The organism is Streptomyces sp. NBC_01635 (assembly GCF_045209715.1).
Taxonomy (GTDB): Bacteria; Actinomycetota; Actinomycetes; order Streptomycetales; family Streptomycetaceae; genus Streptomyces; species Streptomyces hirsutus.
In genome coordinates, this window is sequence record NZ_CP109277.1 from 3,359,307 (window position 1) to 3,473,385 (window position 114,079).

At 72.2% G+C, this 114,079-nt stretch carries 95 protein-coding genes, 2 tRNA genes and 6 pseudogenes (2 of these 103 only partly in view); 57 read left to right on the forward strand and 46 right to left on the reverse strand.

Annotated elements, in window-relative coordinates; translation table 11 throughout:
• Both OHB56_RS15770 and OHB56_RS15775 read right to left on the reverse strand, forming a co-directional pair.
• Positions 1 to 742 carry the 5' end (the start) of an alpha/beta fold hydrolase gene (locus tag OHB56_RS15770; RefSeq protein ID WP_406353949.1) on the reverse strand. 1,934 nt of this gene lie to the left of the window's left edge, so only the first 742 of its 2,676 coding nucleotides appear in the window; the start codon lies at positions 740 to 742; its stop codon lies beyond the left edge, outside the window.
• Positions 743 to 935: 193 nt separating this feature from the next.
• Positions 936 to 1,082: pseudogene (locus OHB56_RS15775) on the reverse strand (5-deoxy-glucuronate isomerase); the annotation flags it as partial.
• A gap of 591 nt (positions 1,083 to 1,673) precedes the next feature.
• Here OHB56_RS15775 and OHB56_RS15780 point away from each other — a divergent pair.
• Together OHB56_RS15780 and OHB56_RS15785 are read left to right on the forward strand one after the other, a co-directional pair.
• A complete protein-coding gene (locus OHB56_RS15780; protein ID WP_406353951.1) occupies positions 1,674 to 1,874 on the forward strand; it encodes a helix-turn-helix transcriptional regulator in 201 nt (66 codons plus the stop codon).
• Between the two features lie 61 nt (positions 1,875 to 1,935).
• Complete coding sequence (locus OHB56_RS15785) at positions 1,936 to 2,499, forward strand: GNAT family N-acetyltransferase (RefSeq protein ID WP_406353953.1); 564 nt, start codon at positions 1,936 to 1,938, stop codon at positions 2,497 to 2,499.
• Here OHB56_RS15785 and OHB56_RS15790 read toward each other — a convergent pair.
• Positions 2,480 to 3,520 carry a zinc-dependent alcohol dehydrogenase family protein gene (locus OHB56_RS15790; protein ID WP_406353955.1) on the reverse strand — a complete coding sequence of 347 codons (1,041 nt, stop codon included), beginning with the start codon at positions 3,518 to 3,520 and terminating at the stop codon, positions 2,480 to 2,482. The two genes, OHB56_RS15785 and OHB56_RS15790, sit on opposite strands and share 20 nt — an antisense overlap.
• 39 nt (positions 3,521 to 3,559) lie before the next feature.
• Positions 3,560 to 5,854 carry an MMPL family transporter gene (locus OHB56_RS15795; protein ID WP_406353957.1) on the reverse strand — a complete coding sequence of 765 codons (2,295 nt, stop codon included), beginning with the start codon at positions 5,852 to 5,854 and terminating at the stop codon, positions 3,560 to 3,562.
• A 359-nt stretch (positions 5,855 to 6,213) separates the two neighbouring features.
• Here OHB56_RS15795 and OHB56_RS15800 point away from each other — a divergent pair, with 359 nt between their 5' ends.
• The 3 genes from OHB56_RS15800 to OHB56_RS15810 all read left to right on the forward strand — a co-directional run bounded on the left by OHB56_RS15800 (position 6,214) and on the right by OHB56_RS15810 (position 9,621).
• Positions 6,214 to 6,852, forward strand: coding sequence for a TetR family transcriptional regulator (locus OHB56_RS15800; RefSeq protein ID WP_406353958.1), 639 nt, complete (start codon positions 6,214 to 6,216; stop codon positions 6,850 to 6,852).
• Positions 6,853 to 6,920: 68 nt separating this feature from the next.
• Positions 6,921 to 7,160, forward strand: a complete 240-nt coding sequence (locus OHB56_RS15805) for a heavy-metal-associated domain-containing protein (protein WP_055691320.1) — start codon at positions 6,921 to 6,923, stop codon at positions 7,158 to 7,160.
• A 97-nt stretch (positions 7,161 to 7,257) separates the two neighbouring features.
• On the forward strand, positions 7,258 to 9,621 hold the full coding sequence (locus tag OHB56_RS15810) for a heavy metal translocating P-type ATPase (RefSeq protein ID WP_406353961.1): 2,364 nt from the start codon (positions 7,258 to 7,260) through the stop codon (positions 9,619 to 9,621).
• 635 nt (positions 9,622 to 10,256) lie between these two features.
• Here OHB56_RS15810 and OHB56_RS15815 read toward each other — a convergent pair.
• Positions 10,257 to 11,546 (reverse strand): citrate synthase, encoded by a 1,290-nt coding sequence (locus OHB56_RS15815; RefSeq protein ID WP_326752839.1) that lies wholly within the window; start codon positions 11,544 to 11,546, stop codon positions 10,257 to 10,259.
• Between the two features lie 243 nt (positions 11,547 to 11,789).
• Positions 11,790 to 14,042, reverse strand: coding sequence for an ATP-dependent RecD-like DNA helicase (locus OHB56_RS15820; RefSeq protein WP_406353963.1), 2,253 nt, complete (start codon positions 14,040 to 14,042; stop codon positions 11,790 to 11,792).
• A gap of 101 nt (positions 14,043 to 14,143) precedes the next feature.
• On the opposite strand from OHB56_RS15820, the gene OHB56_RS15825 reads away from it, so the two are divergent.
• Positions 14,144 to 14,452, forward strand: coding sequence for a hypothetical protein (locus tag OHB56_RS15825; RefSeq protein WP_406353965.1), 309 nt, complete (start codon positions 14,144 to 14,146; stop codon positions 14,450 to 14,452).
• A 31-nt stretch (positions 14,453 to 14,483) separates the two neighbouring features.
• Here OHB56_RS15825 and OHB56_RS15830 read toward each other — a convergent pair whose 3' ends face one another.
• Both OHB56_RS15830 and OHB56_RS15835 read right to left on the reverse strand, forming a co-directional pair.
• Positions 14,484 to 14,672, reverse strand: coding sequence for a DUF397 domain-containing protein (locus OHB56_RS15830; protein ID WP_326752842.1), 189 nt, complete (start codon positions 14,670 to 14,672; stop codon positions 14,484 to 14,486).
• Between the two features lie 5 nt (positions 14,673 to 14,677).
• Complete coding sequence (locus OHB56_RS15835) at positions 14,678 to 15,148, reverse strand: DUF5753 domain-containing protein (protein WP_406359083.1); 471 nt, start codon at positions 15,146 to 15,148, stop codon at positions 14,678 to 14,680.
• On the opposite strand from OHB56_RS15835, the gene OHB56_RS15840 reads away from it, so the two are divergent.
• Positions 15,044 to 15,349 (forward strand): ATP-binding protein, encoded by a 306-nt coding sequence (locus tag OHB56_RS15840; RefSeq protein ID WP_406359085.1) that lies wholly within the window; start codon positions 15,044 to 15,046, stop codon positions 15,347 to 15,349. The genes OHB56_RS15835 and OHB56_RS15840 overlap by 105 nt on opposite strands.
• Positions 15,350 to 15,498: 149 nt before the next feature.
• On the opposite strand, the gene OHB56_RS15845 is transcribed toward OHB56_RS15840, so the two are convergent.
• The gene (locus tag OHB56_RS15845; RefSeq protein ID WP_326752843.1) at positions 15,499 to 15,933 is read right to left on the reverse strand and encodes a helix-turn-helix domain-containing protein; all 435 of its coding nucleotides are present in this window, start codon (positions 15,931 to 15,933) and stop codon (positions 15,499 to 15,501) included.
• 133 nt (positions 15,934 to 16,066) lie between these two features.
• Between OHB56_RS15845 and OHB56_RS15850 the strand changes: the two genes are divergently transcribed.
• Together OHB56_RS15850 and OHB56_RS15855 are read left to right on the forward strand one after the other, a co-directional pair.
• The gene (locus OHB56_RS15850) at positions 16,067 to 16,945 is read left to right on the forward strand and encodes an aldo/keto reductase family oxidoreductase (RefSeq protein WP_406353967.1); all 879 of its coding nucleotides are present in this window, start codon (positions 16,067 to 16,069) and stop codon (positions 16,943 to 16,945) included.
• Between the two features lie 216 nt (positions 16,946 to 17,161).
• Positions 17,162 to 17,320 (forward strand): annotated as a pseudogene (locus OHB56_RS15855) (alpha/beta hydrolase); the annotation flags it as partial.
• A gap of 984 nt (positions 17,321 to 18,304) precedes the next feature.
• On the opposite strand, the pseudogene OHB56_RS15860 reads toward OHB56_RS15855, so the two are convergent.
• Positions 18,305 to 18,479: pseudogene (locus OHB56_RS15860) on the reverse strand (Scr1 family TA system antitoxin-like transcriptional regulator); the annotation flags it as partial.
• Between the two features lie 14 nt (positions 18,480 to 18,493).
• On the opposite strand from OHB56_RS15860, the pseudogene OHB56_RS15865 reads away from it, so the two are divergent.
• From OHB56_RS15865 to rbsD, 7 genes and pseudogenes are all read left to right on the forward strand, one after another.
• Positions 18,494 to 18,847 (forward strand): annotated as a pseudogene (locus OHB56_RS15865) (ATP-binding protein); the annotation flags it as partial.
• Positions 18,848 to 18,903: 56 nt separating this feature from the next.
• Positions 18,904 to 19,872 carry a DUF4232 domain-containing protein gene (locus tag OHB56_RS15870; protein WP_406353969.1) on the forward strand — a complete coding sequence of 323 codons (969 nt, stop codon included), beginning with the start codon at positions 18,904 to 18,906 and terminating at the stop codon, positions 19,870 to 19,872.
• A gap of 144 nt (positions 19,873 to 20,016) precedes the next feature.
• On the forward strand, positions 20,017 to 21,033 hold the full coding sequence (locus tag OHB56_RS15875) for a LacI family DNA-binding transcriptional regulator (protein WP_406353970.1): 1,017 nt from the start codon (positions 20,017 to 20,019) through the stop codon (positions 21,031 to 21,033).
• 69 nt (positions 21,034 to 21,102) lie between these two features.
• Positions 21,103 to 22,671: a sugar ABC transporter ATP-binding protein gene (locus tag OHB56_RS15880; protein ID WP_406353972.1), complete on the forward strand. Its 1,569-nt coding sequence runs from the start codon at positions 21,103 to 21,105 to the stop codon at positions 22,669 to 22,671.
• Positions 22,661 to 24,616 (forward strand): substrate-binding domain-containing protein, encoded by a 1,956-nt coding sequence (locus OHB56_RS15885; RefSeq protein WP_406353974.1) that lies wholly within the window; start codon positions 22,661 to 22,663, stop codon positions 24,614 to 24,616. Before OHB56_RS15880 ends, OHB56_RS15885 begins: the two co-directional genes overlap by 11 nt.
• A 76-nt stretch (positions 24,617 to 24,692) precedes the next feature.
• On the forward strand, positions 24,693 to 25,595 hold the full coding sequence (locus tag OHB56_RS15890; protein ID WP_406353975.1) for a ribokinase: 903 nt from the start codon (positions 24,693 to 24,695) through the stop codon (positions 25,593 to 25,595).
• Positions 25,592 to 25,981 carry a D-ribose pyranase gene (gene rbsD, locus OHB56_RS15895; protein ID WP_326752853.1) on the forward strand — a complete coding sequence of 130 codons (390 nt, stop codon included), beginning with the start codon at positions 25,592 to 25,594 and terminating at the stop codon, positions 25,979 to 25,981. Before OHB56_RS15890 ends, rbsD begins: the two co-directional genes overlap by 4 nt.
• A gap of 288 nt (positions 25,982 to 26,269) precedes the next feature.
• On the opposite strand, the gene OHB56_RS15900 is transcribed toward rbsD, so the two are convergent.
• Genes OHB56_RS15900 through OHB56_RS15910 form a run of 3 tightly spaced genes read right to left on the reverse strand, consistent with a single transcriptional unit; the run spans position 26,270 to position 29,408 of the window.
• Complete coding sequence (locus OHB56_RS15900; RefSeq protein WP_406359087.1) at positions 26,270 to 27,067, reverse strand: sugar phosphate isomerase/epimerase family protein; 798 nt, start codon at positions 27,065 to 27,067, stop codon at positions 26,270 to 26,272.
• Positions 27,068 to 27,108: 41 nt separating this feature from the next.
• The gene (locus tag OHB56_RS15905; RefSeq protein ID WP_406353977.1) at positions 27,109 to 28,260 is read right to left on the reverse strand and encodes a dihydrodipicolinate synthase family protein; all 1,152 of its coding nucleotides are present in this window, start codon (positions 28,258 to 28,260) and stop codon (positions 27,109 to 27,111) included.
• Complete coding sequence (locus tag OHB56_RS15910) at positions 28,257 to 29,408, reverse strand: Gfo/Idh/MocA family protein (protein WP_406353979.1); 1,152 nt, start codon at positions 29,406 to 29,408, stop codon at positions 28,257 to 28,259. The genes OHB56_RS15905 and OHB56_RS15910 overlap by 4 nt, the downstream gene beginning before the upstream one ends.
• Before the next feature lie 320 nt (positions 29,409 to 29,728).
• Here OHB56_RS15910 and OHB56_RS15915 point away from each other — a divergent pair, with 320 nt between their 5' ends.
• The 3 genes from OHB56_RS15915 (at position 29,729) to OHB56_RS15925 (ending at position 32,782) form a co-directional block, all read left to right on the forward strand.
• A complete protein-coding gene (locus OHB56_RS15915; RefSeq protein ID WP_326752856.1) occupies positions 29,729 to 30,775 on the forward strand; it encodes a LacI family DNA-binding transcriptional regulator in 1,047 nt (348 codons plus the stop codon).
• Positions 30,776 to 31,207: 432 nt separating this feature from the next.
• Complete coding sequence (locus tag OHB56_RS15920) at positions 31,208 to 31,840, forward strand: dihydrofolate reductase family protein (RefSeq protein WP_406353981.1); 633 nt, start codon at positions 31,208 to 31,210, stop codon at positions 31,838 to 31,840.
• A gap of 141 nt (positions 31,841 to 31,981) precedes the next feature.
• On the forward strand, positions 31,982 to 32,782 hold the full coding sequence (locus OHB56_RS15925) for a sugar phosphate isomerase/epimerase family protein (protein WP_406353982.1): 801 nt from the start codon (positions 31,982 to 31,984) through the stop codon (positions 32,780 to 32,782).
• 133 nt (positions 32,783 to 32,915) lie between these two features.
• Here the strand turns inward: OHB56_RS15925 and OHB56_RS15930 are convergent, their stop codons facing one another.
• Positions 32,916 to 33,950 carry an EamA family transporter gene (locus tag OHB56_RS15930; protein ID WP_406353984.1) on the reverse strand — a complete coding sequence of 345 codons (1,035 nt, stop codon included), beginning with the start codon at positions 33,948 to 33,950 and terminating at the stop codon, positions 32,916 to 32,918.
• An 89-nt stretch (positions 33,951 to 34,039) separates the two neighbouring features.
• Between OHB56_RS15930 and OHB56_RS15935 the strand changes: the two genes are divergently transcribed.
• The 3 genes from OHB56_RS15935 to OHB56_RS15945 all read left to right on the forward strand — a co-directional run bounded on the left by OHB56_RS15935 (position 34,040) and on the right by OHB56_RS15945 (position 38,143).
• Entirely contained in the window at positions 34,040 to 34,975 is a 936-nt protein-coding gene (locus OHB56_RS15935; protein ID WP_388437563.1) for a LysR family transcriptional regulator, read from the forward strand.
• Between the two features lie 380 nt (positions 34,976 to 35,355).
• Positions 35,356 to 37,290: a glycoside hydrolase family 3 protein gene (locus OHB56_RS15940; RefSeq protein ID WP_406353986.1), complete on the forward strand. Its 1,935-nt coding sequence runs from the start codon at positions 35,356 to 35,358 to the stop codon at positions 37,288 to 37,290.
• 211 nt (positions 37,291 to 37,501) lie between these two features.
• Complete coding sequence (locus OHB56_RS15945; protein WP_406353987.1) at positions 37,502 to 38,143, forward strand: hypothetical protein; 642 nt, start codon at positions 37,502 to 37,504, stop codon at positions 38,141 to 38,143.
• A 28-nt stretch (positions 38,144 to 38,171) separates the two neighbouring features.
• Here OHB56_RS15945 and OHB56_RS15950 read toward each other — a convergent pair whose 3' ends face one another.
• The 3 genes from OHB56_RS15950 to OHB56_RS15960 form a co-directional block, all read right to left on the reverse strand.
• Complete coding sequence (locus OHB56_RS15950) at positions 38,172 to 39,605, reverse strand: S28 family serine protease (RefSeq protein ID WP_406353989.1); 1,434 nt, start codon at positions 39,603 to 39,605, stop codon at positions 38,172 to 38,174.
• A gap of 146 nt (positions 39,606 to 39,751) precedes the next feature.
• Positions 39,752 to 40,093: a hypothetical protein gene (locus tag OHB56_RS15955; protein WP_406359089.1), complete on the reverse strand. Its 342-nt coding sequence runs from the start codon at positions 40,091 to 40,093 to the stop codon at positions 39,752 to 39,754.
• A gap of 324 nt (positions 40,094 to 40,417) precedes the next feature.
• Entirely contained in the window at positions 40,418 to 44,161 is a 3,744-nt protein-coding gene (locus OHB56_RS15960) for an ABC transporter ATP-binding protein (protein WP_406353991.1), read from the reverse strand.
• Positions 44,162 to 44,398: 237 nt separating this feature from the next.
• Between OHB56_RS15960 and OHB56_RS15965 the strand changes: the two genes are divergently transcribed.
• Positions 44,399 to 45,256, forward strand: a complete 858-nt coding sequence (locus OHB56_RS15965; protein ID WP_406353993.1) for an endonuclease I family protein — start codon at positions 44,399 to 44,401, stop codon at positions 45,254 to 45,256.
• A 78-nt stretch (positions 45,257 to 45,334) separates the two neighbouring features.
• Here OHB56_RS15965 and OHB56_RS15970 read toward each other — a convergent pair whose 3' ends face one another.
• The 12 genes and pseudogenes from OHB56_RS15970 to OHB56_RS16025 all read right to left on the reverse strand — a co-directional run bounded on the left by OHB56_RS15970 (position 45,335) and on the right by OHB56_RS16025 (position 56,402).
• Positions 45,335 to 46,165 (reverse strand): phosphotransferase enzyme family protein, encoded by an 831-nt coding sequence (locus tag OHB56_RS15970; protein ID WP_406353995.1) that lies wholly within the window; start codon positions 46,163 to 46,165, stop codon positions 45,335 to 45,337.
• Between the two features lie 170 nt (positions 46,166 to 46,335).
• A complete protein-coding gene (locus tag OHB56_RS15975; RefSeq protein WP_406353996.1) occupies positions 46,336 to 46,890 on the reverse strand; it encodes a GNAT family N-acetyltransferase in 555 nt (184 codons plus the stop codon).
• A gap of 91 nt (positions 46,891 to 46,981) precedes the next feature.
• On the reverse strand, positions 46,982 to 47,365 hold the full coding sequence (locus tag OHB56_RS15980) for a VOC family protein (RefSeq protein ID WP_406353998.1): 384 nt from the start codon (positions 47,363 to 47,365) through the stop codon (positions 46,982 to 46,984).
• Positions 47,366 to 47,405: 40 nt separating this feature from the next.
• Positions 47,406 to 48,626 (reverse strand): RNA-guided endonuclease InsQ/TnpB family protein, encoded by a 1,221-nt coding sequence (locus tag OHB56_RS15985; RefSeq protein WP_406354000.1) that lies wholly within the window; start codon positions 48,624 to 48,626, stop codon positions 47,406 to 47,408.
• A 241-nt stretch (positions 48,627 to 48,867) separates the two neighbouring features.
• Positions 48,868 to 48,948, reverse strand: a pseudogene (locus OHB56_RS15990) (AraC family transcriptional regulator); the annotation flags it as partial.
• A 201-nt stretch (positions 48,949 to 49,149) separates the two neighbouring features.
• A complete protein-coding gene (locus tag OHB56_RS15995) occupies positions 49,150 to 49,881 on the reverse strand; it encodes an alpha/beta fold hydrolase (RefSeq protein WP_406354002.1) in 732 nt (243 codons plus the stop codon).
• 34 nt (positions 49,882 to 49,915) lie between these two features.
• A complete protein-coding gene (locus tag OHB56_RS16000; RefSeq protein ID WP_406354004.1) occupies positions 49,916 to 50,584 on the reverse strand; it encodes an aminoglycoside phosphotransferase family protein in 669 nt (222 codons plus the stop codon).
• A gap of 94 nt (positions 50,585 to 50,678) precedes the next feature.
• Positions 50,679 to 50,786 (reverse strand): annotated as a pseudogene (locus OHB56_RS16005) (transferase); the annotation flags it as partial.
• A gap of 65 nt (positions 50,787 to 50,851) precedes the next feature.
• Positions 50,852 to 52,123: an MFS transporter gene (locus OHB56_RS16010; RefSeq protein ID WP_406354006.1), complete on the reverse strand. Its 1,272-nt coding sequence runs from the start codon at positions 52,121 to 52,123 to the stop codon at positions 50,852 to 50,854.
• Between the two features lie 83 nt (positions 52,124 to 52,206).
• Positions 52,207 to 53,892 (reverse strand): thiamine pyrophosphate-binding protein, encoded by a 1,686-nt coding sequence (locus OHB56_RS16015; protein ID WP_406354007.1) that lies wholly within the window; start codon positions 53,890 to 53,892, stop codon positions 52,207 to 52,209.
• Positions 53,889 to 54,884 carry an agmatinase gene (gene speB / locus OHB56_RS16020; protein ID WP_355890061.1) on the reverse strand — a complete coding sequence of 332 codons (996 nt, stop codon included), beginning with the start codon at positions 54,882 to 54,884 and terminating at the stop codon, positions 53,889 to 53,891. The genes OHB56_RS16015 and speB overlap by 4 nt, the downstream gene beginning before the upstream one ends.
• A gap of 57 nt (positions 54,885 to 54,941) precedes the next feature.
• The gene (locus tag OHB56_RS16025) at positions 54,942 to 56,402 is read right to left on the reverse strand and encodes a sodium:solute symporter (protein ID WP_355890058.1); all 1,461 of its coding nucleotides are present in this window, start codon (positions 56,400 to 56,402) and stop codon (positions 54,942 to 54,944) included.
• A 197-nt stretch (positions 56,403 to 56,599) separates the two neighbouring features.
• Here OHB56_RS16025 and OHB56_RS16030 point away from each other — a divergent pair, with 197 nt between their 5' ends.
• Positions 56,600 to 58,102 (forward strand): PucR family transcriptional regulator, encoded by a 1,503-nt coding sequence (locus OHB56_RS16030; RefSeq protein ID WP_406354010.1) that lies wholly within the window; start codon positions 56,600 to 56,602, stop codon positions 58,100 to 58,102.
• A gap of 130 nt (positions 58,103 to 58,232) precedes the next feature.
• Positions 58,233 to 59,033, forward strand: coding sequence for a phosphatase (locus tag OHB56_RS16035; protein WP_055595061.1), 801 nt, complete (start codon positions 58,233 to 58,235; stop codon positions 59,031 to 59,033).
• Between the two features lie 8 nt (positions 59,034 to 59,041).
• Here OHB56_RS16035 and tesB read toward each other — a convergent pair whose 3' ends face one another.
• From tesB to OHB56_RS16050, 3 genes are all read right to left on the reverse strand, one after another.
• Positions 59,042 to 59,929 (reverse strand): acyl-CoA thioesterase II, encoded by an 888-nt coding sequence (gene tesB / locus OHB56_RS16040; RefSeq protein ID WP_326752884.1) that lies wholly within the window; start codon positions 59,927 to 59,929, stop codon positions 59,042 to 59,044.
• A gap of 47 nt (positions 59,930 to 59,976) precedes the next feature.
• Positions 59,977 to 61,134 (reverse strand): acyl-CoA dehydrogenase family protein, encoded by a 1,158-nt coding sequence (locus OHB56_RS16045; RefSeq protein WP_326752885.1) that lies wholly within the window; start codon positions 61,132 to 61,134, stop codon positions 59,977 to 59,979.
• Between the two features lie 371 nt (positions 61,135 to 61,505).
• Entirely contained in the window at positions 61,506 to 62,102 is a 597-nt protein-coding gene (locus OHB56_RS16050) for a TetR/AcrR family transcriptional regulator (protein WP_326752886.1), read from the reverse strand.
• A gap of 86 nt (positions 62,103 to 62,188) precedes the next feature.
• On the opposite strand from OHB56_RS16050, the gene OHB56_RS16055 reads away from it, so the two are divergent.
• Genes OHB56_RS16055 through OHB56_RS16070 form a run of 4 tightly spaced genes read left to right on the forward strand, consistent with a single transcriptional unit; the run spans position 62,189 to position 67,898 of the window.
• A complete protein-coding gene (locus OHB56_RS16055) occupies positions 62,189 to 63,805 on the forward strand; it encodes a carboxyl transferase domain-containing protein (protein ID WP_406354012.1) in 1,617 nt (538 codons plus the stop codon).
• A 41-nt stretch (positions 63,806 to 63,846) separates the two neighbouring features.
• Positions 63,847 to 65,784, forward strand: a complete 1,938-nt coding sequence (locus OHB56_RS16060) for an acetyl/propionyl/methylcrotonyl-CoA carboxylase subunit alpha (protein ID WP_406359090.1) — start codon at positions 63,847 to 63,849, stop codon at positions 65,782 to 65,784.
• Complete coding sequence (locus OHB56_RS16065; protein ID WP_326752888.1) at positions 65,781 to 66,728, forward strand: hydroxymethylglutaryl-CoA lyase; 948 nt, start codon at positions 65,781 to 65,783, stop codon at positions 66,726 to 66,728. Before OHB56_RS16060 ends, OHB56_RS16065 begins: the two co-directional genes overlap by 4 nt.
• Positions 66,729 to 66,734: 6 nt before the next feature.
• The gene (locus tag OHB56_RS16070) at positions 66,735 to 67,898 is read left to right on the forward strand and encodes an acyl-CoA dehydrogenase family protein (RefSeq protein WP_326752889.1); all 1,164 of its coding nucleotides are present in this window, start codon (positions 66,735 to 66,737) and stop codon (positions 67,896 to 67,898) included.
• A gap of 46 nt (positions 67,899 to 67,944) precedes the next feature.
• Here OHB56_RS16070 and OHB56_RS16075 read toward each other — a convergent pair whose 3' ends face one another.
• Entirely contained in the window at positions 67,945 to 68,283 is a 339-nt protein-coding gene (locus OHB56_RS16075) for a hypothetical protein (protein WP_406354014.1), read from the reverse strand.
• A gap of 186 nt (positions 68,284 to 68,469) precedes the next feature.
• On the opposite strand from OHB56_RS16075, the gene OHB56_RS16080 reads away from it, so the two are divergent.
• The 5 genes from OHB56_RS16080 to OHB56_RS16100 all read left to right on the forward strand — a co-directional run bounded on the left by OHB56_RS16080 (position 68,470) and on the right by OHB56_RS16100 (position 75,119).
• On the forward strand, positions 68,470 to 69,519 hold the full coding sequence (locus OHB56_RS16080; RefSeq protein ID WP_406354016.1) for an ABC transporter substrate-binding protein: 1,050 nt from the start codon (positions 68,470 to 68,472) through the stop codon (positions 69,517 to 69,519).
• 471 nt (positions 69,520 to 69,990) lie between these two features.
• Positions 69,991 to 71,433 carry a lysine decarboxylase DesA gene (desA, locus tag OHB56_RS16085; RefSeq protein ID WP_326752892.1) on the forward strand — a complete coding sequence of 481 codons (1,443 nt, stop codon included), beginning with the start codon at positions 69,991 to 69,993 and terminating at the stop codon, positions 71,431 to 71,433.
• A complete protein-coding gene (locus OHB56_RS16090; protein WP_406354018.1) occupies positions 71,417 to 72,709 on the forward strand; it encodes a lysine N(6)-hydroxylase/L-ornithine N(5)-oxygenase family protein in 1,293 nt (430 codons plus the stop codon). The genes desA and OHB56_RS16090 overlap by 17 nt, the downstream gene beginning before the upstream one ends.
• Positions 72,706 to 73,272: a GNAT family N-acetyltransferase gene (locus OHB56_RS16095; RefSeq protein ID WP_406354020.1), complete on the forward strand. Its 567-nt coding sequence runs from the start codon at positions 72,706 to 72,708 to the stop codon at positions 73,270 to 73,272. Before OHB56_RS16090 ends, OHB56_RS16095 begins: the two co-directional genes overlap by 4 nt.
• A gap of 11 nt (positions 73,273 to 73,283) precedes the next feature.
• Positions 73,284 to 75,119 (forward strand): IucA/IucC family protein, encoded by a 1,836-nt coding sequence (locus tag OHB56_RS16100; RefSeq protein ID WP_406359092.1) that lies wholly within the window; start codon positions 73,284 to 73,286, stop codon positions 75,117 to 75,119.
• Between the two features lie 58 nt (positions 75,120 to 75,177).
• Here the strand turns inward: OHB56_RS16100 and OHB56_RS16105 are convergent, their stop codons facing one another.
• Positions 75,178 to 75,357, reverse strand: a complete 180-nt coding sequence (locus OHB56_RS16105; protein ID WP_406359323.1) for a hypothetical protein — start codon at positions 75,355 to 75,357, stop codon at positions 75,178 to 75,180.
• Between the two features lie 146 nt (positions 75,358 to 75,503).
• On the opposite strand from OHB56_RS16105, the gene OHB56_RS16110 reads away from it, so the two are divergent.
• From OHB56_RS16110 to glmS, 3 genes are all read left to right on the forward strand, one after another.
• Positions 75,504 to 76,397, forward strand: a complete 894-nt coding sequence (locus tag OHB56_RS16110) for a DUF4429 domain-containing protein (RefSeq protein WP_406354022.1) — start codon at positions 75,504 to 75,506, stop codon at positions 76,395 to 76,397.
• A 133-nt stretch (positions 76,398 to 76,530) separates the two neighbouring features.
• Positions 76,531 to 76,788 (forward strand): hypothetical protein, encoded by a 258-nt coding sequence (locus OHB56_RS16115; protein WP_055595046.1) that lies wholly within the window; start codon positions 76,531 to 76,533, stop codon positions 76,786 to 76,788.
• A gap of 13 nt (positions 76,789 to 76,801) precedes the next feature.
• Positions 76,802 to 78,619 carry a glutamine--fructose-6-phosphate transaminase (isomerizing) gene (glmS, locus tag OHB56_RS16120; RefSeq protein ID WP_326752897.1) on the forward strand — a complete coding sequence of 606 codons (1,818 nt, stop codon included), beginning with the start codon at positions 76,802 to 76,804 and terminating at the stop codon, positions 78,617 to 78,619.
• A 141-nt stretch (positions 78,620 to 78,760) separates the two neighbouring features.
• Here the strand turns inward: glmS and OHB56_RS16125 are convergent, their stop codons facing one another.
• Positions 78,761 to 79,303 (reverse strand): universal stress protein, encoded by a 543-nt coding sequence (locus OHB56_RS16125; RefSeq protein ID WP_350849368.1) that lies wholly within the window; start codon positions 79,301 to 79,303, stop codon positions 78,761 to 78,763.
• A 916-nt stretch (positions 79,304 to 80,219) separates the two neighbouring features.
• Between OHB56_RS16125 and OHB56_RS16130 the strand changes: the two genes are divergently transcribed.
• The 3 genes from OHB56_RS16130 (at position 80,220) to OHB56_RS16140 (ending at position 82,567) form a co-directional block, all read left to right on the forward strand.
• Positions 80,220 to 81,515: a helix-turn-helix domain-containing protein gene (locus OHB56_RS16130; protein ID WP_406354025.1), complete on the forward strand. Its 1,296-nt coding sequence runs from the start codon at positions 80,220 to 80,222 to the stop codon at positions 81,513 to 81,515.
• A gap of 233 nt (positions 81,516 to 81,748) precedes the next feature.
• Entirely contained in the window at positions 81,749 to 82,351 is a 603-nt protein-coding gene (orn, locus tag OHB56_RS16135; protein ID WP_326752899.1) for an oligoribonuclease, read from the forward strand.
• A 143-nt stretch (positions 82,352 to 82,494) separates the two neighbouring features.
• Positions 82,495 to 82,567: transfer RNA gene (locus OHB56_RS16140), tRNA-His, on the forward strand.
• Between the two features lie 127 nt (positions 82,568 to 82,694).
• Here OHB56_RS16140 and OHB56_RS16145 read toward each other — a convergent pair.
• Entirely contained in the window at positions 82,695 to 83,750 is a 1,056-nt protein-coding gene (locus tag OHB56_RS16145) for a LacI family DNA-binding transcriptional regulator (RefSeq protein WP_326752900.1), read from the reverse strand.
• Between the two features lie 342 nt (positions 83,751 to 84,092).
• Here OHB56_RS16145 and OHB56_RS16150 point away from each other — a divergent pair, with 342 nt between their 5' ends.
• The 4 genes from OHB56_RS16150 to OHB56_RS16165 all read left to right on the forward strand — a co-directional run bounded on the left by OHB56_RS16150 (position 84,093) and on the right by OHB56_RS16165 (position 89,001).
• Positions 84,093 to 85,451: an ABC transporter substrate-binding protein gene (locus tag OHB56_RS16150; RefSeq protein ID WP_406354027.1), complete on the forward strand. Its 1,359-nt coding sequence runs from the start codon at positions 84,093 to 84,095 to the stop codon at positions 85,449 to 85,451.
• 5 nt (positions 85,452 to 85,456) lie between these two features.
• Positions 85,457 to 86,470 carry a carbohydrate ABC transporter permease gene (locus tag OHB56_RS16155; RefSeq protein WP_055593744.1) on the forward strand — a complete coding sequence of 338 codons (1,014 nt, stop codon included), beginning with the start codon at positions 85,457 to 85,459 and terminating at the stop codon, positions 86,468 to 86,470.
• 12 nt (positions 86,471 to 86,482) lie between these two features.
• On the forward strand, positions 86,483 to 87,388 hold the full coding sequence (locus OHB56_RS16160) for a carbohydrate ABC transporter permease (RefSeq protein ID WP_326752902.1): 906 nt from the start codon (positions 86,483 to 86,485) through the stop codon (positions 87,386 to 87,388).
• 173 nt (positions 87,389 to 87,561) lie between these two features.
• On the forward strand, positions 87,562 to 89,001 hold the full coding sequence (locus tag OHB56_RS16165) for a GH1 family beta-glucosidase (protein WP_326752903.1): 1,440 nt from the start codon (positions 87,562 to 87,564) through the stop codon (positions 88,999 to 89,001).
• Between the two features lie 324 nt (positions 89,002 to 89,325).
• Here OHB56_RS16165 and OHB56_RS16170 read toward each other — a convergent pair whose 3' ends face one another.
• Both OHB56_RS16170 and OHB56_RS16175 read right to left on the reverse strand, forming a co-directional pair.
• A complete protein-coding gene (locus OHB56_RS16170) occupies positions 89,326 to 90,738 on the reverse strand; it encodes a HAMP domain-containing sensor histidine kinase (protein ID WP_355885990.1) in 1,413 nt (470 codons plus the stop codon).
• The gene (locus OHB56_RS16175; RefSeq protein WP_206188980.1) at positions 90,735 to 91,454 is read right to left on the reverse strand and encodes a response regulator transcription factor; all 720 of its coding nucleotides are present in this window, start codon (positions 91,452 to 91,454) and stop codon (positions 90,735 to 90,737) included. The genes OHB56_RS16170 and OHB56_RS16175 overlap by 4 nt, the downstream gene beginning before the upstream one ends.
• Positions 91,455 to 91,562: 108 nt before the next feature.
• Here OHB56_RS16175 and OHB56_RS16180 point away from each other — a divergent pair, with 108 nt between their 5' ends.
• Positions 91,563 to 92,204, forward strand: coding sequence for a hypothetical protein (locus OHB56_RS16180; RefSeq protein WP_406354030.1), 642 nt, complete (start codon positions 91,563 to 91,565; stop codon positions 92,202 to 92,204).
• 52 nt (positions 92,205 to 92,256) lie between these two features.
• Here the strand turns inward: OHB56_RS16180 and OHB56_RS16185 are convergent, their stop codons facing one another.
• Together OHB56_RS16185 and OHB56_RS16190 are read right to left on the reverse strand one after the other, a co-directional pair.
• Positions 92,257 to 93,126, reverse strand: a complete 870-nt coding sequence (locus OHB56_RS16185) for a spermidine synthase (RefSeq protein ID WP_406354032.1) — start codon at positions 93,124 to 93,126, stop codon at positions 92,257 to 92,259.
• Between the two features lie 123 nt (positions 93,127 to 93,249).
• The gene (locus OHB56_RS16190) at positions 93,250 to 93,669 is read right to left on the reverse strand and encodes a hypothetical protein (RefSeq protein ID WP_326752907.1); all 420 of its coding nucleotides are present in this window, start codon (positions 93,667 to 93,669) and stop codon (positions 93,250 to 93,252) included.
• Between the two features lie 390 nt (positions 93,670 to 94,059).
• On the opposite strand from OHB56_RS16190, the gene OHB56_RS16195 reads away from it, so the two are divergent.
• Positions 94,060 to 95,502 carry a hypothetical protein gene (locus OHB56_RS16195; RefSeq protein WP_406354034.1) on the forward strand — a complete coding sequence of 481 codons (1,443 nt, stop codon included), beginning with the start codon at positions 94,060 to 94,062 and terminating at the stop codon, positions 95,500 to 95,502.
• Between the two features lie 46 nt (positions 95,503 to 95,548).
• Here OHB56_RS16195 and OHB56_RS16200 read toward each other — a convergent pair whose 3' ends face one another.
• Positions 95,549 to 96,145, reverse strand: coding sequence for a histidine phosphatase family protein (locus OHB56_RS16200; protein WP_326752909.1), 597 nt, complete (start codon positions 96,143 to 96,145; stop codon positions 95,549 to 95,551).
• A gap of 184 nt (positions 96,146 to 96,329) precedes the next feature.
• On the opposite strand from OHB56_RS16200, the gene OHB56_RS16205 reads away from it, so the two are divergent.
• The 7 genes from OHB56_RS16205 (at position 96,330) to OHB56_RS16235 (ending at position 103,034) form a co-directional block, all read left to right on the forward strand.
• Complete coding sequence (locus OHB56_RS16205) at positions 96,330 to 97,304, forward strand: phosphatase PAP2 family protein (RefSeq protein WP_406354035.1); 975 nt, start codon at positions 96,330 to 96,332, stop codon at positions 97,302 to 97,304.
• Positions 97,285 to 98,463: a hypothetical protein gene (locus OHB56_RS16210; RefSeq protein WP_406359094.1), complete on the forward strand. Its 1,179-nt coding sequence runs from the start codon at positions 97,285 to 97,287 to the stop codon at positions 98,461 to 98,463. The genes OHB56_RS16205 and OHB56_RS16210 overlap by 20 nt, the downstream gene beginning before the upstream one ends.
• Positions 98,454 to 100,148 (forward strand): hypothetical protein, encoded by a 1,695-nt coding sequence (locus OHB56_RS16215; RefSeq protein WP_406354037.1) that lies wholly within the window; start codon positions 98,454 to 98,456, stop codon positions 100,146 to 100,148. Before OHB56_RS16210 ends, OHB56_RS16215 begins: the two co-directional genes overlap by 10 nt.
• Positions 100,145 to 101,512, forward strand: coding sequence for an AAA family ATPase (locus tag OHB56_RS16220; RefSeq protein ID WP_326752912.1), 1,368 nt, complete (start codon positions 100,145 to 100,147; stop codon positions 101,510 to 101,512). The genes OHB56_RS16215 and OHB56_RS16220 overlap by 4 nt, the downstream gene beginning before the upstream one ends.
• Positions 101,513 to 101,813: 301 nt before the next feature.
• The gene (locus OHB56_RS16225) at positions 101,814 to 102,167 is read left to right on the forward strand and encodes a hypothetical protein (protein WP_360043495.1); all 354 of its coding nucleotides are present in this window, start codon (positions 101,814 to 101,816) and stop codon (positions 102,165 to 102,167) included.
• Positions 102,168 to 102,343: 176 nt separating this feature from the next.
• On the forward strand, positions 102,344 to 102,970 hold the full coding sequence (locus tag OHB56_RS16230) for a bifunctional DNA primase/polymerase (protein ID WP_406354040.1): 627 nt from the start codon (positions 102,344 to 102,346) through the stop codon (positions 102,968 to 102,970).
• A tRNA-Lys gene (locus OHB56_RS16235) sits at positions 102,961 to 103,034 on the forward strand. Before OHB56_RS16230 ends, OHB56_RS16235 begins: the two co-directional genes overlap by 10 nt.
• A 37-nt stretch (positions 103,035 to 103,071) precedes the next feature.
• On the opposite strand, the gene OHB56_RS16240 is transcribed toward OHB56_RS16235, so the two are convergent.
• On the reverse strand, positions 103,072 to 104,472 hold the full coding sequence (locus OHB56_RS16240) for a M6 family metalloprotease domain-containing protein (RefSeq protein ID WP_406359096.1): 1,401 nt from the start codon (positions 104,470 to 104,472) through the stop codon (positions 103,072 to 103,074).
• Positions 104,473 to 104,808: 336 nt separating this feature from the next.
• Between OHB56_RS16240 and OHB56_RS16245 the strand changes: the two genes are divergently transcribed.
• Positions 104,809 to 106,731: a putative bifunctional diguanylate cyclase/phosphodiesterase gene (locus OHB56_RS16245; protein WP_406354042.1), complete on the forward strand. Its 1,923-nt coding sequence runs from the start codon at positions 104,809 to 104,811 to the stop codon at positions 106,729 to 106,731.
• Here OHB56_RS16245 and OHB56_RS16250 read toward each other — a convergent pair.
• The 3 genes from OHB56_RS16250 to OHB56_RS16260 all read right to left on the reverse strand — a co-directional run bounded on the left by OHB56_RS16250 (position 106,704) and on the right by OHB56_RS16260 (position 109,922).
• A complete protein-coding gene (locus OHB56_RS16250; RefSeq protein WP_326752916.1) occupies positions 106,704 to 107,831 on the reverse strand; it encodes an LLM class flavin-dependent oxidoreductase in 1,128 nt (375 codons plus the stop codon). The two genes, OHB56_RS16245 and OHB56_RS16250, sit on opposite strands and share 28 nt — an antisense overlap.
• 400 nt (positions 107,832 to 108,231) lie before the next feature.
• Complete coding sequence (locus tag OHB56_RS16255; protein ID WP_406354044.1) at positions 108,232 to 108,963, reverse strand: decarboxylase; 732 nt, start codon at positions 108,961 to 108,963, stop codon at positions 108,232 to 108,234.
• Positions 108,960 to 109,922: an aspartate/glutamate racemase family protein gene (locus OHB56_RS16260; RefSeq protein ID WP_406354045.1), complete on the reverse strand. Its 963-nt coding sequence runs from the start codon at positions 109,920 to 109,922 to the stop codon at positions 108,960 to 108,962. The genes OHB56_RS16255 and OHB56_RS16260 overlap by 4 nt, the downstream gene beginning before the upstream one ends.
• A 232-nt stretch (positions 109,923 to 110,154) precedes the next feature.
• Between OHB56_RS16260 and OHB56_RS16265 the strand changes: the two genes are divergently transcribed.
• Together OHB56_RS16265 and OHB56_RS16270 are read left to right on the forward strand one after the other, a co-directional pair.
• Positions 110,155 to 111,120: a D-2-hydroxyacid dehydrogenase gene (locus OHB56_RS16265; RefSeq protein WP_326752919.1), complete on the forward strand. Its 966-nt coding sequence runs from the start codon at positions 110,155 to 110,157 to the stop codon at positions 111,118 to 111,120.
• Between the two features lie 70 nt (positions 111,121 to 111,190).
• Positions 111,191 to 112,627, forward strand: a complete 1,437-nt coding sequence (locus OHB56_RS16270; protein WP_406354047.1) for an amidase — start codon at positions 111,191 to 111,193, stop codon at positions 112,625 to 112,627.
• Here OHB56_RS16270 and OHB56_RS16275 read toward each other — a convergent pair.
• Positions 112,608 to 113,102 carry a DUF3830 family protein gene (locus OHB56_RS16275; protein ID WP_406354049.1) on the reverse strand — a complete coding sequence of 165 codons (495 nt, stop codon included), beginning with the start codon at positions 113,100 to 113,102 and terminating at the stop codon, positions 112,608 to 112,610. The genes OHB56_RS16270 and OHB56_RS16275 overlap by 20 nt on opposite strands.
• A 97-nt stretch (positions 113,103 to 113,199) precedes the next feature.
• On the opposite strand from OHB56_RS16275, the gene ehuB reads away from it, so the two are divergent.
• Positions 113,200 to 114,079 carry the 5' portion of an ectoine/hydroxyectoine ABC transporter substrate-binding protein EhuB gene (ehuB, locus tag OHB56_RS16280; protein ID WP_406354051.1) on the forward strand. Its footprint extends 56 nt past the window's final position, so 880 of the gene's 936 nt are visible here — the first part of the coding sequence; it begins with the start codon at positions 113,200 to 113,202; its stop codon lies off the right edge, out of view.

A 114,079-nucleotide genomic window follows, 5' to 3' on the forward strand; every position in this document is an offset into this window, starting at 1 on the left:
GGAGCGCGACGGCCTCCGCGTCCGGGGTGCCGGACTCGGCGACCCGCTCGTACATCCGGCACAGCGCGGGCTCGAACTTCTCGCAGCCGCCGCCGGAGTTGACGAAGATGCCCGCCCACAGCTTCTTGAACACGCCGTTCGGGAACAGCGCTTCGGCGAGGTCGAAGTAGGTGATCGCCGGGGCGATGGCGTCCACCCGGTCGTCGTGCCCGGCGGTGAGCAGCGCGATGGCGCCGCCGTAGGAGGCGCCGGCCATGCCCAGGCGCGGGTCGCCGTCCTTGTCCAGCTCGACCTCGGGCTGTTCGGCGAGCCAGTCGATGAGCCGGGAGACGTCGGCGACCTCGCCCTTCGGGTCGTTCAGGCCGATCTTCCCGGTGGACTTGCCGAAGCTGCGCGCGGACCAGGTGAGCACCGCGTACCCCTCGCGCGCGAGCTCCTCGGCCTGCTGCCGCACGTCGTTCTTGCTGCCGCCGAAGCCGTGCCCGAGCAGGACGGCGGGGCGGCGGCCGGCCGGACCGGCGGTGAAGTACGAGGTGTCGATGCGCACCTCGTCGCTCCCGTCACCGCCGTCGGCCACCGTCATGACGCGGTCGGCCCGGTCCACCGCGGGCGCCGGGTCGTCGGAGGCGACGGCGGTCCAGGTGCCGGCCCCGGCGAGCACGACGGCGGCCGCCGCGGCGGCGACGGTCCGCCGGGGCCGCCATGACGTGGGCCGTCGCAGTCCGGGCAGTCGAAGATCCATGCGTCAACGGTACGGGGTCGATCTGTGGTCCCGATGCCGCCCGGGGACCGACCCCGCCACCTCCTCCAGGCGTACGCGACCGCCGCCGTGTACCGCGTCCGTGGTACACGGCCGCACCGCGAACGCCCCGGGACCGCCCATGTCGGGCGGGGGTGCCGGCGTTCCGGTCCGGCACCCGGGGCGGCTGAGCGCATCGTGGGGCGTTCTTCCGTGACCGGTGACGGACGAAGACCTCCGGCGCGGGGCCGTAGCGGACGGGGAGTCGTCGCACGCACTTCGCTCCTGCCAAAGCAAAGCGGCCGCCCGCGCCGGAGGCGATCGGTACCGGGGCCCTCAGCGGCGCCCCGGAGCAGAGAGGGCGGTCGCGTCACTCGCGCCGCCGTTCGTGTCGTCGTGGAGGGCGTCGCTCCTGCCGCTCCTCATGGCCTCGTTCATGTCACGGCCCCCGTGGCGAGTACCGCCTCGTCGTTGTCGTCCCACACGGCTCCCCCCGGTTCTAGCCGTGCGGCGAAGCCCTGTCAATGCTTTGTCCAGACATAAGGACGAGATCTTGACCTTACGTCCCCGGAACAGGCGAACCGTCCGGGAGAGCGGCAAGCCGACGCCCGGCCGGACGGTGCCCCTAGACCGCCGGACGGCCCACGGGCCGAGGGGCGAGCCGGGCGGATCGACGGTTCCGGCGGGGCGGGTCAACACGGCCCGCCGATGAACCGGCGCACACCTTTGCTTCACTTCTGTATCAAATACCCCGGTCGTGTCACACATGTCCCGTGTACGCGGGCTTTCCGTCACGCCCGGCGCACAACGCCGCTCCGCCCCCGTAGGGCGTCGTTCACAGGGCAGAACGCTGGTGATCGCCAGCGCGGCACCCGGCTCCCCCTGACGGCCGACCCCTGGCCGCCTCCGTGGTGCTCGCGGGGAGGTACGACGCATGACCGACCGAAGCCTGTGGTCCTACAAGGACATCGCGGCGCACATCAAGGTGCAGCCGGACACCGTCCGTTCGTACCGCAAGCACGGCCTCCTGCCCCCGCCCGACCATGTGGAGAGCGGCAAGCCGTACTGGTACGCGGACACGGTACGCCGCTGGGTGGCCTCCCGGCCGGGCAACCGGGGTCGCGGGGGCAGTTGACTCCGGGAGACCTCCGGAAAAGCAGCTGTGCCCCGCCGCCCCGGTGGGGCACAGTTCAGCTGTGAACTTCACCGACAAACCCACTCTCACCGGGGACCGGACCGTGCTGCGCCCCTTCACGGAGGCCGACGCCGACACGATGTGGGAGATCATCCAGGACCCGGAGGTCGTCCGCTTCACCTTCGACCCCTCCGTCGAACTCACCCCGGAGAAGACGCTTTCCTGGTACGGCTCCCGGTCCGCGCAGCCCGACCGGCTCGACCTCGCCGTCACCGACCGTGCCACCGGGGACCTCGTCGGCGAGGTCGCCCTCAACGAGTGGGGCCCAAAGGCACGCAGCTGTACCTTCCGCACCCTCATCGGGCCGCGTGGCCGCGGCCGGGGGCTGGGCACCGAAGCCACGCGGCTCATCGTCGCCCACGGCTTCGAGTGCCTCGGGCTGCGCCGCATCCAACTGGAGGCCTACGGCGACAACCCGCGCGCCCTGCGTGTGTACGAGAAGGCCGGCTTCGTGGTCGAGGGCGTGCGGCGGGAGGTCACGTTCCGGGACGGGGAGTGGGTCGACGAAGTGATCATGGCGATCCTCGACCGGGAGTGGGCCGCGCTCAACGCCACGGTTCGATGACCGTCACGCCCGCGCCCGGGGCCGTGCCCATGGCCGCCAGGGCCGACGGGGCCGCGTCCAGGCCGATGGTCCGCGTCACCAGGAGATCGGGGCGGACCGCGCCCGCGCGGACCAGTTCCAGCATCGGCGGGTAGGTGTGCGCGGCCATGCCGTGGCTGCCGAGGAGTTCGAGCTCGAGGGCGATGGCGCGGGCCATCGGTACCGGGGTGGTGCCCGTGGGCGAGGGCAGCAGTCCGACCTGGACGTGACGGCCCCGGCGGCGCAGGCCGTTCACGGAGGCGGCACAGGTGACGGGTGAGCCGAGGGCGTCCAAGGAGAGATGGGCGCCACCGCCGGTGAGGTCTCGGACCGCCTCCGCCGTGTCCTCCGCCGCCGCGTTCACACACTCCACCGCGCCGAACTTCCGTGCCAGGTCGAGGGCTTGCGGGGACACGTCCACCGCGACGACCCGCGCACCGGACGCCGCCGCGATCATCACCGCGGACAGGCCCACCCCGCCGCAGCCATGCACCGCGACCCACTCCCCCGCCGCCACCCGGCCCTGCTGCACGACCGCGCGGTAGGCGGTGGCGAAGCGGCAGCCGAGGGAGGCGGCGGTCGCGGAGGTCATGCCCTCGGGGACGGCGACCAGGTTCACCTCGGCGTGGTCCAGCGCCACGTACTGGGCGAAGGAGCCCCAGTGGGTGAACCCGGGCTGGGTCTGCCGCTCGCACACCTGCTGGTCGCCGGCCGCGCAGGCCGGGCAGCTTCCGCAGGCGCAGACGAACGGGACGGTGACCCGGTCTCCGGGGTGCCACCGGGTGACTCGCACGCCGACCGCCTCGACGACTCCGGCGAGTTCGTGGCCGGGGACGTGCGGCAGCGTGATGTCCGGGTCGTGGCCCTGCCAGCCGTGCCAGTCGCTGCGGCACAGGCCGGTGGCCTCCACGCGGACCACGACTCCGTGCTGCGCGGGTTCCGGGTCCGCGACCTCCCGCACCTCGGCCGGTTCCCCGTACCGCTCGAACACCACCGCCCGCATGACCGGCCCCTTCCCTCGCTCACCGCCGTCGGCGGAACGCTATCCCCCGGCCTCCGCCTTGTCGCGGGCGGCCTTGCCGTGGGCAGCCTTGTCGCGGGTGGCTTCCTCGGCCTCGGCGGAGTCCTCGGGCCCACCGGCCCGGTCGGCCCGGTCGGCCTCGACCCCGACGGCCTTCGGTGCCGACTCGCCCTCGCTGAGCCCGAACCGCTCGTGGAACCGGCGCAGCGGGCCCGGGGCCCACCAGGTCGCCCGGCCGGTGAGCCGCATGACCGAAGGGACCAGGAGGGTGCGGACGATCATCGCGTCCATCAGCACGGCCAGCGCGATGCCCAGGCCCAGCATCTTGGTGTTGGTCACGCGCGAGGTGCCGATCGCGACCATGACCACCGCCAGGATGACGGCCGCCGCGGTGATCAGTCCGCCCGTGCGCTGCAGGCCGTGCCGGACCGCCTGTTCGTGGTTCCCCGTGAGGTCGTACTCCTCCTTGATCCGGGAGAGCAGGAACACGCCGTAGTCCATGGAGAGGCCGAAGGCGACGCAGAACATGATGATCGGGAGGGTCGTCTCGACGGAGCCGGGGCTGGTGAAGCCGAGCAGGCCGGAGAGATGGCCGTCCTGGAAGACCCAGACCACGGCGCCGAACATGGCGGTCAGGCTGAGGGCGTTGAGCAGCACCGCCTGGACGGGTATCAGCACGCTGCCGGTGAGCAGGAACACCAGGAACAGGGTGACGATCACGATGAACAGGGCCGCCGCGGGCAACTGCTCGGCTATGGCGTCCTTGGAGTCGACCAGCACGGCCGCCGCGCCCGTCACGTGGGTGTCGAACGGGGCGTCCACCGCACGCAGATCGCCCACCAGGTGCTGGGCGGGGTCGTCGACGGCCTCGCCCTTCGGCTGCACCGTGAAGACCGCCGCGTCCCCCTTCACCAGCGGCCCGTCGACCCGTACCACCTCGGGGAGTCCGGCGACGCGTTCCTTGTAGGCCGCGTACTGGGCCTCGGTGGCGCGGCCCTCGGCGAGCACGTCGAGGCTGCCGCCGGGGCTGCCCGGGAAGCCTTCGCGGATGTGGTCCTGGACCACGCGCGACGCGGCGGTGGACGGCAGTTGGCGGTCGTCTGCGGTGCCGAACTTCACGCCCAGGAAGGGCAGTCCGAGCAGGACCAGCACGGCCGTGGTGCCCAGGGCGAAGAACGGCGCACGGCGCATCACCAGCGTCGCCGTGCGGCCCCAGGCGGCTCCCTCCTCCGCGGCGGCCTTCGCGGGGCGTCTGCGGCGGAACAGGCGGCGCAGGTCCAGGGCGTCGACGCGGTGGCCGAGGACCATCAGCGCGGCGGGGAGCAGAAGGAGCGCCGCCGCCGCGGCCAGCAGCACCACGGCGATGCCGGCGTAGGCGAAGGACCGCAGGAAGTACTGCGGGAAGAGCAGCATCGCCGCCAGGGACACCGCGACCGTAAGGGCGGAGAAGAGCACCGTGCGTCCGGCCGTGCGCAGGGTGGTGCCGACGGCGGTGAGAGGTTCGGCTCCGGCGGACAGCTCCTCGCGGAAGCGGCGGACGATGAAGAGCGCGTAGTCGATGGCCAGGCCGAGGCCGAGCGCGGTGGTGAGGTTCATCGCGAACACCGACACCTCGGTGACCTCGGTGAGCCCGCGCAGGATCGCGTTGGCGCCGAGGATCGCGACGATGCCGACGCCGAGCGGCAGCAGGGCCGCGACGGCGCTGCCGAACACCATCATCAGCAGCACGAGCGTCACGGGCAGGGCGATCAGCTCGGCCCGCAGCAGGTCCTCCTGGATGATGGTCTGCATCTCGTGCTGCACGGTGACCGGGCCGCCGACGCCGACCTCCACCACGCCCTGTTCGCCGCGGAACAGGGGTGTGATGCGGTCCAGGGTCTCGCCCATGGCCGTCTCGTCGCCCGTGATGCGGGCGGCGATCAGTGCCTCGTGCCCGTCCTCGGCGCGCAGGGCGGGTGAGCGGGTCTGCCAGTAGGAGCCGACGCCGGTGATCCCCTCCTCGCCGGCCAGGCGCTCGACGAGCCGCCCGGCCTCGGCGGCGACGGCCGGATCGTCCACCGAGGCGTCGCCCGCGTCGACGAGCAGCAGGAGGTTGGGCTGGGAGTCGGGGAACTCCCGCTCGATGGCCTGGGTCGCGTAGGTGGATTCCGCGTCCGGGTCCTCCCAGCCGCCGCTGCTCATACGGTCGGCGACCCCGCTGCCGGCCAGTGCGGCCAGCACGGTGAGCACCAGCGCCGCCAGCAGGGCGAGCCGCGGCCGGGCGGTCACGAACCGGGTCCAGCCTCCGACGCGTGGTGGCTCGTTGACTTCGGTCATCCTGCGGTGTCCCCTTTTCACCGTGAAACCGTGCCCCGGCCCCGGCGGGCGCTCCGTGCGTGCTGCTCGTGCACCGTGCTGGTCCGGGGCCTCGTGGTCCGCGCGTACGCGGGCAGGCGGCATGGCTGTGCCGTTGCCATAAACTGGCAAACACGAGAGGTCGCTCGTGTTTTTCCACAATGCGAGCACCCGCTCGCGTTTGTCAATCGCTGGGGAAAACGCGTACGGAACACCTGCGGAAGACTTCGTACGCGCGGCGGCCGCACACGGCGCCGCGAGCAGGACGGCACACGAAGCCGCGCACGGAGAAGCAGCACAGAAACGGGGAACACGTGCCCGACAGGACCGGGAGGACCGACATGGAGCAGACGGCCGGCGAGCGGCCCCGCCGCAGACAGGCGCGCGGCGAACGGCGCATCACCCAGTTGCTCGAGGCGGCCGCCTCCGTCTTCTGCACCACCGGGTACACGGCGGCCAGCACCAACGCCATCGCCCGCGAGGCGGGCGTCTCCCCCGGCACGCTGTACCAGTTCTTCCCGAACAAGGAAGCGATCGCGATCGAGCTGGGCGACCGGCTGATGCGCGAGATGCGGGAGACGTACGGGGAGGCCCTCGGGCCGATCGCCCCCGAGACCCCGCTGGAGGAGGCCGTCGCGGCGGCCGTCGACCGCTTCGTCGACTTCAACTGCCGCCACCCGGTCTTCTTCACCCTGATGCACGGTCCGGACATTCCCGGCGCCATGGCGCAGGAGCACGACGCCCTGCACGCCGCCCTGATCGGCCGGGTCGAGGCGCTGCTCACCCCGCTCCTGCCCGACGCCCGCACCGAGGAGATCGCCCGTACGTCCCAGATGTGCGTGGGCATCTACAAGGGCGGCCTGGAGCTGATCCTCGCCCACGAGGGCGCCGAGCGTGAGGCCTATGTCCAGGAACTGAAGAACGTCCTGTTCCGTTACCTCGACCCGCTGCTCATGGATTCATACCCCCTAGGGGTATAGTCTGGACATGGAGGCCCCGGCCCCCGTGGGCCCCCTCGACCCCATACGCCTCGACGAGGAGCAACGACATGACCGTCCGGACCGACACCCAGGGCTCCGTCACCGCCGTCTACAAGGTGAGCGGCATGAGCTGCGGCCACTGCGAAGGCGCCGTCTCCGGCGAGATCTCCGAGCTTCCCGGGGTCGCCTCGGTGAAGGCCGTCGCCACCACCGGCGAGGTCACCGTCGTCTCCGCGGCCCCGCTCGACGAGGAGGCCGTCCGCGCCGCCGTCGACGAGGCCGGCTTCGAGCTCGTCGGCCCCGCCTGACACCGAAGACGGCTCGGCCTGGCGCCAGACGACACGCCCGAGCCCGCCAGGGACACCGCGACCTCTCCGGAGTCCCGGACCTGCCTGGAGTACGGACATGACCAGCACCACCGCCACCGGAGCACCGATACCCGCCGACCCGGCGGGCCCGGGCACCCCGGCGGCCCCCACGACCTCGGAGGCCCCGCCCGCCTCCGAGGTCGAGCTGCTCATCGGCGGGATGACCTGCGCCTCCTGCGCGGCCCGCGTCGAGAAGAAGCTCAACCGCATGGACGGCGTGAGCGCCACGGTGAACTACGCGACGGAGAAGGCCCGGATCGCCTACCCCGCCGGCACCGAGGTCGCCGATCTCATCGCCACCGTGGTGAAGACCGGCTACACCGCCGAGGAACCCGCGCCCCCGCCGTCCCCCGCATCCGCGCCGGAGTCGGCACCGGACGGGCCGGACGGGCCGGGCACCGCGTCGGCGGACCCCGGGCTCACCGCCCTGCGCGCGCGGCTGACCGTCTCCGCCGTGCTCGCCCTTCCCGTCGTGCTGCTCGCGATGATCCCGCCCCTGCAGTTCGACCACTGGCAGTGGCTCTCGCTCACCCTCGCCGCTCCCGTCGTCGTCTGGGGTGCGCTGCCCTTCCACCGGGCCGCCTGGACCAACCTGCGGCACGGCGCGGCCACCATGGACACCCTGGTCTCCGTCGGCACGCTCGCCGCGTTCGGCTGGTCCCTGTGGGCGCTGTTCCTCGGCGACGCGGGCATGCCCGGGATGCGGCACCCCTTCGAGCTGACCGTCGCCCGCACCGACGGCGCCTCCGCGATCTACCTGGAGGTCGCCGCCGGCGTCACCGTCTTCATCCTCCTCGGCCGCTACCTCGAGGCCCGCTCCAAGCGCCGCGCGGGCGCCGCCCTGCGCGCCCTGATGGAGCTGGGCGCCAAGGACGTCGCCGTGCTCCGCGACGAGGGCGGCCGGGTGCGCGAGGTGCGCGTCCCGGCGGAGCGGCTGGCGGCCGGTGACCGGTTCGTCGTACGCCCCGGGGAGAAGATCGCCACCGACGGGACCGTGGTCGAGGGCTCCTCCGCCGTGGACGCGTCGATGCTGACCGGCGAGTCGGTGCCGGTGGACGTCACCGTCGGCGACGCCGTCACCGGTGCCACGGTCAACGCGGGCGGCCGGCTCGTCGTGGAGGCCACCCGGGTCGGCGCCGACACCCGGCTCGCGCGGATGGCACGGGCCGTGGAGGACGCGCAGAACGGCAAGGCCGAGGTGCAGCGGCTCGCGGACCGGATCTCCGGGGTCTTCGTCCCCGTGGTGCTGCTCATCGCCGCCGGCACCTTCGGCGGGTGGCTCGGCGTCACCGGCGACACCGCCGCCGCCTTCACCGCGGCCGTCGCGGTGCTGATCATCGCCTGCCCGTGCGCCCTCGGGCTGGCCACCCCGACCGCGCTCATGGTGGGCACCGGACGCGGCGCGCAGCTCGGCATCCTCATCAAGGGCCCCGAGGTCCTGGAGTCCACCCGCCGCGTCGACACCGTCGTCCTGGACAAGACCGGCACGGTCACCACCGGCCGGATGACCCTCCAGCAGGTCCACACCGCCGACGGCACCGACGAGAAGCAGCTGCTGCGGCTGGCCGGCGCCCTGGAGCACGCCTCCGAGCACCCGATCGCCCGCGCGATCGCCGCCGGCGCCGAGGAGCGGGCGGGGGCGCTGCCTTCGGCCGAGAGCTTCGAGAACGTCCCGGGGCGGGGCGTTCGCGGGCGCGTGGACGGCCACGAGGTGGTCGTGGGGCGGCTCGGCGGGGGTCCGGCGGACGAGGAGGCGGGCCCCGGGCTGCCGCCGGAGCTGGAGCGGGCCCGCGACGAGGCCGAGAAGGGCGGGCTCACGGCCGTCGTGGTCGGCTGGGACGGAACCGCTCGCGGGGTCCTCGCCGTCGCGGACGCGGTCAAGGAGACCAGCGCGGAGGCCGTCCGGGACCTGCGCGCCCTCGGACTCACCCCCGTCCTGCTCACCGGCGACCACCGCACCGTCGCCGAGGCGGTGGGCCGGGCCGTCGGCATCGACCGGGTGATCGCCGAGGTCCTGCCCGAGGACAAGGCCGCCGTCGTGCGGGAACTGCAGGACGAGGGACGGACCGTGGCCATGGTCGGCGACGGCGTCAACGACGCCGCCGCCCTCGCCACCGCCGATCTGGGCCTGGCCATGGGCACCGGCACCGACGCGGCGATCGAGGCCGGCGACCTGACCCTCGTCCGCGGTGATCTGCGGGTGGCGGCGGACGCCATCCGGCTGTCCCGCCGCACCCTCGCCACCATCAAGGGCAATCTCGTCTGGGCCTTCGGCTACAACGTCGCCGCGCTGCCGCTGGCCGCGGCCGGACTGCTCAACCCGATGATCGCGGGAGCGGCGATGGCCTTCTCCTCGGTCTTCGTCGTCACCAACAGCCTGCGGCTGCGCTCGTTTCATTGAGGTCTCAACTGGGATCACCCCCTGGAGTCCGGTACGACATTTCACATAAGCTCTTCACAAGGCTCCCGCATCTTCCTTACTCTTGGGGCGCATCGGCAATTCAGGGCCCTTGCGCACCTAAAGGACAAATGCAAGAGACGCAGATCACAGTGATGTGAACGTAACCATCGAAGGGGTTCGAAGGTCTAAGTTGGCGATGTCGGGAAGCGTCTTGGGGGGCGCGACCTGACATCTGGGGATGTCTTGGGGGACTTCCCCGGAGTTGCGTTGCCGGGGCACGTACTTCGGAGAGCTTTGAGCGGCCCTCTCGACCGTGCGCGTCCCGGCAGACCGCACAGGCGCGGTGAGTTCCGCTCATCGCGCCCAGAGACAGCGATTCAGGCGCTGATCTTCACAGACGCCCGGCCGGATCCCGTGGGGGGAATCCGCACCGGGACATGGGAAGGCGCCCTGACGTCGGCCCGTGGGGGGACCGGCGCAGGGCGCCTTCTGCTTTTCCGGGCTTTTCCGGGCTTCTCCGGGCTCGGTTCGCCGCAGGGTGCCGCCGACCCCCGCCCGCCCGCCGTACGAGACGGAACGACGGACGGCACGCCCTCCAGGGCGTGCCGTCCGTCGCTGTCCTGTGCCGCGTCCGGTCAGCGCTCCTCGACCGGGATGAAGTCGCGCTCCACCACGCCCGTGTAGATCTGGCGGGGGCGGCCGATGCGGGAACCCGGCTCCTTGATCATCTCGTGCCACTGGGCGATCCAGCCCGGCAGCCGGCCGAGGGCGAACAGGACCGTGAACATCTCGGTCGGGAAGCCCATGGCCCGGTAGATCAGGCCGGTGTAGAAGTCCACGTTCGGGTAGAGGCTGCGCGAGACGAAGTAGTCGTCGGAGAGCGCGTGCTCCTCCAGCTTGAGCGCGATGTCCAGCAGCTCGTCGGACTTGCCGAGAGCGGACAGCACGTCGTGCGCGGCGGCCTTGATGATCTTGGCGCGCGGGTCGAAGTTCTTGTAGACCCGGTGGCCGAAGCCCATCAGGCGGACGCCGTCCTCCTTGTTCTTCACCTTGCGGATGAAGGCGTCGACGTCGCCGCCGTCGGCCTGGATGCCCTCGAGCATCTCCAGCACCGACTGGTTGGCGCCACCGTGCAGCGGGCCCCACAGGGCGGAGATGCCGGCGGAGATCGAGGCGAACATGTTCGCCTGCGAGGAGCCGACCAGGCGCACCGTGGAGGTCGAGCAGTTCTGCTCGTGGTCCGCGTGCAGGATGAGCAGCTTGTCCAGGGCGGAGACGACGACCGGGTCGGGCTCGTACTCCTGGGCCGGGACGGAGAAGGTCATGCGCAGGAAGTTCTCGACGTAGCCGAGGTCGTTGCGCGGGTAGACGAACGGGTGACCGATCGACTTCTTGTACGCGTAGGCCGCGATCGTCGGAAGCTTGGCGAGCAGCCGGATGGTGGAGAGGTGGCGCTGGCGCTCGTCGAACGGGTTGTGGCTGTCCTGGTAGAACGTCGACAGCGCCGAGACGACCGACGACAGCATCGCCATCGGGTGGGCGTCACGCGGGAAGCCCTTGTAGAAGTTCTTGACGTCCTCGTGCAGCAGGGTGTGCTGCGTGATCTCGCCCCGGAACTCGCTGAGCTCGTCGACGGTCGGCAGCTCGCCGTTGATCAGCAGGTAGGCGACCTCCAGGAAGGAGGAGCGCTCGGCCAGCTGCTCGATGGGGTACCCGCGGTAACGGAGGATGCCTCCCTCACCGTCCAGGTACGTGATCGCGGATTTGTATGCGGCGGTGTTGCCGTAACCGCTGTCCAGCGTCACCAGGCCGGTCTGGGAGCGGAGCTTCCCGATGTCGAAGCCCTTGTCGCCGACCGTGCTGTCGATCACCGGGTAGGTGTACTCGCCGTCGCCGTACCGCAGTACTACAGAGTTGTCGCTCACGTCTTCCCTCACCGACGTAGTGCCTCATCTTCGAGGTGCCCTGACTGTCTCTACCATCCCCCACTTGGCTCAGGAGAGTGCACTCGGGGTCGACCATCGGGCCTATCGGCGGCACTGAGTGCCGCCAACTTGCCCATCCTGCCCCCTGCGTTCCCCTTCCGGAAGGCCTCTGTGACGTTTCCGACTCGTTTGATCGATCATTTTTCTTCCGGGAGAGGGACGAAGGGCAGCAACAACGACGGTTCAGGCGCCCGCGAGCCGGAAGTCGAGCGCCGTACAGCGCCGGCCAGCCGAGACCGTGCGGACCGCCTGTCCGATCGCCCTGCGGGAGCCAACGAGGACGACCAGCCGCTTGGCCCGGGTGACCGCCGTGTAGAGCAGGTTCCGCTGCAGCATCATCCAGGCGCCGGTGGTCACCGGGATGACGACGGCCGGGTACTCGCTGCCCTGGGAACGGTGGATGGTCACCGCGTAGGCGTGGGCCAGTTCGTCCAGTTCGTCGAACTCGTACGGCACCTCCTCGTCCTCGTCCGTCAGCACCGTCAGCCGCTGGTCGACCGGGTCGAGCGAGGTGACCACGCCGACGGTGCCGTTGAAGACCCCGTTCTCACCCTTCTCGTAATTGTTGCGGATCTGGGTGACCTTGTCGCCGACGCGGAAGACCCGGCCGCCGAACCGCTTCTCGGGCAGGTCGGGGCGGCCGGGGGTGACGGCCTGCTGGAGCAGGCCGTTCAGCGTGCCGGCGCCGGCCGGACCCCGGTGCATGGGGGCGAGGACCTGCACGTCCCGGCGCGGGTCGAGCCCGAACTTCGCCGGGATGCGGCGCGCGGCGACGTCCACGGTGAGCCGGCCGGCCTCCTCCGTGTCGTCCTCGACGAAGAGGAAGAAGTCCTTCATGCCGTCGGTGAGCGGGTGCTGTCCGGCGTTGATCCGGTGCGCGTTGGTCACCACGCCCGACTGCTGGGCCTGGCGGAAGACGCGGGTGAGGCGGACGGCGGGGACGGGACTGCCGTCGGCCAGCAGGTCCCGGAGCACTTCGCCCGCGCCGACGCTGGGGAGCTGGTCGACGTCCCCGACGAAGAGGAGGTGCGCGCCCGGGGCCACCGCCTTGACCAGCTTGTTGGCCAGCAGCAGATCGAGCATGGACGCCTCGTCGACCACCACCAGGTCGGCGTCCAGCGGCCGGTCCCGGTCGTAGGCGGCGTCCCCGCCGGGCTTGAGCTCCAGCAGGCGGTGGACGGTGGAGGCCTCGGCGCCGGTCAGCTCCGCGAGACGTTTGGCGGCGCGCCCGGTGGGGGCGGCGAGCACCACCTTGGCCTTCTTGGCGCGGGCCAGCTCCACGATGGACCTCACCGTGAAGGACTTGCCGCAGCCGGGGCCGCCGGTGAGGACGGCGACCTTCTCGGTGAGCGCCAGTTTGACGGCGGCCTCCTGCTCGGGGGCGAGATCGGCGCCCGTACGCCCCTTGAGCCAGCCGAGGGCCTTCGTCCAGTCCACGTCCCCGAACCCCGGCATCCGGTCCTCACCGGTGCGCAGGAGGCGCAGCAACTGGGCGGAGAGGGCCAGTTCGGCGCGGTGGAAGGGCACCAGGTAGACGGCGGTGACGGGGTCGCCGCCCTCCGAGTCGGGCACCTTCTCCCGTACGACGCCGGGGTCCTCGCCCTCCTCCGGCTCTGCGGCCAGTTCGGCGAGGCACTCGATGACGAGCCCGGTGTCCACCTGGAGCAGCTTCACCGCGTCGGCGATCAGCTTCTCCTCGGGGAGGTAGCAGTGCCCCTGGTCGGTGGCCTGCGACAGCGCGTACTGCAGACCGGCCTTGACCCGGTCCGGGCTGTCGTGCGGGATGCCGACGGACTGGGCGATCTTGTCGGCGGTGAGGAAGCCGATGCCCCAGACGTCGGACGCCAGCCGGTAGGGCTGGTTCTTCACGACGGAGATCGAGGCGTCCCCGTACTTCTTGTAGATCCGCACGGCGATCGACGTCGACACCTCGACGGTCTGGAGGAAGAGCATGACCTCCTTGATCGCCTTCTGCTCCTCCCAGGCGTCGGCGATCTTCTTGGTCCGCTTGGGCCCGAGGCCGGGGACCTCGATGAGCCGCTTGGGCTCCTCCTCGATGACGGTCAGGGTGTCCAGGCCGAAGTGCTGCGTGATGCGGTCGGCGAAGACCGGCCCGATGCCCTTGACCAGCCCGGAGCCGAGGTAGCGCCGGATGCCCTGGACGGTGGCCGGGAGCAGGGTCGTGTAGTTCTCGACGTGGAACTGCTTCCCGTACTGCGGATGCGACCCCCAGCGGCCCTCCATCCGCAGCGACTCGCCCACCTGGGCCCCGAGCAGCGCCCCGACGACGGTGAGCAGGTCGTTGGCGCCCCTGCCGGTGTCGACGCGGGCGACCGTGTAGCCGTTCTCCTCGTTGGAATACGTGACGCGCTCCAGCACACCTTCGAGCGTGGCGAGACGCCGTTCACCGGGGGCCGCTGCGGACTGGTTGGACATGGTTCGACGGTACCGGTGGGGTGCGACAGCCCGGGCCCTGCCCGAGAGGCCGGAGTCGGTAGGCTCTCGCGGACCGACTCGAGCAGATGGCGGAGCCACGCGTGACGCGAGACCTCTACAACGTCCGGCCGCGGCCCACCGAGGCCGCCGCCGCACCGCTGACCGACGAGGAGGAGCAGCGCTTCCGGGCCGTACTCTTCAGTGAACTCGGGAACGAGATCGCCGACCACGGCTCTGCGCGTTTCCCGGCGTACACGCCGGAGGACCGCCGCCGGCTCGTCGATGTCGCACACCGCCTCACCGCGCACTGGGGGCGACAGGTGTTCGTCGAGGCCGAGGACCTGACACGCCTGAGGCTCTACCTCGCCGGACACGGGGAACGGACGCAGACGTTGCCCACGTGCACCTGAGCCCCGCGCCGGCAACGGCTCCGCGTACGCGTCACAGCTCCCTCGCCGTCTCCTTCAGGGCTTCGAGGAAGGGGGCGTAGGCGGTGGTGCGGAAGGTGAGGGTGGCTCGGGTGGGGGCCTTCGAGTCGCGGACGGCGACGCGGGTGGGCGAGTTCGCTATCTCCACGCACTCATTGCCGTCGTCGGGGCCCGAGTAGGACGACTTGCGCCAGTTGGCCATGCTCCTCACAGCTCCTTCGCCAGCCGGTTGATGAAGTCACGCGACCGCTGGGGGTCGAGCGCCACGGCCTCCAGCCTACGGAAGCGGTTTCGAAAGGCGCCGAGTTGCGCTTCGGAGTCGATGAAGGCCGAACCGTGGGGCACGTCGCGCACGACTGTGTCCAGCTTGGCCACGGGGCCGCCCACATACGTCATCGCGCTACCGGCCCTGGCGAAGCCGTCCAAGTCGAAGGGGATGACACGCATGGTGATGTCGTCCGCTTCGGAAAGCCCGAGGAGTTTGTCGAACTGGGCCCGAGAACCGACTCGATCACCCACCCTGATCCGCAGCGCCGACTCGTGGATCACCAAGTCGTACGGAACAGCGATCCTCTGACCCGCCATTCGGTGACGAACGCGCACCTCAAGCTCGTCCTCGGCCAGTTCGGGCACTCTGCCGGAGAAGACAGCACGTGCGTAGTTCTCCGTCTGCAGCAGGCCCGGTACGTATGGGACGCCGACCCCGAACCGTCGGAGCCGCCGGTGCCGTTCGGACGGGGACAGGAGTGGGAGTCGGGGCGAGGCCTCGCACTGGTGCGGGCCTGCGCCGACGTGTGGGGGTGGCAGCCGCTGACCCGGGAGGGCGACCGGGGCAAGTACGTGTGGTGCGAACCGGCCGCCCTCCTCCAGACCGCCTGAGCGGTCCCGTTCGGATCAGCCGCCCGTTGTTCCGGCCGCAGGACCGGTCGCGCGTCCGGTCCGGAAGCAGCGGCTCGAGCCGCCCACTGCGCGTCCCTCACGGTCGGACGCATCCCAGCCCTCGGCCAAGACGGAGAACACCGTTCTCGTCAGGAAGCTCCCGCGTCGTGCTTCTCACGGCTGGTGAGGACCTGGTCCATGTGAGTCTGCGCCCACTGCCTGAGCCCGCGGGTCACGTGGTGGAGCGAGAGGCCGAGGTCGGTCAGCTCGTAGGTGACGGTGACGGGGACCGTGGGTGTCACGGTGCGGGTGAGCAGGCCGTCGCGTTCGAGGGCGCGCAGGGTCTGGGTCAGCATCTTCTGGCTGACGCCCGCCAGCAGCCGGGCGAGTTCGGAGTAGCGCATCGCTTCCGGGGCGTGCGACGCGCCGGATCGTTCGGACGCGTCACCCCCCAGTGCGCACAGGATCAGGACGACCCACTTGTCCGAGATCCGGTCGAGGAGCTGACGGCTGGGGCACACCGCCAGGAACGCGTTGTACTCCTCCTTGGCCTGCGCCCTTTTCCCGGCCTTCGTCGTCGTCACTGCTCTCTCACCGTCCACCTCCGGGGAAGTTACGCACTTCAGAGTGCCTACTTCCCGAGGGGAAGCAGCTCTCCCATGCTGGTGCAAGGGGGACGGAGAAACCATCCCCCGGCAAGAAGCGAAAGGCACTGCGATGGAGACCGCCTTCACACCTCCTCTTCCCGGCGGCACCTGGAGGCTGGGTGACTCGACCGTCACCCGGTTCGGCTACGGCGCGATGCAGCTCGCCGGCCCGTGGGTCATGGGGCCGCCCGCCGACCACGACGGCGCCCTGGCCGTTCTGCGCGAGGCGGTCGGCCTCGGGATCACCCACATCGACACCAGCGACGCCTACGGACCGCGCGTCACGAACGGGCTGATCCGCGAAGCGCTGCACCCCTACCCGGAGTCGCTGTTCATCGCCACCAAGGTGGGCGCGACCCGCGACGCGCAGGGCGGCTGGCCCACGGCCCGGCGCCCCGAAGACCTGCGCAAGCAGGTACACGAGAACCTCGACTCCCTCGGTGTCGAGGCCCTCGACCTGGTCAACATGCGCATGGGCGACGCCCAGGGCCCCCGGCCGGACTCGATCGCCGAGGCGTTCGAAACACTCGCCGCCCTCCAGCAGGACGGCCTGATCCGCCACCTCGGCGTCAGCAACGTCACCGCGGAGCAGGTCGCCGAGGCGCGTGGCATCGCCCCGGTCGTGTGCGTGCAGAACATGTACAACCTCGCCCACCGCCAGGACGACGACCTCGTCGACCATCTCGCCGCCGACGGCATCGCCTACGTGCCGTTCTTCCCCCTGGGCGGCTTCACACCGCTCCAGTCCGAGGCCCTCTCCCAGGTCGCGGGCCGGCTGGAGGCGACGCCGATGTCGGTCGCGCTGGCCTGGCTGATGCGACGCTCACCGAACATCCTGCTCATCCCCGGTACCTCGTCCACCGCCCACCTGCGCGAGAACATCGCGGGCGCCGGGCTCTCCCTCTCCGACGAGGACGTGGCCGAACTGGACGACGTCGGCCGTGCGTGATCGGCCGGTACGCCGACCGGGGCCCCCTCTTCCGGGCTCCGGCCGCGTGCCGGTGGACCCGTAAGTCGCCCTACTCCTCCGGCGATTGGACCCCGTTGCGTCCCGGTCCCGGACTCGAAGGCGATCGCGTCGATCACCTCTCGGTGGTCACGTCGCCGACCACCCCGTCTCGGTGTCCGGCCCAGGAGCAACGGCTCGATCCGCGCCCCCTGCACGAAGCTCCTGCCGACAACGTGGGCGAGCCTCACCGGGCCGGCCCGCACTCTGCCCTACGCCATCGCGGTCATGGGCGATACCCGGCAAGGAAAACCACTCGACGCCGTGGAGTGGAAGAGGGTGGCCGTGCGCACCCGTGTGCTGACCGGCGGCAAGAGCTTGGCCTCAGCCACGACGCCGTCGTCATGGCCCCGAGGGAAATCGCCCCCGGACCACCGAGTTCCTCAAGGGCGAGCTTGCCGTTCGAGCGGTTCGGCGGGTCCGGCGCACACCCCGGCCGAATGCATGGCCGGCGCGGGTGGCGTGGATCAGGTCCCGCTCCCTCACATGGGTGGGCCAGGTTCGTGGAGGACAGGAGGCCCGTCTCGGAAAGGCGCTGCCACGCCGTACGCACACGAGCCTGTGCGCACAGACACCGCTTGCGCTCGTTCCACCTGCGGACGCTGTCGAGAAGCCGCTCGGCTTCATCCACACAGCCCTTGTCGGGTTCCAGGATCGCCCGAGCTCCAGATGGTGTCCCCTCGGGTGGTGCAGGGATTCTGCGTGGCCCCGGCGCCGCGGGGCCGGAGACGGCTGCCTTGCCGGAAACCGTGAGCAGTCGGCGGGAATGTGTCACTTGAACGCTCAGATGAGCGGTGTCAGGACAGGAGTGGCCGAAGTGCTCACGTCTTCGGGACGGTGCGTGCTCCCCTGGGCGCGGACGGGCGCCCCGGCATCGCACACATCGAGACCGCATCCCGCGGACAGTCGAGGAAAACCGCCCGCACGAACAGCCGACCGCCCCGCCGAGCAGCACCACCGATCCCGACCCGCAACGCCATCTTCAGATCCCTTGTACCACCCGGAGGAGCGCCCTCCGGCAGGTGCATCTTCTGTGGAAGAAGCACAATTTTGTGCGCTTCGTGCAGGGAAACGTGGGGCTCGAGAGCAAGTCCCCGCGAGATTCCGCTACGGACGCAGCGGTCGAGCGCAGCAAGGAAAGCCGCACGCTCGTGGTTCATGAGGTGGCGCTTCGGTGGCGTTCGGCATGGAGGTGGCACCCGTGCGCCGGACGGTTCCCACACCCGACCTCGACCCTGGGGACGCTGCCCAGCGCCTGGTGAATCACGGGGGTCGACCTCGCGCCAGGACAGGCCACCATGACCGCAGCCCTGGCGAAGCCGTCCAGGTCGAAGGGGATGACGCGGACGGTGATGTGATCCGCCTCGGAGAGTTCCAGAAGCTTGGCGAGTTGAGCCCGGGAGGCGGCACGGTCGCTGACCCTGATGCGCAGGGCGCACTCATGGATCACCAACTCGTACGGTAAGAGGAGCTGCTGACGTCTCATGTGATCTGACCCTCACCATGCACGGGCTGATCGGTCTCGTCGACGTCGCCGAACTGCTGGCGGCGGAGCTGGTGTCCAACGCCGTGCGGCACGCCAAGGGTCCCGCCGCCCTGCGCGTGCGCTGGTCGCCGCCGGGGACGCTGCGGATCGGGGCGTGGGACGCCGACCCCGAACCGCCCGAGCCGCCGGTGCCGTTCGAACGAGGGGAGGAGCTGGAGTCGGGGCGAGGCCTCGCACTGGTGCGCGCCTGCGCCGACGTGTGGGGGTGGCAGTCGCTGACCCGGGAGGGCGACCGGGGCAAGTACGTGTGGTGCGAGCCGGCCGCCCTCTCCCCGGCCTCATCTGTGACACCCCTGTGACCGGAACCGTGACCCCCCTCACACGCCCGGGGTTCATGTTTTGATGGGATGACCGGATGCGCAGACCCGCCGGCCTCCGCCCGGCCTTCGCCGCGACCACCCCCCTCCTCTCGGCTCTCGCCGCGACCGCCCTCCTGCTCACCGGCTGTGGAACGGAGCGCACGGGTGCCGGGAGCACCGGCGCCGACGCGGCCGCGTCGCAGGAGGGCACGCGGATCGACGATCCGGGCAAGGACGGCGTACGGATCACCTCGCTGACCCTCCCGTCCCCGTCCCCCTCCCCCTCGCCCTCCCGTAGCTACGTCGTCTCCGCCGAAAGGCTCCCCACGAACGTGGACTCGGGGGTCTCCGCCACCTACGAGGTCACCAACGAGGGAACCGAGACCCTGACCTACTCGATCGTCTTCACCTTCAGGAGCGGTGACAGCGGGGCCGTGACCAACCAGACCGAGACCGTGCGCGACGTCGGCCCCGGACAGACCGTGCGGGGCACGGTCCGGGCCGGGGAACTGCCGCCCACCACACCACGGGTGACCCAGGCCGAGGTGCTCCAAGTGACCAAGGTCCCCGCGGGCGAGGCGCCGGCCGAACCGGGCTTCTGCCCCGCCTCCGGGATCCGGGTCAGCGCCGACGAGGGCGACGCGGCCATGGGGCTGCGCGTCGTGGGCCTGCACCTCAACAACTGCGGCACGCGCGCCTACACCGTCGAGGGCTATCCGCTGCTGGAACTCCTGGACGACGGCCTCGAGCCCGTCGACGGCGTCGAGATCCTCGACGGCAGCGGCGAGATCACCACCGGCGCCGGGCCCGACGAGCCGCCCCGGCCCGTCAGGCTCGAGCCCAGCGAGTCGGCGACCGCCGGGCTGGTCTGGCGCAACACCACCGAGTTCGGTACGGCGGTGAACGTGCCCCACGTGCGGGTCCGGGCGAAGGAGGGAGCCGACCCGGTGACGGTGACCCCGCACCTCGACCTCGGAACCACCGGAAAGCTCGGGGTCAGGCCCTGGAAGAAGGCAGAACGCTAGGCCCTGCCCGAGGGGCCGACGGCGCTCCCCACCCCGGTCACGATTTGATGTCGGCCACCCTCACCTTCTTGTTTCCCTTCGTGTAATCGATTCCAATCCTTGGTGCACAGCCGGTGTAATCGATTCCACAAGGAGGTGGAGGCGATGGCGGGCATCAAGGACGTCGCCGCCGAGGCGGGCGTGTCCGTCGCCACGGTGTCGCGTGTCCTGAACGACCATCCGTCGGTCAGCGCGGCCGCGCGCGAGCGGGTGCTGGCCGCCGTCGGGGCGCTGGGCTACCGTCCGAACGCCGTCGCCCGGTCGCTGCGCACCCACCAGACCCGCACCCTCGGCCTGGTGATCAGCGACGTGATGAACCCGTACTTCACCGAGTTGGCCCGCTCCGTCGAGGAGGAGGCCCGCGCGCTGGGCTACAGCGTGATCATCGGCAACGCCGACGAGCGGCCCGACCTCCAGGACCACCACGTCACGACCCTGCTGGACCGCCGGATCGACGGCCTGCTGGTCTCCCCCACCGACGGCGGTTCGCCCCGGATGCTGGAGGCCGCCCGCGCGGGGACGCCGATGGTCTTCGTCGACCGCTGGATCCCCGGTGTGGACGTGCCCGTGGTCCGCTCGGACGGGCGGAGCGCCGTGCGGGACCTGGTGGCGCACCTGTACGGGCTCGGGCACCGGCGGCTCGCGATCATCGCGGGGCCGGCCGCCACCACGACCGGACGCGAGCGCGTCGACGCCTTCCGCGAGGCGCTCCGCGCGTACGGGCTCCCCCTTCCCGACTCCTGCATCGGTCAGGGCGACTTCCAGGCCGACAGCGGCCGCCGGGTCACCGAGGGCTTCCTCGACCTGGCCGAGCCGCCCGAGGTCGTCTTCGCCGCCGACAACCTGACGGCGCTCGGCGCGCTGGACGCCGTCCGCGCGCGCGGGCTGCGGGTTCCCGAGGACATCGGGCTCGCCGCGTTCGACGACATCCCCTGGTTCGTGCACACCGATCCGCCGGTCACCGCGATCGCCCAGCCCACGGGCGACCTCGGGCGGGCCGCCGTACGGGCGCTGGTCGACCGGATCGAGGGACGGCCCGGTGAGTCCGTCACCCTCCCCGCCCGGCTCGTCGTCCGCCGCTCGTGCGGCGGACCGGCCCCCACCCGGCCGTCACCGGCATAACCCCTGCCCCACACCCCCCGCACCCCCACACGCACGGTCCCCCACAATCCCCGTACAAAGGAGTACGTCGTGAGCAACCCGGACGAGTTGCTGCGCATCGAGGGCATCCGCAAGACCTTCCCCGGCGTGGTCGCCCTCGACAGTGTCGACTTCGACCTGCGCCGCGGCGAGGTGCACGTGCTGCTCGGTGAGAACGGCGCGGGCAAGAGCACCCTCATCAAGATGCTGTCCGGCGCTTACACGCCCGACGAGGGCCGCATCCTGGTCGGCGGCGAGGAGGTGCGCATCCACGGTGCGCAGGACTCCGAGCGCCTCGGGATCGCCACCATCTACCAGGAGTTCAACCTCGTACCCGATCTGACGGTCGCCGAGAACATCTTCCTGGGGCGGCAGCCGCGCCGCTTCGGGATGATCGACCGCAAGCGGATGGAGGCCGACGCCGCCGTCCTCCTGGAGCGGGTCGGCGTCAACGTGTCGCCCTCCGCGCGGGTCCGCGAACTCGGCATCGCCCGCCTGCAGATGGTCGAGATCGCCAAGGCGCTGAGCCTGGACACGCGCGTGCTGATCATGGACGAGCCGACCGCCGTGCTGACCTCCGAGGAGGTCGACAAGCTCTTCTCCATCGTGCGCAGGCTGCGCGAGGACGGCGTGGGCATCGTGTTCATCACGCACCACCTGGAGGAGATCGCCGCCCTCGGCGACCGGGTCACGGTCATCCGGGACGGCCGGAGCGTCGGCCGGGTCCCGGCCACCACGCCCGAGGACGAACTCGTCCGCCTGATGGTGGGCCGGTCCATCGAGCAGCAGTACCCGCGCCGGCGGCCCGACGCCGGGGACACCCTGCTCCGGGTCGAAGGGCTCACCCGCGACGGCGTCTTCCACGACGTGAGCTTCCGGGTGCACGCCGGTGAGGTCGTCGGCATCGCCGGACTGGTGGGCGCCGGCCGGACCGAGGTCGTCCGCGCGGTGTTCGGCGCCGACCCGTACGACAGCGGGACCGTGACGGTCTCGGGCAGCACGCTGCGCGCGCACGACGTCAACGCGGCGATGACGGCCGGGATGGGGCTCGTCCCCGAGGACCGCAAGGGCCAGGGCCTCGTCCTGGACGCCTCGGTCGAGGAGAACCTGGGCCTGGTGACGCTGCGTTCGGCCACCCGCGCGGGCCTCGTCGACCTCAAGGGGCAGCACACCGCGGCGGCCCGGATCGCCGAGCAGCTCGGGGTGCGGATGGCGGGCCTCGGCCAGCACGTGCGCACCCTCTCCGGCGGCAACCAGCAGAAGGTCGTCATCGGCAAGTGGCTGCTCGCCGACACCAAGGTGCTGATCCTCGACGAGCCGACGCGCGGGATCGACGTCGGCGCCAAGGTCGAGATCTACCAGCTGATCAACGAACTCACCGCGGCCGGCGCCGCCGTACTGATGATCTCCAGCGATCTGCCCGAGGTGCTCGGCATGAGCGACCGGGTGCTGGTGATGGCCCAGGGCCGCATCGCGGGCGAACTGCCGGCCGAGGACGCCACGCAGGACGCCGTGATGGCCCTCGCGGTCGGCACCGGCGTGGACAGCGGCACGGACACCGGCAGCAAGAACGACGGCACCACCGAACAAAACGGCAAGGAGGCCCCCCGTGGCCACTGACACGCTCAAGAGCACGGGGGGCAAGGGCGCCTCCTCGGGCGGCCTGCGCCGCCTCCTGCTCGACAACGGCGCGCTCACCGCGCTCATCGTCCTCGTCATCGCGATGTCGGCGCTGTCCGGCGACTTCCTGACGGCCGACAACCTGCTCAACATCGGGGTGCAGGCGGCGGTCGTCGCGATCCTCGCCTTCGGCGTCACCTTCGTGATCGTCTCCGCGGGCATCGACCTGTCGGTCGGTTCGGTCGCCGCCCTGTCGGCCACCGTCCTCGCCTGGAGCGCCACCTCCGAGGGCGTCCCGGTGCCCTTGGCGGTCCTGCTGGCCATCGCCACCGGCATCGCGTGCGGCCTGGTCAACGGCATCCTGGTGTCGTACGGCAAGCTGCCGTCGTTCATCGCGACGCTCGCCATGCTGTCGGTGGCCCGCGGTCTGTCCCTGGTGATCTCCCAGGGCTCCCCGATCCCGTTCCCCGACTCCGTCTCGCACCTCGGCGACACCCTCGGCGGCTGGCTGCCGGTGCCGGTGCTCGTGATGATCGTCATGGGGCTGATCACGGCGTTCATCCTCGGCCGTACGTACATCGGCCGCTCCATGTACGCCATCGGCGGCAACGAGGAGGCGGCCCGGCTGTCCGGGCTGCGGGTGAAGAAGCAGAAGCTCGCCATCTACGCGCTGTCCGGCCTGTTCGCCGCCGCCGCGGGCATCGTGCTCGCCGCCCGGCTGTCCTCCGCGCAGCCGCAGGCCGCGCAGGGCTACGAACTCGACGCGATCGCCGCCGTCGTCATCGGCGGCGCCTCCCTCGCGGGCGGCACCGGCAAGGCGTCCGGGACGCTGATCGGCGCGCTGATCCTGGCGGTGCTGCGCAACGGCCTCAACCTCCTGTCGGTGTCCGCGTTCTGGCAGCAGGTCGTGATCGGCGTGGTCATCGCGCTGGCCGTGCTCCTGGACACGCTGCGCCGCAAGGCGGGGGCGACCCCGACCGCGTCCGGCGCGCCGGGCGGCGGCGGCCGGAAGAAGCAGGCGGCGACCTATCTGCTCGCCGCGGTGGTCGCGGCGGCGGTCGTCGGCGCGCTGTCCTTCCTGCACAACGGCTCCTCGGAGAAGGAGGAGCGGAAGGTCGGTCTGTCCCTGTCCACCCTCAACAACCCGTTCTTCGTGCAGATCAGGGACGGCGCGGAGGCGGAGGCGAAGAGCCGGGGCCTGGACCTGACCGTCACCGACGCGCAGAACGACGCCTCCCAGCAGGCCAACCAGCTGCAGAACTTCACCAGCGGCAGCCTCGACGCGATCGTCGTCAATCCGGTGGACTCGGACGCGGCGGGACCCGCGGTCCGCTCCGCCAACGAGTCGGACATCCCGGTCGTCGCCGTGGACCGCGGCGTCAACAAGGCCGAGACGTCCACGCTGGTCGCCTCCGACAACGTGGCCGGCGGCCGGCAGGGCGCCGAGGCACTCGCCGAGAAGCTCGGCGGCAAGGGCACGATCGTGATCCTCCAGGGCCAGGCGGGCACCTCCGCCAGTCGGGAGCGCGGCTCCGGCTTCGCCGAGGGGCTGAAGGAGTACCCGGGCATCGAGGTCGTCGCCAAGCAGCCCGCGGACTTCGACCGCACCAAGGGCCTCGACGTGATGACGAACCTGCTCCAGGCCCACCCCGACATCGACGGGGTGTTCGCCGAGAACGACGAGATGGCGCTCGGCGCGATCAAGGCGCTCGGTTCCAAGGCCGGAAAGTCGGTCCAGGTCGTCGGCTTCGACGGCACGCCGGACGGCCTCAAGGCGGTCGAGCAGGGCACGCTGTACGCGTCGGTCGCACAGCAGCCGCGCGAACTGGGCAGGATCGCGGTGGACAACGCGCTGCGCGCCGCCGAGGGCAAGAAGATCGACGAGACGGTGATGGTTCCGGTGAAGGTGGTCACGAAGGAGAACGTGGCCGAGTTCAGCGGCTGACACCGACGCTCACGACCGGGGGCGGGCGGTCACCACGACCGCCCGTCCCCGGAGCGACCACGTAGGGAGCCTTTCCATGTACGACTACGACCTGCTGGTCGTGGGGTCGGCCAACGCCGACCTGGTGATCGGCGTCGAGCGCCGGCCGGACGCCGGGGAGACGGTGCTCGGCTCCGACCTGGTCGTCCACCCGGGCGGCAAGGGCGCGAACCAGGCGGTCGCCGCCGCCCGGCTCGGCGCCCGGACGGCCCTGCTGGCCCGGGTCGGCGACGACGCCCACGGGCGGCTGCTGCTGGACTCGCAGCGGGCGGCCGGGGTCGACACGGCGGGCGTGCTGGTGGGCGGGGCGCCGACCGGCGTCGCACTGATCACGGTGGACCCGTCCGGGGACAACAGCATCGTCGTCTCGCCGGGCGCCAACGGCCGGCTCACCCCCGATGACGTACGCGCCGCCGGGAGCCTCCTCCACGCCGCCAAGGTGGTCTCCACCCAGTTGGAGATCCCGCTGGAGACGGTGGTGGAGGTGGTGCGCTCGCTGGCGCCGGACAGCAGGCTCGTGCTGAACCCGTCGCCGCCGCAGCCGCTGCCGGACGAGGTGCTGGCGGCCTGCGACCCGCTGATCCTCAACGAGCACGAGGCGAAGGTGATCCTCGGCGAGGCGTACGCCGGTGAGAAGCCCGAGGACTGGGCGCGGCTGCTGCTCGCGAAGGGCCCCCGTTCGGTGGTGGTGACGCTGGGCGGCGAGGGCGCGCTGGTGGCCTCGTCCGAGGGGGTTTCCCGTATCCCCGCCGTGAAGGTGCGTGCCGTGGACACCACGGGTGCGGGCGACTCGTTCACCGCCGCGCTGGCCTGGCGGCTGGGCCTGGGCGAGTCCCTGTCCGACGCGGCGGCGTACGCGGCCCGGGTGGGGGCGGCCACGGCCACCGGAAAGGGCGCCCAGGTGTCCTTCCCGACGGCCCAGGAGGTCGCGGCGCTGTGAGGAAGGGCGGAATACTGAACCGGCACCTCAGCGGCGCGCTGGCCGAACTGGGCCACACGGACCGGGTGCTGGTGTGCGACGCGGGCATGCCGATACCGGACGGGCCGCGCGTGGTGGACCTGGCGTTCCGCGCCGGGGTGCCGTCCTTCGCGGAGGTCCTGGAGGGGCTGCTGGCCGAGCTGGTGATCGAGGGCGCGACGGCCGCCACCGAGATCCGGCAGGCCAACCCGGCCGCCGCGGACCTGCTGGCGGGCCACTTCCCCGCCCTCGACCTGGTCCCGCACGAACGGCTCAAGGAACTGACCGCCGGCGCCCGGCTCGTCGTCCGCACCGGCGAAGCCCGGCCGTACGCGAACGTGCTGCTGCGGTGCGGGGTGTTCTTCTGAGAGCCGGACGCTCTCCGGGAGCGGAGTGCTCTTCCAAAAGCGGGCCCTGCCGTGCGCGGGGAAACTTCGAGGGGGCCCGGCACGTGGCCGGGCCCCCTCGACTCCCTCCCCCTGTCCCCTCCCCCTGTCAAAACCTCTCGGATTCCCCCCCGGGTCCCCCCACAGAAGTTCTGACACCCGGTAAGACCCACGGGGTGCGGGGAGGGTTGTACGGCCTTTCCAAGATTTTTTCCGGTCCCCTCGGGAGGGTGAAAGGGCGGACGGGCGGACGGGCGGACGGGGGGCCCGCTACGCCGTGTGCTCCACGAACCGTCGTGCCGTCTCGGCGAGGAGTTCGCGTCCGTCGCGTGCCCACAGGACGTCGTTGAAGAGTTCGACCTCGATGGCGCCGGTGTAGCCGGCCGCCTCCACGTAGCCCTGCCACTCCCGCATGTCGACGCTCCCGTCGCCGATCTGGCCGCGGCCGTTGAGGACGCCCTCGGGCAGGGGGGTGGTCCAGTCGGCGAGCTGGAAGGTGTGGATGCGGTCCTGGGCGCCGGCGCGGGCGATCTGCGCGGGCGCCGTGTCGTCCCACCAGACGTGGTAGGTGTCGACGGTGACGCCGACCTGCCGGGCCGGGAACCGTTCGGCCAGGTCCAGGGCCTGGGCGAGGGTGGAGACCACGCAGCGGTCGGAGGCGTACATGGGGTGCAGCGGCTCGATGGCCAGGCGCACCCCGTGCTCCTCGGCGTACGGGCCCAGCTCCGCCAGGGCGTCCGCGATGCGTTCGCGGGCGCCGTGCAGGTCCTTGGAGCCGGCCGGGAGGCCGCCGGAGACCAGGACCAGGGTGTCGGTGCCCAGGGTGGCGGCCTCGTCGACGGCGCGGCGGTTGTCGGCCAGGGCCGCGGCCCGCTCGGCGGGGTCGATCGCGGTGAGGAAGCCGCCCCGGCACAGGGTCGTCACCGTCAGGCCGGCGTCCCGGACCAGCTTCGCCGCCGCCTCCACTCCGTAGGCCTGGACGGGCTCGCGCCACAGGCCCACTGCGGGGACGCCCAGGTCGCGGCAGGCGTCGACGAGTTCGGGCAGGGACAGCTGCTTGACCGTCATCTGGTTGACGCTGAAACGCGCGAGAGCGTTGACGGGGCCGGTCACGGGGTCACTCCGTACAGGTGCAGCAGGGTCCGCATGCGGTCCTCGGCGAGCTTGGGGTCGGGGAACAGGCCGAGGCCGTCGGCGAGTTCGTAGGCGCGGGCGAGGTGCGGCAGCGAGCGGGCCGACTGCAGGCCGCCGACCATGGCGAAGTGGTCCTGGTGGCCGGCCAGCCAGGCCAGGAACACCACGCCCGTCTTGTAGAAGCGGGTGGGGGCCCGGAAGAGGTGCCGGCTCAGCTCCACCGTGGGGTCGAGCAGGGCGCGGAAGCCCGCCGTGTCCCCCGTGTCCAGGACGCGGACCGCCTGGGCCGCCAGCGGGCCGAGCGGGTCGAAGATGCCGAGCAGGGCGTGGCTGAAGCCCTGCTCGTCGCCCGCGATCAGCTCGGGGTAGTGGAAGTCGTCGCCGGTGTAGCAGCGCACCCCCTGCGGCAGTCGGCGGCGCAGGGCGACCTCGCGTCCGGCGTCCAGCAGCGAGACCTTGATGCCGTCGACCTTGTCGGGGTGGGCGGCGATGACCTCCAGGAAGGTGTCGGTGGCCGCGTCCAGGTCGGACGAGCCCCAGTAGCCCTCCAGCGCCGGGTCGAACATGGGGCCGAGCCAGTGCAGGATCACGGGTTCGGCACACTGGCGCAGCAGGTGGCCGTACACCTCGAGGTAGTCCTCGGGCGAGCGGGCGGCGGTGGCCAGGGCGCGGGACGCCATCAGGATGGCCTGCGCGCCCGACTCCTCGACGAGCGCGAGCTGTTCCTCGTAGGCCGCCCGCACCTCGGCGAGCGTGCCGGAAGTGAGCTGGTCGGTGCCGACGCCGCAGGCGATGCGGCCGCCGACGGCCTTCGCCTCGGCGGCGGAGCGGCGGATCAGCTCGGCCGCGCCCGCCCAGTCCAGGCCCATGCCGCGCTGGGCGGTGTCCATCGCCTCGGCGACGCCCAGGCCGTGCGACCACAGGTGGCGGCGGAAGGCGAGGGTGGCGTCCCAGTCGACGGCGGCGGGCGAGTCGGGGGTGGTGTCGGCGTACGGGTCGGCGACGACGTGTGCCGCGGAGAAGACCGTACGGGAGCCGAAGGGGGCCCCGGCGGCGAGCGCGAGGGGCTCGGTGCGGGGTTCGTACGTCCGCAGCCCGCCGTGCGCGTCGGGCAGTTCGATGGTCACAGCGCGATCTCCGGCACGTCCAGGCGGCGGCCCTCGGCCGAGGACCTCAGGCCCAGCTCGGCGAGCTGGACGCCGCGGGCGCCGGCCAGCAGGTCCCAGTGGTAGGGGGCGTCGGCGTAGACGTGCTTGAGGAACAGCTCCCACTGGGCCTTGAAGCCGTTGTCGAACTCGCCGTTGTCCGGGACCTCCTGCCACTGGTCGCGGAAGACCTCGGTGGCGGGGATGTCCGGGTTCCAGACGGGCTTGGGGGTGGCGGAGCGGTGCTGGACGCGGCAGGTGCGCAGGCCGGCCACGGCGGAGCCCTCGGTGCCGTCGACCTGGAACTCGACGAGTTCGTCGCGGTGGACGCGGACCGCCCAGGAGGAGTTGATCTGGGCGATGGCGCCGCCCTCGAGCTCGAAGACGCCGTAGGCGGCGTCGTCGGCGGTGGCGTCGTAGGGCTTGCCGTTCTCGTCCCAGCGCTGCGGGACGTGGGTGGCGGCCAGCGCCTGGACGGAGCGCACCCGGCCGAACAGCTCGTGCAGCACGTACTCCCAGTGCGGGAACATGTCGACGACGATGCCGCCGCCGTCCTCGGCGCGGTAGTTCCAGGACGGGCGCTGCGCGGACTGCCAGTCGCCCTCGAAGACCCAGTAGCCGAACTCGCCGCGCACCGACAGGATCCGGCCGAAGAAGCCGCCGTCGATGAGCCGCTTCAGCTTGAGCAGGCCCGGCAGGAACAGTTTGTCCTGCACCACGCCGTGCTTGATCCCGGCGGCGTTCGCCAGCCGGGCCAGCTCCAGGGCGCCGTCGAGGCCGGTGGCGGTCGGCTTCTCGGTGTAGATGTGCTTGCCGGCGGCGATCGCCTTGGTGAGGGCCTCCTCGCGGGCGGAGGTGACCTGGGCGTCGAAGTAGATGTCGACGCTCTCGTCGGCGAGCACCGCGTCCACGTCGGTGGAGACGTGCTCCAGTCCGTGCCTCTCGGCCAGCGCCCGCAGGGCGTGCTCGCGGCGGCCGACCAGGACCGGCTCCGGCCACAGCACGGTGCCGTCACCGAGGTCGAGGCCGCCCTGCTCGCGCAGGGCCAGGATGGAGCGGACGAGGTGTTGCCGGTAGCCCATCCGCCCGGTCACACCGTTCATGGCGATACGCACCGTCTTGCGTGTCACGTCGTTCCCTTCGTACGCGGTCCCCGCGCGCCGCGCACGCCCCACCCCTCACGCGCCGGCCGGCGATTGGCGGCCGACGGTCCGGGGACTGGTGAACGTCACAGCAAGCGCTTTCTATGTATCTAGAAGCTAGCCTCTCGACAGTGCTCCGGACAAGACCGTGGAGAACCCGACTTGTTCGAGGGGGCGAACAAGTGGGCGCGGGGCCATAGGGTCTGGTCGGGGGCGGGACATCGGGCCCGTACCCGGAACACGTCCGGACGCGCCCGGACACGGCGGCCGGCGCCGATACGACGAGACGCGCGACCGGAGGACGAGAGATGACGGTGACCCTGGCGGACGTGGCGGCCCGCGCGCAGGTCTCCCCCGCGACGGTGTCGCGCGTGCTGAACGGGAACTATCCCGTGGCCGCTTCCACCCGCGAGCGGGTGCTGAAGGCGGTGGACGAACTCGACTACGTGCTCAACGGCCCCGCGAGCGCCCTGGCCGCCGCCACCTCCGACCTGGTGGGCATCCTGGTGAACGACATCGCCGACCCGTTCTTCGGGATCATGGCGAGCGCGATCCAGGGCGAGATCGGGGGTCCGGGCGGGCGGGCCGGCGGGGAGAGACTCGCGGTGGTGTGCAACACGGGCGGCTCCCCGGAACGCGAACTGACCTACCTCACGCTGCTCCAGCGGCAGCGGGCCGCGGCGGTGGTGCTGACCGGCGGCGCCATCGAGGACGCCCCGCACAAGGCGGCCATGGACGCGAAGCTGCGCAAGCTGGCGGACGCCGGGACCCGGGTGGTGCTGTGCGGCCGGCCGCCGGCACCGGACACCGGGGCGATCGCGCTGGCCTTCGACAACCGCGGCGGCGGCCGGGAGCTCACCGAGCACCTGATCGGGCTCGGCCACCGCCGCCTCGGCTACGTCGCGGGCCCGCAGGAGCGCACCACCACCCGCCACCGCCTCGAAGGGCACCGGGCCGCGCTCGCCGCGCACGGCATCGAGGAGGACCCCCGCTGGACCGTCCACGGCCGCTACGACCGCCGCTCCGGCTACGAGGCCGCCCTCGAACTCCTGCGCAGGGACCCCGGGCTGACCGCCGTGGTCGCCGCGAACGACTCCGTCGCGCTGGGTGCGTGCGCGGCGCTGCGGGACTCCGGCCGGAAGATCCCCGACGACGTGTCGGTCGCCGGTTTCGACGACCTCCCGTTCAGCATCGACGCGGTGCCCGCCCTGACGACGGTGCGGCTGCCGCTCGCCGAGGCGGGGGCGCGGGCCGGCCGCATCGCGATGGGCCGCGAGGAGCCGCCGCCCGGGGGGATCGCCTCCGTGCAGGGCGAGTTGATGGTGCGGGGGTCCTCGGGGGCGCCGCGGGGGTGAGCGGGGCCTCCGGCAGCGCCGCGAGGATGAGCGGGTCCTCGGGGGCGCCGCGGGGGTGGGCAGGGCCTCCGGCAGCTCCGCGGGGGTGAGCGGGTGGCCGGGGCATCCACCCGTGCGGGCCGCCCCGTGCGGATGCCGGCACCCGCACCTGTCCCCGTCCCCCTCCCCGGGCCCACCCTCGGGGCGGCGACTGTTCCGCGCGGTCAAAGGCCGCGGTGTTCCGCGTGCGGAACACCCCGCGCGGGTGCCGGTACCCGCACCTGTCTCCGGGCCCGTCCCTGTCCCCGGGGCGGCGACCGTTCTGCCCGGTCAAAGGCCGTGGTGTTCCGTAGGCGGTTCTCGTGCGTGGTTCTCGGTGGCGCCGATGAGTTCCGGCGCTACCGTCGGTCTCACTTCCGTCATCGCCTCAGCGGACCATCAGGAGCGGCAGCCATGCGTATCGTGATCACCGAGTTCATCAGCCTCGACGGTGTCGTGCAGGCCCCCGGCGGTCCCCAGGAGGACACCGACGGCGGTTTCGCCCACGGCGGATGGTCGCACGCCTACTTCGACCCGGAGGTCCTCGGCGGCGCCTTCGACGCGGCGCTGGGCCGGGCCGAGGCACTGCTGTACGGGCGCCGCACCTGGCAGACCATGGCCCAGGCGTGGCCCGGGCAGGCCGGGGACCCCTTCGCCGACCGGATCAACGGCCTGCCGAAGTACGTCGTCTCCGGCACCCTCGGCGAGTCCGACCTGACCTGGAACAACAGCCGGCTCATTCCCGCCGGGGAGGCCCTCGCCCGTATCCGGGAACTGCGTGCGGCCGAGGGCGGCGACCTCGCGATGATGGGCAGTCCCACGCTCGCCCGCACCCTGCTGAGCGAGGACCTGGTGGACGAGCTCCAGCTCCTCGTCATGCCGGTGGTCCTGGGCGGCGGCAAGTCGATCTTCCCGATGGACGGCGCGAAGCGCCCGTTCGAGCTGGTCTCGACGACCGCCGCCAAGTCGGGCGCCCAGGTCTGCGTCTACCGCCGCACCACGGAGGCGCCCGCCGGAGCATCCTCCGGGACGCCCGCCGAGGCCTGACGTCCCCCTCGCGAGGGCGCTGTCCGCCGGGACGGCCGGCGCCCTCGTCCCCCGGCTCCACCCACGCGCCCCGGGCCCGCGCGCGACACCGGCGCGACGAGGAGGAGTCAGCGCCACGGGTCCCGGGTAGGGTCCGTGGTCATGAAGCTGGCGTTCTCCACCCTCGGTGTCCCCGGCCTTCCGACGGCCGACGTACTGCGCCTCGCGACCGCGCACGGCTATCACGGAGTCGAGCTGCGCGCTCACCCCGAGGAACCAGTTCACACCGGCCTCACCCCCGCAGAACGGGCCGAGGTCGCCGCCGAGTTCAAGGCTGCCGGCATCGAGATCCTGGGCGTCGCGGGCTACCCCAAGGTCGCCGCGCCGGGCGAGGACGAGGCCGTCATCGCCGAGATCCGCGCCCTTCTCACGCTCGCCCGCGACCTCGGCGCCCCCTACATCAGGGTCTTCCCGGGCGGTTCCCCCGACCAGGCTCCCGAGGAGGCCGACGCGACGGCCGCCCGGCGGCTGGGCACGGCCGCCGAACACGCGACCGACGCCGGCGTCCGCATCCTGCTGGAGACCCACGACTCCCACCGCACCGGCGCCGACGCGATGCGGATCCTCGGCCTCGTGGGACACCGCCAAGTGGGCGCCCTCTGGGACGTGATGCACACCTGGCTGGGCGGCGAGCAGCCCGCGGAGAGCTACGCGGCCCTCTCCCCCCACCTCGGCTACGTCCAGGTCAAGGACATCGCCTCCGCCCAGGACACCACCCCGCTCCCCCTCGGCGAGGGCATCCTCCCGCTGGCCGACTGCGTGGAGATCCTCTCCCGTCACGGCTGGGACGGCTGGCTCTGCTGGGAGTACGAGAAGCGCTGGTACGAGAAGGCCGCCCCCCTCCCCGGCCTCCTCACCCCCGGCCGCGCCCACCTCTCCCGCCTCCTCAACGACTCGGCGTGAGCGGCTGCCGCTGACCGGCCGGCTTCGGTGCCCCGCCCGGCCGACGTGCTCCCGCGCCGGCGGGCGCGTTCGTCACGTCACCGGGTCGTCCGCCCTCCTCGCCGATCCCGCCCGTCCCGCCGCTCCCCACCCGTCAACGACTCGGCGGGACCGGCTGCCGCCCGCCGGCCGGCCCGGCGCCCGGGCCCATGGACGCACCGGTGGACGTGATCTCCCGGCCGGCAGGCCTGTTCGCCGCATCGCCGGGCCCCTTCGCCTCACTGCCGGTACCGCCCGCCCCGGCCCCGGGCTCCTCCCCCCGGCCCGTCCGCCGGCCCCGCCCGCCGAACGAGGCGAGGGCCACCCCGCCCACCAGCAGCGCCGCGGCACACCACCGCAGCGGGGACACCGGCTCGCCCAGGAAGAGGGCGGCCGAGGACATCCCGAAGACCGGCACCAGCAGGGAGAACGGCGCCACCGTCGACGCGGGGTGACGGCGCAGCAGCCACCCCCAGGCCCCGAAGCCGAACACGGTGGCACCCCAGGCGACGTACAGCAGCGCGCCCGCCCCGGGCAGGTCCAGCGCGCCCAGCGCCTCCAGGTCCCGTGACGGTCCCTCCAGGAGCAGCGAGAGCGCCAGCAGCGGCAGGACCGGCACCGTGCTCACCCACACCATGAAGTTCAGGGCGTCGGCGGGCGCGGCCCTGCGGGTCAGCACGTTCGACACGCCCCAGCAGGCGGCCGCGGCGACGACCAGGGCGAACGCTCCCAGGGGGCCCGAAGCGCCCTCGTCGACGGCGGCGACGCCGATCCCGGCCAGAGCCACCGTCATGCCCACCAGCCGGACGCGCGCGGGCCGTTCGCCGAGGAGCAGGAACGCGAACAGGGCCGTGAACACGGCCTGGATCTGGAGTACCAGGGAGGACAGTCCGGCCGGCATGCCCGCGTTCATGCCGACGAACAGCAGCCCGAACTTGGCCACCCCGAGCACGAGGCCCACCCCCACGATCCACTTCCACGCCACCTTCGGGCGCCCCACCAGGAACACCGCGGGGATCGCCGCCGCGAGGAAGCGCAGCGCGGAGAACAGCAGCGGCGGGAAGTGGTCGAGGCCGATCTCGATGACGACGAAGTTCACGCCCCAGACGGCGGCGACGAGAACGGCGAGCAGGACGTGGGAAGGGCGCATACGTCGAGGATCACCGCCCCGACCCTTCAGCACCAGCGATGATTCCTGCATGGTGGGATGAAGCACCGCTTACCGATCGGGGAGCCGTCATGCTCGACCTCCAGCGCCTGCGCGCCCTGCACGCCGTGTCCGTGCACGGCACCGTCGGGGCCGCCGCCGCGGCACTCGGCTACACCTCCTCCGCCGTCTCCCAGCAGATCGCCAAGCTGGAGCGGGAGACCAGGACCGTGCTGCTGGAGCGGGAGGGCCGGGGCGTGCGCCTGACCGACGCGGCGTACCACCTCGTCGCCACCGCGCAGGAACTGCTGGCGATCGTGGAGCGGGCCGAGACCGAGCTGGAGGAGCGGCGCGGGGTGCCGTCCGGGCGGCTGACCATCGCCGCCTTCGCGTCGGCGGCCCGCGGACTGATGCCGCCCGTACTGGCCGACCTGGCCCTGCGCCATCCCGCGCTCGACACCCGGCTGACCGAGATCGACCCGCACCTGTCCGTGGACCTGGTCGCCAAGGGCGCGGTCGATCTCGTCGTCGCGCACGACTGGGACATCGCACCGCTGCCCGCCCCGGCGGGCGTGGAGCAGGCGGTCATCGGGGACGACCTGTGCGATCTGCTGGTGCCGCTCGGGCATCCGTTCGCGGAGCGCGGCACGGCGGTACGGCGCGAGGAGCTGGGCGGCGAGCGGTGGATCTGCCAGCCGCCGGGGCGGGTCTGCCACGAGTGGCTGGTGCGCACCCTGCGCACCGCCGGGCACGAGCCGGACATCGTGCACCAGGCGGACGAGAACCCGACCCTGGTCGCCCTGGTCGCGGCCGGACTCGGCATCGCCCTGATCCCGCGGCTCGGCCGGGGTCCGCTGCCCGACGGGGTGGTGGAGGTCCCGCTCGACCCGATGCCCGTACGGCATCTGTACGCGCTGTGGCGGGGCGGCGCGGCGCGCCGTCCGGCGATCGCGGAGACCGTCCGCACCCTGCGCGCCCACTGGCCCGCCGTCTCGGCGCACCGTCCCCCCGTGCCCCAGGCGTCCTAGTCGTCCCCGCCCTCGCCGCCGTCCCCGTCGTCCCAGGTCCGGACGTCCGCACCAATCCGAGATTTCCGCCCGTACCCGGGAACCCCGGCCCGTCCCCTCCCGTCCAATGCGCGGACTGCCGGAGGAGTCTCCGCGGTGCGGTGTCGGCCACTCGCCCCTGACTGCGATCGCCGACCCACCCTCTCCGCCGCGCCGCGGCCGGCAGCACCGCCGCCATCGGCGCGCCCCCTCCCGAAGCGCCGATGGCGGCGCCGCCCGTACCCCCGGCCGGCCCCGCCTCTCGCGCACTCCCTTGACTGGCAGAAACTTCCCGGATATTGGTGACCCCTTGGAAGTTTCCTTCAGCGGATCCCCACGGATCACCTCCCAAAGGAGCGCACGTGCCCGACAGCAGCACGGGAAGCACAGGAAACACAGAGACCGCGGAGAACACGGAGACGGCGGAGACCACGGTGGACCCGGTGAACGCGGGAAGCACGGGGAGCGCCGCGCGTCCGTCCAGACGTGCGGTCCTCGCCGCGACGACGGCGGTCACCACCGTCCTCGCCGCCGGTGCCACCGCGCACGCGGCCGGCACCTCCGGCGCCCCCTCGGCTCCTGCCTCCCCCGACGACCGGAAACTCCGCGCCCTCGTCTCCCGGATGACCCTGGAGGAGAAGGTCGGCCAGCTGTTCGTGATGCGGGTCTACGGCCACTCCGCCACCGAACCCGACCAGGCGGACATCGACGCCAACCTCAAGGAGATCGGCGTGCGCACGGCCGCCGAACTGCTGGAGAAGTACCGGGTCGGCGGCATCATCTACTTCACCTGGGCGCACAACACCCGCGATCCGCACCAGATCGCGAGCCTCTCCAACGGCATCCAGAAGGCGTCCCTCGGCCTGCCGCGCGGGCTGCCGGTGCTCATCTCCACCGACCAGGAGCACGGCATCGTCGCCCGCGTCGGCGCGCCGGCGACCCTGTTCCCGGGCGCGATGGCCGTCGGCGCGGGAGGTTCCCGCTCCGACGCGCGCGACCTCGGCCGGATCGCGGGGCGCGAGCTGCGCGCCCTGGGCATCCGTCAGGACTACGCCCCGGTGGCCGACGTGAACGTCAACCCGGCCAACCCGGTCATCGGCGTACGGTCCTTCGGGTCCGAGCCTCAGGCGGTGGCGCGGCTGGTGGCCGCCGAGGTCGCCGGGTTCCAGCGGTCGGGGGTCGCGGCGACCGCCAAGCACTTCCCCGGGCACGGCGACACCGCCGTCGACAGCCACACCGGCTTCCCGGTGATCACCCACAGCCGTGAGCAGTGGGAGGAGCTGGACGCGCCGCCGTTCCGGGCGGCGATCGCCGCGGGCATCGACTCGATCATGACGGCCCATCTGATGGTCCCGGCACTCGACGACTCCGACGATCCGGCCACCCTCTCGCGCCCGATCCTCACCGGCATCCTCCGCGAGGAGCTGGGCTACGACGGGGTCGTGGTCACCGACTCCCTCGGCATGGAGGGCGTGCGGACGAAGTACGGCGACGACCGGGTGCCGGTGCTGGCCCTGAAGGCGGGCGTGGACCAGCTGCTCAACCCGCCCTCCCTGGACGTGGCGTGGAACGCCGTCCTGAAGGCCGTCCGGGACGGCGAGCTGACCGAGGAACGGCTGGACGAATCGATCCTGCGCGTCCTGCGCCTGAAGGCGAAACTGGGCCTGTTCAAGGACCCGTACGCCTCCCCGGACGGCGTGGACCGCAGGGTCGGTACGCGCGCGCACCGGGCGGCGGCCGACCGGATCGCCGAACGGACCACCACCCTGCTGGTCAACGAGGACCGCATGCTGCCCCTGTCCCGGCGCCGGCAGCCGAAGCTGCTGGTCGTGGGCGCCGACCCGGCTTCCCCGTCCGGCACGACGGGACCGCCGACCGGGGTGCTGGCGGGCGCGCTGAACGAGCTGGGCTTCACCGCCACCGCCCTGTCCACCGGTACGGCGCCGTCGGCGGCGACGATCGACCGGGCCGTGGCGGCCGCGCAGGAGGCGGACGCCGTGGTCGTCGGGACGTACAACGTGACGGCGTCCTCCAGTCAGCGGACCCTGGTCGAGCGGCTCCTGGCGACCGGCAGGCCGGTGGTCGCGGTGGCGATCCGCAACCCGTACGACGTGGCCCACCTGCCCGCCGTACCGGCCTTCCTGGCGACGTACTCCTGGACCGACGTCGAACTGCGGGCGGCGGCCCGGGTGATCGCTGGACGGGTGGAGCCGCGCGGGACGCTGCCGGTGCCGGTGCAGCGGGCGGACGACCCGGCGGCGGTGCTGTACCCGGTCGGGCACGGACTGAGGTACTGACCACGGCCTCCGGGTTTCCCGCAGCCGGATCTCCCGCAGCCGGATCTCCCGCGATCGGATCTCCCGCGGCCGGGTAGCCCGTCGGGCGTAGCGTCCGTACGCCACACAACCGACGCGCCCCCGCCACCATGCGCAAAGAGTGCCGTATGTCTGGTGTGACCCGCTGTGGCGGGTCACGCTGGACGGGGGTGTTCGGGGGAGGGTGACGCACGTGAGAAGTTCCCTGGGGGCGGTGTGCGCGCTCGCCGTGCTGGCCACGGCTCTGTCGGCCGGCTGCCAGAGCGCGCCCGGCGGCGTCGACGAGAACGGCCGTCCGGCCGAACAGCGGACGGTGACGGTGTCGCCGTCGCCGATCCGGACCTCGGGATACGGGGCGGTGTTCCTCGGGATCGACGAGTGCAGTTCGTTCGGCCGGACCAGTTTCACCGAGGTGTCGTGCACCGGTGAACGGGCGGCGGCCCGGGTGGTCGCCCGCCACGACGGAACCGTCCGGGACGGGCCGCGCTGCCCCGCCACCACGGACTTCGTCCTGCACATCAGCGAGCAGCGCCCCGCGTCCGACGAGGACGGCGACGGGGCGGTGCCGCGCGGCTACGCCTGCATGCGCAACCTGCAGCCCCCGCACCCGGGCGATCCCGGTGGCGGGGGCGGGCCGCGCACCATCGTCGGCGACTGCGTGCGCGGGCTGGACGACGGCCAGGTCCGCGAGACGGCCTGCGACGGCGAGGGGGAGCAGCGGCCGGAGTACCGGGTGACCGAGGCCGTGGACGCCAGGTCCCGGTGCCCGGCGTCCACGACCCTCTATGTCCGGCTCGGCGGCAGCTCACCGGTGGGCTGCGCCGGCCCGGTGTGATCCCGGCCGCTGCCGCGGCCCGGTGTTCCTACCGGTGCAGCGCCGGCTCCCGCCGGATGTCCCGCACGTCCAGCTTGCGGTCGAACTTCGCCAGCGGCTTCGCCTCGGCCGGGTTCTCCTTGACCGCGCTCGGCGCGACACCCGCCCAGTCGAGGATGCGGGCCGTGGCGAGCGCCTTCTCCTCGTCGACCAGACCGGCCACGTTGGCACCGTGGTTCATGCCGGGGGCGGTCAGCACGTACGAGTCGCGCGCGCCCTTGCCGAGCCGGAAGGGCTCGGCACCCCACGGGTCGTTCTCGCCGTAGACGAACAGCATCTGCCGGGCGTTGCCGCGCACCCAGGTGTCGACGTCGCGCATGGCCCGCGGTTCGAACGTCATCGGGATCGAGCGGGGCACGAAGTTGCGCGGCGGCTGGTAGCCGTAGCGGATGTGCTTCTTCTCGATGTGCGGGAACCGGATCGTCGGCGCACCGAGCTGCGTGCCGGCCTGGTAGTAGTACGGCGTGTACGGGCTGAGGCCCTGGTCCGTGTAGAACGAGAAGCCGGAGATCGTGTCGACCGAGGTCCAGATCTCGTCGTCGGTGGCGTTGCGGGCGTCGGCCGGGATCTGCTCGCAGTCCTGCACCGTGCCGTACTGCCAGAAGCCCCACACGTAGTCGAGGACGACGGCCTCGTACGCCCGGTCCGCGCCGCCGATGGTGTCGAAGGTGTAGCCGTTCTCGGCGGCGTACGCCTCGTACCTCTCCTGCAGCGGGGCCCGGCGGACCAGCGCCTCGCGCTGCACCGCGTTCAGCCGGTCGCGGCACTCCTTGGTGCCGACCTTCGCGAAGAAGCGGTCGTAGGCGGAGTCCTCCTTGTTCACCACGTCGTTGGGGGCGACGTAGGCGACGACGCCGTCCATGTCACGCGGGTAGAAGCGCTCGTAGTACGTGGCGGTCATGCCGCCCTTGGAGCCGCCGGTGGAGATCCAGTTCTCGGAGTAGATCCCCTTCAGCGCCTTGTGAATACGGTGCTGGTCGCTGGCGGCCTGCCAGATGTCCAGCTTGGACCAGTCGGCCGGGTCCGGGCGGGACGGGGTGAAGAAGCGGTACTCCATGGAGACCTGGTTGCCGTCCACGATCTGGGTCGGCTCGCTGCGGCGGGGCGTCGTCGAGACGTTGTAGCCGCCGGTAAAGAAGACGGTCGGCCGCGCGACGTCCTTGTGCAGCACGGTGATCCGCTGCTGGAAGGTGCCCTTGGAGGGCCTGCGGTGATCGACCGGCTGGGTGTAGTCGAGGACGAAGAAGCGGTACCCGGTGTAGGGCTTCTCCTCGATCAGGCTCATGCCCGGGACGGAGAGCAGTCTCTCCTTGATGTCGGTGCCGGCGGCGATGTCGGTCTCGGCGGCGGTGGCCGCGCTCGCCGCGCTCACCGTGCCGATCAGCATCGTGAGCGTCAGCAGCCATCTGAGCGCCTTGCGCATGCACACTCCCCTGTGAAACAGATGTGGCCGGGAAACTAGCCGACCAACTCGCCCCAGCACTAGGGGACATGGGGATAGCCCTCGGTACAGAGAGGGGTAAATGCCTTACGCTGGACGGAAATCGCGGCTCGGCTCCGGGCGTGCGCTCAGCACAGGATCCAGCCGGAGCTGACCGACCCGCCGGCCACCCTGCCCTTCACCCAGACGCAGCGGCGCCCGGCGTGCACGGTGACCGGGCCGGCGTGCCGCTTGTAGCGGCCCTCGTCGACCACCGGACGGCCGCCGCGCGCCCGGATGCTCACCGACATCTTCCGCTTGGTGCCGGGCTTCTTGGCGAGGGTGACGGCGCAGAGGTAGCCGCCGCGCTTGTAGACGACGACCGAGCCGGTGGAGAACGGCAGGGTGCGCATCTTGCGTCCGGGGCAGTGCGCCGCGGCCCGGGCGTCGCCCGGCGCGGCGACCACCAGCAGCCCCGCCGCGGTCAGCATCGCCAGACCGAGCGCGAGGCGCCGGTGTATCGCTCGACTTCCCACTGCCGTTCCTCCCCGTACCGGATCGCGCCGCATCGAAGCCCACGCCGAAGCCCGCACCGCACCTGCCGCGACCGACGGCGTACAGGTGTACGGACGCATGGCGTACGCCGGATGGTTGCCCACCCGTCTCTCCGGCCTCCCCCACGCCTTCACGCACGCCTTCACGCACGTCCTCAGGCACGCCCCCTGCGCCCGTACCCCGGCCCGGTGGTCACGCGTCGGCGTCACCCACCGGGCCCACCCCCTCGGGCCCACCCCCTCGGGCCCACCGCCCCGGGCTCACCGCCCCGCGCCGACCGGCTCCTCCGGCTCGGCCTCTCCGACGAAGGTCCGCCACAGCGCGGCGTACCGTCCGTCGCGGGCCAGCAGTTCGTCGTGCGTGCCGTCCTCGGCGACCCGGCCGTGGTCCATGACGACGACCCGGTCGGCGCGGGCGGCGGTGGTCAGCCGGTGGGCGACCACCAGCGTGGTGCGCCGTCCCGCCAGCCGGTCCGTCGCCTGGTTGACCTGGGCCTCGGTGGCCAGGTCGAGCGCGGCGGTGGCCTCGTCGAGCAGCAGGATGTCGGGGTCGACGAGTTCGGCGCGGGCCAGCGCGATCAGCTGGCGCTGTCCGGCGGAGAGGTTCCGGCCGCGCTCGGCGACCTCGTGCAGGTAGCCGCCCTCCAGCGTGGCGATCATCTCGTGCGCGCCGACCGCGCGGGCCGCCGCCTCGACCTCGGCGTCGGTGGCGTCCGGACGGCCGTAGGCGATGGCGTCGCGGATCGTGCCCGGGAAGAGGTAGGCCTCCTGCGGGACCACGCCGAGCCGGTGCCGGTAGGCGGTGATGTCGAGGTCTCTGAGGTCGGTGCCGTCGACGGTGACCCTGCCCCCGGTCGGGTCGTAGAACCGGGCCACCAGCTTGACCAGGGTGGACTTCCCGGCGCCGGTCTCGCCGACGAACGCGACGGTCTGCCCGGCGGGGATGCGCAGGTCGATGCCGCTGAGCGCCTCCTCCTCGTCCCCGTAGGCGAAGTCCACGTCCTCGAAGACGACCTGGCCGCGCAGGGAGGGCACGCCGAGGGGTTTCGCGGCGTCCTGGGTGGACGCCGGTTCCCGCAGCAGTTCCTGGATGCGGCCCAGGGAGACGGTCGCCTGCTGGTAGCCGTCGAAGACCTGGGAGAGCTGCTGCACCGGGGCGAAGAACAGGTCGATGTAGAGCAGGTACGCGACCAGCGCGCCCGCCGTCAGCGTCCCGTCGTCGACCCTGATCCCGCCCACGACGAGGACGGCCGCCGCGGCCGACGACGCCAGGAACTGCACGAAGGGGAAGTACACCGAGATCAGCCACTGGCCCCGGATGCGGGCGGCCCGGTAGCCGTCGCTGCGTTCGGCGAACCGCCGGTTGCCCAGCCGCTCGCGTCCGAAGGCCTGCACGATCCGCAGACCGGACACCGACTCCTGGAGGTCGGCGTTGACCGCCGAGATCCGCTCCCGGGCCAGTTCGTACGCCTTCACGCTGGCCCGGCGGAAGAAGTACGTGGCGAGGATCAGCGGGGGCAGTGTGGTGAAGACGATCAGGGCGAGCTGCACGTCGATCACCAGCAGGGCGACCATGATGCCGAAGAAGGTGACCACCGAGACGAACGCGGTGACCAGGCCCGTCTGCAGGAACGTCGACAGCGCGTCCACGTCGGTGGTCATCCGGGTCATGATCCGGCCGGTCAGCTCGCGCTCGTAGTAGTCGAGGCCGAGCCGCTGGAGCTGGGCGAAGATCTTCAGCCGCAGTGAGTACAGCACGCGTTCGCCGGTGCGTCCGGTCATCCGGATCTCGCCGGTCTGCGCCGCCCACTGCACGGTCACCGCGAGCAGGCCGAGCAGCGCCGACGCCCAGACGGCGCCGAGGGCGGCCTGGGTGACGCCGGCGTCGATGCCGTGCCGGATCAGCACCGGCAGCAGCAGGCCCGAGCCGGCGTCCACGGCGACGAACGCGAGGCTCAGGAGGAGGGGCCGGCGGAAGCCGCGCAGGAGGCGGCGCAGTCCGTAGGACTCCTCCGCCTGGACTGCCCGGCGCTCGTCGACGTCGGGGACGTCGTCGGCCGGGGGCAGCGCCGCGACCTGGGCGAGCAGTTCGGGGGTGGCCGGGCTGCCGGCCAGGGCGGTGTCCTTGGGCTCGCGGTCGCCGGTCCACAGGCGGGGGGTGACCCCGCGTTCGGCGTCGAACTCGGCGTCCAGCTCCGCGCGGACCGTGGTGTCGGCGGTGTCGTCCTGGCGGAGGGCGGCGGCCGGGTGGTGGCCCGGGGAGACGCCGCCCAGCTCGTCGGGGTCGGTGAGCAGCCGGCGGTAGAGGGCGGAGCGCCGCTGGAGCTCGTCGTGGGTGCCGATGTCGGCGAGCCGGCCGCCGTCGAGGACGGCGATGCGGTCGGCGAGGTTGAGGGTGGAGCGGCGGTGCGCGATCAGCAGGGTGGTGCGGCCGCGCATGACCTCGGCCAGCGCCTCGTGGATCTCGTGCTCGACGCGGGCGTCCACGGCGGAGGTGGCGTCGTCGAGCACCAGCAGGCGCGGGTCGGTGAGGAGGGCGCGGGCGAGCGCGACGCGCTGGCGCTGGCCGCCGGAGAGGGTCAGTCCGTGCTCGCCGACGGTGGTGTCGTAGCCGTCGGGCAGCTCGGTGATGAACCGGTCGGCCTGGGCCGCGCGGGCGGCGGCCGTGATCTGTTCCTCGGTCGCGTCCGGGCGGCCGTAGGCGATGTTGGCGCGCACGGTGTCGGAGAAGAGGAAGGAGTCCTCCGGGACCAGCCCGATCGCGGCCCGCAGCGACTCGGTGGTCAGCTCGCGCACGTCGTGCCCGCCGACGAGGACGGCGCCGCCGGTGGCGTCGTAGAAGCGCGGCAGGAGCAGCGAGACGGTGGATTTTCCGGAGCCGGAGGCACCGACGACGGCGAGCGTCTCGCCGGCCCCGATCTCGAAGGACAGGCCGTTCAGGACGGAGTGGCTCTTCCCGGAGGCGGTGTCGTACCCGAAGGAGACGTCGTCGAACTCGACGGTCGCGGGGGCGTCGGCGGGGAGCTCCTTGGTGCCGTCGGCGAGGGACGGCTCGGTGTCGATCAGCTCCAGGACGCGCTCGGTGCCGGCCCTGGCCTGCTGTGCGACGGTCAGTACGACGGCGAGCATCCTGACCGGGCCGACGAGCTGGGCGAGGTAGGTGGAGAAGGCGACGAAGGTGCCCAGCGTGATGTTGCCGCGTACGGCGAGCCAGCCGCCGAGGGCGAGCATCGCCACCTGGCCGAGGGCGGGGACGGCCTGGAGGGCCGGGGTGTACCGGGAGTTCAGCCGGATGGTCCGCAGCCGCCCGGCGAACAGCCGTCGGCCGACCTCGCGGAGCTTGCCCGTCTCCTGCTCCTCCTGCCCGAATCCCTTGACCACGCGCACCCCGCTGACGGCGCCGTCGACCACTCCGGCGACGGCGGCCGCCTGGGCCTGCGCGTACCAGGTGGACGGGTGCAGCCGGGTGCGGCTGCGCTTGGCGATCCACCACAGGGCGGGGGCGACGGCGAGGGCGACGGCCGTGAGCGGCAGTGACAGCGACGCCATGATCACGAGGGAGAGCACGAACAGCAGGATGTTGCCGATGGTCATCGGCAGCATGAAGAGCAGGCCCTGGATCAGCTGGAGGTCGCTGGTGGCCCGCCCGACGACCTGCCCGGTGGACAGCTCGTCCTGACGGCGGCCGTCGAGCCGGGTGATCGTCCGGTACATCTCGGTCCGCAGGTCGTGCTGGACGTGCAGGGCGAGCCGGCCGCCGTAGTAGCGGCGGACGAAGGTGAGTGCGTAGACGACGGCCGCGGCACCGATCAGGGCGCCCGCCCAGGGGGCCATGGCACGGGTGTGGTCGCCGATCACGTCGTCGATGATCACCTTGGTGACCAGCGGGACCAGCGCCATCACGGCCATGCCGCCGAGGGACGAGCCCAGGGCCAGCACGACGTCCCCCGGATGACGCCACGCGTACGCGCCCAGTCGTCGTGCCCATCCCTGCTGCGGTGTCACGCGGGTGCCCTCCGGTCGTTCCGATCATCCGATCGTCCTGATCTACCGGAAGGCACCAACACGCACCGAAGCGGATTTCATCCCTCCGTAACGTTTGGGCAGGTCGGTGTCACTCCGGAGAGACCTCCCTCCGCAAGGACGTCACGTAATCGACACCACATGTACATTCCTACAACTTCATGCGCATGTCACGATGCGGGAACCCTCATTCAACTCGCGTAGACGGGACACCCCCAGATGCTCGCGATACGCATGCGCACCCGGCGCCGGAAGGCGGTGGCGTTCGCCACGGCCGCCGCCCTCACCGCCCTCGCCGTTCCCGCCCTGACCGCGACCCCCGCCACGGCCACGACCGAGCCCCCGGTGACGGCGGCGGCCACAGCTACGGCGACAGCGGCGAACTCGGCCTACGACTCGACGTACTACAAGAACGCGATCGGCAAGACGGGGACAGCCCTCAAGTCCTCGCTGCACACGATCATCAGCAGCCAGACGAAGCTGTCCTACTCGGCGGTCTGGGACGCGCTGAAGGCCACCGACCAGGACCCGAACAACAGCAACAACGTGATCCTGCTGTACTCGGGGGTCTCCCGCGCCAAGTCCCTCAACGGCGGGAACACCGGCAACTGGAACCGCGAGCACGTGTGGGCCAAGTCCCACGGCGACTTCGGCACCTCCACCGGCCCCGGCACCGACATCCACCACCTGCGCCCGACGGACGTCCAGGTCAACAGCGTCCGCGGCAACAAGGACTTCGACAACGGCGGCAGCGCCGTCGCGAACGGCGGCGGCAGCCTCACCGACTCCGACTCCTTCGAGCCGCGCAACGCCGTCAAGGGCGACGTGGCCCGCATGATCCTCTACATGGCGGTCCGCTACGAGGGCGGCGACGGCTGGGCCGACCTGGAGCCCAACAACAACGTCAACAACGGCAGCGCCCCCTACATGGGCAGGCTCGCCGTCCTGAAGGCGTGGAACGAGCAGGACCCGCCGGACGCCTTCGAGCAGCGCCGCAACCAGGTCATCCACGACTCCTACCAGCGCAACCGCAACCCGTTCATCGACCACCCGGAGTGGGTCGAGTCGATCTGGTAGCCCGGTGACCCCCGTGGTGTTCGGCGACACCGTCCCGGGCGCCACGGGCGCCCCGCGTCCGCGCCGGCCCGGTCGTCATCAGCGGCCGAGTGCCGCCCGGATCCGGCCGAGCCACTCCGTGCCCAGCCGGCGCCCGTCGGGGAACTGGTCGTCCCGGTCCCAGCGCCATGCCGTGACCATCGCCGGCACGAGGATCCGGCACGCGCGCAGCACGTCCCGATCGACACCCGGGTAGTGCTCGCCGACCTCCTCGGGCGCGTGGGCGAGGTCGAACTCGACGGGCCCACGGCAACACGTCTCGAAATCTATGAACAGCGGCCCGTTCTCCGTGGTGAGCACGTTGCCCGGGTGCGGCTCGCCGTGCAGCAGCTGCTCGGCGCCGCCGCGCTCGCCGATCGCCCGTCCCAGGTTCCGCAACGTGTCGCCGAGCAGCTCCCGGTCCGCGTCGGCGAGCGCCGGGGTGCGGTCGCGGTCCGCCACGAGGTGCCGGGCCCGCTCGACCCGGTCCGTGAAGTGCGGCGTCGGGACGTCGAGCTCGCGCATGCCGGCGTGCAGCCGCCCGAGCGCACGGGCGTAGTCGGCCGGCGGGACCTCTCGGGGCGTCACGGGTTCGTAGTAGGTCCACAGCGTGACCACGAAGCCGTCCCGCTCGTGGACGCGTGGCTCCACCCGGGGCTCGAGGGCCGCCACCGGACACCCGGCTTCGGCGAGCCGCCGAGCGAGCTCGATCTCGAACCGCGCGACCTGCTGCGCCACGGGTGCCACCCGGGCCAGGACGTCACACGGCAGCAGCCGCAGGGTGAGCTTGTTCGAGTCGTGGAGAACGAGCGCGTCGTCGACGGTCAGACCGAGCGAGGATGCGGTCGACATGGCCGCGGCCACCGCGCGCGGGACCTCGGACACCTGCATCGTCGCCCGGTTCCTCTCCCTCGAGCGCTGCCCCGGCTCTTCGGGGGGCGCGGCCCGCGCACCGTACCAAGTCACCGATGGAGAGTCGCGCCGATTGTTTTCCGAGCACTGCCGGAACCGTGCGTCCGTACACGGCGATTCGCGAGCGGCCGTGGCCGGGGGCGCCGCCGTCAGGTGGCCGCCGCGTAGCACCGGACGGCCACCTTCTGCTCCGGGCTCCACTGCTGTTCGACCGTGGCCAGGAGCTGCCAGCCGAGCCGCTCGTACAAGGCCGCCGCCGCGGTGTCGGAGGCCACCACGTCGAGCACCGGATGCAGGCCGCGGGCCTTCGATTCCGTGACGGCCCGCGCCATCAGCAGCGCGCCGATCCCGTGGCCGCGGGCCCACGGGGCGACGAACAGCCGGCTGACCACGGCGGTCGCGTCGGTGCCCGTCCCCGCACGAGCGCTCCACAGCCCGGGGGCCGCGTCTCCCGCATCGCTCCGGGACAAGCCGACATGACCGGCGACACGGCCGTGCAGTTCCGCCACCCACGAGGCGACGAGCGAGGGCGGGGTGAGCCATGCCCCCGGGAGGGCGGGCCAGTTCACCGGATAGCCGTCGTGCTCATGAACCTCTGCCAGCACCCGCACACAGGCACCCAGGTCACGATCGGTCCGCGGTCGGGTACTCGGGCGGCGGGTGCTCGGGGGGACGTCCGCGCCGGACACGCTCTCGCTCTTCATCGCAGCATGGAAACACGGCCCGACGGTCCGCGGCCGGCGACTTCCTCAGCAGGTTCCGGCCGTGGCCCGCCCGGTGTCCGTGCACACCGTCTCAGGCCTTCGGCTGGGTGAAGCGGATGCGGTTGCCGAAGGGGTCGCGCAGGCCGCAGTCGATCCCGTACGGGCGCTCGGTGGGTTCCTCGGTGAACTCCACACCCTCCTCCAGCAGCCTCTCGTAGGTCTTGCGGCAGTCGTCCGTGGTGAGGATGAACCAGCCGCCCATGGCTCCCTTGGTCACCAGCTCGCGCACCTGCTCCGCCGTCTCCTCCGACATGGCCGGAGCGCCCGGCCTCTCCAGCAGGATCTGCCGCTCGGGGTGACCGGGGACGCCGACGGTCAGCCAGCGCATGAAGCCCATGTCGACGTCCGCGGTGACCTCCAGACCGAGCTTGCCGACGTAGAAGTCGAGGGCCTCGTCCTGGTCGAGGACGTACATCTTTGAATCCTCCCCTCCCTGAAGGGAGGGGATTCCTGGCTCAGGCCGCCTCCCGGAGCAGCGCTCCGGGAGGTCTTCCGCCGTCGGCACCAGCCGGGTGGAGACCAGCCCGGACGAGCATGACGCGTGCGGAGTTCTTGTCCCGTGGGGATGCGGTTCCGCAGGCGGTGCAGGTGTAGGTGCGCTCACCCAGCGGCAGTGCGTGCTTGGCTCTCGCATCGCAGTGCGCGCAGTCCATCGTAGTGTGCGCGGGATGTACGAGACGGATGTCCCGCCCGTGTTTGCGGCCCATCTCGACCAGGGCCGTCTTGGTGGCGCCGATGGCGGCGTCGGCTGCCTTGCGGGCCATGGTGGTCCTGGCCAGGAACTTCGGGCGGAAGTTTTCGACCGCGATGACGTCGTGGTCGCGGACGACTTTCTTGGCCCACTTGCGAGCGGTGTCCGCCCGCTGCCGGGCAATCTTCTGGTGGGTCTTCGCCCGCAGTGTCCGCGCCGTGCGGTAGCCCCTCGATGCGGGCTCGCCCTTCTTCGGCTTGCGGCGGGCCATCATCCGGTCGTACCGGGCCAGCTTGGTTCGGGCCTTCCTGCCGTGCTCGGCGTGCGGCAGGTCGTGCGCGTCGGACGTGGTGGTCGCGGTCACCTTCACGCCCCAGTCGACACCGAGGACGTGGCCGGTCTTAAGCAGGGGCTGGAGACGGGCGGGGACGACGAACGAGCAGTACCAGTGCCCGAGACCGTCCCGGTACAGGCGTACCGAGGACGGCTCGGCCGGCAGCTCCCGCGACCAGACCACCGTCAGGACGAGTCCGCCCGCTAGGTGCAGCCGGCCGTCCTTCAACCGGAACCCGCGTTTGGTGTAGTTGAGGGTCGCCAGTGCCTCGCGTCTGGTCTTCCACTTCGGCATCCCGGCCCGGCGCGCTGTGGGCAGGCGCTCCTCGATGTCCTTGTGCGCCTTGGCGCGGGAGCGGCCGAAGTCGCGGATGACCTGCTGCTGGGGAACCGACGAGCCCTCACGCAGCCACGGCGTACGGGCGCGGGCCTCGGTCAGCATCCTGTCGAGCCGAGCCGGGCCGCACGTGGCCTTCTGCCCGGTGGACTTGTTGTACAGGTGCACGGCCCTGGACTTGGCGACGCATTCGTTCCACACCCAGCGGCACCGGTCCCACTCCGCCGCCAGGACGGTGCGGGCAGCAGACGACACGCGCAACCGGTAGGTGTACCGGGCATGCCCGACCCCCGCCTCCGCCCCCACCTGCGCCACCTCGCCCCCTCACAGCCCCGCCGGGACACTCCGCCGCCCCAGGCCCTTTAGGGGACCATACGTGCGACAGCCGCACAGACGCCCCCCGATCCCGCAGTCACCACCCCCACCGGCGACCACAGGCACACGCGTTCGCATCACCCCGGCGACAGCACCAGCAGTACGGGCGCTCCGCGTCGGGACACCCGGATGCGATTCCTCCCCGGCATCAACGCCGGGGCCTCCTCGCAAGAAAAAGTGGCACATGCGCGATGCGCGCCAGGGCGGGGACGTCCATCGGCTGCGCGTAGTCCCGGTCCATCGCGTCCCGCGCCCGGAGCATGCGGCGGTTGGTCTCTTCGGTGGCACGGCTTACGCCGCCATCCCATCACGGCCCACCGCATCCGGGGCGACCGCGCACTGGTCTCCAGGCCCCTGCCGGTACTCCAGTGCGGTTTCGTGATGCACCCGGCGAGCTGTGGCTGAGCACCGCAATCGGCTGGTGGGTGTTCAGGGACGCCAGGTGGACCTGGTGATGTCGCGATCAGCTGACGGCAGGGAGCTGCCGAGCGAAGCGGCGGACGGCGTCGGTGAAGGCGTCTGGATCGTCGAAGTTCGCGAGATGCCTTGCCCGCGGGATCAACTCGACGCGAGCGTGGGGATGCGCACGGGCGAAGTCCGCCTCGCCGGACCGGAAGACGACGTCCTTCTCGCCGTTCAGGATCAGGACCGGAGCCTTCACATGACGCATCGCATCCGCGTCGAAACGTCCGAGCACCTCGCCCCAGGCTGCCGGCAGGGTATGGAAGGCGTAACCGGAACGGATGGTCGCCTCCACCACCTCTGGCGGATGGAGCCGCCGCAGCAACCGGTCGTTCCACTGGGCCAGCCGATCCGTCGGTATACGAGGGACCAGCCTGGCGACCCACCGATACGGCACTGCCCTGAGGCCGCGGGTGGAGGCGCTGGCTCCCGCGAGGATCAGCCCGCGCAGTTGTTCTGGACGACACCGCGCGAACTCCAGCGAGGCGTATCCGCCGAGCGAGTGCCCGACGACCAGAGCCGGTCCACCGCCGAGCGAGTCGACCGCGGAAGCGATGATCTCGGTCGCACTGCTCAGGCTCCAGGGTTGAGCCGAGCGTTTCCCGTGGCCGGGCAGGTCGACGGCGACCACCGGAAACTCGTCCCGGAGTGCGGCAAGTTGCACGCTCCACTGTCCCGCGCTGAAGCGCGTCCCGTGAACGAAGACCATGGGCACTGCATCTGCTACCGCCATAGCTCTCCCGAACCCGCCCCCGCCCGGCCACCGATCAGCAGTCCGGCTGCCCGGCCCGGCTGCCGACACGACGCCGCAGCCACGCCTCCTCCGCAAGCGTAAGGTACGGGTCGGCCAGCTTGGCTTCGGCCGCTTCCCGGATGCGTCCCGCAGGATCGGTCCGGCAGCCCTTGCGCACACTGTTCACCAGCAGACCCCGTCCCAGGCGGGCGGCCAGTCCGGGGACCTCCGCGCAGCCGACGGTCACCATGGTCATCGCCACGTCCGCAGCGGGATCACCAGCGCCCGCGTTGCGCCAGTCGATCACCACGGGGCCCCGCCGGGTCCGCAGCACGTTGCCCGGATGCAGGTCCAGATGCAGCACCCGGTCGTCACCTGCCGTCGCGAACCGCCGGGGCAGCCACGTCGGCGCCGGCAACGCATGCAACCGGTCGTGCAGGCCGCCCAGCGTCCGGCCGAGGGGTCCGACCCGCCACGGGCGCCGGAACAGCACATCCAGCATCGTCGGCCCGGTCAGCCGCTCCAGGACCATGTTGGTATCGATGATCTCGTACACCCTCGGCACGGGATACCCGCAGGCCGCCAGATGCGTCATCAACCGCGCTTCCAGTTCTGTTGGTCCCCCCTGCCGGTAACGCCGCAACGCCCTGGACTCGTCCAGGGCGTACACGTCAGCGTCCCGCCCCTGCCCGATCAACTCCATGCAGAGCAGTCTGTCCTGACGCCGTATCAGTGGCCAACAGTGCGAACGTCGACTGATGCGACACCAGGGCCGCGATCACCGTCGCGCGCAGGGCGTCGCAGAAAAAGACGTCGAAGGGTGCATGCCGCTCGAGCAGCCACCAGTCCCCGGTGAGGACGCTGACAGACTGGCCGTCCGCGAAGACACCGGCCGCTCGATCGGCGGGACAGCCGGAGAGCAACTGCCTCTGAGCCGGCGTCGACCGGGTATCCGGTGTCGACTCGTGCGCTAAGCCCTGTCCGCACCGTCCTGCCCTGTGCCCAGGGACGGCCGGGCGCGGAGCACGGAGGGGCGGGAGAGGACGGTCACCGTGGCGGACAGGGTGGCCAGGGCGGTGATCGTGAGGCCGGGGCCGAGGTGCAGGGCGAGGCCCCCGGCGATCGCGGCGCCGATCCCCTGCCAGGTCATCCGGCCGGCGGACTCCACGCCCTGGACCTGGCCGCGGACCGGGGCGGGTGTCAGCGCGAGGAGTTGTTCCTGGAGCGGCAGGGTGGCGGCGAACCCGGTACCGGCGACGCACACCGCTGCCGCCGCCACCATGGTGGGCGGGTGGGCGGCGAGCAGCAGGTACGGCACGGCGAGCAGCAGCCGCAAGGCGAACGCGCAGCGGCGTCGCCGGTCGGCGGTGAGCAGTCGCCCGACCGTCAGGTCTCCGAGGAGCATGCCGGCCGAGCTTGCGGCCAGGAGGACACCGGCGTGCTCCGGGTCGTAGGAGAGGAACAGCGCCTCGCAGCCGACGATCAGGCCGTTGGGCACCCACAGGTTCAGCAGCAGCGCACGCCTGCCGGGGTGGGAGAAGAGCTCGACGTTGGTCGTCCAGGTCCGGCGCAGTCCGGGGCGGGGGGCAGGACGCCCCGGATCAGCCGGGCGGCGGGTCGAGTGCTCCCGGACGGTCGTCGTCACGGCGACCAGCCCGAGCCCGGTCAGGACGGCGGCGACGGCGAAGACCTCGTGCGGGCTCAGGTGGCGCAGCAGGACCGCGCCGACGGTGAAGCCGAGGACGGCCGTGCCGCCCGAGGTGATGTTCATCAGCGACCGCGCGAGCACGTACGTGGAGGCCGGCACGACTTCGGCGAGCAGCCCCATCCGCGCTCCGGCGCCGAGGGACTGGAAGAACCCCAGCACCAGGAGGAGCCCGAACCGGGCTGCCAGTGGCAGCCCCGGAACCGCCTGCGCCGCGACGCCCGCCAGGGAGACGCACTGGAGCGTGACAAGGGTTCGGCGAGGACGCCTCCCGTCCGCGACCGACATCAGTGTCAGTGCGCCGAGCACCGTGGCGAACGTGGCGCCGTACATGCTCACGGCCGTCAGGAGCGGGGACCCGGTCCGCTCGTCGACCAGCGTGCCGAGTGCGAAGCCCGACAGGGTGCTCGCGGCGACCGTCAGCGTGAGACTGACGTACAGGCCGGTGAACTCACGGTTGCGGAGCAGGGCGCGGTAGCCGGTGGCGGGAGTCGCGGTGGAGGGGGAAGTGGGTGCGGAAGTGTCGTCGGAGGGCATGAAAAAAGCCTCCGGACGCACCCGCCAGGGGAGCTCCGGAGGCCAACTCGCATATTTTAGCAGGGTGTTCGGACAGCGGTCGTTCAGTCCAGGTGAGTGGGGGCGAACATCCGCAGGAGGGCCGGGAGGACGACCACGGACGGGCCCGGGGTGGCCAGGGCCTGTGTCAGGTCGTGCTCCAGGGTCTCGGGGGTGGTGCGTACGGCCGGGACGGCGAAGGACTCGGCGAGGGCGACGTAGTCCGGGCGGGTCAGTTCCGTGGCCGTGGGCTCGCCGAAGGTGTCGGTCATGTACTCGCGCAGGATGCCGTAGCCGCCGTCGTCGACGATCAGCCAGGTGACGTCGAGGTCGTACTGGCGGGCGGTGGCCAGTTCGGCGAGGGAGTACAGGGCGCCGCCGTCCCCGGAGACCGCCAGGACCGGGCGGCTGGGGTCGGCGACCGCGGCGCCGAGGGCGGCCGGGAAGCCGTAGCCGAGGCCGCCGGCGCCCTGGGCGGAGTGCAGGTGGTTGGGTCCCTTGGCGTCGAAGGCGGACCAGGCCCAGTAGGCCAGGATCGTCATGTCCCAGAAGGAGGGCGCGGTGGGGGGCAGGGCGCGGCGGACCGCCGTCAACACCTGCTGCTCCAGGGTCAGTTCCTGAGCGGCGATGCGGTCGGCGACCTTCGACAGCAGGGTGCGGACGCGTTCCGGTGCCGTCGTGTCCTCGCGCGGCTCCGCCGTCTCCAGCAGGGCCTGGAGGGCGAGGCGGGCGTCCGCGTGGATGCCGAGCGCCGGGTGGTTGGACTCCAGCTTGCCGAGGTCGGCCTCGATCTGGACGATCCGGCCGCGCGGCTTGAACGTGTGGTAGTTGGAGGAGAGTTCGCCCAGTCCGGAGCCCACCACCAGGAGGACGTCGGCGTCCTCCAGGAAGTCCGTCGTGTGGCGGTCCTCCAGCCAGGACTGGAGCGAGAGCGGGTGGGTCCAGGGAAAGGCGCCCTTGCCGCCGGGGGTGGTGACCACCGGCGCCTGGATCAGCTCGGCGAGCCGGCGCAGCTTGCCGGAGGCGTCCGCACGGACCACTCCTCCGCCCGCGATGATTGCCGGGCGGGCGGCGTTCGACAGCAAGTGGGCGGCCACCGCGGTCAGTTCGGGGCGCGGGGGCAGCTCGTCGGGGGTGGCGTCCATGGCCGTCACCTGCGGCAGGGCCGTCTCCTCGAGCAGGACGTCCTGCGGGATCTCGACCCACACCGGGCCGTGCGGCACCGTCAGGGCCGACTTCCAGGCCGCCGTGATCGCCGACGGGATCTGGGACGCCGTGCGCACCGTGTGGACGGACTTGACCACGCCCCGGAACGAGGCCGACTGGTCGGGCAGTTCGTGCAGGTAGCCGTGGCGGCCGCCGCCCAGCCCGGCCGTCGGGATCTGGCTGCTGATCGCCAGGACGGGGGCGGAGGCGGCCGCCGCCTCCTGGAGCGCGGGCAGGGAGGTCAGCGCGCCCGGCCCGGTCGAGAGCAGCAGGGGCGCCGCCTCGCCGGTCATCCGGCCGTACGCGTCCGCCGCGAAACCGGCGTTGTTCTCCACCCGCAGGCCGACGTACCTCAGGTCGGAGCGGCGCAGGGCGTCGAACATGCCGAGGGCGTGCTGGCCGGGCAGGCCGAAGACAGTGGTCGCGCCGAGCCCGGCCAGGGTCTCCACGACCAGGTCGCCGCCGTTGCGGCCGGGGGGAGGGTTGAGCGCGGCCTCCGTCTGGGCCGGCGTCGGGCGCAGCACCAGGTCGTGGTCGTGGGTCACTTGGCCGTGCCCTCCTTGTCGGCGTTGTCAGCGCGCGCCGCAGCGATCTGGCGGGACATGATCGTGGTCAGCTCGTACGCCGTGTGGGAGGCGGCGATCGAGGTGATCTCGGCGTGGTCGTAGGCGGGGGCCACCTCGACGAGGTCCGCCGAGACCAGGTTGCAGGAGGCCAGTCCGCGCAGGATCTCCAGGAGTTCGCGGGAGGTCAGTCCGCCGGCCTCGGGGGTGCCGGTGCCGGGGGCGTGGGCCGGGTCCAGGCAGTCGATGTCGATGGAGATGTACAGCGGGCGGTCGCCGATGCGCTGGCGCAGCTGGTCGGCGACCTCGTCGGCGCCCCGGCGGTAGACGTCCGCGGAGGTGACGATGCCGAAGCCCATCTTCTCGTCGTCGGTGAGGTCCTGCTTGCCGTAGAGCGGGCCGCGGATGCCGACGTGGGAGAGGGCGGAGGTGTCGAGGATGCCCTCCTCCACGGCCCGGCGGAACGGGGTGCCGTGCGTGTACTCGGCGCCGAAGTAGGTGTCCCAGGTGTCCAGATGGGCGTCGAAGTGGAGCAGGGCGACCGGGCCGTGCTTCTTGGCGACCGAGCGGAGCAGCGGCAGGGCGATGGTGTGGTCGCCGCCCAGGGTCATCAGGCGGGCGCCGGTGCCGAGGAGGTCGTCGGCGGCGGCCTCGACGGTCTCCACGGCCTCGTTGATGTTGAACGGGTTGACGGCGATGTCGCCGCCGTCCGCGACCTGGGCGAGGGCGAAGGGGGAGGCGTCCTGCGCGGGGTTGTAGGGGCGCAGCAGCCGGGACGCCTCGCGGATGGCGTTGCCGCCGAAGCGGGCGCCCGGCCGGTAGGAGACGCCCGAGTCGAACGGCACGCCCACCACGGCGACGTCGGTGCGGCCGACCTCGTCCAGGCGGGGCAGCCGGGCGAAGGTCGCGGGGCCCGCGTACCGGGGAACGCGGGACGAGTCGACGGGTCCGCGGGGCGTCTCGTTGCTACTCATGGGAAGCTGCCTTCTTTCCTACGTTTCGTCGCGTATGTACCTGCCTGCCCTGTGACTCTACTGGGAGACGGGGACCTCTTCGGACACGGGTTCGGGGGTGCGGCCGGCGAGGCGTTCCCGCCAGGCGGCGAGTACGGCCTCGTCGGTGGGCCTGGTCGCCAGGGAGACGACGACGTAGACCGCGAGGGACGACAACAGGCCATAGAGGATCGGCTCGTTGGACAGGATGCCGTAGGTCGCCATCAGGCCGACGACCGCCAGGCCGCCGACGGTGACGGCGGCGAGGGCGCCCTGCGCGGTGCCGCGCTTCCACAGCAGCCCGCCGAGGATGGGTACGAGGAGGCCGCCGACGAGCAGGTTGTACGCCACGGTGAGCGCCTCGACGACGTTGTTCAGCGCGATCGCCGTGCCGATCACGGCGAGGCCCATGAGGAGGATGAAGGCGCGGTTGCCCTTGACCTCGTCGCGGTCGGTACCCGGGCCCGTGGTGAGCCCGCGCAGCCGCGACCAGATGTCGTTGTTGGCGACGGTGGCGCAGGCGATCAGCGCGCCGGAGGAGGTCGACATCACGGCGGCGAGCGCGGCGGCCAGCACCAGTCCGCGCACCCCCATGGGCAGTTCGTCCTTGACTATGGTGGCGAAGGCGTCGTCGGCGTTGCCGAGGTCGGGGTAGAGGACCTTGGCCGCGGTGCCGATGACGGCGCCGGCGAGGGCGTAGACGAGGCAGTAGGTGCCGGCGACGGTGCCGCCCCACTTGGCGGTGCGGTCGCCGCGGGCGGTGAACACGCGCTGCCAGATGTCCTGGCCGATCAGCATGCCGAACGTGTAGATCAGCACGTAGGTGAAGATGGTCTCGCCGCCGATGCCCAGCGGGTCGAAGTACTCGGTGGGCAGCTGCGCCTTCATCTCGCTGAAGCCGCCCGCCTTGACCACCGCGATCGGCAGCAGCAGGAGCAGCACACCGATCGTCTTGACGACGAACTGCACCATGTCGGTCAGGGTGATCGACCACATGCCGCCGAGCGTCGAGTAGGCGACCACGACGGAACCGCCGAGGATGATCGCGAGGGTGCGGTTCATGTCGAACAGGACGTCGAAGATCGTGGCGTAGGCGATGGTCGAGGTGACCGCGAGCATCAGGGTGTACGCCCACATGACGACACCGGAAATGACGCCGGCCCGGCCGCCGTAGCGCAGGTCGAGCATCTCGGAGACGGTGTAGACCTTCAGGCGGGCGATGCGGGCGGAGAAGAAGATGGAGAGGGCCAGCAGGCCGAGGCCGATGGCGAAGACCATCCAGGCGCCGGAGAGGCCGTACTTGTAGCCGAGGCCCACGCCGCCGATGGTGGAGGCACCGCCGAGGACGATGGCGGCCATGGTGCCCGAATACATGGTGGGGCCCAGGCGGCGGCCCGCCACCAGGAACTCGCTCTTGGACTTGGCACGGCGCATGCCCCACCAGCCCATGGCCAGCATGGCGACCATGTAGAAGACGATGACCAGGTAGTCGACGGCCATGTCGGCCTCCTTCGCGCACTGTCGTCGGTGTGTCGTGCAGCTGGAAGTTGTCCGGTGGCTCGTCGTGCGGTGCGTCGCGGGGGCGTCCGTCCGTACCCGAGGGCTGCCGGTCGGACCTGACACTAGGTGGCTGGAAAGCGACTGCGAAGTGTACGTTTCATCCATTCCGAACGAACCAGAAGGAGGAAACGTCCACCATGTCGGACCCCGTGGTCCCGCCCACGCCCCCGGTGCCCCTGGACGCGCTCCTGGCACGCGAGGATCTGGCCCTGCGCCGGGTCGCCGGGCCGTCGGACCCGGGCATCGTCGTGCACTGGGCGCACACCTCGGAGATGGCGGACCCGTACCCGTATCTGCTGGGCGGGGAGCTGCTGCTGTCGGCGGGGGTGCACATCCCGGACGGGGCGGGCCCGGGGTACTTCGACGCGTACGTATCCCGGATCGTGGCGGCGGGCGGGGTGGCCCTGGGCTTCGGTCTGGCGCCGGTGCACGACACCGTGCCCGAGGCGCTGGCCGCCGCCTGCGAGCTCCACGGGCTGCCGCTGCTGGAGGTGCCACCGCGGACCACGTTCTCCGGGGTGGCCCGCGCGGTGTGGCAGCTGATGGCGCAGGCCCGGCTGGCGGAGCTGCGCCGGGTGACGGAGGCCCATCAGAGCCTCGCGTCCGCCGCCGCCCGCCCGAACCCGGTGCCGGCCGTGCTGCACCAGCTCTCCCGCCGACTGGGCGGCCGGGCCGTGCTGTTCGGCCCGGAGGGCACGGAACTCGCCACGGCGGGCCGTGACCAGGGTGCGGAGACCGGGGCGGCTCTGGCCCGGCTGGCCCGGGTGGTACGGCCCGGGGGTACGGACCACCGGCCGGCCCCGGCACCCGGCGGCGACCCCGGCCGCCCCGCGCCCGCCTCCGCCACCGACGCGCTCGCCGGGGTCCGGCTGACCGCGTACGCGCTCGGTGCCGGTCACGGGTTCGTGCTCGGCGTCGCGGCTCCGCGGTCGGACTCCGGGGACCACGCCATCGCGTCCGTGGCCGCCGTCCTGCTCACCCTGCTCACCGGTGAGCAGCAGAGCGGCACCGGCGCGGCCCGCTCCGCGGCGCTCGTGCGGCTGCTGCTGGGCAGTGGGCCCGAGGACGTGGCACCGCTGCTCGGCGGGGAGCGGTGGCGGGTCGTGCACGCGCGTCCCCACGCGCAGGCCCCGGACGCCCTGGCGGCCTCCGCCCTGGGCGCCGCGCTCGGGTCGGCGCTGGTGGATCCGGCGGGCGGGATCGTGCGGGTGCTCGTCCCTGCCGGACGGGAGCCCCAGGCGCCGCCCGGCTGGGCCCTGGGGGTCAGCGCCGCCGTCGCCCCGTCCGACTGGCCGGCGGCCGACACCCAGGCGGCCCGCGCGCTGGCCCGCGCCCGTGCCACCCGGGTCCCGCTCGTCGTGCACGGCGCCCGCCCCGCGCTGGACGACCTGGTCCCCGCGGCGGACGCCCGGGCCCACGCCCGCATGTTGCTCGCCCCGTTGGCGGGCACGCCCGCGCTCACCGACACCCTGCGCACCTGGCTGTCCCTGCACGGCAGTTGGGACCGCACCGCGGTGGCCCTGTCCGTGCACCGCAACACCGTGCGGCAGCGGATCGCCCGGTGTGCGGCCCTGCTGGACGCCGACCTGGACGACCCGGACGTCCGCATGAACCTGTGGTTCGCCCTGCGCCGCACCTAGGGCCGGCCGCTCGGCCGCGAAAACGGCCGCGCTCTGAGTACGCGTACGGAGGCCGTCCGAGTACGTGACGCACGTCCCAGGGGGCGGCACCCCAGGGACGCCCGCCCCGGCCTGCTCCACAATGGGGGGCATGCCGATATCCGGGACCCCCAGCCGCGCCGAACTCCTCGTCCACCTCGCCGCCACGCGCATCGCCGGCGATGTCGCCACCCCGCGCGAGAACAATCTCTCCCATTACCGCAAGCTGGCGAACGGCGACCGCCACTACTGGCTCGGCCTGGAGCTCGGCGACCGCTGGAGCGACGAGCAGGACGTGCTCGCGGTGATGGCGGAGCGGGCCGGGGTCAGCGACGACGCCGAGCACCGGTACGGCCAGGACACCATCGATCCCGAGCTGACCGTGGCCGCCCTGGAGCGGATGGCGGGGCGCCTGCGGAAGGCGGCGGACGGGCAGCAGCGGGTGCTGCTGGCCACCGGTCACCCCGGCGGCCTGCTCGACGTGCACCGTGCCACGGCCGCCGCGCTGCGCGCCGCCGGCTGCGAGATCGTGGTGATCCCGGACGGGCTGGCCACGGACGAGGGCTACGTGATGCAGTTCGCGGACGTGGCGGTGCTGGAGCACGGGGCCACGCTGTGGCACACCCACTCCGGTGAGCCGATGAAGGCCATTCTCACCGCCTTGGAGCGCGAGGGCCGCCCGCTGCCCGACCTGGTGGTCGCCGACCACGGCTGGGCGGGTTACGCGGGGCAGCACGGCGTCGACTCCGTCGGCTACGCGGACTGCAACGACCCGGCGCTGTTCCTGGCCGAGGCGGAGGGCACCGTCCAGGTGACGGTCCCCCTCGACGACCACGTGGTCAGCCCCCGCCACTACGACCCGATGACGGCGTACCTGCTGGCGGAGGCGGGGCTGGACCAGGGCGCCCGGTAGGAGGGCTGTCAGGACGGCCGTGAGGACTTCTCGCGCGGGACACGGACCAGGCCCTCCTGGATGACCGAGACCGCGAGGCGGCCGTCCTGGGTGTAGATGCGGGCCTGGCCGAGGCCCCGGCCGCCGTGCGTGGACGGGGACTGCTGGTCGTACAGCAGCCACGCGTCGGCGCGGAACGGGCGGTGGAACCACATGGCGTGGTCGAGGGAGGCCCCGACCACGTCCCCCACCGCCCAGCCGCCGCGGCCGTGCGCGAGCAGCACCGAGTCCAGCAGCGTCATGTCGGAGACGTAGGTGGCGAGGACGACGTGCAGCAAGGGGTCGTCCGCGAGCTTGCCGTTGGTGCGGAACCACACCTGGGAGTGGGGTTCGCGGGGCTCGCCGAAGCGGCCGTAGGGCGGCTCGTCGACGTAACGCAGGTCCACGGCCCGGCGGGCCTCCAGGAAGCGCTCGACGACGGCGGGGGCGAGGTGCCCGTAGTCGCGCAGCCGCGCCTCGGAGGTGGGCAGCGTGTCCGGGTCGGGCGCGGACGGCATCGGCTCCTGGTGCTCCAGGCCCTCCTCGTACGTCTGGAAGGACGCCGAGAGGTGGAAGATCGGCTTGCCGTGCTGGACCGCGACGACCCGCCGGGTGGTGAAGGAGCGGCCGTCACGGATCCGGTCGACGGTGTAGACGATGGGCGCGCCGGCGTCGCCGGGGCGCAGGAAGTACGCGTGCAGGGAGTGGGCGGGCCGGTCCGCGGGGACGGTCCGCCCGGCGGCGACCAGCGCCTGCGCGGCGACCTGCCCGCCGAAGACGCGGGGGACGACGGCGAAGCGGGACTGGCCGCGGAAGATGTTCTCCTCGATCTGCTCGAGGTCGAGCAGATCGAGGAGTTCCTGGAGTGCCTGGCTCATGGGGTCAGTTGTACCGGTGCTGGTAGAGGCCAGGGAGGTCGGACGCCTTACAGGCCCATGTCCTTGGCGATGATCGTCTTCATGATCTCGCTGGTGCCGCCGTAGATGCGGTTGACGCGGTTGTCCGCGTACAGGCGGGCGATCGGGTACTCGTTCATGTAGCCGTAGCCGCCGTGCAGCTGGAGGCAGCGGTCGATGACGCGGTGCGCGACCTCGGTGCAGAACAGCTTGGCGGAGGCGGCCTCGGCGGGGGTGAGCTCGCCCGCGTCCAGGGCCTCGGTGGCGCGGTCGGCGACGGCCTGGGCGGCGTCCACCTCGGCCTGGCAGGCGGCCAGCTCGAACTTGGTGTTCTGGAAGTGGGCGACCGGCTTGCCGAAGACGGTGCGCTCCTGGACGTACTGCTTGGCGAACCGGACGGCGGCGGCGGCCTGAGCGTAGGCGCCGTAGGCGATGCCCCAGCGCTCGGAGGCCAGGTTGTGGCCGAGGTAGGAGAAGCCCTTGTTCTCCTCGCCGAGGAGGTCCTCGACGGGGACCTTGACGTCGACGAACGCCAGCTCGGCGGTGTCGGAGGTCTTCAGGCCGAGCTTGTCGAGCTTGCGGCCGACGGAGTAGCCCTCGGACCTGGTGTCGACGGCGAACAGGGAGATGCCGTGGCGGCGGTCCTCCGCGGTCGGGGCGGCGGTGCGGGCGCAGACGATCACCTTGTCGGCGTGGACGCCGCCGGTGATGAAGGTCTTGGCGCCGTTGAGGACGTAGTGGGTGCCGTCCTCGCTCAGCTTGGCGGTGGTCTTCATGCCCGCGAGGTCGGAGCCGGTGCCCGGCTCGGTCATCGCGATGGCCCACATCTCCTCGCCGGTGGCGAACTTGGGCAGGTAGCGCTTCTTCTGCTCGTCGGTCGCGAGCATCTTGAGGTACGGCAGGGCGAGCAGCACGTGCACGCCGGAGCCGCCGAACTGCACGCCGGCGCGGGCGGTCTCCTCGTAGAGGACGGCCTCGAACTTGTGGGTGTCCATGCCCGCGCCGCCGAACTCCTCGGGCACGCTGATCCCGAAGATGCCCAGCTCACCGAGCTTGTAGTAGAAGTCGCGGGGCGCCTGGCCCGCCGCGAACCACTCGTCGTAGACCGGGACGACCTCGGCCTCGATGAAGTCGCGGATGGTCTCCCGGAAAGCCTCGTGGTCCTCGTTGAACACCGTACGGCGCACGCCGCCGCCCTCCTTCGCGCCTGGTCCGGCGCCGCTGTCGCGTTCCTGGTCGCCCGGCGTCGGAGGTGCCCCACAACCTGGCCGCCCCGCATGCCTAAGCGCTTGCTCAGAAACCCAACCGTACCGGCGAGTAGCCAAAGCCGTCCAGACCATGACCCCCGTAACGCTCGTCACGTGCGCCGGGGCCGGGGCGGGCCTTGGAGAGGGAGCCCGAGACCGGGCCGGGAGGTCCGGCCGGGAGGTCCGGCCGACCCCCGGCCCGGCCGGATCCCGGTCCGGCCGGATCCCGGTCCGGCCGGATCCCGGTCCGGCCGGATCCCGGTTCAGTCCGAGCCCGGTTCAGTCCGAGCCCGGTTCAGTCCGAGCCCGGTTCAGTCCGAGCCCGCGGCGGCGAAGGCGCCGCGGGCCATCCGGTGCAGGAGTGCCGCCGTCGTGGCGCGGCCGGGCAGGGAGCCGGGCCGGGCGAGGTGCGGGGTGGAGTTGAGCAGCCCGAACACGGAGTGCACGGCCGAGCGGGCGGCGGGTTCGGCCAGGTCCGGGTACAGCGCGCGCACCACCCCCACCCACAGTTCGACGTACTGCCGCTGCAACTGCCGCACCAGCTTGCGGTCGCTGTCCCGGAGGCGGTCCAGCTCACGGTCGTGCAGGGTGATGAGGGGCCGGTCGTCGAGCGCGAAGTCGATGTGGCCCTCGAGCAGCGAGTCCAGGACCACTTCGGGAGCCGCCCCGTCGACCTCCTTCAGGCGCTGTTTCGCGCCGGTGAGCAGCTGGCCGCTGATCCCCACCAGCAGTTCCGCGAGCATCGCGTCCTTGCCCGGGAAGTGCCGGTACAGGCCGGGTCCGCTGATGCCGACCGCGGCGCCTATCTCGTCGACCCCGACTCCGTGGAAACCGCGCTCGGCGAACAGCCGCGCGGCCTCCTTGAGGATCTGCTCGCGGCGGGTCGGGGCGTCGGTTCTGGTGGCCATGAAAACAATTCTAGACAGCGGGGTTAGCGGTCGTTAACCTGAGGGAAATCCGTTAACGGTCATTAACCAGGCGAGGGGACCGGCAGATGGACGAGGCACCGGAACTTCACAGCGCGGCCGATCCCGCGTCGGAGTCCTTTCGGGCCAACGAGGAGGCGCACCGCGCGCTCGTCGAGGAGCTGCGCGCCAAGCTGGCGGCGGCCGCGCTCGGCGGCGGCGAGCGGGCTCGGGCCCGGCACACCGCACGGGGGAAACTGCTGCCGCGCGAGCGCGTGGACACCCTCCTCGACCCCGGTTCGCCCTTCCTGGAGCTGGCCCCGCTGGCGGCCGACAGGATGTACGAGGGGCAGGCCCCGGCGGCCGGGGTGATCGCCGGGATCGGGCGGGTCGCCGGGCGCGCGTGCGTGGTCGTCGCCAACGACGCGACCGTCAAGGGCGGCACGTACTACCCGATGACGGTGAAGAAACACCTGCGCGCGCAGGAGGTGGCCCTGGACAACCGGCTGCCCTGCGTCTACCTGGTGGACTCCGGCGGGGCCTTCCTGCCGATGCAGGACGAGGTGTTCCCCGACCGGGACCACTTCGGGCGGATCTTCTACAACCAGGCCCGGATGTCCGGCGCCGGCATCCCGCAGATCGCGGCCGTGCTGGGCTCGTGCACGGCGGGCGGGGCGTACGTCCCGGCGATGAGCGACGAGGCGGTGATCGTCCGCGGGCAGGGCACGATCTTCCTCGGCGGCCCGCCCCTGGTGAAGGCGGCCACCGGCGAGGTGGTCACGGCGGAGGAGCTGGGCGGCGGCGAGGTGCACGCGCGGGTCTCCGGCGTCACCGACCATCTCGCCGAGGACGACGCGCACGCGCTCAGGATCGTGCGCAACATCGTCTCCACCCTCCCGGCGCGCGGTCCGCTCCCCTGGGGAGTCGAGCAGGCCGTGGAGCCCAAGGTCGACCCGCTGTCGCTGTACGGCGCGGTCCCGGTCGACTCCCGTACGCCGTACGACGTGCGGGAGGTCATCGCGCGCGTGGTGGACGGGTCGCGTTTCGCCGAGTTCAAGGCGGAGTTCGGGCAGACCCTGGTCACCGGCTTCGCCCGGATCCACGGCCACCCGGTGGGGATCGTCGCCAACAACGGCATCCTGTTCTCCGAGTCGGCCCAGAAGGGCGCCCACTTCATCGAGCTGTGCGACCAGCGCGGCATCCCGCTGGTGTTCCTCCAGAACATCTCCGGCTTCATGGTCGGCAAGGACTACGAGGCCGGCGGCATCGCCAAGCACGGCGCCAAGATGGTGACGGCGGTGGCGTGCACGCGGGTGCCGAAGCTGACGGTGGTGGTCGGCGGTTCGTACGGCGCGGGCAACTACTCGATGTGCGGCAGGGCGTACTCGCCCCGCTTCCTGTGGATGTGGCCGGGCGCCAAGATCTCGGTCATGGGCGGCGAACAGGCCGCCTCGGTGCTGGCGACGGTCAAACGCGACCAGTTGGAGGCGCGCGGGGAGAGCTGGCCGGCCGAGGACGAGGACGCCTTCAAGGCGCCGGTCCGCGCGCAGTACGAGCGGCAGGGCAACGCCTACTACGCGACGGCCCGCCTGTGGGACGACGGTGTGATCGACCCGCTGGAGACCCGGCAGGTCCTGGGCCTGGCCCTGACCGCGTGCGCCAACGCGCCACTGGGCGAACCCCAGTTCGGCGTCTTCCGGATGTGAGGGGACCTCAGAGGATGGCGGCTCAGACCATGTCAGGTCAGATGTTCGAGACGGTGCTGGTGGCGAACCGGGGCGAGATCGCCGTCCGGGTCATCCGCACCCTGCGGTCGATGGGCGTGCGCTCGGTGGCCGTCTTCTCCGACGCGGACGCCGACGCCCGGCACGTCCGCGAGGCCGACACGGCGGTCCGGATCGGACCGGCACCGGCCGCGGAGAGCTATCTGTCGGTGGAGCGGCTGCTGGAGGCCGCCGCCCGCACCGGTGCGCAGGCGGTCCACCCCGGCTACGGCTTCCTCGCCGAGAACGCCGGGTTCGCGCGGGCGTGCGCCGAGGCGGGGCTGGTGTTCATCGGGCCCCCGGCGGACGCGATCGCGCTGATGGGCGACAAGATCCGCGCGAAGGAGACGGTGCGGGCGGCCGGGGTCCCGGTCGTGCCCGGCTCCAGCGGCAGCGGCCTGACGGACGGGCAGCTCGCCGACGCGGCCCGTGAGATCGGCATGCCGGTGCTGCTGAAGCCGTCCGCGGGCGGCGGCGGCAAGGGCATGCGGCTGGTGCGGGACCCGGAGCGGCTGGCCGAGGAGATCGCCGCCGCCCGGCGCGAGGCCCGCGCCTCCTTCGGGGACGACACGCTGCTCGTCGAGCGGTGGATCGACCGCCCCCGGCACATCGAGATCCAGGTGCTGGCCGACGGCCACGGGGGCGTCGTCCACCTCGGCGAGCGCGAGTGCTCCCTCCAGCGCCGCCACCAGAAGATCATCGAGGAGGCGCCCAGCGTCCTGCTGGACGGGGCGACCCGGGCCGCGATGGGCGAGGCGGCGGTCCAGGCGGCCCGCTCGTGCGGCTACCGGGGCGCGGGCACGGTGGAGTTCATCGTGCCGGGCGGCGACCCCTCGTCGTACTACTTCATGGAGATGAACACCCGCCTCCAGGTGGAGCACCCGGTCACCGAGCTGATCACCGGCCTCGACCTGGTGGAGTGGCAGCTGCGGGCCGCGGCCGGCGAGCGGCTCGGCTTCGCGCAGGAGGACGTCCGGCTCACCGGCCACGCGGTGGAGGCCCGTATCTGCGCCGAGGACCCCGCACGGGGCTTCCTCCCCTCCGGCGGCACGGTGCTGCGGCTGCGCGAACCCCGGGGCGAGGGCGTGCGCACCGACTCCGGGCTCAGCGAGGGCACGGAGGTCGGCAGCCTCTACGACCCGATGCTGTCCAAGGTGATCGCGTACGGCCCCGACCGGGCGAGTGCGCTGCGCAGGCTCCGGGCGGCGCTCGCGGAGACGGTCACGCTGGGCGTGCCGACCAACGCCGGGTTCCTGCGGCGGCTGCTCGCGCACCCGGCGGTGGTGAGCGGCGACCTGGACACGGGGCTGGTGGAGCGCGAGGCGGACGGCCTGGTCGCCGCCGGCGTGCCGGAGGAGGTGTACGAGGCGGCGGCGGCCGTCCGGCTGGACGCGCTGCGCCCGCGCGGCGACGGCTGGACGGACCCGTTCTCGGTGCCGAGCGGCTGGCGCCTGGGGGGTACGCCGAAGCCGGTGGCGTTCCACCTGCGGGTCACCGACCCGGTGGAGTACACCCCGCGCGGCTCCCACACCGTCACCGAGGACCGGGTGTCGGTGACGCTGGACGGTGTCCGGCACACCTTCCACCGCGCCGCCGACTGGCTCGGCCGCGACGGCGACGCCTGGCACGTGCGGGACCACGATCCGGTCGCCGCGTCCCTGACCGGCGCGGGCCGGGCGGGCGCCGACTCGCTGACCGCGCCGATGCCCGGCACGGTGACGGTGGTGAAGGCCGCCGTCGGCGACGAGGTGGCGGCCGGCCAGAGCCTGCTGGTGGTGGAGGCGATGAAGATGGAGCACGTCATCTCCGCCCCGCACGCCGGCACGGTCACCGAACTCGACGTGGCCCCGGGCACGACGGTCGCCATGGACCAGGTGCTGGCCGTGATCGCGCCCGCGGCCACGGAGGAGGAGACGGCATGAACGCCTCGGAACTGGGCCTGCCCATGGCCGTACCGGCCGAAGGCCTGCCCGCGCGCGTGCGGATCCACGAGGTGGGGGCGCGCGACGGCCTGCAGAACGAGAAGGCCGTCGTCCCGGCGGTGGTGAAGGCGGAGTTCATCCGCCGCCTGGCCGCGACGGGCCTGACCACCATCGAGGCGACGAGCTTCGTCCATCCCCGGTGGGTCCCTCAACTGGCGGATGCGGAGCAGCTGTTTCCGCAGGTGAGCGACCTGCCCGTCGAGCTGCCGGTGCTGGTGCCCAACGCACGGGGCCTGGAGCGCGCACTGACCCTCGGTGCCCGCCGGGTCGCGGTGTTCGCCAGCGCCACGGAGTCCTTCGCCCAGGCCAACCTCAACCGCACGGTGGACGAGGCACTGGCCATGTTCGAGCCGGTGGTGACCCGGGCGAAAGCGGAGGACGTCCACGTCCGGGGCTATCTGTCGATGTGCTTCGGCGACCCCTGGGAGGGCGCCGTCCCCGTGGCCCAGGTGGTGAGGGTCTGCCGGGCCCTGCTGGACATGGGCTGCGACGAGCTGAGCCTGGGCGACACGATCGGGGTGGCCACACCGGGCCAGGTGAGTGCCCTGATCACCGCGCTGACGGACGCCGGTGTGCCCGTGTCCGCCCTGGGCGTGCACTTCCACGACACCTACGGCCAGGCCCTGTCCAACACGCTGACCGCGCTCCGGCACGGTGTCGCCACGGTCGACGCGTCCGCGGGCGGCCTGGGCGGCTGCCCGTACGCGAAGTCCGCCACCGGCAACCTCGCCACCGAGGACCTCGTATGGATGCTGCGGGGCCTCGGCATCGAGACCGGGATCGACCTCGGCCGTCTGGTCGCCACAAGCGTCTGGATGGCCGCCCACCTGGGCCGACCCAGCCCGTCCCGCACCGTCCGAGCCCTCTCCCACCAGGAGCAGTGAACGACCATGGACCACAAGCTCTCCCCCGAACTGGAAGAACTCCGCCGTACGGTCGAGGAGTTCGCCCACGACGTCGTGGCGCCGAAGATCGGCGACTTCTACGAGCGGCACGAGTTCCCGTACGAGATCGTCCGCGAGATGGGCCGCATGGGGCTGTTCGGCCTGCCGTTCCCGGAGGAATACGGCGGGATGGGCGGCGACTACTTCGCGCTGGGCGTGGCCCTGGAGGAACTGGCCCGGGTGGACTCCTCGGTGGCCATCACCCTGGAGGCCGGGGTCTCGCTGGGCGCGATGCCGGTCCACCTCTTCGGCACGGAGGAGCAGAAGCGCGAGTGGCTGCCCCGGCTCTGTGCGGGCGAGATCCTGGGCGCGTTCGGGCTGACCGAGCCGGACGGCGGCAGTGACGCGGGCGCGACCCGCACCACGGCCCGGCTGGACGAGGCGACGGACGAATGGGTGATCAACGGCACGAAGTGCTTCATCACCAACTCGGGCACGGACATCACGGGCCTGGTCACGGTGACGGCCGTGACCGGGCGGAAGCCGGACGGCGGGCCGCTGATCTCGTCGATCATCGTCCCGTCGGGCACCCCGGGGTTCACGGTGGCGGCCCCGTACTCGAAGGTCGGCTGGAACGCGTCGGACACGCGGGAGCTGTCCTTCCAGGACGTCCGGGTCCCGGCCGCCAACCTCCTGGGCGAAGAGGGCCGTGGCTACGCCCAGTTCCTGCGCATCCTCGACGAGGGCCGCATCGCCATCGCGGCGCTGGGCACGGGACTCGCGCAGGGCTGTGTGGACGAGTCGGTGAAGTACGCCAAGGAGCGGCATGCCTTCGGGCGGCCGATCGGCGCCAACCAGGCCATCCAGTTCAAGATCGCGGACATGGAGATGAAGGCCCACACCTCGCGTCTGGCATGGCGGGACGCGGCCTGCCGGCTGGTCGCCGGGGAGCCGTTCAAGAAGGAGGCGGCGCTGGCCAAGCTGTACTCGTCCACGGTCGCGGTGGACAACGCCCGTGACGCCACCCAGATCCACGGCGGGTACGGCTTCATGAACGAGTATCCGGTGGCCCGCATGTGGCGCGACTCCAAGATCCTGGAGATCGGCGAGGGCACGAGCGAGGTCCAGCGCATGCTGATCGCCCGCGAGTTGGGGCTGCCGGCGGGTTGACGGCCCAGGCGGCGGGCGGGTCGGCGACCCCGGCCCGCCCGCCGCCTCACCCGTCGAACAGGAAGGACAGGACCACCAGCACCGTCATCGGCACCGGGACGAGTCCCGCGCTCGTCGCCCAGTAGCGCCGCCGGGCGCAGCACTCCGGGCGGGCCCATTGGTTCAGCGGGATCCACAGGGCGAGGAAGACCGCCCACACCAGAATCAGGATCGTCATCCAGGGGAGCACGCCGTCGTTGTCCGTGGGTTCCCTGGAGGCGAGGCCCAGCCCGGCCAGGGGGTAGCTCACGACGAACATCATCGACAGCCACAGCGGCACTACGGCCACGACCCCGAGGATCAGGTTGACGGCCAGCGGAGCACCCCATCGCTTGAGCGGTTGCACACCCAACCCCCTTGCCCTTGAGGGGAATCACCCTAGGGAACGGGCGTCGCCGCTGTTCCGGCGGGGAGGAAATCCAGGCTCCCTCTGGACATACCATGAGGTTAGGCTACCCTAAGCCCTGCCTCGGATCCGAGGCTCCGCAAGTCCGCATCCCACGGCTCCGTACGCACGAAAGCAGACCCGCCCATGTCGAACGCCAGAACCGCCCGCTTCTCCCGTCGCGGCATCCTCGCCGCCGGTGGCGCCCTCGGACTCGGTGCCGTGCTCGCGGCCTGCGGGGACGGCGACGCCAAGAACGGCGGCTCGGACTCGTCGGCGGCTGCCGAGGGGCCGTCCGGCCCCTGGTCCTTCAAGGACGACCGCGGCACGACGGTGAAGCTGGACAAGGTGCCCGCGAACATCGTCGCCTTCACCGGTGCCGCCGCCGCGCTCCACGACTACGGCGTCCAGGTCAAGGGCGTCTTCGGCCCGACGAAGACCAAGGACGGCAAGGCCGACGTCCAGGCCGGCGACATGGACGTCAGCAAGGTGACCGTCCTCGGCAACGTCTGGGACCAGTTCAACGTCGAGAAGTACGCGACCCTCGCCCCCGAGCTCCTCATCTCCACCACGTTCGACGACGCCGGCACCCTCTGGTACGTCCCCGAGGCGTCCAAGGACAAGATCGCCAAGCTCGCCCCGAGCGTCGCCGTGTCCGTCTACGACCGCCAGCTGACCGCGTCGCTGGAGCGCATGTGGGAGCTGGCCGAGTCGCTGGGCGGCGACATGAAGGCCGCCAAGGTCACCGACGCGAAGAAGCGCTTCGAGGAGGCCTCCGAGCGGCTGCGCAAGGCCGCCAAGGCCAACCCCGACATCAAGGTGATGGCCGGCTCCGCGAGCCCGGAGCTGTTCTACGTCTCCGGCACCAACCTCTCGGTCGACCTGGAGTACTACAAGGCCCTCGGCGTGAACTTCGTCGAGCCGACCGAGAAGGCCAAGGAGCCCACCGGCGGCTGGTTCGAGAGCCTGAGCTGGGAGAACGTCGACAAGCACCGGGCCGACCTCATCATCATGGACGACCGCTCCTCGGCCACGCAGCCCGCCGACATCACCGAGGCGACCTGGAAGAAGCTGCCGGCGGTCAAGGCCGGTCAGGTCATCGGCCGTTCCGCCGAGCCGATCCTGTCCTACGACAAGTGCGTCCCGCAGATCGAGGCGCTCGCCGAGGCCATCGAGAAGGCCAAGAAGGTCAGCTGACCCCTTCCGCCCTCCCCCCTCCCCCCCGTCACCGGAGCCGTCCGTGACCACTTCCGCAGCCGCCCCGTTCCGCTTCCCCTTCCCCCAGGCCGCCGGAACGAGGCGGCTCGGTCCGTCCCTGGCCCGGTGACCTTCAGCGGGGCCGGCTTGCACGCGTTCCGGTCCGACGGGCCGCACCACCGAGGTCGGCATCGACTTCGTGACGTCGCCGACGAGTGCGGCCCCGACCACCGCCGCGTCGCCTGCGGGGCTACCGGCGCCGCGGCCTGACGGAGGGGCAGCCGCGCCAACAGCGTTGGCGGCGACTCCACTTGAGCCCTTTTCACACCTCGCCAGGGAGTGAGGACGGTCACGGCGGCAGCAGGAATAAAACGCGACCGCTTAGGTTAGGCTCACCTAAGTAAAAACGGGCCGCACCGCGGCGTGCCCGCTCACTCCCCGCACCGGACCGTCCCCACCGGAGGCCCCCACATGCGCTCGCACCTGCTCAACGACACCACCGCGGAGCACTATCGCCGCTCCGTGACCGAAGGAGTCGAGCGGGTGGCAGCCAAACTCGCCACCACAGAACGTCCGTTCACCGGCGTCACGGTCGACGCCCTCGCCCCCGTCATCGAGCGGATCGATCTCGACCGGCCGCTGCACGACACCACTGCGGCGCTGGACGAACTGGAGGACGTCTACCTCCGGGACGCGGTCTACTTCCACCACCCCCGCTACCTCGCCCACCTCAACTGCCCGGTCGTCATCCCGGCCGTGCTCGGCGAGGCCGTGCTCTCCGCCGTCAACTCCTCCCTGGACACCTGGGACCAGTCGGCCGGCGGCACCCTCATCGAACGCAAACTGATCGACTGGACCGCCGCCCGGATCGGTCTCGGCGCCGCCGCCGACGGGGTGTTCACCTCCGGCGGCACCCAGTCCAACCTCCAGGCCCTGCTGCTGGCCCGCGAGGAGGCGAAGACCCGCGATCTCGCCGCCCTGCGCATCCTCACCTCCGAGGTCAGCCACTTCAGCGTGCAGAAGTCCGCGAAACTGCTCGGCCTCGGACCGGACGCCGTGGTGTCGATCCCCGTCGACCACGACCAGCGGATGCAGACCGTGGCCCTCGCCCGCGAACTGGCGCGCTGCGCCGAGGACGGCCAGGTCCCCATGGCCGTCGTCGCCACCGCCGGCAGCACCGACTTCGGCTCCATCGACCCGCTGCCCGAGATCGCCGAGCTGTGCGCGCAGTACGGCGTCTGGATGCACGTGGACGCCGCCTACGGCTGCGGACTCCTCGCCTCGCTGAAGCACCGGGACCGCATCGACGGCATCGAGCACGCGGACTCGGTCACCGTCGACTACCACAAGTCCTTCTTCCAGCCGGTGAGTTCGTCCGCCGTACTGGTCCGGGACGCGGCCACGCTGCGGCACGCCACCTACCACGCGGAGTACCTCAACCCGCGCCGCATGGTGACCGAGCGCATCCCCAACCAGGTGGACAAGTCCCTGCAGACCACCCGCCGTTTCGACGCGCTGAAACTGTGGATGACCCTGCGCGTGATGGGCGCCGACGGCATCGGCCGGCTCTTCGACGAGGTCTGCGACCTGGCCCGGGACGGCTGGCGGCTGCTGGCCGCCGACCCGCGCTTCGACGTGGTCGTCGAGCCGTCGCTGTCCACGCTCGTCTTCCGGTACGTCCCGGCCGCGGTCACCGACCCCGCGAGCATCGACCGCGCCAACCTCTACGCCCGCAAGGCCCTGTTCGCCTCCGGTGACGCGGTCGTCGCGGGCACCAAGGTCGCGGGGCGCCACTACCTGAAGTTCACCCTGCTGAACCCCGAAACCACGACGGCCGACATCACCGCCGTCCTCGACCTGATCGCCGGCCACGCCGAGCAGTACCTGGGAGAGTCCCTTGAGCGCGCATCCTGAAGCCCCGGACACCACCTACGACTTCGTCGGTATCGGACTGGGCCCCTTCAACCTCGGCCTCGCCTGCCTCACCGAGCCCATCGATGAACTCAGCGGCGTCTTCCTGGAGTCCAAGCCGGACTTCGAGTGGCACGCCGGGATGTTCCTCGACGGCGCCCACCTCCAGACGCCGTTCATGTCGGACCTGGTCACCCTCGCCGACCCGACCTCCCCGTACTCCTTCCTCAACTACCTGAAGGAGAAGGGCCGGCTGTACCCGTTCTACATCCGCGAGAACTTCTATCCGCTGCGCGTCGAGTACGACGACTACTGCCGCTGGGCCGCCGCGCGGCTGAGCAGCATCCGCTTCTCCACCACCGTCACCGAGGTGACGTACGACGAGGCGGAGGAACTGTACGCCGTACGGACGCGGGAGGACGTCACCTACCGCGCCCGGCGGCTGGTGCTCGGGACCGGGACCGTGCCGTTCGTGCCCGAGGTGTGCCGGGGCCTGGAAGGCGGCCTGTTCCACACCTCGCAGTACATGCACCGCAAGGCGGAGCTGCGGGAGAAGAAGTCGATCACGATCGTCGGCAGCGGGCAGAGCGCCGCCGAGATCTACTACGAACTGCTCTCCGAGATCGACGCCCACGGCTACCAGCTCAACTGGGTCACGCGCTCCCCGCGGTTCTTCCCGCTGGAGTACACCAAGCTGACCCTGGAGATGACGTCCCCGGACTACATCGACTACTTCCGGGCACTGCCCGAAGAGACCCGCTACCGGCTGGAGAAGGAGCAGAAGGGTCTGTTCAAGGGCATCAACTCGGAGCTGATCGACGCGATCTTCGACCTGCTGTACCAGAAGAACGTCGGCAGCGGCGGCCGTCCCGTCCCCACCCGGCTGATCGGCAACTCCACCCTGACCGGGGCGCACCACCAGGACGGCACGTACACGCTCGGCTTCCACCAGGACGAGCAGGACAAGGACTACGAGATCCGCACCGAGGGCCTGGTGCTGGCCACCGGCTACCACTACGAGCCGCCGGCCTTCCTCGACCCGGTCCGCGGCCGTATCCGCTTCGACGGCCACGGCCGGTTCGACGTGGCCCGCAACTACTCCATCGACGTGACCGGCCGGGGCGTGTTCCTGCAGAACGCGGGCGTCCACACGCACAGCGTCACCAGCCCCGACCTGGGCATGGGCCCGTACCGCAACAGCTGCATCATCCGCGAGCTGCTCGGCACCGAGTACTACCCCGTCGAGAAGTCCATCGCCTTCCAGGAGTTCACCGTATGAGCACCACCGGCACCGGCCTGCGGACCGCGCTGGGCACCTTCGGTGTCCGCCCGCTCGACCCGCCGGAGGACGCCGCACTGCTGTACTCCTGGGTCACCCACCCCAAGGCGGCCTTCTGGATGATGCAGGACGCGAAACCGGAGGACGTCGAGCGCGAGTACCTGCGGATCGCGGCCGACGAGCACCACCACGCCCTGCTGGGCCTGCACGACGGAGTGCCCGCCTTCCTGATGGAGACGTACGACCCCGTCCACCGCGAGCTGACCGGGCTGTACGAGCCGGAGCCCGGGGACGTCGGCATGCACTTCCTGGTCGCGCCGACCGGCACCCCGGTGCACGGCTTCACCCGGGCCGTGATCACCGCCGTCCTCGCGCACGTCTTCGACGACCCGGCGGCCCTGCGGGTCGTCGTCGAACCGGACGTGTCCAACAAGGCGGTCCAGGCCCTGAACGAGGCCGTGGGCTTCGTTCCCGTACGCGAGATCGACAAACCGGAGAAGAAGGCGTTGCTGAGCTTCTGCACCCGTGAACAGTTCACCGCGGCCACGGGGGTGGACCTATGAACCCCGCCGACGTGAGCCTCACCGGCGCCGTGGACCATCTGACCCCCGAGCGCTGGGAGACGGCCGACCGCCTGCTGATCCGCAAGGCGCTCGCCGAGTTCGCCCACGAGCGGCTGATCGCACCGGCGCCCGCCCCGAAGCGCGAGGGAGAGGACGGCGCGACCCCGGGCACGGACCCGGGCACAGGAGCGGGAACGGGCGCGGACGCGTACGTCGTGCGCAGCGACGACGGGCTGACCGAGTACCGCTTCACCGCCGTCCGCCGCGCCCTGGACCACTGGCAGGTCGCCGCCGCATCCATCACCCGGCACCGCGACGGCGGCGAACTCCCGCTCGCCGCCCTGGACTTCTTCATCGAGCTGCAGAAGTCGCTGGGGCTGAGCGACGCGGTCCTGCCGGTGTACCTGGAGGAGATCTCCTCCACCCTCTCCGGCACCTGCTACAAGCTGGCCAAGCCCGCCGTCACCTCGGCCGAGCTGGTGGACGCCGGTTTCCAGGCCGTCGAGACCGGCATGACCGAGGGCCACCCCTGCTTCGTCGCCAACAACGGGCGCCTCGGCTTCGGCGTCCACGAGTACCGGGCCTACGCGCCGGAGACGGCGAACCCGGTGCGGCTGGTGTGGCTGGCCGCGCACCGCTCCCGGGCGGCGTTCACCGCCGGCATCGGCATCGAGTACGAGTCGTTCCTGCGGCAGGAGCTGGGCGGGGACACCGTCGAGCGCTTCCGCCGGACCCTCACCGAGCAGGGGCTCGACCCGGCCGACTACCTGTTCATCCCCGTCCATCCCTGGCAGTGGTGGAACAAGCTCAGCGTCACCTTCGCCGCCGAGGTCGCCCGCCGCCACCTGGTGTGCCTGGGCGAGGGCGACGACGAGTACCTGGCCCAGCAGTCCATCCGCACCTTCTTCAACCGGTCGAACCCGCGGAAGCACTATGTGAAGACGGCCCTGTCCGTCCTCAACATGGGCTTCATGCGCGGGCTTTCGGCCGCGTACATGGTGGCCACCCCGGCGATCAACGACTGGCTGGCCCAGCTCATCGAGAACGACCCGGTGCTGCGGTCGACCGGGCTGACGATCATCCGGGAGCGGGCCGCGGTCGGCTACCGGCACCTGGAGTACGAGAAGGCCACCGACCGCTACTCGCCGTACCGCAAGATGCTGGCCGCGCTGTGGCGGGAGAGCCCGGTGGCATCGCTGCGGGAGGGCGAGTCCCTCGTCACGATGGCCTCGCTGCTCCATGTGGACCACGAGGGGACGTCCTTCGCGGGCGCGCTGATCGCGCGGTCCGGCCTGACGCCGGCGGAGTGGCTGCGGCACTACCTGCGCGCCTACTACACGCCGCTGCTGCACAGTTTCTACGCCTATGACCTGGTGTACATGCCGCACGGCGAGAACGTGATCCTCGTCCTCGAGGACGGGGTGGTGCGGCGCGCGGTCTACAAGGACATCGCCGAGGAGATCGCGGTGATGGACCCGGACGCGGTGCTGCCGCCGGAGGTCTCCCGCATCCGCATGGAGGTGCCGGAGGACAAGAAGCTGCTGTCGATCTTCACGGACGTCTTCGACTGCTTCTTCCGCTTCCTGGCCGCCGACCTCGCCACCGAGGGCGTCCTCACCGAGGACGACTTCTGGCGGACGGTCGCGGAGATCACCCGCGAGTACCAGGCGTCGGTGCCCGAACTCGGCGAGAAATTCGCCCAGTACGACATGTTCGCCCCCGAGTTCGCGCTGTCCTGCCTCAACCGGCTCCAGCTGCGCGACAACCGGCAGATGGTCGACCTCACGGACCCGTCCGGCGCGCTCCAGCTGGTCGGCACCCTGAAGAACCCCCTCGCCGGGTTCTGACCCCCGAACGGACGGGCACCCCGCAGTACGGTCCTGGGGGTGCCCGTCGCTCGTCCGGTCAGCGGCTCATCGCCCCTGCGGGCCGGGGCACCTGCGGGGAGCGGTAGTGGTCCATGCCGAGCACGTCCCAGCGGGGGGCCTGGGCCGCGAGCCGGGACCGGTAGCCGTCCCAGTCGTGCGTGGCCGCGCCCACGGTGGTGGCCCCGGCCGCCATGACCAGCAGCAGGGACCCGAGCAACCGGGTCGTACGGGGAGTCGTTCGGTGGTGCCGTCGTCACCGTCTCACACGCGCTCCCCTCTCGTCAGCTCTCAACTCCACGGCTCCACAAAGGAACCGACAAGGTACAGACCACTCTCCCGCAGACCCGGTGAAACAATCACCCCATGGCGGAAATCATCCAGAAGGACGGCACCTGGGTCTTCGACGGGGACACCCTGCGACTGACGCCCGGCCGGGACAAGAGCGTCGGGCTGCTCCGCCGGACGCTGGGCGAGCTGACGGTCCCCCTGAAGGCGTTGGCGGGCGTCTCGTTCGAGCAGGGCCGCAGGACGGGGCGGCTCAGGCTGAGGCTGCGCGAGGGCGCCGACCCGCTGCTCCAGGCGGCCGGCGGCCGGCTCACCGAGCCGCACGACCCGTACCAGCTGATCGTGGAGTCCGACCGGTACGGCGTCGCCGAGTACTTCACGGACGAGGTCCGCAACGCCCTGCTGCTGGACCGGATACCGTCCGACCCGGTCTCCGGGTATCTGCTGCCCGGCCCGTCCGTGCCGCTGTCGGTCGCCGCCGGGGACGGTGCGGCGAGTTTCGACGGGGAGCAGATCCGCCTGGAGTGGAACTGGAAGACGGAGGATTCCAAGTCCGCCGCCGGCACCCGCGTCCTCGCGCTGGCCGAGATCACCGCCGTGGAGTGGCAGCCGTCGGCCGGGCTGGAGAACGGCCATCTGCGTTTCGTCGTGCGCCACGCGCCCGCCAAGACCCCGGCGAAGTACGACCCCAACGCGGTGGAGCTGTGGGGCTTCAAGAAGGACCCCCTGATGGCGCTCGTCGCCGCCGCCGTCCAGGCCCGTCTGCCCCATCCCGCCGCCTCGGCCCTCGCCGGGAGCGAACCCCCGGCCCTGCCGGGGGCGGCCCCGGGCGCGGGCGCCGCCCCCGCCCGCGAGGACGACCACGACGCGCTGCTGCGCCGGCTGCGCGAGCTGGGCGAACTCCACCGCGCCGGGATCCTGACGGACGAGGAGTTCACCCAGGCCAAGCAGGCGGTCCTGAAACGCATGTAAACCGGTCGGGTACCCGACCGCCCACCCGGCCGCACACCCGCCTGGCGGCCTTCACACCTCCACACCCTCGCACTCCTGCCCGAAATCGGGCAGGATTCTTGCGTGAACCCCTCCCTTACCCCAGGATCGTCGAGTGCACGACGAACTTGTTGATCATCTGGCGCGGTCCTCGCCCCTCAGCCGGGGCGAGGCGCTGCGTGTGATCCAGGACGTGCTCGCCTACTTCGACGAGACGACCGAGGACTTCGTCCGTCGCCGCCACCGCGAACTCCAGGCCCAGGGCCTGGTGAACGCGACGATCTTCGAACGGATCGAGGCGGACCTCAGATACCGCACCGTGGCCCCGCCCGAGCTCTCGCTCCGGCAGCTGCGGCGCATCGTCTACGGCTAGGAAACCACCACATATGTGCGGAATCGTCGGATACATCGGCAGGCGTGAGGTCGCCCCTCTGCTGCTCGAGGGCCTGCAGCGCCTGGAGTACCGGGGCTACGACTCGGCGGGCATCGCCGTCACGTCGCCGAAGGCGGCCGGTCTGAAGACGGTCAAGGCCAAGGGCCGGGTGCGCGACCTGGAGGCGAAGGTCCCGGCGCGCTTCAAGGGCACCACGGGCATCGCCCACACCCGCTGGGCCACCCACGGCGCCCCCTCCGACGTGAACGCGCACCCGCACCTGGACGCCGAGGGCAAGGTCGCCGTCGTCCACAACGGCATCATCGACAACGCCGGTGAGCTGCGCCGCAAGCTGGAGGCGGACGGCGTCGAGTTCCTCTCCGAGACGGACACCGAGGTCCTCACCCACCTGATCGCCCGCTCGCAGGCCGAGAAGCTGGAGGACAAGGTCCGCGAGACGGTGCGGATCATCGAGGGCACCTACGGCATCGCCGTGCTGCACGCCGACTTCCCCGACCGCATCGTGGTGGCCCGCAACGGCTCGCCCGTGGTGCTCGGCATCGGCGAGAAGGAGATGTTCGTCGCCTCGGACATAGCCGCCCTGGTCACCCACACCCGGCAGATCGTCACCCTCGACGACGGCGAGATGGCCACCCTCAAGGCCGACGACTTCCGCACCTACACCACCGAGGGCACCCGTACGACGGCCGAGCCGACCACCGTGGAGTGGGAGGCGGCCTCGTACGACATGGGCGGCCACGACACGTACATGCACAAGGAGATCCACGAGCAGGCCGAGGCCGTGGACCGGGTGCTGCGGGGCCGGATCGACGACCGGTTCTCCACCGTGCGCCTCGGCGGCCTGAACCTGGACGCGCGGGAGGCCCGCCAGATCCGCCGGGTGAAGATCCTCGGCTGCGGCACCTCGTACCACGCGGGCATGATCGGCGCCCAGATGATCGAGGAGCTGGCCCGCATCCCCGCCGACGCCGAGCCGGCCTCCGAGTTCCGCTACCGCAACGCGGTCGTCGACCCCGACACGCTGTACGTCGCGGTGTCCCAGTCCGGTGAGACCTACGACGTGCTGGCGGCGGTGCAGGAGCTGAAGCGCAAGGGCGCCCGGGTGCTGGGCGTGGTGAACGTCGTCGGTTCGGCGATCGCCCGCGAGGCGGACGGCGGCATGTACGTGCACGCCGGGCCCGAGGTGTGCGTGGTGTCCACCAAGTGCTTCACCAACACCACGGTCGCCTTCGCCCTCCTCGCCCTGCACCTGGGCCGCACCCGCGACCTGTCCGTGAGCGACGGCAAGCGGATCATCGAGGGGCTGCGCCGGCTCCCGGGGCAGATCGCCGAGATCCTGGAGCAGGAGGAGGAGATCAGGAAGCTGGCCCTGCAGTACGCCGAGGCCCGCTCGATGCTCTTCATCGGCCGCGTCCGGGGCTACCCGGTGGCCCGCGAGGCGTCGCTGAAGCTGAAGGAGGTCTCCTACATCCACGCGGAGGCCTACCCGGCGTCCGAGCTCAAGCACGGCCCGCTGGCCCTGATCGAGCCCGCGCTGCCCACGGTCGCGATCGTCCCCGACGACGAGCTGCTGGAGAAGAACCGCGCGGCGCTGGAGGAGATCAAGGCCCGCAGCGGCCCCATCATGGCCGTCGCCCACCGGGAGCAGGAGAAGGCCGACCACACGATCGTCGTCCCGAAGAACGAGAACGAGCTGGACCCCATCCTCATGGGAATCCCGCTCCAACTCCTCGCCTACCACACGGCGTTGGCCCTGGGCCGGGACATCGACAAGCCCCGCAACCTCGCCAAGTCGGTCACCGTCGAGTAGGTCGGGCAGGCGGCACTCGCCCCTGAAGGCATCCGGACACCCGCGTGGGCGGGGCGGGCACCCCGCCCCGCCCACGCGCGGTGCACACCGACCCCGGCCGGCCGCCGCCCGGTTGCCGACCGGTCGTCACCGGCCGACGCGTCAGGGAATGACCACGACCGGGCGCTGGGCCCGCTTGGCGAGCCGGCCCGCGACGGAGCCGAAAAGACGGCCGACGAGACCGTGGGTGGAGCCGACGACGATCGCGTCGGCCTCGTACTCCCGGCCGACCTCCTCGAGTTCGTGGCAGATGTCGCCGCCGCGCTCGACCAGGATCCAGGGCACCTCGGTGAGGTAGTCCGCGCAGGCCAGTTCGAGACCGAGGACCTCGGTGCGATGGTCCGGGACGTCGACGAAGACCGGAGGCTCGCAGCCCGCCCACACCGTGGTCGGGAGCCGGTTGGCGACGTGGACGATGATCAGCGCGGAACCGAAGCGCCGGGCCATGCCGATCGCGTACGCGAGGGCGCGCTCGCTGGAGGTGGAACCGTCGAAACCGACGACGACGCCGTGCCGGAACGCCGGATCGCACGGCTGGCGCGACTGAGCCGCGCCCAGGGGCTCGGCCCCCACCGACTCGGCGGTCGTGGGGTCGGCGAGGGGTCGCTTGCGGTCCGCGGGTTCGAAGAATTCGTGACCGGCCATGGCTGTCTCGGCGTTGTAATCCTTGTTATGAGGAACGACAGGCTGCGTCGGAGCTGTGTCCGGGAATCATCTTCCCAACCCCATACCCCCAAGGATACGGCGGCACGCCTCCTTCGCGCAGATCCCGTCCACGCTGGCCGACGGGTATCCCGGAGCATGCCCGAGGGGACGCCTCCCACGCAATGGTCGCTGCCTTGTACAGGCGGTTTGCACAGGGCGGGCCCAGCCGCGAGAGTGGGGCGTGCCGGGGGTGCCGGCCCGCAGGCGCGGTGACCGACGCCCCGCCCGCGCGTCGATCCCGTGCGCCGCACCGTACGAAGCACCTGCCGCGTCCGCTCCGGGAGCGGACCCCGGCCGACCCCGGAACGGCCCGGAACGGCCCGGAGCGACCCCGGAGCGACCCCGGAACGGCCCGGAGCGGCCCGGAGCGACCTCGCCGCACCGATCCGCCCCGCCCTCCCCGCCCGGCCGGAAAAGGGCCCCGCGACGGACTTGTCGGACCGGTCCGCGACCCGGCGGAGAGACACCGGTCGCCTGACCGGTTTCCGCGCACGCGGCCGCATGTTTTCAGCCAACTTCCGCAACCTGTGCATCCCCTGGTGCGCCCACCCCCCAACCCCCGTTCGACCTGCACGGAAAGGCCTCGGGGGACCCCGCGCACCCTACGGGGATTGGCCACCACGACAAGGCGCACTTCCCTGCACGCCCCACGAGTGCAACCCTTCGTGATCGAATGCTTCACGCCAAGTTGCCAAGTCGACAATCCACCGGGGGCTGAACTGGCCACCCGGGCACGACGGGACGCAGTAGATTCGATCTTGACTGTCTTACGGCGGGGGACTCGTGCAGGACCGAGGGGAAACGTGCAGGTGCGACACAACCGAGGAGCCGCGACCACCGAGGGGGGCTTAGCAGTATGAGCCACGACTCCACTGCCGCGCCGGACATCGCGGCCCGGAAACTCACCGGGCGACGCCGCAAGGAGATCGTCGCGGTGCTGCTGTTCAGCGGCGGCCCCATCTTCGAGAGTTCCATACCGTTGTCGGTGTTCGGCATCGACCGCCAGGACGCCGGCGTACCGCGCTACCGCCTGCTGGTGAGTGCGGGTGAGGAGGGCCCGCTGCGGACCACGGGGGGTCTCGAACTCACCGCGCCGCACGGCCTGGAGGCGATCGCACGGGCAGGCACCGTTGTCGTGCCCGCCTGGCGTTCAATCACCTCGCCGCCACCGGACGAGGCGCTCGAAGCGCTGCGCCGGGCCCATGAGGAGGGCGCCCGCATCGTCGGGCTGTGCACCGGCGCCTTCGTGCTCGCGGCGGCCGGCCTGCTGGACGGCCGTCCGGCGACGACCCACTGGATGTACGCGCCGACGCTGGCGAAACGCTATCCGTCGGTGCACGTCGATCCGCGGGAACTCTTCGTGGACGACGGCGACGTGCTGACCTCCGCCGGTACGGCGGCCGGAATCGACCTGTGCCTGCACATCGTGCGCACGGATCACGGCAACGAGGCGGCGGGGGCACTCGCCCGGCGGCTCGTCGTCCCGCCGCGCCGGACGGGCGGTCAGGAACGCTATCTGGACAGGTCTTTACCCGAGGAGATCGGCGCCGACCCGCTCGCCGAGGTCGTCGCCTGGGCGCTGGAGCACCTCCACGAACAGTTCGACGTGGAGACGCTGGCGGCACGCGCGTACATGAGCCGTCGTACGTTCGACCGCCGCTTCCGCTCACTGACCGGCAGCGCGCCGCTGCAGTGGCTGATCACGCAGCGGGTGCTGCAGGCACAGCGTCTGCTGGAGACGTCGGACTACTCGGTGGACGAGGTCGCGGGCCGCTGCGGCTTCCGCTCACCGGTCGCGCTGCGGGGCCACTTCCGGCGCCAGCTGGGTTCGTCCCCGGCCGCCTACCGGGCCGCGTACCGTGCACGGCGCCCCCAGGCGGAGCGGCACCAGGGCTCCGACGGCCTCCCGGCCGCTCCGGGAGCCGTCCCGTCCGGGCCGGCGCACCAGCACGGGCACCCGGGCCATCCCGGCCAGGCGCCCGCCGCGCCGCATCCGGACAGCCCGGTGCCGCACCAGTCCCGGCGCGCGGCGGCCGCGAGCGCCCTGGGCGGTCCACCGCTGGCGGCGTCCTCGGCCGACCCGGGCCGTGAGACCCGCGAGGCCTACCTCCAGGCCCGGGCGAGCGTGCCGGGCCAGCGCAGCGCGCCGTGAGGCGGACCTGAGACGGGCGTGAGGGGCGGGCGGGCCCGAGCAGGACCCGCGGCCGACAGTCGACCCTGCGGGCCGGAGGCGGAAGCCTCCGGCCCGTACCGCTGCCCCGCCCCGCCCGCACGGCCCCTGCCGTCGCTCCGGCCGTCCCCGCCCGCCCGTCCTCTCCCCGCCTGCGCCATCAACCCGGTCCCCGCCCGGTCCCCTACGCTCCTGCGCGCCGTAAGGTTAGACATATGAACGATCGCATGGTGTGGATCGACTGCGAGATGACCGGCCTCTCGCTGTCGGACGACGCGCTCATCGAGGTGGCCGCCCTCGTCACCGACTCCGAGCTGAACGTGCTCGGCGACGGTGTCGACATCGTCATCCGCCCGCCGGACGGGGCACTGGAGACGATGCCGGAGGTGGTGCGTCAGATGCACACCGCGTCCGGACTGCTCGACGAGCTGGCGGACGGCACCACACTGGAGGACGCCGAGCAGCGCGTCCTCGCGTATGTGAAGGAGCACGTCAAGGAGCCCGGCAAGGCCCCCCTGTGCGGCAACTCCGTCGGCACGGACCGCGGATTCCTGCTGCGGGACATGCCGACACTCGAGGACTACCTGCACTACCGCATCGTCGACGTGTCCAGCATCAAGGAGCTGTCGCGCCGCTGGTACCCGAGGGCGTACTTCAACAGCCCCGAGAAGAACGGCAACCACCGCGCGCTGGCCGACATCCGCGAATCCATCGCGGAGCTGCGCTACTACCGCGAGGCCGTCTTCGTCCCGCAGCCGGGCCCCGACTCGGAGACCGCGAAGAAGATCGCGGCGAAGCACGTCCTGCCTGCGCAGTAGGCGCGCGCAAGGCCTCGGCGGGCGGCATTCGGGGAGCCGTCCGGGGGGGCGCCGCGAAACCCTGGCGCGAGCACCCCTTCGGACCAGGTACACTTTTTCTCGGCCGGTCGGGAAAGACCCAGTCTCCTCCGACAGTGGCCATGGTGGGTGTAGCTCAGCTGGTAGAGCACCTGGTTGTGGTCCAGGATGCCGCGGGTTCAAGTCCCGTCACTCACCCTGTAAGGAAAGAGGCCCCCTCGGGGGCCTCTTTCGCGTTGCGGGTCGGGCGGCCACTCACCCGGCCGGCCACTCGCCCGCCGCCGGCGCCGCGCACGTGACGGCACCGGTCCGCAGCCGTCGGGCGCTACGACGACGCGCGCGCCACCAGCTCCGTGGCCAGCACCACCTGGCGCCGGTCCAGTTCCCGGGAGGCGGGCGGGCGGCGGTCGGCGACCTCGGCGAGGAGGAGGTCGATCATGCTGCGGCCCATCTCCTCGATGGGCTGGCGCACGCTGGTCAGCGGCGGGTCCATGTGGCGGGCGATGGCGGAGTCGTCGTAGCCGACCAGGGCCACGTCCTCGGGGATGCGGCGGCCCGCCTCCCGCAGCGCGTGCCGGGCACCGGCGGCGGTCACGTCGGAGGCGGCGAAGACCGCGTCCAGGTCCGGGCGGCGCTCCAGCAGCGCCGCCATCGCACCCCGGCCGCCCTCCTCGGAGAAGTCGCCGGCCTCGATCATCAGCTCGTCCTCGGGATGGCCCGCGTCGCGCAGGGCGTCGCGGTAGCCGTCGACGCGCCGCTGCGCGCCGTACACGTCGAGGCGGCCGGTGATGTGGGCGATGCGGCGCCGGCCCCGGCCGATGAGGTGCTCGACGGCCTGCCGGGCACCGCCGTAGTTGTCGGAGTCGACCGAGGTCAGCGTCTCCGCGGCCGACCGGGGACCGCTGATCACCGCCGGGATCTCCAGCTGGGCGAGCATGTCGGGCAGCGGGTCGTCGGCGTGCACGGAGACCAGCAGCACACCGTCCACCCGGTGCGCGGCCAGGTAGTCGGCGAGGCGCTGCCGCTCCCGGTCGCTGCCCGCGAAGATCAGCAGCAGCTGCATCTCGGTGTCGGAGAGCGCCGCCCCCACTCCGCGCAGCATGTCCGAGAAGTACGGTTCGGCGAAGAACCGGGTCTCCGGCTCGGGCACGACCAGCGCGATCGCGTCGGTACGGTTGGCGGCCAGCGCGCGGGCAGCCGTGTTCGGGACGTAACCGAGCTCCGCGACGGCGGCCTCCACGGCGGCGCGGGTGGCGTCGCTCACCCGGGGCGAACCGTTGATCACCCGGGATACCGTGCCCCGGCCGACACCGGCGCGCGCCGCCACCTCTTCGAGGGTAGGGCGGCCGCCCCCGCGGCCCCGCGCTCCGTGGCTTGCCATGTACGCCCTACTTTCCGTCGCATGTCACGCTGGCCTGGAATCTAACAGCCCTGCACGCGGCGGCGGCCTCCGGCAGGAGTACCGTCCGGGCCGGCACATCCATCGGCAACGTCCGGGTGTCCAGTTAACAGCCCGATAACTGAACGCAGTTCTCCTCGTCCGCTCCCTTGACACCCCCGCCGGGACCCGCAACCCTTCAACACATCACTTGTGGGAGCGCTCCCACAGTACCTGGCACATACACAACCCGCACGTTCCCCGCCCGAGCCGCAGCATGCAACAAACGGGCCCAACAACGCCGTTGGCCGGGGGGTCGGCACGTCAGGGCAACAGGAGGACCCAATGCGAGCACGTACCCTCCCCCTCTCTCGGCAGCGCACGGGCGGGGGGAAGCTCTTCACCCGCAAGGCACTGGCCGTCGCGGCCGTGGTGTCGCTGGGCACGGGGCTGCTGGCCGGCTGTGCCGACGACGGTGGAGACGACGACTCCGACTCCTCGTCGGGCGGCAAGGGCAAGACGACGGTCACGCTGGGCCTGTTCGGCACCTTCGGCTTCAAGGAGGCCGGTCTCTACGCCGAGTACGAGAAGCTGAACCCGGACATCAAGATCGCCGAGAACGTCGTCGAGCGCAACGAGAACTACTACCCGGCGCTGCTCAACCACCTCACCACCAACAGCGGTCTGCAGGACGTCCAGGCCGTCGAAGTCGGCAACATCGCCGAGATCGTGGAGACCCAGGCCGGCAAGCTCGAGGACCTCTCCAAGGCCGAGGGCGTGAACAAGAGCGACTGGCTCGGGTGGAAGTGGGAGCAGGCCACCACCAAGGACGGCCAGACCGTCGGCCTGGGCACCGACATCGGCCCGATGGCGATCTGCTACCGCAAGGACCTGTTCGAGAAGGCGGGCCTGCCCACCGACCGCGAAGAGGTCGGCAAGCTGTGGGCCGGCGACTGGGCCAAGCTGATCGAGGTCGGTGAGGACTACCAGAAGAAGGCGCCCAAGGGCACCACCTTCTTCGACTCCCCCGGCGGTCTGATGAGCGCCGTCCTCAGCAGCGAGAAGGAGCGGTTCTACGACTCCTCCGGCGAGGTCGTCTACAAGACCAACCCCGCCGTCAAGAAGGCCTTCGACATGACCGCGAAGGCCGCCGAGGACGGGCTGGTCGGCGCCCAGACGCAGTTCCAGCCCTCGTGGGACCAGACGATCGCCAACAACAAGTTCGCCGCGATGTCCTGCCCGCCCTGGATGCTCGGCTACATCAAGGGCAAGTCCCAGCCGGACGCCGCGGGCAAGTGGGACGTGGCCCTGCCCCCCAAGGCCGGCAACTGGGGCGGCTCCTTCCTGAGCGTGCCCAAGAGCGCCAAGAACGTCGACGAGGCCAAGAAGCTCGTCGCCTGGCTGACCGCGCCCGAGCAGCAGGTGAAGCTGTTCAAGGTGCAGGGCAGCTTCCCGAGCGCCCAGACCACCTTCGACAGCCCCGAAGTGACCGGCGCGGTGAACGACATGACCGGCGACGCCCCGATCGGTGAGGTCTTCGCCGAGGCCGCCAAGCAGATCCCGGTCCAGGTCATCGGCCCGAAGGACCAGATCATCTCGCAGGGCCTGGCGGACAACGGCGTCATTCTGGTGACCAAGGGCAAGTCGCCGAAGAAAGCCTGGGAGACGGCCGTCAAGACCATCGACAACAACCTGGACAAGTGACCCGAATGTCCACCCGCCACGACACCGCCGCGTCCCCCGTCAAGGGGGGCGCGGCCCCGGGCCGCCCGCCCGGGAGCACCACGCCCGAGGGCAAGGAGGAGCGGCGGCGGCAGAAGTTGTCCCGCCGCTGGCAGCGGGACATGCGGTGGAGCCCGTACGCCTTCGTCTCCCCGTTCTTCCTGCTGTTCCTCGCCTTCGGCCTGTTCCCGCTGGTCTACACCGGCTGGGCCTCGCTGCACCAGGTGGAGCTGACCGCCCCGACCGACATGAGCTGGGTGGGGCTGCGCAACTACACCCGGATCTTCGACGACGACTTCTTCTGGAACGCGGCGCAGAACACCCTGACCATCGGCATCATCTCGACCGTCCCGCAGCTGCTGATGGCGATGGGCATCGCCCACATCCTCAACTACAAGCTGCGCGCCTCGACCTTCTACCGGGTCGCGATGCTCGCCCCGTACGCCACCTCGATCGCCGCCGCCTCCCTGGTGTTCGTGCTGCTCTTCGGGCGTGACTACGGGATGATCAACTGGGCGCTGGACCTCGTCGGGATCGACCCGGTCGCCTGGCAGGACGACAAGTGGCCCGGGCAGTTCGCCGTCTCGACGATCATCATCTGGCGCTGGACCGGTTACAACGCGCTGATCTACCTGGCCGCGATGCAGGCGATCCCGCAGGACCTGTACGAGTCGGCGGCGCTGGACGGCGCCAGCCGCTGGCAGCAGTTCCTGCACGTGACGCTGCCGTCGCTGCGCCCGACGATCCTGTTCACGGTGGTCGTCTCCACGATCGGCGCCAGCCAGGTCTTCGGCGAGCCGCTGCTGTTCGACCCCAACAAGGGCGCCTCCGGCGGTGCGGAGCACCAGTTCCAGACACTCGGCCTGTACCTGTACGAACAGGGCTGGATCAACCAGCACCTGGGCCGCGCCTCGGCGATCGCCTGGATGATGTTCCTGATCCTGATCGTCATCGGCATCATCAACTACGTCATCTCGCGCCGGCTGCGCGCCAGCAGTTAAGGAGTTGTGGCCGTGACGACGACTGTGACGCCCCCCGAGACCACCCCCGCCAAGGAGCAGAAACGCTCCCGTCTGCCGAAGTCCGCGCGGGCCGGCGGCACCCTGCACGGCGGCCCCGTCGCGTACGCGATCCTGATCGTGTTCACGATCGTCTCGCTGTTCCCGCTGGTGTGGACCGCGATCGCCGCCTCCCGGGACACCCAGCGCCTGGCTCAGACCCCGCCACCGTTCTGGTTCGGCTCGAACCTGTTCAAGAACCTGGAGTCGGCCTGGACCGATGCCAACCTCGGTGAGGCCTTCCTCAACACCACGATCGTGGCAGGCGTCTCGGCGCTCACCGTCGTCGTCCTGTCGACGATCGCCGGGTTCGCCTTCGCCAAGCTGCGCTTCCGGGGCCGCGGCGCGCTGATGCTGCTCGTGATCGGCACGATGATGGTGCCGCCGCAGCTCAGCATCATCCCGCTGTACATGATGGTCGCCAAGCTGGACTGGACCGACCAGCTGCAGGCGGTCATCTTCCCGTCGCTGGTGAGCGCGTTCGGCGTGTTCTTCATGCGGCAGTACCTGATCCAGGCGCTGCCGGACGAGATCATCGAGGCCGCCAGGGTCGACGGCGCGAGCAGCTGGCGCGTGCTCTGGCACGTGGTGTTCCCGGCGGCGCGGCCGGCGATGGCCGTGCTGGGCATGCTGATCTTCGTGCAGACCTGGAACGACTTCCTGTGGCCGTTCCTCGTGCTGACCCAGTCCGGCAACCCGACCGTGCAGGTCGCGGTCGCGGGCCTCGGCCGCGGCTTCACCCCGGACCAGTCCCTGATCATGGCGGGCGCGCTGCTGGGCACCCTGCCGCTGCTGCTGGTCTTCGCGATCTTCGGCAAGCAGATCGTGGGCGGGATCATGCAGGGCGCGGTCAAGGGCTGACGCGCGCATCCCCTCCGCCTGCATCCCTTTCCAGGGGCCGGGTCACCGACGCCTCGGCCCCTGCTCGTCCCCCTCCCCTCCTCCACTCCTTTTCCTCCTGGTTCCCCCGCTCATTCCTTCCCCTGCTCACTCCGACTCGCAGGTCCTCCACGACCGCCTATGGGAGCGCTTCCATGTCTGACTCCGCAACGCCGGTGACCCCGGCGGCCTTCCCCCCCGCCTTCCTCTGGGGCTCCGCGACCTCCGCCTACCAGATCGAGGGCGCGGTGCGGGAGGACGGACGGACCCCGTCCATCTGGGACACCTTCAGCCACACGCCGGGAAAGACCGCCGGCGGCGACACCGGTGACATCGCCAACGACCACTACCACCGCTACCGCGACGACGTGGCGATGATGGCGGACCTGGGCCTGGACGCCTACCGCTTCTCCGTCTCCTGGCCCCGGGTGCAGCCGACCGGCCGCGGCCCGGCCGTACAGCGCGGCCTGGACTTCTACCGCAAACTGGTCGACGAACTGCTGGAGCACGGCATCAAGCCGGCCGTCACCCTCTACCACTGGGACCTGCCGCAGGAGCTGGAGGACGCGGGCGGCTGGCCGGAGCGCGACACCGCCTACCGTTTCGCCGAGTACGCGCGGATCGTCGGCGAGGCGCTCGGCGACCGGGTGGAGCAGTGGATCACGCTCAACGAGCCGTGGTGCAGCGCCTTCCTGGGCTACGCCTCCGGAGTGCACGCGCCCGGCCGTACCGACCCGGTGGACTCGCTGCGGGCCGCCCACCACCTGAACCTGGCACACGGGCTGGGCGCCAAGGCGCTGCGGTCGGTGATGCCGGCCCGCAACTCCGTCGCGATCAGCCTCAACTCCTCGGTGGTCCGGCCTCTTTCGCCCGGCGACCCGGCGGACCTCGCGGCGGTGCGCACCATCGACGACCGGGCCAACGGAATCTTCCACGGGCCGATCCTGAAGGGCGCCTACCCCGAGTCGCTGCTGGAGTCGACCTCGTCCCTCACCGACTGGTCGTACGTCCAGGACGGCGACCTGGAGCTGATCCACCAGCCGCTGGACGCGCTGGGCCTCAACTACTACACGCCCTCCATTGTGTCGGCGGCCGACCCCGACGCGAAGGGACCACGGGCGGACGGCCACGGGGAGAGCGCGCACTCGCCGTGGCCCGCCGCGGACCACGTGGCCTTCCACCAGGCGCCGGGCGAGCGCACCGAGATGGGCTGGGCCGTCGACCCGACGGGACTGCACGACCTGATCATGCGGTACACCCGTGAGGCGCCCGGCCTGCCGCTCTACATCACCGAGAACGGCGCCGCGTACGACGACAAGCCCGGCGCCGACGGCACCGTGCACGACCCGGAGCGGATCGCCTACCTGCACGGCCACCTCTCCGCGGTCCGCCGGGCCATCACCGACGGCGCGGACGTGCGCGGCTACTACCTGTGGTCCCTGATGGACAACTTCGAGTGGGCGTACGGCTACGAGAAGCGGTTCGGCGCGGTCTACGTCGACTACGCGACCCAGGTACGGACCCCGAAGGCCAGCGCCCTCTGGTACGGCCGGGCGGCCCGCTCGGGAGCCCTGCCGGAGCCGGACGGCATCTGATCCTCCCGGGCACGGGGGACACGGGGGAACCGGGAGCGGGGGAACGGGGCGCGGCGTCCCAGGGGGAGCGCCGCGCCCCACGCGGGTGTCCGCACCCCGCCCGGGGCGTGTCCGGGGCCGTCTTCCTGCCGGGCGGTGCCCGGACAGGCACCGGGGCGGACGCCCGGACCGGTGCGCGCCCCGGCCGGACGGGGACCGGCCGGGGCGCGCACCGGTGTGTTCTCCCGGTCAGCCCCGGAACTCCGGTTCCGGAAGGCGGGGTCGGAAAACCGGCCCCGAACGCCGGGTCCGGAACCTCGGGCCCCGAACGCCGGGCCCGAAGCCTCAGGCCCGGAACGTCGGCACCAGGCGCCCCGGGCGACGGCGGCGTACGGTCCCGCGGTGGCCGCGGCCCCGGCCGCCGCGGGGCGCGCCCTCGCGTCCGTCCAGCTGGATCCAGATCCGTATCTCGGTTCCGCCGAGCACCGACGAGCCGATGCGGACGTCCCCTCCGGTGGTCTCCGCGAGGCGGCGCACTATGTCCAGGCCGAGCCCGGTGGAGCCGTCGTTGCCGGAGCCCCGGCCGCGGGCCATCGCCGCCTCGGGGTCGGGTATGCCGGGGCCCGCGTCGGAGACGAGCACGATCACCGCGTCCTCGCCGTTGTGCACGTCGACCGCGAAGGCGGTGCCCTCGGGGGTGTGCCGGAACACGTTGCCGAGCAGGGCGTCGAGGGCGGCGGCCAGATCGGCGCGGGCCACGGGGATGCGCACGGGGGTGTCCGCGCCGGCCACCCGCCACTTGCGGCCCTCGTCCTCGGCGAGCGCCGACCAGAACACCATCCGCTCCCGGACCACTTCGGCCGCGTCGCAGCCGGCGCCGGGACCGGCGGCGGCCGTCTGCGGTTTGGCGTCCCGGGCGGTGCGGATGATGGTGTCGACCTCGCGCTCCAGTTGTTCCACCGCCGCGCGGGTCTGTTCGGCGGCCGGTCCGTCGCCGAGCGAGGCGGCGTTCAGCCGCAGCACGGTCAGCGGGGTGCGCAGCCGGTGGGAGAGGTCGGCGGCCAGTTCCCGCTCGTTGGCGAGGAGCTGGACGACCTGGTCGGCCATGGAGTTGAACGCCACGGCCGCCAGCCGCAGTTCGGTCGGCCCCTTCTCGGGCACCCGCGCGCCCAGCTTGCCCTCCCCCAGTTCGTGCGCGCCCTCGACCAGCCGCTGCGCGGGCCGCACCATCCGTACGCCCAGCCGGTCGGCGACCGCGACCGAGCCGAGGACGAGGGCGGCGCCCACCGCCGCGAGCACCGCCCAGGCCGTGCCCACCCCGTTGGTGACCTCGGCCTCGGGGACGTACACCTCGACCACGGCGATCTCGCCGCTGCTGAGCGCGACCGGCTGGAGCAGCGCGGAGCCGCCGGACACCTGGGAGGTGGAGACGCGCCCCAGCTTCCGTACCGCTTCGACGTCCTCCGCGGTGGCGCGCCGACGGCCGATGTCGAAGGGCTTCGCGCCGTCCGCCGCGGGGAGGTGCACGGCCATCCCCGCGTCGGACCCGCCGGAGCCGGCGGAGGCGACGACGCGTTCGAGCTGGTCGCGGTCGGTGGTGATGGACAGCGCGGGGGCGACCGCGGCGGCTTCCCGCTCGGCGTTGGAGAAGGCGCGGTCGCGGGCCATCTCGCGGATGACCAGACCGAGCGGCACCGCGAAGGCGACCACGACCATCGCGGTCACCGCCACGGACACCTTCACCAGGGCCCACCTCATCGCGGCTGCTCCGCCCCGGGGACCTGAGCGGCGGGCGGCTCCAGTTTCACGCCGACACCCCGCAGGGTGTGCAGATAGCGCGGCCGGGCGGCCGTCTCCCCCAGTTTCCGGCGCAGCCAGGACAGATGGACGTCGATGGTCTGGTCGTCGCCGTACGCCTGCTGCCACACCTCGGCGAGGAGCTCCCTGCGCGCGACGACGACTCCGGGCCGCCCGGCGAGAAAGGCCAGGAGGTCGAACTCGCGCCGGGTCAGGTCGAGCCGTACGCCGTCGAGTTCGGCCTGGCGGCGCAGCGGGTCGACGGTCAGCCCGCCGACCCGGATCACCGGGGACGGCGCGGCCTCCCCCGCGAGGGAACGGGCCCGGCGCAGGACGGCCGCCATGCGGGCCGACAGGTGTTCCGCCGAGAAGGGCTTGGTCAGGTAGTCGTCCGCGCCCGCGTTCAACAGCCGTACGATCTCCGCCTCGTCGTCCCGCGCGGTGGCGATGATCACCGGCACGTCCGTGATGCCGCGCAGCATCTTCAGCGCCTCGGAGCCGTCGAGGTCGGGCAGCCCGAGGTCCAGGACGACGACGTCGAAACGGAAGTGGGCGACCTCGCGCAGCGCCTCCAGCGCCGTCCCCACACTGCGCACGGTGTGCGCGGCGTCGGTCAACTGCCGGATGAGCGCCGAGCGTACGAACGGGTCGTCCTCGACCACGAGAACACTTGCCATGGGCGGCACCGTACGCCATGCCGGACGGGCCGGCGGCGGCCTGTGGACAACTCCGGATCCCGGAGGAGAGGCGACACCCGTGGGGCGGGTGAGGCAGTATGGCCGGCGATGCGCAGAGGACTCGTACACCTGTTGGCCTGGCTGCTCGCCACGGGCGCGGCGGTCACGCTGTCGTGGTGGGGTGTGCACACCGTGATGGCGGGCACCGCCTACGACCCTCCGCGTGCGCTGCCCGTCACGGCCGGGGACGCGACGACGCAGGAGTCGAAGCCGGTCTCGTCCTCGACCCGGCACCCGTCCGGCGGAGAGCCGTCGAAGGACGCCGAGGGCGGCGAGGACGACAAGGACGGCGAAGGCTCGAAGGCCAAGGACGGCGGCAAGGACGCGGAGGGCGCCGAGGGCCCGGACGCGAAGTCCTCCGACTCCTCGCGGCAGTCGGCCCGGGAGCCCGGCGGGACGTCCGCCGCACCCGAGCCGGAGCCGGCCGATCCCGCGCCGGCCGGCGGCGACCCGGCCCCGGCGACCTCCGGCGAGGTCAAGGCCTACGACACCGCGGGCGGCCGGGCGGTCTTCGACCTCGGCGAGACGTCCGCGTCCTTGGTGTCGGCGACGCCCGGGGCGGGCTGGTCGATGCAGGTGTGGAAGACGGAGTCGTGGATCCGGGTGGAGTTCGCGGCGGGCGCGGAGCGGGTGTCGGTCTTCTGCACCTGGCACGACGGCCCGCCGCGCGTGGAGATCGGCACGTACTGATCGGCACGTACCGAGGGGGCCGGCCCGAGGGATCCAGCGGAACCCGAGGTGTTCAGCGGAACACCGATGCCGGTGGCGCCGGTGAGGCGACCGCCGCCAGGTCGGTGACCGGGGCGGCTCCGCCGGTGAAGTCCCTGAGTTCCGGGCCGTGCTGGACGCGGCCGGGGTGCGGGTCGGAGGCGGCGCGGCGGGTCAGTTCGGCGATCGGGAGGGGTGCGTCGGAGGCGACCAGCACGGCGTTGCCGAAGCGCTTGCCCCGCAGGACCGCCGGGTCGGCGATCAGTGCGAGTTCGGCGAACCGGGCGGCGGCGGTGGCGATCTGGCCGCGCAGATGGGCCAGCGGCGGTCCGTCGGCGAGGTTGGCGGCGTAGACCCCGCCGGGTGCGAGGGCTCTGCGGACGTCGTCCAGGAATTCGGTCGAGGTCAGGTGGGCGGGGGTGCGGGCGCCGCTGAACACGTCGGCGACGACGAGGCCGGCCCATCCGTCCGGTACCTTCGCGAGCCCTTCCCGGGCGTCCACCGAGCGCACCCTGATCCGTGACCTGGGGTCCACCGGCAGCTCCCGGCGGACCAGTTGCACCAGCTTCGCGTCCCGCTCGACGACCTGCTGGGTGGACCGGGGCCGGGTGGCGGCGACGTACCGGGCGAGGGTGAACGCGCCGCCGCCGAGATGCACGGCCTGCAGGGGCCGGCCGGCCGGTGCGACGGTGTCGACGACGTGTCCGAGCCGCCGCTGGTACTCGAACGAGAGGTGCGCCGGGTCGTCGAGGTCGACGTGCGACTGCGGGGCGTCGTCGATCAGCAGCGTCCACGCCCTCGGCCGTTCCCGGTCGGGGACGAGCCGGGCGAGCCCTCCGTCGACGTTCTCGACGACGGTGTCGGCGACGGCCTGCCCGCGCCCGGAGTTCCTGGTCCTGCCCATGGGGCCATTGTCACCCGACGCCCGCCCGATGCCCGGCCGCCCCCTCGCCGTCTCCCGCTCACCGGCCGCCTCCTCACCGGCCCTCCTCACCGGCCCCCGCTCACCGGCCTCCCGCGGCAGCCCTCACCGGCAGCCGTCCGTCACGTCGAGCAGGCGCTGCGCCTCGCCCAGCGCCTCCCGCAGGACCGCGGGGTCGGTGGCGAGGCCGGTGCCCTCGGGCGGCAGCAGCCAGTCCGGGCCCTCCACCGGCGGCCCGGGGGCGGACGCCTCGAAGGCGGGGGCCAGGGGCAGTCCACGGCCGTAGGTCTCCCTGCAGGTGCTGCCCGGCACGTCCCACCCCGCGGCCGTCCCCGGCGGCACCAGGAACCCGAGCGTGCACCCGGCGTCGTCGTGCAGGACGGGGCCCATCGCGTCGCCCGTCCCACCGCGCCGGAGGATGTCGACCGCCTCCAGCCCCTGGCGGGCCGGAACCGTCACCACCTCGCAGCAGTCCGGCGGCCCGCCCCGCGGCGTTCGGGGTTCACTGCTTCGGCTGTTCGTCATCCCGGCCTCCACCTTCCGGCCTTCGCATCTTCGGCCTCCACCACACGCGCTCCTGCGGCCCCGTCCGGACGGGGCCGGGGACCGTGGACCGGGAGTCGAGTGCGCTCCCGGTCCACCGGGTTCTCCGTCTCCCGGTCCACAGGGTTCAACGCGGCGGGCCGTCCACGGCTACGGCGGAACCCAATAGCACAGAATGGCAGTTCATGGCGGATCACGGATGAGATATCCGGTTTGTTGCCAAACTTTGCGTGGTTGCTCCGTCACAGCAGGTACGTTCTTGCCCGCCGGTACCAGAGCGGCGCCACGCGGCACATGGACGCACCATGACGAACCGCAAGGAACCGCCCTGAGGTCCGGCATGGTTCGACGGTTCGCAGAGAGGACCCGGCCATGGCGTCGTCAACGGTGCCCTCGTCACAGCCCGACCGGCCCCCGCGGCCGAATCTCGCCTTCCGGCACCTGCGCGGACCGCGCTCGCCGGCCGAGTTCGCCGCGTCGGTCCGCCGGGCCGCCCGCGAGATCGGTGAGCGGGTCAGCTGTGACGCGCGGTACGTGCACCGGGTGGAAGCGGGCGAGATCCGCTGCCCCAACTACGCCTATGAACGGGTGTTCCTGCACATGTTCCCCGGCCGCACGCTGACCGACCTGGGCTTCGCGCCCCGCTCGTCGGTCCGCGGACGCCGGACGCGGGACGACGGGGGCACTCCCCCGGCGCCCGTCGGGGTCCCGGCGCTCGTCACGAGTGAGAGCGGCGGAGCCCCCGAGCCGTCCGACACGCAGAACCCGTACGACACGCACCACGACTACGAGGAGAGCGACGTGCTGCGTCGCGCATTCATGACCGGCGGGGGCGCCACGGTGGCCGCCGCCTCACTGGGCCCGCTCGCGCTCGCCCCGGACGCCTCGGCGGCACAGCGCGCCGTGCGCCGTCCCGGTGCGAGCGACGCCGGAGCCCTGGAAGAAGCGGTCCGCCGCATCCGGCTGCTCGACGACCGGCACGGGGCCGACGGCCTCTACCGGCGGGCCTCCGCACCGCTGCGCGCCGCCTACGCCCTGCTCGACGCCGGCGCGACCCGGCAGCGGACGGCGGACCGGCTGTACACGGGCGCCGGTGAACTGGCCATCTCCGTGGGCTGGCTGGCGCACGACTCGGGCCGCTTCGACGACGCCCGCTCGCACTACGCGGAGGCGCTGGCGACCGCGCGGGTCACGGGGGACCCGGGGCTCGAGGCGCACGCCTTCTGCAACACGGCGTTCCTCGCCCGCGACGCGGGCCGGCCGCGGGAGGCGGTGCGGGCGGCGCAGGCCGCGCAGCGGGCCGCGCACCCGCTCGGCTCGCCCCGGCTGATGTCGCTGCTGGCGCTGCGCGAGGCGGGCGGCTGGGCGGGGCTCGCCGACCGGCCGGGCTGCGAGCGGGCGCTGGCCCGCGCGCAGGCCTACTTCGACCGCGGCGCCGCGCCGGCCGACCCCGAGTGGATGACCTTCTACGGGGAAGCCGAACTGGAGGGCCTGGAAGCCCAGTGCTGGTCCACCCTGGGCGACTGGCCGCGGGCGGCCCGGCACGCACGGCGGGCGGCGGAGCTCCAGGACCCGCACTTCACCCGCAACATCGCTTTGTACACGGCGGAGCTGGCGGACGACCTGGCGCGCGGCGGACACCCCGACGAGGCGGCCGCGGCGGGGATGCGGGTACTGGACCTGCTGCCGGAGGTCCAGTCGTCCCGGGTCCGGACGATACTGGCGGGCACGGCCCGCGTCCTGCTCCCGCACCGCCGCGCCGCCGGCGTCTCGGCCTTCCTGGACCGCCACGCCTCGCTCCCCCGCGCGCTGTGAGCGGCCCCCGCGCGGGCGGCCGGCGGGGACGGCGGCTCCGGGGCGTTCAGCCCGCCAGGTGCCCCAGGTCGTTCCAGCTCTCGACGGCCGGTTCCCCGTACGCCCAGCCCAGGACCGACAGGGAGGTCGGGTTGAGGCGGATACGGGCCGCGAAGTCGAGCGGCAGCCCCAGCCAGCGGGCGCCGAGGGAGCGCAGGATGTGCCCGTGGGCGAAGACCAGGACGTCACGGTCGGCGGAGCGCGCCCAGGCCACCACCTCGTCCGCGCGGGCCGTCACCTCGGCGAGGGTCTCCCCCTCGGGGACACCGTCCCGCCAGATCAGCCAGCCGGGGCGGTCCGCCCGTATCTCCTCGGGGGTCAGGCCCTCGTAGGCGCCGTAGTGCCACTCCATGAGGGTGTCCCAGGGCTGCGCGCGCTCGCCGAACCCGGCGAGTTCGCAGGTCTCCCGCGCGCGGGAGAGCGGGCTGGTGCGCACCTCGACGCCCGGCAGCCCGTCGTACGGCGGCCGGTGCAGGCGCTCGCCGAGCAGCTTGGCGCCCTGCCGGCCCTCGTCCAGGAGCGGTACGTCGGTCCTGCCGGTGTGCTTGCCGGACAGCGACCACGCGGTCTGTCCGTGCCGGGCCAGCAGCATGCGCGGTGCCATGGGAGACCTTCCGGAGAAATCACAGGTGGAACCCCTCCATCATCGCGCACCCTGGATACGGGCAACCCGGGGGACGATCCCAGCGTCTATCAGGGCCGAGGCGCCTCCGCGCAGGCGCGTCCACGCCGTAGAGTGGCCGACCGCCATGGAGGCGCCGTACAGGAACGAGGGGGAGGGCGATCGGATGCCGCACACCGAGACACCGGGTACCGAAGGGACCCCGGCGACCCGGCTGCGCTGGTGGACCGAGCTGCCGCTGATCCTCCTCGTGTACGCCTGCTACTCGGCGGGGCGGCTGCTCGTCCGGGGCGACGTCACCGACGCCGTGAACCACGGTCTGGCGATCCTGCGCATCGAGCAGGCGCTGTACCTCAACGCCGAGCACCCGCTGAACCGTCTCTTCACGCGCGAGCCGTGGCTGGGGATACCGGCCGACTTCTGGTACGCGTCGCTGCACTACCTGGTGACGCCCGCGCTCCTGGTCTGGCTGTTCCGCTCCCGCGCGGTGCGCTTCCGCGCCGCCCGCACCTGGCTGATGACGTCGACGTTCATCGGGCTGATCGGCTTCACGCTGCTGCCCACCTGCCCGCCCCGGCTGCTCGACGCGAGCCACGGCTTCGTCGACACCATGGCCCAGTACAGCTCGTACGGCTGGTGGGCCGGCGAGGCCAGCGCCCCCAGGGGGTTGGGCGGTCTGACCAACCAGTACGCGGCGATGCCGAGTCTGCACGTGGGCTGGGCCCTGTGGTGCGGCGTGATCCTGTGGCGGCACGGCGGTACGCGCCTGGCGAGGATCGCCGGTGTGATCTATCCGCTGGTGACGGTCGTCGTGGTGATGGGCACCGCCAACCACTACTTCCTCGACGCGGTCGCGGGGGCCGCCGTGATGGGCGCCGGACTGCTGCTCACGCCGGTCGTGCTGCGGACCACGGACCGGGTGAAGGCCCTCGTGCCGCCGCGCTTCGCACCGGCCCCGGTGACCTCTTCCGCCTCGGGTTCCCCGATTGTCAGTGACGGATGCCAGACTTCCGCGGGTGAGCAATTTCCAGGGCAGCGGCAGCAACAGCTCGAGCCACGGCTCGCCTCCGGAACCGGACCGGGCGACTCCCCTCCGGCCCGGGGGGAAGACGCCGAGACAGCTGCGGCACCGGCTCGCTGAACTGCGCGGTCCGGAGGTACGGGCCAAGGCGCTGGACGCGCGCGCCCTGGCCGCCCTGGCCGCCAACCCGGGTTGCGAGCGGCGCGCGATCCTCGACGGCGCGGGGGTGGACAAGGCCACGCTCGCGGGCGCGTTGGGCTCCCCGTCGGTCTTCGGCCAGTCCCAGTTCGCGTTCGTCCGGGGCAACGCGTTCGAGGCCAAGGTCAAGGCCGACGGCGGTACGGAACTGCTGCGGCTGGTCCACGAGAAGCTGGACCGCTCGGCCGAACCGCCCACCGCCGCCCGCGTGCCCGACCTGTCCGCGGCGGGCCACGCGGGGCGTGCGGCGCGTACGGAACTGGCGCTGGGCGAGGCCGTCCTGGCGCCGGGCGAGTGGACACTGCTCGACCATCCGCTGCTCGCGCTGGACGTCGCCGGCTCCCCGGCCTTCCTGGAGCCGGACGCGGTGGTGGTGCACCCGGACGGCAGGTGGACGGTCGTGGAGATCAAGTCCTTCCCCCTGCTGGACGGCTCCGCCGATCCGGCGAAGGTCGGCGCGGCGGCCCGGCAGGCGGCGGTGTACGTCCTCGCGCTGGAGCAGGTCGCCGCCCGTCTCGCCGCCGCCCCGGACGCCCCCGGTGAGGCCCCCCGCGTGCGGCACCGGATCCTGCTGGTGTGCCCCAAGGACTTCTCCAACCTGCCGACCGCGTCCGCCGTGGACGTGCGCAAGCAGCGTGCGGTGACCGCCCGTCAGCTGGCCCGGCTCACCCGCATCGAGCACATCGCGGACGCACTCCCCGAAGGCACCTGCTTCGCCCCCGAACTGCCCCGCGAGCGGCTGACGGCGTCCGTGGAGTCCGTCCCGGCGAGCTACGCGCCGGAGTGCCTGTCCGCGTGCGAGCTGGCCTTCCACTGCCGGGACCGTTCCCGCGCACAGGACGCGGTGACCACCCTGGGCCGCCCGGTCCGTGCCGAACTGGGCGGCCTGACGACGGTCGAGGACGTCCTGGCGGCGGCCCGCGGAGAGCTCGGCGACCCCGGTGATCCGACGGTCGCAGCCCTGCGCAGGGCGGCGGCGCTGCGCGCGGAGGCACTCGCCGGAGCGGAAGCGCCCACCGGCCCGCAGGCCCTCGCCGGCGTGGCGGGAACCGCCCCCGCGGAGGTGGCCCCTTGTCTCTGATCACCACCCTCGCCCGTCTCGAGGCCGTCAGCACCGGCCGCGCCCGGCCCGCCGCCACCGTCCGGCACCGGCATCTGTCCGAGCGGCCCCTGGTGTTCGTGCCGCTGACCACCGCCGGAGAGGCGGGCGCCCCGCTGGGCGCGCTGGTGGGCACCGACCGGGACGCGCCCCGGCTGCTGGCCGTACCGCAGCCGCGCGACCGCGACCTCAGGTTCGCGTTCCTGGCCGAACTGGCCGACGTGGTCCTGCCCTACATCGACGGCTGCGCCGAGGCCGTGGAGGCCGCGGAGCGCAGCGAGACCGAACCGGAGACCGGCAAGCGGGTCAAGGTCGAGGTCGAACTGTGCGCGGACGCGCCGCAGCTGATCGTGCCGAGCCGGGCCGGTGTCGACCTGGTACGGCTCCTCGGCCGTTCCACCCGGTTCCGGCGCACGGCGGAGCAGGACCCGGAGGCGCCCTTCCCGGCGCCGCCCCGGGTGCCGTTGCTCGGGCGGTGGCTGACGCACTTCGGGGAGCGGGCCCGGGTGCCCGGGTCGTCGCTGCTGCCCGCCATGACCGATCTGCTGAGCCGGCACTGGGCGACCGGGCAGTCCTCCCTGGAGGACCAGCACCTGGGGGCGCTGCTCGCGTGGATCGACCCGCCCCCGGGCCGCTCGGGCGCCGAGGCCGCGCGGGAGGCGGAGCTGGCGCGGGACGCCGGCGGGCAGTTGCGGTGCCCGCCCGCGGGCCCGGCGACCGACCCGGCGTTCGACAACAAACTGCTCGCCCCGGCGATCGAACGGTACGACCGCGCCCGTACGGCGCTCGCCGCCGCCCAGGACGGCCTGGAGGCCGACGAGCGGCTCGGCGCGCTGACAGCGGCCGAGCAGGAGATCCGCAAGCTGGTGGAGAGCCGTACGCGGCCCACCTGGGACGCGGTGTGGCGGGGCCTGGACCTGCTGCGCGCACTGCCCGAGGGCGCGCGGGTCGAGGAGCGGTGGACGCGCGACCGCTGGTCGTTCACCGGCCACCGGGACCGGGTGCTGGCCGGAGAGCCGCCGCAGCCGCGCCGCGACGACGCGGTGACCGCGGCCAACAAGCTCGCCACGCGCGAGCGGGAGCAGGCCCGGCTCGAAGCGCAGGAGGCCTTGGACGACCCGCTGGTGATGGCGGGCCGTCGGCTGTCCGGGGAGGCCTTCGCGGGCGAGGTCACCGACGTCGTCATGGCGTACAGCGAGAGCAAGCGGCCGAGCCCCCGCCCGCTGGTCACCGTCCGCACGGACGACCGCCCGCACCTGGGCGCGCGGACCCGGGTGTACCGCTCGCTCGGCGGGAAACCGCAGGCGGCCGAGTTTGTCGGGTACGAGGACGAGGACGAGACCGACGGGCACGGGAGGGACGGCGCCGAAGAGGGACCGGCCGGGGCGGGGCTGTCCGGGGAGGTGCTGTCCGGGGAAGGGCCGGCCGCCGGCGGGCTGCTCGTCCTGCGGATCATGGACAAGATGGGCCGCGGCAAGGAGCCGGAGGCGGGCTCGGTACCGGAGAAGGGCGACCGCCTCTGCTTCACGCTGTTCGAGCACGAACCGCGCGGCGGGGCGAAACTGCCCGACCCGGAGGAGACGCCGTGGACGCACGGCGGCCCGCCCGGCGCGGAGGCCGCCGCGCAGGAGCCCGCGGACCCGGTGACCGAGGAGGACGTGCTGTGACCACCGAGGCCGCAAGGGCCCCCGAAACCGCCGAGGCCGTCTTCGACCCCGGCGCGGCCGCCACCCGCGCCACCGACGCGATCCTGCGCGACACCCTGCACGGCACCGCCCGCGGGGTGGTCGTCGATTCCCCGCCCGGCGCCGGCAAGTCCACCCTCGTGGTCCGCGCGGCGCTGGAACTGGCCGACGCGGGCCGCCCGTTGATGGTGGTGGCACAGACCAACGCCCAGGTCGACGACCTGGTGCTGCGGCTCGCCGAGAAGAACCCCGCCCTGCCGGTCGGCCGGCTGCACAGCAGCGACACCGACCCGTACGACAAGGCGCTCGACGCACTGGACAACGTCCGCAAGTCGGCGAAGGCGGCCGACCTCGCCGGGCTCGACGTGGTCGTCTCGACGGCCGCCAAGTGGGCGCACGTCAAGGGCGTCGAACCGTGGGCGCACGCGATCGTGGACGAGGCGTACCAGATGCGTTCGGACGCGCTGCTGGCCGTGGCCGGGCTGTTCGAGCGGGCGCTGTTCGTGGGGGATCCGGGGCAGCTTGACCCGTTCTCGATCGTGGGCGGCGAGCAGTGGGCGGGGCTGTCGTACGACCCGTCCGCGTCCGCCGTGACCACCTTGCTCGCGCACAATCCCGAGCTGCCGCAGCACCGCCTGCCGGTGTCGTGGCGGCTGCCCGCCTCGGCGGCGCCCCTGGTGTCGGGTGCGTTCTACCCGTACACGCCGTTCCGCAGCGGCACCGGGCACGGCGACCGGCGGCTCGCGCTCGGGGTCCCGTCGGACGGTTCGGGGCCCGACCGGGTGATCGACGAGGCCGCCGAGTCCGGCTGGGGCCTGCTGGAGCTGCCCGCCCGGCACACCCCCCGCACCGACCCGGAGGCGGTGCGGGCGGTGGCGCTGGTGGTCCGCCGGCTGCTGGACCGGGAGGGCGCGTCGGTCTCGGAGCGGTCCGAGGACGCGGTGCCGCTCACCGCCGACCGGATCGCCGTCGGCACCGCGCACCGCGACCAGGCGGCGGCGGTACGGGCGGCGCTGGCCGGGCTGGGGGCGGCGGACGTCACCGTCGACACGGCGAACCGGCTCCAGGGGCGGGAGTTCGACGTCACGGTGGTGCTGCACCCGCTGTCCGGCCGCCCCGACGCCACCGCCTTCCACCTGGAGACGGGCCGGCTGTGCGTGCTGGCCTCCCGGCACCGGCACGCCTGCATCGTGGTGTGCCGGGCGGGCGTCGGCGAGCTGCTGGACGCGTACCCGTCGACGGAACCGGTCCAGCTGGGCACCCTCGTGAAGTTCCCGGACGGCTGGGAGGCCAACCACGCGGTCCTGGCCCACCTCGCCCGGCACCGGATCACCTGGCAGCCCTGAGACCCCCTGTTCCGGCACCTGCCCGGCGGACGACCGGCACGCCCCGCCCGGCACGCCGGACGGAGCCCGGGACACCGCCGGAGGCCGCCGCCGCACACCGCCGGAGGCCGCCGCCGCACACCGCCCCGGACGGCCGGGAGGCCGACCACGCGGTCCTGGCCCATCCCGCCCGGCGCCGGGTCGCCCGGCAGCCCCGACACCACCGGCCCCGAGGCCCTCTTGCGGGACGCGGGAGAATGGAAGGCGGCCCGCTCCCCCAGTGGGCCGAAGCGCACGCACGAGCAAGGACGAAGGAGAAGACATGGCGGAGCCCACGCCGCGTCGGGACGAACCGCGGCTACGCCCCGCGCCCCTGCTGTTCGAGCCCACGGCGGCGGCCGCCGATCCGGAGCACTTCTTCGACCTGGAGTCGATCGACGACCCGCACGCGCTGCTGGAGCGGGCGACGGAACTGACGCTCGCGTTCCGTGCGGCGGCGGACCGGGCGATGGAGTTCCAGGCGATGGCGGCGGCCCAGCTGGCCGACCCCCGGCACTTCGACCGGCTGACGACCGCCGACATCTCCGAGCGGGCCGAGTGGACCGAGGACTACGCGAAGAAGATGGTCGAGTTCGGCCGGGACCTCTTGCGCGGGGACGACGCCGGGACCACGTAGAGCCGGTGCGAGGCGCCCTGCCTCCCGTACGGCCACCCACTCCTACCGGCCCGGAGCCACCCGGTCGAACAGGTGTGGCATATGCCAGGTGGGCACGATACCTCCCGCCCCTCCCCCGCGTCCCCGATTCCCGCAACCCTGGGAAACCGTTCCCTCACCGCCGGTAGACAGGCGGCATGAGCAGTACACGCAATGCCCCCGATGCCGACCGCCCCACCGATGCCACCGGGGTCACCCCGGCCGGCGCCGCCTGGCTCGCCTCCGCAGGAACGTATCCGCGCAGCGCGCTCTCCCTCTGGGAGGAGCGGCCGGACGCGCCGGTCGTGCTGCCCTGCGGCTCCGTCTTCGACGTGGTGAGCGCGCCCTCCACCTTCGGGCGCCGGATGCTGGACCGGATGTGGGACGAAGGACCGGGCTCGGGCCCGGTGGCCGGGTTCCGCGGCCGGATCCTGCTGTTCGCGGCGCCCGGCACCGCCCAGCGGCTGCCCGCGCTGCTGGACTGGGAGGAGTGGGGCGCCCGCGGCAGGGACACCGGGGAAGCCGGCCGTACGGGCGCGGTTCCGCCGCTGCTGTGCCACGGCACCGGAGACGCGGTGACCGTTCCGGCGCCGGCTCCCCGCGCCCGCGCGGACCGCTCCGGCTCCCGCTGGCTGGTCGCCCCGGACACGCGTCACCCCTGGCTGCCGGGTCCGGAGGTGCTGCTCTGGGCGGCCGTACGGGCGGCCCGCGCGGCCGTGCGGATATCGATTTTTCCTCCCGCCGATCAGGGTGCTAATGTCTACGACGTCAGCAGGCGCCGCTAGCTCAGTTGGTTAGAGCAGCTGACTCTTAATCAGCGGGTCCGGGGTTCGAGTCCCTGGCGGCGCACGACACGGAAAGGCCTCTTGCCTCGGCAAGGGGCCTTTTACGCGTCTCCCCCGCCCTCGTCCCGGCCGACGCCGATCTGCACCGTCCAGGCGCCCGAGGCCGTACGTCCCTCCACCACCACCCGCACGCCCTCCTCCGGCACCGTGAAGGTCTCACCGAGGGCGACCGGGGCGTCCGCGAGCGGCGGGTACACCGAGTTCCCCCAGCAGGCCCCCGTGTGCGGGTGGGCGTCGATCACCTGGACCGGGCCGCCCCCGGACCGGGTGGTGACACTCACCCGGTAGACCAGCACCCCCGCCCGGCAGGCGCCCACGTCGTCGCCGACGGGGTCCCGCGCCTCGAAGGCGAGCACGCTGTCCGGGCCGGTGCGCACCACCGCGAGCTTGATTCCCCGGCCCAGCCCGAAGGAGGGCGTCCCGGCGGCCCCCGTCACCGGCACCCCGGGTCCCGCTCCCAGCGGTTCCAGCGTCAGCCGTACCGGCTCCGCGCCCCGCACGCACCGCACCTGCCGGGAGTCCAGCCAGCCCAGCTTCCACTTGTGCCAGCCGAACAGGTCGGGTGCGAGCGCGAACTGACTGCCCATCAGGTCCCAGTCGCCGACATGGGTGTCCCAGTCGCCCTTGCCGTCCACGGGCCGGTGGTAGAGGTCGGGGAGGTCGAAGACATGGCCCGTCTCGTGGGCGAGGACCAGCCGGTCCGGGGGGTGCTCCTCGAACACGGTGACGACCCGGCGGATGTCGGTGCCGTCCGCCCGCAGCGGGGTGTCCAGGTTGACGACCTTCGTGGCGTCGGAGTCCACACCGGGCGCGTCCGGGTCGGCGACGAAGTACACGACGTCGTACCGCGAGAAGTCGACCCGCGGGTCGGCCGCGGCGAGCGCGTCGCGCAGATAGGCCGACCGGTGCCGCGTGGTCCAGTCGCGCTGTATGGCGTACGCGGTGGACGGGTGCGGCATCCGGATCCAGTCGCGCAGGGCGTGCGGGTGCAGGGAGAACCTGCCGTAGGAGGTCCGGTGGAAGAAGTCGCTGGTGGCGGGGAAGTGGTCGGCGGCCAGCTCCTCGGGGGTGGTCAGCGGGTGCGAGTCCGGGAAGGACAGGAACACCATGACCGCGTTCAGCCGGCCGGCCGGGCGGGGGTAGGCGGCGTTCCAGGTGTCCAGGCCCTCCGAGTGGTGCGCGTCGGTGCGGGTCAGGGCGCACGGCACCGCGGAGAACGGCTCGGCCTCGGAGGGGGCGCTCACCATGGAGGTCGCCGCGAGCGCCGACATGGTGGTGCACACGGCCGTGGCGCCGCGCAACCGGGGGCGCGACAGCGGGCCGCCGGGCCCCGGCCGGTCCGGCGTCGGGAGCCCCGCCCTCAGCCACCCCGCCACCCCCGGACGGCCCAACCCCCTCAGGACCTCACGGCCGAGTTCTCTCAAGGGGAACTGACGCGGCACGGAGACCTCCGGGAAGCGGTTCACGGGACACCGCACCCAGACTGTGGCGATTTGCAGTAATACGCACTGTTTATCTACACCGGACGGGTGAGGGACCGCCCAGTTCGTTCACGAGTGACACCCCGAACCACTCACGGAACGTCACAACTGGTCGGAGGCCTGAAGAAGCCGCCCACCTCCGAGCAGAAACGATCTGGCAGAGATGCGGGACCGTCCTGGACACTGGACAGTGACTGGAAGGGCTTCAGGGAGACCTCTATGATCGGCACACTTTCCTGAGACATTCCTGAGGCTTTCCGGCACGGACGGCGATCGAGTGCACGGCGGGAGCGAGCGGTGAGCGGAACGTCCCAAGGGCCGACGCCCGCAGCAGATCCCAACCGGCCGACCATCACGGAGAGTGAGATCACTGCCCCGCCCTGTACCGGGCGTGCCGACCTCCCTCCGCCCCCGTCGTACCGCTCGGTCTTCGCGGCCGCTCCGCTCGGCATGGCCGTGGTCGGCCGTGACGGCAGGGTGATCAGCGCCAACGGCACGCTCGCCGACCTGCTGGGCCGCGCCCCGGACACCCTGGTCGGCGCGGTCGCCGCCGACCTGGTGGACCTCTCCTCCGACGCCCGCGCCTGGCACGCCTACCGCGACCTGCTGAGCGGCCGGCAGGGCCGGCTGCGCTGCACGCGCCGGCTCAAGCACCCCGAGGGGCACTCCCTGTGGGCGCAGGTGTCGGTCGCCCCGCTCCCCCCCGACGACGGTGCCGCCCACGGCGAGTACGACGCACACGACCCGCACGACGGGCACGACCCGCACGGCGGACACGATTCGCACGGCGTGCTGCTCTCGGTCACCGACGTCAGCGCCCGCCATGAACTCCAGGCCCGGCTCAGGCACTTGCAGATGCACGACCCGGTGACCCGGCTGCCCAACCGCACCCTGTTCTTCGAACGGCTGACGGCCGCCCTGGAGGCCGAGTCGTACCAGCAGAGCGGCACCGGCCGGATCGGGCTCTGCTCCCTGGACCTCGACGGCTTCAAGGCCATCAACGACGCCCTGGGCCACCGCGTCGGCGACCGGCTGCTGGCCGCCGTCGCCGAACGGCTGCTGCTGTGCGCCGAGGAGGCGGGCCGGGCCAGGACCGGCACCCCGCTGGTGGCCCGGCTCGGCGGCGACGAGTTCGCGCTGCTGGTGGAGGACTCCACGGGCACCGAACAGCTCGCCGACCTCGCCGAGTCGGTGCTCGCCGCGATCCAGGACCCCTTCGACGTGGCCGGCCGGCGGCTGTCGGTGTCGGCGTCCATCGGCGTGGTCGAACGGCACGCGGCCGGGACCACGCCCACCGCGCTGATGCAGGCCGCCGACACGACCCTCTACTGGGCGAAGGCCGACGGCAAGTCCCGCTGGACGCTGTTCGACCCGGAGCGCAACGCGCACCGCATGACCCGCCAGGCCCTCGCCTCCGCGCTCCGCCCCGCCGTCGAACGGGGCGAGTTCGCGCTGGAGTACCAGCCGCTGGTCGGCATGGAGGACGACCGGGTGCACGGGGTGGAGGCCCTGGTCCGCTGGAACCACCCGCAGTTCGGCACGCTGACGCCGAATCGGTTCATCTCCATCGCGGAGGAGGACGGCTCGATCGTCAAGCTCGGCCGCTGGGTGCTGCGCACCGCCTGCCGGCAGGCCCGCAGCTGGCAGGTCGAGCACCCCGGGGAGCCGCCGATCTTCGTCAGCGTGAACGTGGCGGTCCGCCAGGTCTGGGACTCCGACCTGGTGGCGGACGTCGCCGAGACCCTGAAGGAGACGGGCCTGGCGCCGGAGCTGCTCCAGCTGGAGCTGACCGAGTCCGCGGTGATGGGCTCCTCCGGCCGGCCGCTCCAGGCGCTGACCGCGCTCAGCGACATGGGCGTGCGCATCGCCATCGACGACTTCGGCACCGGCTACTCGAACCTGGCCTACCTCAGCCGGCTCCCGGTGTCGGTGCTGAAACTGGACGGCGCCTTCGTCCGCGGCTTCCAGTACGAGGACCGGGCCGCGGCGCCCAGCCCGGCGGACGAGGCCATCGTCGAGGCGATGGTGCAGCTCGCCCACCGGCTGGGGCTGACGGTCACCGCGGAGTGCGTGGAGACCTCGGCGCAGGCCACCCGGCTGCGCCGGATCGGGTGCGACACCGGTCAGGGCTGGCTGTACTCCCGTCCGGTGCCGCCGGACCGCATCTCCGAACTGCTGGGCACCCCCGGGGTTCAGGCGGACGTCGTCGGCAACCCGTAGGCGTCTGCGATGAGTTCGTAGGACCGCAGGCGTATGTCACCGCTGTGCGCGTTGGCCGTGATCATCAGCTCGTCGGCGCCGGTGCGCTTCTGCAGGTTGTCCAGACCGGCGCGGACCTCGTCCGGGGTGCCGTGCACGACGTTGGCGTTCCACGAGTCGACGAAGTCCCGCTCCACCGGCGAGAACGGGTGCGCCTCGGCCTCCTCGGGCGTGGGAACCAGGCCGGGGCGGCCGGTGCGCAGCCGGACCATGTTGAGCGCGGCGGCCAGGACCTGGCGCCGGGCCTCCGCACCGTCCTCGCTCGCGAGCGCGGAGACGCCGATCAGGGCGTAGGGCTCGTCGAGGACGTCGCTCGGGCTGAACGACTCGCGGTAGAGGTCCAGCGCGGGGATCGTGTTCTGCGCCGAGAAGTGGTGGGCGAAGGCGAAGGGCAGACCGAGCATGCCGGCCAGCCGGGCGCTGAACCCGGAGGAACCGAGCAGCCAGACCGGCGGCCGGTGCGGCGACTGCACCCCGCCCGGCGAGGTCGCCTGGACCGGGCCGGGGACGGCGTGGATCCGGCGGTAATGGTGACCTTCGGGAAAGTCGTCGTCCAGGAAGCGGATCAGCTCGGCGAGCTGCTGGGGGAAGTCGTCGGCGCCCTCGTTCAGCCGTTCGGTGCGGCGCAGCGCGGCGGCGGTGGCGCCGTCGGTGCCGGGGGCGCGGCCGAGGCCGAGGTCGATCCGGCCGGGGGCCATGGCCTCCAGCGTGCCGAACTGCTCGGCGATGACGAGCGGGGCGTGGTTGGGCAGCATCACCCCGCCCGAACCGAGCCGGATGCGCTCGGTGTACGCGGCGAGGTGGGCCAGGATCACGGCCGGGGACGAGGACGCCACACCCGGCATGGAGTGGTGCTCGGCGACCCAGTGGCGGTGGAAACCGCGCGCCTCGGCGAGCCGGGCGAGGTCGACACTGGTGCGCAGCGCGTCGGAGGCGGTCTGACCGGCACCGACCGTGACCAGGTCCAGCACGGACAGCGGAACGGGCGCCGAGCCGTGCGTCACGCCCCGGATCTCGTCGGCTCCTCGGTCCTCGGCGCCTGCGGTGTCGTCTGCGGCCACGGTGAGGTGCCTCCTGTTTCGGGTGACGTTCGCCGTCATCGGAAACAGGAGGCCCCACCCGCTTATTCCCTGGCAGGACCCCCGAGGACCTCCGTGCGGCTCCGTGCGGCTCCGTGCGGCTCCGCAGGCCGCTGAGAGCCCCGAACACAAGGGGAGCCCGATCGGCTCGCGGCGTCATGGGGGTCCCCCCTGCTCGAGCGGAGCCGAGAGCTTGGGGGGGCGTGCGATCGCAAGGCGCCGGAAGGTCCTCGATGGGGGTCCCCCCGCTTGAGCGGAGCCGAGAGTGGGGGAGGAGCTGCCAGGGCCTTTGGGCGACGCGGCTGGGGGTCCCCCCTGCTCGCAGAGCTCGGGGGAGTGCGTGCCGGACGCCGCGAGCCGGGCGCCCATGGCGTTCGGGGCTCTAAGCCTGCACGAGCGGCTCCCGCGTGAACAGGGCGCCCAGGCTCGGCGCGTTCACCCGGCGGTCGGCCAGGCGCAGCCCCTCCCAGACGGTGACCTGGTTGGCGGTGAGGACCGGTTTGCCGAGCTCCTTCTCGAGCGCCGGGAGGTGGGCGGCCGTGTGCAGGGCCGTGTCGGGGAGGAGGAGGGCCTGGGCATCCGGACGGTCGGCCGCGCGGGCGAGGGCGAACAGCTCGGCCTCGCCCCAGGTGCCGACCTCCGCCGCCGTGACGATCCCGGCACTGGTCACTCCGGTCACCTCCACCCCGTCGGCCGCCAGGAACTCCACGAAGAGCGCGGCCACGTCGTCCGGGTAGGTCGCGCCCACGGCGACCCGCCGGGCCCTGATCTCCCGCGCCGCGTGCACGAAGGCGAAGGAGGTGGAGGAGGCGGGCATGCCCGCCGTACGGGCGAGGGCGCGCACCTGCTCCTGGGCGCCCTCCCAGCCGCGGACGAAGCTGCCGCTGGTGCAGGCCCACACCACGGCGTCGGCGCCGGTGAGCCGCAGTTCCTGGAGGCCGGCCGCGAGCCGGTCGGCCGCGCCCATCTCGAGCAGGGCGTCGGCCCGGTGCGCGTCCTCACCGATCTCGGTGTGCACCAGGTCCACCCGTACGTCGCTGCCCAGCAGTTGCTCGATGCGCGGATAGTCGTCCTCGGCGGAGTGTCCGGGGTAGAGGAATCCCAGTGCGGTCATGTCCAGCCTTCCTGCTGCTTCTCGTCCGGCACGCCGGACACGCCCTGCGCGCCCGGCACACCCTGCGCGTCCGACACACCGTGCACGCCCCGCACGTCCGGCGGCTCCTGCCCTTCCGGCAGTACGGAGCCGGTCGGCACCACCGGCCCGGCGGCCGGCAGTGCGCTCCCGGTGCCGGTGCCGGTACCGATAACGGTGCCGGTGCCGCTGCGCGCCGACGTGTCGATCAGCGCCTGATACGGTCCCACCGCCCGGGTACCCAGTCGGCGCAACGCCGCCCACATGGTCACCTGGTTGGCCGAGATCACCGGTATGCGCAGTTCCGCCTCCAGCTGGGGGATCACGTCGTAGGTCGGCAGGTTGGTGCAGGACAGGAACAACGCGTCCGCCGCGCCGAGCCGGCCGCGCACCGCCGCCCGCCGGGCCATGTCGACCACCTCGCGGTAGGTGACCTTCCAGATCTGCCGGGTCAGGCTCATGTACGCGCAGCCGGTGACCGTGACCCCGGCCTGCGCCACGTACTCCTCCAGCACCCGGGTCACCGACACGGTGTAGGGCGTCACCAGCGCCAGCCGCCGTACGTCCAGCTCCACCAACGCCTCCAGCAGCGCGCCCGAGGTGGTGACCGCGGGGACCGAACCGGCCCTGCTCATCGCCTCGCACATGGCGTGCTCACCCATGACCCCGCCGACGAAGCTGCCCGACGTACAGGCGTACGCGACGACCTCGGGGGTGACCTCGGTGAGGGTGCTCACGGCGTCCCGGAGGGTCTCGTGCTCGCTGATCACGCGGGCGAGGTCCAGGCTCACCTCGACCGGTACGTAAGGCGTTCGGGTGACGTGCAGGGACACGTCGTCGGGCGTCCACCGCCACAGCTCGCGGTCCAGCGCGAAGTCGAAGGGGGCGACCACGCCGACCCCGCGCTGCGGGCCCGGTCCGCCGAGAAAGGAGACGTCCATGTCAGCACCGGCCTCACGGTGAGAGACGAGCACGCAACGGTTCGTGGAAACGCCCGTGTTGACGACGGTAGGTTCGGGGTGCCAGCGTGGTCAATCCGCACATCTCAGACTTCCGGTCGTCCGGGGGAAAGGCGGCCCCGCCCTCTCCCCGGACGACGCCCTCGACCGGCTCGCCGGCCGGCTCCTCAACAGGCCCGCGACCGGCCCTTCGACCACCCCCGGGACCCTTTCCATGACCCTCCCCACGCTCCTCGTCCTGGACGCCGATCCGCCGCCCCGGCTGGGCCGGCTGACCGGCAGGGTCCGCGTCGAGCACGCGGACGCCTCGACGCTCGCCGAGCGGCTTCCGTCCGCCGACGTGCTGCTGGTCTGGGACTTCACCTCGCACGCGGTGCGCGCCGCCTGGCCGGGCGGGGGCCCCAGGCCGAGCTGGGTGCACACGGCGAGCGCGGGCGTGGACCATCTGATGTGTCCGGAACTCGCCGTCTCCGACACGGTGGTCACCAACGCGCGCGGTGTCTTCGACCGGCCGATCGCCGAGTACGTCGCCGCGCTCGTGCTGGCGATGGCGAAGGACCTGCCGCGGACGCTGGCGCTCCAGCGGGAGCGGACCTGGCTCCACCGCGAGTCGCGCAGGGTCGCCGGGACCCGTGCCTGCGTCGTCGGGTCGGGGCCGATCGGGCGGGCGGTCGCCGGCACGCTCGAGGCGCTCGGCGTCACCACCGCGCTGGTCGGCCGGACCGCGCGCGCCGGGTCGGACGGCGCCGCGGCCGTGCACGGACCCGAGGACCTGGACCGGCTGATCGCCCGCGCCGACTGGGTGGTCGCCGCCGCGCCGCTCACCGAGCGGACCCGGGGCATGTTCGACGCCCGCCGGTTCGGGCTGATGCAGCCGTCCGCCCACTTCGTCAACATCGGCCGCGGACCGCTGGTCGTCGAGGACGCGCTCGCCGAGGCGCTGGAACAGCGCCGGATCGCGGGCGCCGCCCTGGACGTCTTCGACTCCGAGCCGCTCACCGCCGACAGCCCGCTGTGGGACGTGCCGGGACTGGTCGTGTCCCCGCACATGAGCGGGGACACCCTGGGGTGGCGGGACGAACTCGGCGCCCAGTTCGTGGAGTTGTACGAGCTCTGGGCCGCCGGCAAGCCTCTGGTGAACGTGGTCGACAAGCAGCGTGGGTATGTACCCGGACACTGACCCGCCCGGCGCCCGCCGGGCCACCCGAGATCCCTGACCCGCCCGGCCCCCTCACCTCCCGGGAGCGTGGATGACCCAAGGCACCGACCGCACCGCCCTCACGTCCCTCACCGCCGTGCAGCTCCTCGACGGCTACCGCACCGGCGCGTTCGGCCCCGTGGCGGTGACCCGCGCGGCGCTGGAGCGGGCCCGGGAGATCCAGCCGGAGGTGAACGCGTTCGTCCGGCTCTTCCCCGAGCAGGCGCTGGCACAGGCCGCCGCGTCCGAGGAGCGGTGGCGGCGCGGCGAGCCGCACGGGCTGCTCGACGGCGTGCCGGTCACGGTGAAGGACATCCTGCTGCTGCGCGGCGCCCCGACCCTGCGCGGCTCGCGCGCCGTCGACCCGGCGGGCTCCTGGGACGAGGACGCGCCGTCGGTGGCGCGGCTGCGGGAGCACGGCGCCGTCTTCCTGGGCAAGACGACGACCCCCGAGTTCGGCTGGAAGGGCGTGACGGACTCCCCGCTCAGCGGCATCACCCGCAACCCGTACGACCCGGCGCGCACCGCGGGCGGCTCCAGCGGGGGCGCGGCGGCGGCCGTGGCGCTGGGCGCGGGACCGCTGGCGCTGGGGACGGACGGCGGGGGCAGCGTCCGCATTCCGGCGGCGTTCTGCGGAATCTTCGCGTTGAAGCCGACGTACGGGAGGGTGCCGCTGTATCCGGCGAGCGCGTTCGGCACGCTGGCGCACGTCGGCCCGATGACGCGGGACGCGGCGGACGCGGCGCTGCTGATGGATGTGATCTCCGGGCCGGATTCCCGCGACTGGTCGGCGCTGGCTCCGGCGCCCGGCTCGTTCAGGGAGGGGCTGGACGGCGGGGTGCGGGGGCTGCGGGTGGCGTACTCGCCGTCGCTGGGCGGACAGGTGGCGGTGGCGCCAAAGGTCGCGGCGGCGGTACGGCGGGCGGTGGAGCGGCTGGCCGCGCTCGGCGCGTACGTGGAGGAGACCGACCCGGACTTCTCGGACCCGGCGGACGCCTTCCACACCCTGTGGTTCTCCGGGGCGGCGCGGGTGGTGCAGCACCTCACCCGTGAGCAACGGGGGCTGCTGGACCCCGGACTGCGGGAGATCTGCGCCACCGGGGCGCGCCGGTCGGCGCTGGACTACCTGGCGGCGGTCGACGTCCGGATGGATCTGGGCCGGCGCATGGGCCGCTTCCACGACACCTACGACCTGCTGGTCACCCCGACCGTGCCGCGTACCGCGTTCGAGGCGGGCGCGGAGGTGCCGAAGGGGGCCGGCCACCGGCGGTGGACGGGCTGGACCCCGTTCACTTACCCGTTCAACCTGACCCAGCAGCCCGCGGCGACCGTCCCCGTCGGCACCGACGCGGCCGGACTGCCGATCGGCGTCCAGCTCGTGGCCGCCCGCCACGCCGACGCGCTGGTGCTGCGGGCGGCCCACGCGCTGTACGCGTCCGGGGCGGCACAAGTGCCCGGGGCGCCCGGGCTCACGCCCGCCGGAAGCTGAGGCTCTCCCCCGCCGCGCCCGTGCGCCACAGGTCGTTGCACCCGTCGGCCATCTCCGCCAGGCCCTCGACGACCTGGCCCCAGACGATGCCGGGCACCCAGCCCACGTCGCCGTTCAGCAGCAGGTTGTTGCGCTCGTAGAACAGGGCCAGGTCCACGACCGTGGCGCCGGGACCGACCTCGCGGTCGTAGCCGTAGGCCTTGGTGCCCAGTTCCGCGCCCGCGAAGGAGAAATAGCAGAGATCTCCCGGAAGGGGGGTGACCGTCGGATTCTCCAGCGGTGGCTCGGATTCCGCGAAGGGCGGGAAAAGGGCATAGATCTCGTTGCGGGCGTATTTGGCATGGTAGACGTCGCCGGACAGGGGCAGGGAATCCCAGACGGCCGCGCAGGTGACCGGCGCGCGGTCGTCGAGCAACCGGGCCGTACAGGTGATTCCGCGTTTGACCAGCGAGACCTCGACATATCGGTCCATCATGAAGCCCATCGTCCCGCACCGGTCAAGACCGCCCGACCGCCGAACGGGGCCGAAACTGGCGGGAATACTCGGCATCGATTCGGGTAGCCGCGCCGCCATGGCTCCACCACTGGGAAAACCACTGAGACGACGCGGGGAAACGTCCACGCCCGTCGGGCCCTCACGCCGGTCGCTGCTCGCGGGGGCCGCGGCGCTCGGCGCGCTGGGCGCGGCGGGCGCGGCGGGCTGTTCGCGCGTACCCACCGAGGCGAGCACAGGCGGTGGCGACCAGCTCGAACGGCTCAAGGCGGCGGGTGTGGTCCGCCTGGGCATCGCCGGCGAGATCCCCTTCGGGTACATCGACAAGAACGGCAAGCTGACCGGTGAGGCACCGGAACTCGCGAAGGTCGTCTTCAAACGGCTCGGTGTGGACCGGGTGCAGCCCGTGCCCACCGAGTTCGGTTCGCTGATCCCGGGTCTGAATTCGCAGCAGTTCGACGTCGTGGCCGCCGGGATGTACATCAATCCCGAGCGGTGCGAACAGGTCATATTCTCCGACCCCGATTACCAGATGCTCGATTCCTTCATCGTGCGCAAGGGCAACCCGAAGGGGCTGCACACCTACAAGGACGTCGTCGAGAAGAAGGCGAAGTTCGCCACCGGCACCGGGTACGCGGAGATCGCGTACGCGGTCGAGGCCGGATATCCGGAGGGCGACATCCTGATCGTCCCCGACCAGGTCGCCGGACTGAACGCGGTGGAGGCCGGGCGGGTCGACGTCTTCGCCGGTACGGCGCTCACCACCCGCGAGGTGGTGAAGAAGTCCGCCAAGGCGGAGGTCACGGAGCCGTTCCGGCCGATCGTCGGCGGTGAGCCGCACACCGACGGCGGCGGCTTCGCGTTCCGCCCCACCGAGACGAATCTGCGCGACGCCTTCAACGAGGAGCTGGCGAAGCTTAAGGAGAGCGGCGAGCTGCTGCGGATCCTGCGGCCGTTCG

Bases quoted from the DNA above. Each gene is read 5' to 3' on its own strand.
- OHB56_RS15780 (WP_406353951.1), top strand. From the start codon at position 1,674: ATGACCGACCGAAGCCTGTGGTCCTACAAGGACATCGCGGCGCACATC.
- OHB56_RS15790 (WP_406353955.1), bottom strand. From the start codon at position 3,520: ATGCGGGCGGTGGTGTTCGAGCGGTACGGGGAACCGGCCGAGGTGCGG.
- OHB56_RS15795 (WP_406353957.1), bottom strand. From the start codon at position 5,854: ATGACCGAAGTCAACGAGCCACCACGCGTCGGAGGCTGGACCCGGTTC.
- OHB56_RS15800 (WP_406353958.1), top strand. From the start codon at position 6,214: ATGGAGCAGACGGCCGGCGAGCGGCCCCGCCGCAGACAGGCGCGCGGC.
- OHB56_RS15805 (WP_055691320.1), top strand. From the start codon at position 6,921: ATGACCGTCCGGACCGACACCCAGGGCTCCGTCACCGCCGTCTACAAG.
- OHB56_RS15810 (WP_406353961.1), top strand. From the start codon at position 7,258: ATGACCAGCACCACCGCCACCGGAGCACCGATACCCGCCGACCCGGCG.
- OHB56_RS15820 (WP_406353963.1), bottom strand. From the start codon at position 14,042: ATGTCCAACCAGTCCGCAGCGGCCCCCGGTGAACGGCGTCTCGCCACG.
- OHB56_RS15830 (WP_326752842.1), bottom strand. From the start codon at position 14,672: ATGGCCAACTGGCGCAAGTCGTCCTACTCGGGCCCCGACGACGGCAAT.
- OHB56_RS15850 (WP_406353967.1), top strand. From the start codon at position 16,067: ATGGAGACCGCCTTCACACCTCCTCTTCCCGGCGGCACCTGGAGGCTG.
- OHB56_RS15870 (WP_406353969.1), top strand. From the start codon at position 18,904: ATGCGCAGACCCGCCGGCCTCCGCCCGGCCTTCGCCGCGACCACCCCC.
- OHB56_RS15875 (WP_406353970.1), top strand. From the start codon at position 20,017: ATGGCGGGCATCAAGGACGTCGCCGCCGAGGCGGGCGTGTCCGTCGCC.
- OHB56_RS15890 (WP_406353975.1), top strand. From the start codon at position 24,693: ATGTACGACTACGACCTGCTGGTCGTGGGGTCGGCCAACGCCGACCTG.
- OHB56_RS15900 (WP_406359087.1), bottom strand. From the start codon at position 27,067: ATGACGGTCAAGCAGCTGTCCCTGCCCGAACTCGTCGACGCCTGCCGC.
- OHB56_RS15915 (WP_326752856.1), top strand. From the start codon at position 29,729: ATGACGGTGACCCTGGCGGACGTGGCGGCCCGCGCGCAGGTCTCCCCC.
- OHB56_RS15920 (WP_406353981.1), top strand. From the start codon at position 31,208: ATGCGTATCGTGATCACCGAGTTCATCAGCCTCGACGGTGTCGTGCAG.
- OHB56_RS15925 (WP_406353982.1), top strand. From the start codon at position 31,982: ATGAAGCTGGCGTTCTCCACCCTCGGTGTCCCCGGCCTTCCGACGGCC.
- OHB56_RS15930 (WP_406353984.1), bottom strand. From the start codon at position 33,950: ATGCGCCCTTCCCACGTCCTGCTCGCCGTTCTCGTCGCCGCCGTCTGG.
- OHB56_RS15935 (WP_388437563.1), top strand. From the start codon at position 34,040: ATGCTCGACCTCCAGCGCCTGCGCGCCCTGCACGCCGTGTCCGTGCAC.
- OHB56_RS15950 (WP_406353989.1), bottom strand. From the start codon at position 39,605: ATGCGCAAGGCGCTCAGATGGCTGCTGACGCTCACGATGCTGATCGGC.
- OHB56_RS15955 (WP_406359089.1), bottom strand. From the start codon at position 40,093: ATGCTGACCGCGGCGGGGCTGCTGGTGGTCGCCGCGCCGGGCGACGCC.
- OHB56_RS15965 (WP_406353993.1), top strand. From the start codon at position 44,399: ATGCTCGCGATACGCATGCGCACCCGGCGCCGGAAGGCGGTGGCGTTC.
- OHB56_RS15970 (WP_406353995.1), bottom strand. From the start codon at position 46,165: ATGCAGGTGTCCGAGGTCCCGCGCGCGGTGGCCGCGGCCATGTCGACC.
- OHB56_RS15975 (WP_406353996.1), bottom strand. From the start codon at position 46,890: ATGAAGAGCGAGAGCGTGTCCGGCGCGGACGTCCCCCCGAGCACCCGC.
- OHB56_RS15980 (WP_406353998.1), bottom strand. From the start codon at position 47,365: ATGTACGTCCTCGACCAGGACGAGGCCCTCGACTTCTACGTCGGCAAG.
- OHB56_RS15995 (WP_406354002.1), bottom strand. From the start codon at position 49,881: ATGGCGGTAGCAGATGCAGTGCCCATGGTCTTCGTTCACGGGACGCGC.
- OHB56_RS16000 (WP_406354004.1), bottom strand. From the start codon at position 50,584: ATGGAGTTGATCGGGCAGGGGCGGGACGCTGACGTGTACGCCCTGGAC.
- OHB56_RS16010 (WP_406354006.1), bottom strand. From the start codon at position 52,123: ATGCCCTCCGACGACACTTCCGCACCCACTTCCCCCTCCACCGCGACT.
- speB (WP_355890061.1), bottom strand. From the start codon at position 54,884: ATGAGTAGCAACGAGACGCCCCGCGGACCCGTCGACTCGTCCCGCGTT.
- OHB56_RS16025 (WP_355890058.1), bottom strand. From the start codon at position 56,402: ATGGCCGTCGACTACCTGGTCATCGTCTTCTACATGGTCGCCATGCTG.
- OHB56_RS16030 (WP_406354010.1), top strand. From the start codon at position 56,600: ATGTCGGACCCCGTGGTCCCGCCCACGCCCCCGGTGCCCCTGGACGCG.
- OHB56_RS16035 (WP_055595061.1), top strand. From the start codon at position 58,233: ATGCCGATATCCGGGACCCCCAGCCGCGCCGAACTCCTCGTCCACCTC.
- tesB (WP_326752884.1), bottom strand. From the start codon at position 59,929: ATGAGCCAGGCACTCCAGGAACTCCTCGATCTGCTCGACCTCGAGCAG.
- OHB56_RS16050 (WP_326752886.1), bottom strand. From the start codon at position 62,102: ATGGCCACCAGAACCGACGCCCCGACCCGCCGCGAGCAGATCCTCAAG.
- OHB56_RS16055 (WP_406354012.1), top strand. From the start codon at position 62,189: ATGGACGAGGCACCGGAACTTCACAGCGCGGCCGATCCCGCGTCGGAG.
- OHB56_RS16060 (WP_406359090.1), top strand. From the start codon at position 63,847: ATGTTCGAGACGGTGCTGGTGGCGAACCGGGGCGAGATCGCCGTCCGG.
- OHB56_RS16065 (WP_326752888.1), top strand. From the start codon at position 65,781: ATGAACGCCTCGGAACTGGGCCTGCCCATGGCCGTACCGGCCGAAGGC.
- OHB56_RS16070 (WP_326752889.1), top strand. From the start codon at position 66,735: ATGGACCACAAGCTCTCCCCCGAACTGGAAGAACTCCGCCGTACGGTC.
- OHB56_RS16080 (WP_406354016.1), top strand. From the start codon at position 68,470: ATGTCGAACGCCAGAACCGCCCGCTTCTCCCGTCGCGGCATCCTCGCC.
- desA (WP_326752892.1), top strand. From the start codon at position 69,991: ATGCGCTCGCACCTGCTCAACGACACCACCGCGGAGCACTATCGCCGC.
- OHB56_RS16095 (WP_406354020.1), top strand. From the start codon at position 72,706: ATGAGCACCACCGGCACCGGCCTGCGGACCGCGCTGGGCACCTTCGGT.
- OHB56_RS16110 (WP_406354022.1), top strand. From the start codon at position 75,504: ATGGCGGAAATCATCCAGAAGGACGGCACCTGGGTCTTCGACGGGGAC.
- glmS (WP_326752897.1), top strand. From the start codon at position 76,802: ATGTGCGGAATCGTCGGATACATCGGCAGGCGTGAGGTCGCCCCTCTG.
- OHB56_RS16125 (WP_350849368.1), bottom strand. From the start codon at position 79,303: ATGGCCGGTCACGAATTCTTCGAACCCGCGGACCGCAAGCGACCCCTC.
- OHB56_RS16130 (WP_406354025.1), top strand. From the start codon at position 80,220: ATGAGCCACGACTCCACTGCCGCGCCGGACATCGCGGCCCGGAAACTC.
- orn (WP_326752899.1), top strand. From the start codon at position 81,749: ATGAACGATCGCATGGTGTGGATCGACTGCGAGATGACCGGCCTCTCG.
- OHB56_RS16145 (WP_326752900.1), bottom strand. From the start codon at position 83,750: ATGGCAAGCCACGGAGCGCGGGGCCGCGGGGGCGGCCGCCCTACCCTC.
- OHB56_RS16150 (WP_406354027.1), top strand. From the start codon at position 84,093: ATGCGAGCACGTACCCTCCCCCTCTCTCGGCAGCGCACGGGCGGGGGG.
- OHB56_RS16155 (WP_055593744.1), top strand. From the start codon at position 85,457: ATGTCCACCCGCCACGACACCGCCGCGTCCCCCGTCAAGGGGGGCGCG.
- OHB56_RS16165 (WP_326752903.1), top strand. From the start codon at position 87,562: ATGTCTGACTCCGCAACGCCGGTGACCCCGGCGGCCTTCCCCCCCGCC.
- OHB56_RS16170 (WP_355885990.1), bottom strand. From the start codon at position 90,738: ATGAGGTGGGCCCTGGTGAAGGTGTCCGTGGCGGTGACCGCGATGGTC.
- OHB56_RS16175 (WP_206188980.1), bottom strand. From the start codon at position 91,454: ATGGCAAGTGTTCTCGTGGTCGAGGACGACCCGTTCGTACGCTCGGCG.
- OHB56_RS16180 (WP_406354030.1), top strand. From the start codon at position 91,563: ATGCGCAGAGGACTCGTACACCTGTTGGCCTGGCTGCTCGCCACGGGC.
- OHB56_RS16185 (WP_406354032.1), bottom strand. From the start codon at position 93,126: ATGGGCAGGACCAGGAACTCCGGGCGCGGGCAGGCCGTCGCCGACACC.
- OHB56_RS16190 (WP_326752907.1), bottom strand. From the start codon at position 93,669: ATGACGAACAGCCGAAGCAGTGAACCCCGAACGCCGCGGGGCGGGCCG.
- OHB56_RS16195 (WP_406354034.1), top strand. From the start codon at position 94,060: ATGGCGTCGTCAACGGTGCCCTCGTCACAGCCCGACCGGCCCCCGCGG.
- OHB56_RS16200 (WP_326752909.1), bottom strand. From the start codon at position 96,145: ATGGCACCGCGCATGCTGCTGGCCCGGCACGGACAGACCGCGTGGTCG.
- OHB56_RS16205 (WP_406354035.1), top strand. From the start codon at position 96,330: ATGCCGCACACCGAGACACCGGGTACCGAAGGGACCCCGGCGACCCGG.
- OHB56_RS16225 (WP_360043495.1), top strand. From the start codon at position 101,814: ATGGCGGAGCCCACGCCGCGTCGGGACGAACCGCGGCTACGCCCCGCG.
- OHB56_RS16230 (WP_406354040.1), top strand. From the start codon at position 102,344: ATGAGCAGTACACGCAATGCCCCCGATGCCGACCGCCCCACCGATGCC.
- OHB56_RS16255 (WP_406354044.1), bottom strand. From the start codon at position 108,963: ATGACCGCACTGGGATTCCTCTACCCCGGACACTCCGCCGAGGACGAC.
- OHB56_RS16260 (WP_406354045.1), bottom strand. From the start codon at position 109,922: ATGGACGTCTCCTTTCTCGGCGGACCGGGCCCGCAGCGCGGGGTCGGC.
- OHB56_RS16265 (WP_326752919.1), top strand. From the start codon at position 110,155: ATGACCCTCCCCACGCTCCTCGTCCTGGACGCCGATCCGCCGCCCCGG.
- OHB56_RS16270 (WP_406354047.1), top strand. From the start codon at position 111,191: ATGACCCAAGGCACCGACCGCACCGCCCTCACGTCCCTCACCGCCGTG.
- OHB56_RS16275 (WP_406354049.1), bottom strand. From the start codon at position 113,102: ATGATGGACCGATATGTCGAGGTCTCGCTGGTCAAACGCGGAATCACC.